At 68.2% G+C, this 115,343-nt stretch carries 70 protein-coding genes (2 of these 70 only partly in view); 42 read left to right on the top strand and 28 right to left on the bottom strand.

Translation table 11 applies throughout. The features are described from left to right. Together PI990_RS14575 and PI990_RS14580 are read left to right on the top strand one after the other, a co-directional pair. Positions 1-426, top strand: the 3' portion of a protein-coding gene (locus PI990_RS14575; protein WP_271661075.1) for a cytochrome-c peroxidase. The gene continues 615 nt to the left of window position 1, outside the view; 426 of the gene's 1,041 nt are visible here — the last part of the coding sequence; its start codon lies beyond the left edge, outside the window; the stop codon is at positions 424-426. 52 nt (positions 427-478) lie between these two features. Then, complete coding sequence (locus PI990_RS14580; RefSeq protein WP_271661076.1) at positions 479-1,231, top strand: AAA family ATPase; 753 nt, start codon at positions 479-481, stop codon at positions 1,229-1,231. Between the two features lie 37 nt (positions 1,232-1,268). Here PI990_RS14580 and PI990_RS14585 read toward each other — a convergent pair whose 3' ends face one another. Next, the gene (locus PI990_RS14585) at positions 1,269-2,048 is read right to left on the bottom strand and encodes an AraC family transcriptional regulator (protein WP_271661077.1); all 780 of its coding nucleotides are present in this window, start codon (positions 2,046-2,048) and stop codon (positions 1,269-1,271) included. 275 nt (positions 2,049-2,323) lie between these two features. Here PI990_RS14585 and PI990_RS14590 point away from each other — a divergent pair, with 275 nt between their 5' ends. The 8 genes from PI990_RS14590 to PI990_RS14625 all read left to right on the top strand — a co-directional run bounded on the left by PI990_RS14590 (position 2,324) and on the right by PI990_RS14625 (position 12,277). Then, a complete protein-coding gene (locus PI990_RS14590) occupies positions 2,324-3,952 on the top strand; it encodes an APC family permease (protein ID WP_271661078.1) in 1,629 nt (542 codons plus the stop codon). Between the two features lie 23 nt (positions 3,953-3,975). Next, a complete protein-coding gene (locus PI990_RS14595; protein ID WP_271661079.1) occupies positions 3,976-4,989 on the top strand; it encodes an Ldh family oxidoreductase in 1,014 nt (337 codons plus the stop codon). A 40-nt stretch (positions 4,990-5,029) separates the two neighbouring features. After that, positions 5,030-5,956, top strand: a complete 927-nt coding sequence (locus tag PI990_RS14600; protein ID WP_271661080.1) for a 4-hydroxyproline epimerase — start codon at positions 5,030-5,032, stop codon at positions 5,954-5,956. Positions 5,957-6,000: 44 nt separating this feature from the next. Beyond that, positions 6,001-6,948 (top strand): dihydrodipicolinate synthase family protein, encoded by a 948-nt coding sequence (locus PI990_RS14605; RefSeq protein WP_271661081.1) that lies wholly within the window; start codon positions 6,001-6,003, stop codon positions 6,946-6,948. Between the two features lie 56 nt (positions 6,949-7,004). Continuing rightward, the gene (locus PI990_RS14610) at positions 7,005-8,582 is read left to right on the top strand and encodes an aldehyde dehydrogenase (NADP(+)) (RefSeq protein ID WP_271661082.1); all 1,578 of its coding nucleotides are present in this window, start codon (positions 7,005-7,007) and stop codon (positions 8,580-8,582) included. Between the two features lie 4 nt (positions 8,583-8,586). Next, complete coding sequence (locus PI990_RS14615) at positions 8,587-9,849, top strand: NAD(P)/FAD-dependent oxidoreductase (RefSeq protein ID WP_271661083.1); 1,263 nt, start codon at positions 8,587-8,589, stop codon at positions 9,847-9,849. A gap of 69 nt (positions 9,850-9,918) precedes the next feature. Further along, positions 9,919-10,359: a hypothetical protein gene (locus PI990_RS14620; RefSeq protein ID WP_271661084.1), complete on the top strand. Its 441-nt coding sequence runs from the start codon at positions 9,919-9,921 to the stop codon at positions 10,357-10,359. Positions 10,360-10,597: 238 nt separating this feature from the next. Then, entirely contained in the window at positions 10,598-12,277 is a 1,680-nt protein-coding gene (locus PI990_RS14625) for a methyl-accepting chemotaxis protein (RefSeq protein WP_271661085.1), read from the top strand. 96 nt (positions 12,278-12,373) lie between these two features. Here PI990_RS14625 and PI990_RS14630 read toward each other — a convergent pair whose 3' ends face one another. From PI990_RS14630 to PI990_RS14640, 3 genes are all read right to left on the bottom strand, one after another. Continuing rightward, complete coding sequence (locus PI990_RS14630) at positions 12,374-13,174, bottom strand: hypothetical protein (protein WP_271661086.1); 801 nt, start codon at positions 13,172-13,174, stop codon at positions 12,374-12,376. 79 nt (positions 13,175-13,253) lie between these two features. Next, positions 13,254-13,568, bottom strand: coding sequence for a cyclic-phosphate processing receiver domain-containing protein (locus PI990_RS14635; protein ID WP_271661087.1), 315 nt, complete (start codon positions 13,566-13,568; stop codon positions 13,254-13,256). A 4-nt stretch (positions 13,569-13,572) separates the two neighbouring features. Next, positions 13,573-14,166: a hypothetical protein gene (locus tag PI990_RS14640; RefSeq protein WP_271661088.1), complete on the bottom strand. Its 594-nt coding sequence runs from the start codon at positions 14,164-14,166 to the stop codon at positions 13,573-13,575. Between the two features lie 175 nt (positions 14,167-14,341). On the opposite strand from PI990_RS14640, the gene PI990_RS14645 reads away from it, so the two are divergent. From PI990_RS14645 to PI990_RS14675, 7 genes are all read left to right on the top strand, one after another. Further along, the gene (locus PI990_RS14645) at positions 14,342-15,733 is read left to right on the top strand and encodes an aspartate aminotransferase family protein (protein ID WP_263403701.1); all 1,392 of its coding nucleotides are present in this window, start codon (positions 14,342-14,344) and stop codon (positions 15,731-15,733) included. A gap of 80 nt (positions 15,734-15,813) precedes the next feature. Beyond that, positions 15,814-15,936, top strand: a complete 123-nt coding sequence (locus PI990_RS14650; protein WP_271661089.1) for a hypothetical protein — start codon at positions 15,814-15,816, stop codon at positions 15,934-15,936. Continuing rightward, positions 15,937-16,647, top strand: a complete 711-nt coding sequence (locus PI990_RS14655; protein WP_271661090.1) for a thioesterase II family protein — start codon at positions 15,937-15,939, stop codon at positions 16,645-16,647. It begins immediately after the preceding gene. 185 nt (positions 16,648-16,832) lie between these two features. Beyond that, positions 16,833-29,276, top strand: a complete 12,444-nt coding sequence (locus tag PI990_RS14660) for a non-ribosomal peptide synthase/polyketide synthase (RefSeq protein ID WP_271661091.1) — start codon at positions 16,833-16,835, stop codon at positions 29,274-29,276. Between the two features lies 1 nt (position 29,277). Beyond that, entirely contained in the window at positions 29,278-40,362 is an 11,085-nt protein-coding gene (locus tag PI990_RS14665; RefSeq protein WP_271661092.1) for a non-ribosomal peptide synthetase, read from the top strand. Further along, positions 40,362-52,685 carry a non-ribosomal peptide synthase/polyketide synthase gene (locus tag PI990_RS14670; RefSeq protein WP_271661093.1) on the top strand — a complete coding sequence of 4,108 codons (12,324 nt, stop codon included), beginning with the start codon at positions 40,362-40,364 and terminating at the stop codon, positions 52,683-52,685. Before PI990_RS14665 ends, PI990_RS14670 begins: the two co-directional genes overlap by 1 nt. Positions 52,686-52,772: 87 nt before the next feature. Beyond that, positions 52,773-53,729, top strand: a complete 957-nt coding sequence (locus PI990_RS14675) for an alpha/beta hydrolase (protein ID WP_271661094.1) — start codon at positions 52,773-52,775, stop codon at positions 53,727-53,729. A 625-nt stretch (positions 53,730-54,354) separates the two neighbouring features. Here PI990_RS14675 and PI990_RS14680 read toward each other — a convergent pair. The 5 genes from PI990_RS14680 to pvdM form a co-directional block, all read right to left on the bottom strand. Continuing rightward, positions 54,355-56,760 carry a TonB-dependent siderophore receptor gene (locus PI990_RS14680; RefSeq protein ID WP_271661303.1) on the bottom strand — a complete coding sequence of 802 codons (2,406 nt, stop codon included), beginning with the start codon at positions 56,758-56,760 and terminating at the stop codon, positions 54,355-54,357. Between the two features lie 148 nt (positions 56,761-56,908). Then, positions 56,909-58,558 (bottom strand): cyclic peptide export ABC transporter, encoded by a 1,650-nt coding sequence (locus PI990_RS14685; RefSeq protein WP_271661095.1) that lies wholly within the window; start codon positions 58,556-58,558, stop codon positions 56,909-56,911. Positions 58,559-58,669: 111 nt separating this feature from the next. Beyond that, the gene (gene pvdO / locus PI990_RS14690; RefSeq protein WP_271661096.1) at positions 58,670-59,524 is read right to left on the bottom strand and encodes a dihydropyoverdine dehydrogenase; all 855 of its coding nucleotides are present in this window, start codon (positions 59,522-59,524) and stop codon (positions 58,670-58,672) included. Between the two features lie 26 nt (positions 59,525-59,550). Then, positions 59,551-60,840 (bottom strand): pyoverdine-tailoring periplasmic protein PvdN, encoded by a 1,290-nt coding sequence (gene pvdN, locus PI990_RS14695; protein WP_271661097.1) that lies wholly within the window; start codon positions 60,838-60,840, stop codon positions 59,551-59,553. Then, the gene (gene pvdM / locus PI990_RS14700; RefSeq protein ID WP_271661098.1) at positions 60,840-62,213 is read right to left on the bottom strand and encodes a pyoverdine-tailoring dipeptidase-like protein PvdM; all 1,374 of its coding nucleotides are present in this window, start codon (positions 62,211-62,213) and stop codon (positions 60,840-60,842) included. The genes pvdN and pvdM overlap by 1 nt, the downstream gene beginning before the upstream one ends. Positions 62,214-62,386: 173 nt before the next feature. Here pvdM and pvdP point away from each other — a divergent pair, with 173 nt between their 5' ends. After that, positions 62,387-64,018 (top strand): pyoverdine maturation tyrosinase PvdP, encoded by a 1,632-nt coding sequence (gene pvdP, locus PI990_RS14705; RefSeq protein WP_271661099.1) that lies wholly within the window; start codon positions 62,387-62,389, stop codon positions 64,016-64,018. A 133-nt stretch (positions 64,019-64,151) separates the two neighbouring features. On the opposite strand, the gene PI990_RS14710 is transcribed toward pvdP, so the two are convergent. From PI990_RS14710 to PI990_RS14725, 4 genes are all read right to left on the bottom strand, one after another. Then, complete coding sequence (locus PI990_RS14710; RefSeq protein ID WP_271661100.1) at positions 64,152-65,786, bottom strand: efflux transporter outer membrane subunit; 1,635 nt, start codon at positions 65,784-65,786, stop codon at positions 64,152-64,154. Beyond that, on the bottom strand, positions 65,783-67,759 hold the full coding sequence (locus PI990_RS14715) for a MacB family efflux pump subunit (protein WP_271661101.1): 1,977 nt from the start codon (positions 67,757-67,759) through the stop codon (positions 65,783-65,785). The genes PI990_RS14710 and PI990_RS14715 overlap by 4 nt, the downstream gene beginning before the upstream one ends. Next, positions 67,756-68,904 (bottom strand): efflux RND transporter periplasmic adaptor subunit, encoded by a 1,149-nt coding sequence (locus PI990_RS14720; protein ID WP_184489139.1) that lies wholly within the window; start codon positions 68,902-68,904, stop codon positions 67,756-67,758. Before PI990_RS14720 ends, PI990_RS14715 begins: the two co-directional genes overlap by 4 nt. A 130-nt stretch (positions 68,905-69,034) precedes the next feature. Continuing rightward, entirely contained in the window at positions 69,035-70,066 is a 1,032-nt protein-coding gene (locus PI990_RS14725; protein ID WP_271661102.1) for a FecR family protein, read from the bottom strand. 185 nt (positions 70,067-70,251) lie between these two features. On the opposite strand from PI990_RS14725, the gene PI990_RS14730 reads away from it, so the two are divergent. The 3 genes from PI990_RS14730 to pvdQ all read left to right on the top strand — a co-directional run bounded on the left by PI990_RS14730 (position 70,252) and on the right by pvdQ (position 74,524). Further along, on the top strand, positions 70,252-70,731 hold the full coding sequence (locus PI990_RS14730) for a sigma-70 family RNA polymerase sigma factor (protein ID WP_184489138.1): 480 nt from the start codon (positions 70,252-70,254) through the stop codon (positions 70,729-70,731). 134 nt (positions 70,732-70,865) lie between these two features. After that, a complete protein-coding gene (locus PI990_RS14735) occupies positions 70,866-72,200 on the top strand; it encodes a lysine N(6)-hydroxylase/L-ornithine N(5)-oxygenase family protein (RefSeq protein WP_271661103.1) in 1,335 nt (444 codons plus the stop codon). Between the two features lie 62 nt (positions 72,201-72,262). After that, entirely contained in the window at positions 72,263-74,524 is a 2,262-nt protein-coding gene (pvdQ, locus tag PI990_RS14740; protein ID WP_442969327.1) for a bifunctional acylase PvdQ, read from the top strand. Between the two features lie 415 nt (positions 74,525-74,939). Here the strand turns inward: pvdQ and PI990_RS14745 are convergent, their stop codons facing one another. Both PI990_RS14745 and PI990_RS14750 read right to left on the bottom strand, forming a co-directional pair. Next, entirely contained in the window at positions 74,940-75,416 is a 477-nt protein-coding gene (locus tag PI990_RS14745; RefSeq protein ID WP_021217341.1) for a MarR family winged helix-turn-helix transcriptional regulator, read from the bottom strand. A 176-nt stretch (positions 75,417-75,592) separates the two neighbouring features. Next, the gene (locus PI990_RS14750) at positions 75,593-76,936 is read right to left on the bottom strand and encodes a spinster family MFS transporter (protein WP_271661105.1); all 1,344 of its coding nucleotides are present in this window, start codon (positions 76,934-76,936) and stop codon (positions 75,593-75,595) included. Positions 76,937-77,260: 324 nt separating this feature from the next. On the opposite strand from PI990_RS14750, the gene PI990_RS14755 reads away from it, so the two are divergent. Further along, positions 77,261-78,244: an AraC family transcriptional regulator gene (locus PI990_RS14755; RefSeq protein WP_271661106.1), complete on the top strand. Its 984-nt coding sequence runs from the start codon at positions 77,261-77,263 to the stop codon at positions 78,242-78,244. Positions 78,245-78,500: 256 nt separating this feature from the next. Here the strand turns inward: PI990_RS14755 and PI990_RS14760 are convergent, their stop codons facing one another. The 8 genes from PI990_RS14760 to PI990_RS14795 form a co-directional block, all read right to left on the bottom strand. After that, on the bottom strand, positions 78,501-80,054 hold the full coding sequence (locus PI990_RS14760; RefSeq protein WP_271661107.1) for a methyl-accepting chemotaxis protein: 1,554 nt from the start codon (positions 80,052-80,054) through the stop codon (positions 78,501-78,503). 2 nt (positions 80,055-80,056) lie between these two features. Next, positions 80,057-80,821 carry a class II aldolase/adducin family protein gene (locus tag PI990_RS14765; protein WP_271661108.1) on the bottom strand — a complete coding sequence of 255 codons (765 nt, stop codon included), beginning with the start codon at positions 80,819-80,821 and terminating at the stop codon, positions 80,057-80,059. Positions 80,822-80,837: 16 nt separating this feature from the next. After that, a complete protein-coding gene (locus PI990_RS14770) occupies positions 80,838-81,824 on the bottom strand; it encodes a ketopantoate reductase family protein (protein WP_271661109.1) in 987 nt (328 codons plus the stop codon). Positions 81,825-81,872: 48 nt separating this feature from the next. Continuing rightward, complete coding sequence (locus PI990_RS14775; RefSeq protein ID WP_371876966.1) at positions 81,873-82,658, bottom strand: ABC transporter ATP-binding protein; 786 nt, start codon at positions 82,656-82,658, stop codon at positions 81,873-81,875. Positions 82,659-82,663: 5 nt separating this feature from the next. Then, positions 82,664-84,466 (bottom strand): branched-chain amino acid ABC transporter ATP-binding protein/permease, encoded by a 1,803-nt coding sequence (locus tag PI990_RS14780; protein WP_265168484.1) that lies wholly within the window; start codon positions 84,464-84,466, stop codon positions 82,664-82,666. Then, positions 84,463-85,500, bottom strand: a complete 1,038-nt coding sequence (locus PI990_RS14785; RefSeq protein WP_271661110.1) for a branched-chain amino acid ABC transporter permease — start codon at positions 85,498-85,500, stop codon at positions 84,463-84,465. The genes PI990_RS14780 and PI990_RS14785 overlap by 4 nt, the downstream gene beginning before the upstream one ends. A gap of 232 nt (positions 85,501-85,732) precedes the next feature. Next, a complete protein-coding gene (locus PI990_RS14790; protein ID WP_271661111.1) occupies positions 85,733-86,884 on the bottom strand; it encodes an ABC transporter substrate-binding protein in 1,152 nt (383 codons plus the stop codon). Positions 86,885-87,221: 337 nt separating this feature from the next. Then, positions 87,222-87,563, bottom strand: coding sequence for a hypothetical protein (locus PI990_RS14795; RefSeq protein WP_271661112.1), 342 nt, complete (start codon positions 87,561-87,563; stop codon positions 87,222-87,224). A 105-nt stretch (positions 87,564-87,668) separates the two neighbouring features. Here PI990_RS14795 and PI990_RS14800 point away from each other — a divergent pair, with 105 nt between their 5' ends. The 10 genes from PI990_RS14800 (at position 87,669) to PI990_RS14845 (ending at position 96,825) form a co-directional block, all read left to right on the top strand. Continuing rightward, on the top strand, positions 87,669-88,781 hold the full coding sequence (locus PI990_RS14800; RefSeq protein ID WP_271661113.1) for an amidase: 1,113 nt from the start codon (positions 87,669-87,671) through the stop codon (positions 88,779-88,781). A 25-nt stretch (positions 88,782-88,806) separates the two neighbouring features. Further along, positions 88,807-89,979, top strand: coding sequence for an acyl-CoA dehydrogenase family protein (locus tag PI990_RS14805; protein ID WP_271661114.1), 1,173 nt, complete (start codon positions 88,807-88,809; stop codon positions 89,977-89,979). A 27-nt stretch (positions 89,980-90,006) separates the two neighbouring features. Further along, a complete protein-coding gene (locus tag PI990_RS14810) occupies positions 90,007-90,369 on the top strand; it encodes a hypothetical protein (RefSeq protein WP_021217328.1) in 363 nt (120 codons plus the stop codon). A 5-nt stretch (positions 90,370-90,374) separates the two neighbouring features. After that, positions 90,375-90,893, top strand: coding sequence for a nuclear transport factor 2 family protein (locus PI990_RS14815; protein WP_271661115.1), 519 nt, complete (start codon positions 90,375-90,377; stop codon positions 90,891-90,893). A gap of 42 nt (positions 90,894-90,935) precedes the next feature. Then, positions 90,936-92,210, top strand: a complete 1,275-nt coding sequence (locus tag PI990_RS14820; protein ID WP_271661116.1) for an aromatic ring-hydroxylating oxygenase subunit alpha — start codon at positions 90,936-90,938, stop codon at positions 92,208-92,210. Between the two features lie 132 nt (positions 92,211-92,342). Next, positions 92,343-92,819: an aromatic-ring-hydroxylating dioxygenase subunit beta gene (locus PI990_RS14825; protein WP_111262709.1), complete on the top strand. Its 477-nt coding sequence runs from the start codon at positions 92,343-92,345 to the stop codon at positions 92,817-92,819. Between the two features lie 153 nt (positions 92,820-92,972). Then, positions 92,973-93,713 carry an SDR family NAD(P)-dependent oxidoreductase gene (locus PI990_RS14830; RefSeq protein ID WP_271661117.1) on the top strand — a complete coding sequence of 247 codons (741 nt, stop codon included), beginning with the start codon at positions 92,973-92,975 and terminating at the stop codon, positions 93,711-93,713. 77 nt (positions 93,714-93,790) lie between these two features. Further along, positions 93,791-94,747, top strand: coding sequence for a PDR/VanB family oxidoreductase (locus tag PI990_RS14835; protein ID WP_271661118.1), 957 nt, complete (start codon positions 93,791-93,793; stop codon positions 94,745-94,747). An 18-nt stretch (positions 94,748-94,765) separates the two neighbouring features. Beyond that, positions 94,766-95,266 (top strand): flavin reductase, encoded by a 501-nt coding sequence (locus PI990_RS14840; RefSeq protein ID WP_271661119.1) that lies wholly within the window; start codon positions 94,766-94,768, stop codon positions 95,264-95,266. Between the two features lie 281 nt (positions 95,267-95,547). Further along, positions 95,548-96,825, top strand: a complete 1,278-nt coding sequence (locus PI990_RS14845; protein WP_271661120.1) for an OprD family porin — start codon at positions 95,548-95,550, stop codon at positions 96,823-96,825. Positions 96,826-97,186: 361 nt separating this feature from the next. Here PI990_RS14845 and PI990_RS14850 read toward each other — a convergent pair whose 3' ends face one another. Continuing rightward, entirely contained in the window at positions 97,187-98,068 is an 882-nt protein-coding gene (locus tag PI990_RS14850; RefSeq protein ID WP_271661121.1) for a LysR family transcriptional regulator, read from the bottom strand. A gap of 124 nt (positions 98,069-98,192) precedes the next feature. Here PI990_RS14850 and PI990_RS14855 point away from each other — a divergent pair, with 124 nt between their 5' ends. The 6 genes from PI990_RS14855 to PI990_RS14880 all read left to right on the top strand — a co-directional run bounded on the left by PI990_RS14855 (position 98,193) and on the right by PI990_RS14880 (position 103,758). After that, the gene (locus PI990_RS14855; protein ID WP_271661122.1) at positions 98,193-99,314 is read left to right on the top strand and encodes a muconate cycloisomerase family protein; all 1,122 of its coding nucleotides are present in this window, start codon (positions 98,193-98,195) and stop codon (positions 99,312-99,314) included. 28 nt (positions 99,315-99,342) lie between these two features. Further along, positions 99,343-99,633: a muconolactone Delta-isomerase gene (gene catC / locus PI990_RS14860; protein ID WP_184489119.1), complete on the top strand. Its 291-nt coding sequence runs from the start codon at positions 99,343-99,345 to the stop codon at positions 99,631-99,633. 55 nt (positions 99,634-99,688) lie between these two features. Next, positions 99,689-100,618: a catechol 1,2-dioxygenase gene (gene catA / locus PI990_RS14865; protein ID WP_271661123.1), complete on the top strand. Its 930-nt coding sequence runs from the start codon at positions 99,689-99,691 to the stop codon at positions 100,616-100,618. 335 nt (positions 100,619-100,953) lie between these two features. Beyond that, positions 100,954-102,060 carry an NAD/NADP-dependent octopine/nopaline dehydrogenase family protein gene (locus PI990_RS14870; protein WP_271661124.1) on the top strand — a complete coding sequence of 369 codons (1,107 nt, stop codon included), beginning with the start codon at positions 100,954-100,956 and terminating at the stop codon, positions 102,058-102,060. Next, positions 102,060-103,049, top strand: a complete 990-nt coding sequence (locus tag PI990_RS14875) for a 3-hydroxybutyryl-CoA dehydrogenase (protein WP_442969328.1) — start codon at positions 102,060-102,062, stop codon at positions 103,047-103,049. Before PI990_RS14870 ends, PI990_RS14875 begins: the two co-directional genes overlap by 1 nt. Before the next feature lie 85 nt (positions 103,050-103,134). Beyond that, positions 103,135-103,758: an NIPSNAP family protein gene (locus tag PI990_RS14880; protein ID WP_021217314.1), complete on the top strand. Its 624-nt coding sequence runs from the start codon at positions 103,135-103,137 to the stop codon at positions 103,756-103,758. 460 nt (positions 103,759-104,218) lie between these two features. Here the strand turns inward: PI990_RS14880 and PI990_RS14885 are convergent, their stop codons facing one another. From PI990_RS14885 to PI990_RS14900, 4 genes are all read right to left on the bottom strand, one after another. Continuing rightward, on the bottom strand, positions 104,219-105,613 hold the full coding sequence (locus PI990_RS14885) for an efflux transporter outer membrane subunit (RefSeq protein WP_271661125.1): 1,395 nt from the start codon (positions 105,611-105,613) through the stop codon (positions 104,219-104,221). Next, complete coding sequence (locus PI990_RS14890) at positions 105,610-108,798, bottom strand: efflux RND transporter permease subunit (RefSeq protein WP_184489114.1); 3,189 nt, start codon at positions 108,796-108,798, stop codon at positions 105,610-105,612. Before PI990_RS14890 ends, PI990_RS14885 begins: the two co-directional genes overlap by 4 nt. Positions 108,799-108,809: 11 nt before the next feature. Next, positions 108,810-110,051 carry a multidrug efflux RND transporter periplasmic adaptor subunit MexE gene (mexE, locus tag PI990_RS14895; protein WP_271661126.1) on the bottom strand — a complete coding sequence of 414 codons (1,242 nt, stop codon included), beginning with the start codon at positions 110,049-110,051 and terminating at the stop codon, positions 108,810-108,812. Positions 110,052-110,572: 521 nt separating this feature from the next. Continuing rightward, positions 110,573-111,490: a LysR family transcriptional regulator gene (locus PI990_RS14900; RefSeq protein WP_031286975.1), complete on the bottom strand. Its 918-nt coding sequence runs from the start codon at positions 111,488-111,490 to the stop codon at positions 110,573-110,575. A gap of 166 nt (positions 111,491-111,656) precedes the next feature. Between PI990_RS14900 and PI990_RS14905 the strand changes: the two genes are divergently transcribed. The 4 genes from PI990_RS14905 to PI990_RS14920 form a co-directional block, all read left to right on the top strand. After that, a complete protein-coding gene (locus PI990_RS14905) occupies positions 111,657-112,676 on the top strand; it encodes a zinc-dependent alcohol dehydrogenase family protein (RefSeq protein ID WP_021217309.1) in 1,020 nt (339 codons plus the stop codon). Between the two features lie 266 nt (positions 112,677-112,942). Then, positions 112,943-113,869, top strand: a complete 927-nt coding sequence (locus PI990_RS14910; RefSeq protein ID WP_021217308.1) for an AraC family transcriptional regulator — start codon at positions 112,943-112,945, stop codon at positions 113,867-113,869. Positions 113,870-114,008: 139 nt separating this feature from the next. Then, a complete protein-coding gene (locus tag PI990_RS14915; RefSeq protein WP_043244769.1) occupies positions 114,009-114,467 on the top strand; it encodes a (2Fe-2S)-binding protein in 459 nt (152 codons plus the stop codon). A gap of 11 nt (positions 114,468-114,478) precedes the next feature. Next, positions 114,479-115,343: the 5' portion of a xanthine dehydrogenase family protein molybdopterin-binding subunit gene (locus PI990_RS14920; RefSeq protein ID WP_271661127.1), read on the top strand. Its footprint extends 1,373 nt past the window's final position; 865 of the gene's 2,238 nt are visible here — the first part of the coding sequence; the start codon lies at positions 114,479-114,481; its stop codon lies off the right edge, out of view.

A 115,343-nucleotide genomic window follows, 5' to 3' on the forward strand; every position in this document is an offset into this window, starting at 1 on the left:
GCCGCCCAGCAGAAGGAAGGCCTGGCGCTGTTCATCGACAGCGGCTGCAGCGCCTGCCACAACGGCGTCAACTTCGGCGGCCAGGCGTACTTCCCCTTCGGCCTGGTGCGCAAACCCACCGAAGACATCCTGCCCATCGGCGACAAGGGGCGCTTCGCAGTGACCAAGACCTCCAGCGACGCCTACGTATTCCGCGCCGCGCCCCTGCGCAACATCGCCCTCACCGCACCGTACTTCCACAGCGGCCAGGTCTGGGAGCTGAAGGAGGCGGTGGCGATCATGGGCAACAGCCAGCTGGGCCGCGAACTCAAGGACAAGGAAGTGGCCGCGATCACCGCCTTCCTCCACGGGCTATCGGGGCGTCAGCCGGATGTCAGCTACCCGATCCTGCCGGCCAGCACCGCGAGCACGCCACGGCCGGAGTGACGGCGGGCCCGGCGGGCTCTAGGATGGTCGCCCCGGAGCAAGGACCCCGCCGATGGACACGCGTTACCTGATCGAGATGCTGCTGAAGCGGGATAAGGTGGACTCCTTCTCCCGCTACCCCTACGTCCTGCCGGCGGTGCGCAGCCTGGAGCGCCTGGAGTTCCACCCCAAGGTGACTTTCCTGGTGGGCGAGAACGGCTCGGGCAAGTCCACCCTGATGGAAGCCCTGGCGGTGGCCCTGGGCTTCAACCCCGAAGGCGGCACCCGCAACTTCAACTTCGGCACCCGCGCCTTCCATTCCGAGCTGCACCGTGCGTTGCGCGTCAGCCGGGGCGTGCGCCGCGCGCGGGATGGCTTCTTCCTGCGGGCCGAGAGTTTCTTCAACCTGGCCACCGAGATCGAGCACCTGGACGCCGAGCCGGCTCCGGCGCCGCCGGTGATCGACGCCTACGGCGGCCGCTCGCTGCACGAGCAGTCCCATGGTGAATCCTTCCTCGCGCTGTTGATGAACCGCTTCGGCGGCAAGGGCCTGTACCTCCTCGACGAACCCGAGGCGGCGCTCTCGCCCCAGCGCCAACTGGCCATGCTGGCGCGCATCCACGATCTGGTGAAGGACGATTCGCAATTCGTCATCGCCACCCATTCGCCCATCCTCATGGCCTACCCGGACGCCTGGATCTACCAGTGCGGGCCGGAGGGCTTCACGCTCACCGCCTACGACGACACCGAGCACGTGCAGGTCAGCCGTGGCTTCCTCGCCAACCCGGCGCGCACCCTGCGCACCTTGCTGGGGGAGGAGGGCTGAGGCCCGCCGCCTTCGGTACAGTCAGCGGCGGGCGCTCTCAGGTGCCGCCGCCCATCGCCTGCCGATACTGCCGTGGCGTAAAGCCGGTGAGCTGCTTGAACTGGCGGCTGAAGGCGCTGTGGTCGGTGTAGCCGCATTGCAGGGCGACGTCGGTGATGGGCAGGTCGGTCTGCAGCAGGCGGTGGGCGTGCTCCAGGCGGGCCTTGCTGATCATCTGCCGGGGCGTGAGGTGGAACACGCGCTTGCAGTGGCGCTCCAGCTGGGCGACGGAGAGCCGGGCGATGCGGGTGAGGGTCTCCAGGGTGATGGGCTCGTGGAAGTGCGTGCGGATGTGCTCGTCCACGGCGGCCAGGCGTTCGTAGGCGGGGTGGCTGGCGCTGGCCGATTGCAGGTCCACCGAGATGCCCACCAGGCCGATCACCTGCCCGGCGCGGTCGTGCAGGGGGCGTTTGTGGGTCAGGCACCAGCCGGGTTCGCGGCTGCCGTACAGGTGCAGCTCCAGCTGGTCTTCCAGCACCTGGCCCTGTTCCAGCACGCGGCGGTCCTGCTCGGTGTAGCCGGGGCCGAGCTGGGCGGGGAAGACCTCCGCGCTGGTCTTGCCCAGTAGCGGTTGCAAGGCCTTCAGGCCGCAGCGCTGGACCAGGGTGCGGTTGGCCAGCAGATAACGCGCCTGGGTGTCCTTGATGAAGATCGCCGCATTGGGGATCGCATCCAGCATCGGCAGCAGCAGCCGCGCGCTGGCCAGCAGTGCGTCCATGCTCTCGGGGCGTTCCAGCCCCTCTTCGGCGAAGAGTCCTTCCAGCGGGTTCTGCGGCATCGTCCGGCCTCCCAGTGCACGCGAGACGGCAGGTTGCCGCAGGCGGCCAGGGCCTGTCGAGCCTTGCCCGGTCATTGCGCCAACTGTGCCGATTTCGTCATGGGAACCGAGGAAATGCATCAAGCCCGCAGGCGTCCGGGCGGGCCAACCTATGGCCGTTGCAGACCTCGGGGCGCCGTCGCACCGGTTCGTCTCCGTGCCTGATTCGTCGCCAGGCCCCGGCGCTGCACAGGGATCTCTCCAGCCCATCCAATAACGCACAAGAAGGCTACGCCATGTCTGGAAAGTTCAAGAAACAGCTGTCCCTGACGGACCTCACCTTCATCGGCCTTGGGGCCATCTTCGGCTCCGGCTGGCTGTTCGCCGCCAGCCACGTCTCCGCCATCGCCGGCCCGGCGGGGATCATCTCCTGGTTCATCGGCGGCTTCGCCGTGCTGCTGCTCGGCATCATCTACTGCGAACTGGGCGCGGCGCTGCCCCGTGCCGGTGGCGTGGTGCGCTACCCGGTGTTCTCCCACGGCCCGCTGCTGGGCTACCTGATGGGCTTCATCACCCTGATCGCCTTCTCCAGCCTGGTGGCTATCGAGGTGGTCGCTTCCCGCCAGTACGCGGCGGCCTGGTTTCCGGGGCTGACCGAGGCCGGTTCGAGCAACCCGACACTCAGCGGCTGGCTGGTGCAGTTCGGCCTGCTGTGCCTGTTCTTCTGGCTCAACTACCGCAGCGTCAAGACCTTCGCCCGGGCCAACAACCTGGTCAGCGTGTTCAAGTTCATCGTGCCGCTGCTGGTCATCGGCGTGCTCTTCGCCTTCTTCAATCCGGAGAACTTCCAGGCCCAGGGCTTCGCCCCCTTCGGCCTCTCGGGCATCGAGATGGCGGTCTCCGCCGGCGGCATCATCTTCGCTTACCTGGGGCTCACGCCGATCATCTCGGTGGCCAGCGAGGTGAAGAACCCGCAGCGCACCATCCCCATCGCGCTGATCCTCTCGGTGCTGCTCTCCACCGCCATCTACGTGCTGCTGCAACTGGCCTTCCTCGGCGCCGTGCCGACGGAAATGCTCGCCAACGGCTGGGCCGGCATCTCCAAGGAGTTCGCCCTGCCGTACCGGGACATCGCCCTGGTCCTCGGCATCGGCTGGCTGGCCTACCTGGTGGTGGCCGACGCAGTGGTCTCCCCCAGCGGCTGCGGCAACATCTACATGAATGCCACGCCCCGGGTCGTCTATGGCTGGGCAAAGACCGGCACCTTCTTCCGCCTCTTCACCCGCATCGATGAACAGTCCGGCATCCCGCGCCCGGCGCTGTGGCTGACCTTCGGCCTGTCGGTGTTCTGGACCCTGCCGTTCCCCTCCTGGGAGGCGCTGATCAATGTCGTCTCCGCGGCGCTGATCCTCAGCTACGCCGTGGCCCCGGTCACCGTCGCTGCGCTGCGGCGCAACGCCCCCGGCATGCCGCGGCCGTTCCGCGTCCGGGGCATGGCGGTGATGGGGCCGCTGTCCTTCGTCATCGCCGCGCTGATCGTCTACTGGTCGGGCTGGAACACCGTGTCCTGGCTGCTCAGCCTGCAGATCCTGATGTTCGTCATCTACCTGCTGTGCCGCCGCTTCGTGCCCACCGAGCACCTGAGCCTGGCCCAGCAGGTGCGCTCGTCCGCCTGGCTGATCGGCTTCTACGCCGTGACCCTGCTGCTCTCCTGGCTCGGCAGCTTCGGTGGCCTGGGCCTGCAGGCCCACCCCTTCGACACCCTCGCCGTGGCGGCCTGCGCCACCGCGATCTACTACTGGGGCGCGGCCACGGGCGTGCCGGCCGAGCTGATCATCCTCAGTGGCGAGGATGAAAGCGAGGAGGCCGCCGACACCGAGCAGGGCCTGCAACCGGCCGCGGCCCCCAGCCAGGCCCTGTCCTGATAGCCGCAAGAAGGAGTACGGATATGAGCGAGCTCATCAACCTCAGCCTCGAGCAGGTCCATGACCTGGCCCTGCGCACGCTGATCGGCAACGGCATGGGCGAGGATCACGCCCGGGCCATCGCCGACACCATCACCCAGGGGCAGCGCGACGAGTGCCACTCCCATGGCCTCTACCGCGTGCTGGTGTGCGTGCACTCGCTGCGCTCCGGCAAGGTCGACCCGAACGCCCGGCCGACCCTGAGCCGGCCGGCACCGGCCATCGTCAGCGTCGATGCCCACCGCGGCTACTCGCTGCTGGCCCTGCAGACCGGGCTGCCGCTGCTGGTGGAGCAGGCCCGCGAGCTGGGCGTCGCCGCCTTGGTGATCCGCAACTGTTTCCACTTCTCCGCGCTCTGGCCGGAGGTGGAAGCCATCGCCGCTGAAGGGCTGGTGGGCCTGGCCATGACCCCCAGCCACGCCTGGGTGGCGCCGGAGGGCGGCAGCCAGGGCGTGTTCGGCACCAACCCGCTGGCCTTCGCCTGGCCGCGCGCGGGGCGCGAACCCTTCGTCTTCGACTTCGCCACCAGCGCCATCGCCCGGGGCGACATCGAGCTGCACGCCCGCCAGGGCAAAGCCATTCCCCTGGGCTGGGGCCTGGATGCCGAAGGGCGGCCCAGCACCGACGCCCGCGCCGTGCTGGAAGGCGCCATGCAGACCTTCGGCGGGCACAAGGGCTCGGCCCTCGCCGCGATGATCGAGCTGATGGCCGGCGCGCTGATCGGCGACCTCACCAGCGCCGAATCGCTGGCCTTCGATGCCGGCGCCGGGGCCACGCCCTGCCATGGCGAACTGCTGCTGGCCTTCGACCCGGCGCGCTTCCTCGGCGGCGCCCTGGAGGAGGGGCAACGCCGCGCCGAGCAGTTGTTCGCCGCCATCACCGGGCAGGGCGCACGCCTGCCTTCGCAACGTCGCTTCGATGCCCGCCAGCGCAGCGCGCGTGACGGCGTCTGGGTGGCGAAAACCCTGCTGGATGATATCGAGCGGCTGGCGGCCTAGCGCCCCGGCCACCCACCTGTCTCCCTGAATGGAACCGCCCATGAAGCGCATACATGTGATCGACTCCCACACCGGCGGCGAACCCACGCGCCTGGTGATGGACGGCTTTCCCGAACCCGTCGGCCGCACCCTGGCCGAGCAGCGCGACAGCCTGCGCGAGCACCACGACCACTGGCGCCGCGCCTGCCTGCTGGAGCCGCGCGGCAACGATGTGTTGGTGGGGGCGCTGCACTGCCCGCCGCTGTCGCCCGGCGCCACCTGCGGGGTGATCTTCTTCAACAACGCCGGCTACCTCGGCATGTGCGGGCACGGCACCATCGGCCTGGTCGTCTCCCTGCACCACCAGGGGCTGATCGACCCGGGCGAGCACCGCATCGACACCCCGGTGGGCACCGTCAGCGCCACCCTCCACGAGGATGGCCGCGTGACCATCTGCAACGTGCCGTCCTACCGCTATCGCACCCAGGTGCCGGTGGAGGTGCCCGGCCACGGCACCTTCCTGGGCGATATCGCCTGGGGCGGCAACTGGTTCTTCCTCGTCGCCGAGCACGGCCAGCGCCTGCAGCTGGACAACGTCGAAGCCCTCACCGCCTTCACCTGGGCGATGCTCAGGGCCCTGGAGGCGCAAGGCATCCAGGGCGAAGGCGGCGCGCTGATCGACCATGTCGAGCTGTTCGCCGAGGACGAACACGGCGACAGCCGCAACTTCGTCATGTGCCCGGGCAAGGCCTACGACCGCTCCCCCTGTGGCACCGGCACCAGCGCCAAGCTGGCGTGCCTGGCGGCCGACGGCAAGCTGGCCCCGGGTGAGACCTGGGTCCAGGCCGGCATCACCGGCAGCCGCTTCGAGGGCCGCTACGAATGGGAGGGCGAGCGCATCCGCCCCTTCATCACCGGGCGCGCCCATATCACCGCCGACTGCGTCCTGCTCATCGACGAACAGGACCCCTTCGCGTGGGGCATCTGAACCCGCGCGCGCCTCTCCATTTCCCTGCACCAAGGAGCAGAACCATGAGTCACGACATCTTCACCGGTTGCATCCCCGCCCTGATGACACCCTGCACCGCCGCCCGCCAGCCGGACTTCGACGCCCTGGTCGCCAAGGGCCGTGAGCTGGTCGAGCTGGGCATGAGCGGGGTGGTGTACTGCGGCTCCATGGGTGACTGGCCGCTGCTCAGCGAGGCCCAGCGCCAGGAGGGCGTGGCGCGCCTGGTGCAGGCCGGCGTGCCCACGGTGGTCGGCACCGGCGCGGTCAACACCCGCGAGGCGGTCGCCCACGCCGCGCACGCCGCCAAGGTGGGCGCCCAGGGCCTGATGGTGATCCCGCGCCTGCTGTCCCGCGCCGCTTCGCCCGCCGCACAGAAGGCGCACTTCGCCGCCGTGCTCGGTGCCGCGCCGCAGTTGCCCTCGGTGATCTACAACAGCCCCTACTACAGCTTCTCCACCCGCGCTGAGCTGTTCTTCGAGCTGCGTAGCCAGTTCTCCAACCTGATCGGCTTCAAGGAGTTCGGTGGCGCCGAGGCCATGCGCTACGCCGCCGAACACATCACCTCCCGCGACGACGAGGTCATCCTCGTCGCCGGCGTCGACACCCAGGTGTTCCACGGCTACGTCCACTGCAATGCCGCCGGCACCATCACCGGCATTGGCAACGTGCTGCCCCGCGAAGTGCTGCAGCTGGTGGCCCTGAGCCGGCAAGCCGCTGCGGGCGACACCCGTGCGCGGCGCCTGGCCCTGGAGCTGAGCGAGGCACTGGACGTGCTCTCGTCCTTCGACGAGGGCTGCGACCTGGTGCTGTTCTACAAGTACCTGATGGTGCTCAACGGCGACCGCGAATACAGCCTGCACTTCAACGAGAGCGACGCCCTCAGCGACGCCCAGCGTCGCTACGCCGAGCAGCAGTACGCGCTGTTCCGCCAGTGGTATGCCAGCTGGTCGGTGGAACAAAACCTCGTCTGACCCAGGCGCCGCTGCGCAGCCCCTGCGTAGCGGCGCCCCGCACAACAGGAAGCACCATGACACTCACAGGCAACATGCTGATCGGCCGCCAGGCCGTGGCCGGTCGCGGCGCGGCCATCCGTGCCATCGACCCCGCCACCGGCGCCGTGCTGGAGCCCGCCTACCCGGGCGGCAGCCCGGCACAGGTGGAACAGGCCTGCGTATTGGCCCGGGAAGCCTTCACCGCCTACCGGGAAACCTCGCCAGCGGCACGCGCGGCGTTTCTCGACACCATCGCCGAGGAGATCGAAGCACTGGGGGATGCGCTGATCGAGCGCGCGGTGGCTGAAACGGGCCTGCCCCTGGCACGCATCCAGGGCGAGCGTGGCCGCACCTGCCAGCAGCTGCGCACCTTCGCCCGCACCCTGCGCGCCGGTGAATGGCTGGACGTGCGGATCGACAGCGCCCAGCCGCAACGCCAGCCCCTGCCATGCCCGGACCTGCGCCAGCGCCAGGTGGCCCTGGGGCCGGTGGCGGTGTTCGGCGCCAGCAACTTCCCCCTGGCCTTCTCCGTGGCCGGTGGTGATACCGCCTCGGCGCTGGCGGCCGGCTGCCCGGTGGTGGTCAAGGCCCACGGCGCCCACCCGGGCACCAGCGAGTGGGTGGGGCGGGCGGTGGCCCGCGCAGTGGAGCGCTGCGCGATGCCCGAGGGCGTGTTCTCGTTGCTGTACGGTGCCGGCCACGAGGTGGGCATCGCCCTGATCAGCGACCCGCGCATCAAGGCCGTCGGCTTCACCGGCTCGCGCAGCGGTGGCCTGGCCCTGTGCCAGGCGGCCCAGGCGCGGCCGGAGCCGATCCCGGTGTATGCGGAAATGAGCGCGATCAACCCGGTGTTCCTGTTCCCTGCTGCCCTGCACGCCCGGAGCGAGGCGTTGGCCGAAGGCTTCGTCGCCTCGCTGACCCAGGGCGCCGGGCAGTTCTGCACCAATCCGGGCCTGCTCATCGCCCAGCGGGGCGAGGCGCTGGATGCCTTTGTCGCCGCCGCCACCGGGCAACTGGAGAAGAGCCCGGCGCAGACCATGCTGACGCCGGGCATTTTCGATGCCTTCGCGTCCGGCGTCGGCGCCTTGGCCCGGCACACCAAGGTGCGCCAGGTGGCCAGCGGGCAGCCGGGTGATGGACCCAACCGCTGCCAGGCGCAGCTGTTCGTCACCGAGGCCGACGCCTTCCTCGCCGACCCGGCGCTGCAGGCGGAAATCTTCGGTGCCGCCGGGCTCATCGTGCAGTGCCGGGATGCGAGGCAAGTGCGGGCCATCGCCGAGCACCTCGAAGGCCAGCTCACCGCCACCCTGCACCTGGACGAAGCGGACCACTACGCCGCCCGGGCCCTGCTGCCGACCCTGGAGCTGAAGGCCGGCCGCGTGCTGGTCAACGGCTGGCCCACCGGCGTCGAGGTGGGCGATGCCATGGTTCACGGCGGCCCCTTCCCGGCCACCTCCGATGCTCGCAGCACCTCGGTGGGCACCGCGGCCATCCAGCGCTTCCTGCGGCCGGTCTGCTACCAGGGCTTCCCGGATGCGCTGCTGCCCACGGCGCTCCGGCAGGGCAACCCGCTGCAGCTGCGCCGCCTGCTCGATGGCCAGCGGGAGGCGTAGCGCCATGGGCAATCATCCCGCTTCGGACGCGATCGATATCGCGGTGGTCGGCGCCGGCATCATCGGCGTCGCCTGCGCCTTGCAACTGGCGCGGCAGGGCAAGCGCGTGCGGGTCCTGGATCCGCAGGAGCCGGGGCAGGGCGCCTCGTTCGGCAATGCCGGGCACCTGGCCACCGAGCAGGTCTTCCCCATCGCCGACCTGTCGATCCTCACGCGCCTGCCGGCCATGCTCATGGACCCGATGGGCCCGCTGCGCCTCGACTGGAAGTACCTGCCCCAGGCGCTGCCCTGGTTCCTGCGCCTGCTGCTCAACCTGCGCGCTGCGCCCTTCCAGCGCACCGTGGCCGGCCTGCGCGGGCTCAATGAGGCCAGCCTGGAGGCCTGGCAACGGCTGCTGGCCAGCATCCAGCGCCCCGACCTGCTCAAGGTGGACGGTTCGTTGCTGGTGTATGAGCGCGAGGAATCCCGCCGGGCGCTGCAGCAGGTGCAGGCGCGCATGGCCGGGCAGGGCGTGCCGCTGGAGTTCTGGGAGGGCGCCGCCGTGCACGCGGCGGCGCCCCAGTTGAGCGAGCGCATACACGGCGGGCTGTTCTTCCCTCGCACCGGGCACTTCATCGACCCGCATCGGGTGGTTCGTGAACTGGCGGCGGCCGCCGAAGGGCTGGGCGTGCGCTTCGTGCGCCAGCGGGTGCACGGTGGCCATCTTCTCGCGGATGGCGTGGCGCTGAGCACCGATGCAGGCAGTGTGCAGGCGCGCCAGGTGCTGGTGGCCTGTGGCGCCCACTCGGCCCCGCTGACCGCCAGCCTCACGGGCAAGCAGGTGCCCCTGGACACCGAGCGCGGTTATCACCTGATGCTGCCCCACGAGCACGGCCGGCTGCCCTTCGCCGTCACCTCGCTCGAGCGCCGCTTCATCATGACGCCCCTGGCCGACGGCCTGCGCCTGGCCGGCACCGTGGAGTTCGCCGGCCTGGTACGCCCCGCCAACATGGAGCGTGCCTGGCAGCTGCACCGCCTCAGCCAGGGGCTGTTCCGCGACGAGCTGGACACCGCAGGCGCCAGCCCCTGGATGGGCTTCCGTCCCTCGCTGCCGGACTCGTTGCCGATCATCGACCGGGTGGGCGAGGGTCGCGTCCTGCTCGCCTTCGGCCACCAGCACCTCGGGCTGACCCAGGCCGCCGTCACCGCCGAGTACATCGGCCAACTGGCCGAGGGGCAGGCCATGGCGGGGCTGGAGGCTTACCGGCTGGGGCGCTTCGCGAGCTAGTGCGCCCGGCTGCTGGCGCATGGGGCCTGGGGCCCCCAGAATGGCGGGCCTCTGCACAGGAGCTTCGCCATGGACGACCTTTTCCCTAATCCCTTCCTGCTGGCCGGTGGTGCCCTGAGCGCCATCGCCGCGCTGCTGCACATGGGCTGCATCCGCTACGGTGCGCCCTGGTATCGCTTCTTCGGGGCCGGTGAGCGCATGGCGCGCCTGGCCGAGGCCGGCAGCCCGGTGGCCACGCTGGTCACCCTGGCCATCGCCACGGTGCTGGGGCTCTGGGCGCTCTACGCGCTGCTGGCCGGGCTCGGCCTGCCACTTCCCCTGACACGGCCGGTGCTGTGCCTGGTCACCGCGGTGTACCTGCTGCGGGGGCTCGGCGGGCTGTTGCTGGTCAAGCGCGGGCTGGGCCGCAGCGCCGCCTTCTGGCTGTGGAGCTCGGCCATCTGCCTGACGCTGGGCGGGCTGCACCTGGTGGGGCTTTCGCAGGTGTGGAGCGCGATCCAGGGGACCTGACCCGCGAGCCCGCTGCCCGCCGGTGATTGCATCGTAGGGGCATGCCGGCCCCAGTTGCAGGACGGGTGTGAACGCGCCGTGCGCCTGTGCCTGCGCCTGTGCGCCCGATCACGGCCAGCCCTTGCGCCTGCTGCCTGCGCCTTCCCCTGGCGGCGATGAGGGGCTCGGCCCGGACTCCATCGTCCCGCATTCCCGCGTGCTAGAACGCCCCGTCGACACTCACAGAGGGAATGACGGGATGAATCGCTTATCCATCAGGCAAAAGATCCTCCTCCTGGCCCTGGTGCCGGTCCTGGCACTGGCCACGATCAGCGCCTGGCTGTTCGTATCCCAGGCCCGTGAGCTGCGCGACATGAGCCGCGACGATCTGCGCGAGTCGTTGCTGGCGGCCAAGCGCGAGCAATTGGCCAACTACATGGAGCTGGCCCTGAGCGCCGTGGCGCCATTGGCCAACGGCGGCTCGGCAGCGGGCCGCGAGCGCATCAAGGAGGCGCTGCGCAGCCTGCGCTTCGATGGAGGCAACGGCTACTTCTTCGCCTACGACAGCCAGGGCGTGCAGGTGATGAGCGCCGACAACCCCGCCCGTGAAGGCACGGGCTACTGGGACTCCACCAGCCCCGAAGGCCGTCATCTGGTGCGCGAATACGTCGAAGCCGGCGCCGCCGGTGGCGGCTACGTGGAATACGGCTGGGCACGGCCCGGCGAGGAAGAGCCCTCGCCGAAGCTCGCCTACGTGGTGCCGATGCCCGACAGCGACTGGGTCCTGGGCACCGGCTTCTACATCGACGACCTGGAAACGCAGCTCGCCGAGCTGGAGCGGGAGTTCGCCGGTGCCGTGCGCCTGAGCCTGATCCGCAGCGCCGCATGTGCCGCCATCCTGCTGGTGCTGATCGCCACCCTGGCGACCCTGCTGGCACGCAGCATCCATCGGCCCCTGGACCAGGCGGTGCGGACCATGGAAAACATCGCCCGGGGCGAAGGCGACCTGACCCGCCGCCTGGACCCTTCCACCGGCCACGAGCTCGGGACCCTGGCGCGAGCGTTCAACCACTTCGCCGAGCAGGTCGGCCAACTGGTGCGGCAGACGCGCTCGTCCGCCGCCACCCTGGGGGCCGCCAGCGAGGAGCTGGGGGCCTTCATGGAGCAGACCGGTCAGGGCATCGCCAGCCAGCACGTGGAGAGCGACCAGTTGGCCACCGCCATGGAACAGATGTCGGCGGCGGCCCTGCAGGTCGCCAGCAGTGCGGCCGGCGCGGCGCAGGCGGCCCAGGCAGCCGAGGACCAGGTACAGGGCGCGCAGGGCCTGGTGCGTAGCGCCGCCGAGGTGATCGACGGGCTGGAGGGACAGGTGGAAAGCGGGGTCGAGATCATCCGCCGGCTGGGCAGCGAATCCGAGGGTATCGGCAGCGTGCTGGATGTGATCCACGGCGTCGCCGAGCAGACCAACCTGCTGGCACTCAACGCCGCCATCGAAGCCGCGCGTGCCGGTGACCAGGGACGCGGCTTCGCGGTCGTCGCCGATGAGGTGCGCACGCTGGCGGGGCGTACCCAGAGCAGCACAGCGGAGATCCAGGAAATGATCGGTCGCCTGCAGGCCGGCGCCCGCGAGGCCATCGCTGTCATCGGCCAGATCCGTGGCGGTAGCGCCCGGGCCGTGGTGGAGGTGGGCCGGGTCGGCCAGGCCCTGGAGGCGGTCGTCGAGGCGACTACCACCATCAACGGCATGAACGCGCAGATCGCCGCTGCGGCGGAAGAGCAGACCCAGGTCTGCGAATCCATCAATGCCAACGTGCACCAGATCGCCGCCATCGCCGAACAGACCGCCGCCGGCTCGCGCACCGCCAGCGACATCACCCAGCGCCTGGGTGAGATGGCCGGTGGCTTGCAACAGCTCGTGGGGCGTTACCGAGCCGATTGAGGGGGAGGCGCGCGCGTTGCCGCCGCTATCGGCCGTGCATCCTTCGCGGCCTGGTGTTGGGGCTACCCGAGCGGGGCCGGCTATCGCGCTCCCTGCTCAGGCGTCCGCAAGCGAGACCAGCCGCTCGAGTTGGTCTTTCGCCGGCATGTAGGTGGACGAGAGCATCATCCGCTCCCAGCTGAGCATCTTCTCGGTCGCCTGGCGCTGGGCCATCGGCGAGATGTCGAAGGTCACCGAATAGCGCAGGTCGAACAGCAGCGACCAGAGTTCGGCGGGTGACTCGATGCCATCGATATGAGCGATCAGCTGCTTGTGGATCTTGCTGACCTGGGCCTTGATGTCGCTGCTCTTGTCGCCGACCGGCAGCAGTTCCCGGGCCTTGGCCCTGCACGCCTGCATGCGCTGGTGGTTGGTCGTTGAAGCCGGGTCGGTGTCGCTGTCCGTATGGCTTTCGCGTAGGTAGGTGGCGAAGAGATCGAGGTTCTTGCGCACGATCTCGATGGCCTTGTTGGTATCGGCCCGGCCCGCCACCAGGTTCACCGGCGCGCTGTTCAGGTACTTGGCGATATAGAGCATCACATCCTTGCTGTTCTTGGGGATGCGCTTGAGGCTCCGCGACTGCAAGGGCTCGATCAACACCTCGTAGAGCTTCTTGGCATCCGATCCGTACGCCTGGTTGATGGCACTGAAGACACGCTCGGCGTTCTTCCTGATCGACTGGCTCCAATGCACCATGTGGCGCCTGTCCTCGATGTCGCCCTGGCTCGAGCGCTGGTTGACCTTGATGCGCTTGGCGTTGGTGGTCCAATCCGGGCGGCCGGTCACCTTGACGTCTCCGGAGACGGGGTCGATATGGACTCTCAGCTTGCTCTTGGTTTTCTGCGGGCCTCTTGGCATGGGCGTTCCTCCCTGATGAATGCTGCAAGAGACTAGATCAGAAAGGCGCTTCTGCACCTGCCTTCAGTCCGACGTCGAGTCACCCGGCCCAGGGCTGGCGGTTGCGCCGGGCCAGGGCTTCGATGGCGCGGACCCCGGCCTGCATCTTCAGCACCGCCGAGGAGTTGGCCGAATGCACGGCGATGCGTGGCGGCACGAAGCCGTGCAGGGCCACGGCTTCCTCGATCCACAGGATCACGTCGTAGCCGGTGCCGCGTTCGTCGTCGCCCAGGTCGTGGTCCAGGCTCAGCTCGCTGACACTGCCCGTCTTCAATAGCTCGATCACCTCGTCCGGCCACCAGGTGCGGACCCAGCCGTCGGGGGTGGTGCGTTCGTCGTCCAGATAGACCTTCATCGCCTCAGGCTCCTGTTGCCCAGCTGTAGAGCAGCCAGGTGTCGCGGGTTTCGCAGAAATAGAGCTTCTCGTTCCAGCTGTCCTGCAAGGCCAGCGCCGGCGCGATCAACGGCTCGGGGAGGATAGGGGTGGCCAGCGGTTGCGGCTGGCCGTCGCGGAAGATGCCCCAGCGGTCACTGTGATAAGGGCGGCCGGTATCGGCATGCCGCGCCAGGATGGCGCTGCGGATGGTGTCTCCCAGGCTGGTGATCTCCAGGGTCGCCTTGTCGATATCGACGCGAGTGGGCTGGGCGTTGGCGAGCTCTGGGAGCAGCCAGCGCTCCATCAGGTCGCCGACATGCGCCGGAGTCGTCTCCTCCAGCGCCCATTCTTCCACCTGGTGCAGCTCGCGATTGAGCAGTGCGATCAGGGCCTGGGCGGGCGTTGCGGCCTGCGCCTTGCCGCAGTGATAGAGCCTGGCGTCACAGAGGCCTTCATCCCGGGTACGGAATTCCAGCACCTCCACAGGGGTGGCCAAGGCGTGCAGAAGGTGCTGGTGCATCAGGCCGGGCGCGGCCAGCAGTTCCTCCACCAGGGAGCGGTCCAGATTCGATTCCATTCAGCGTGCAGCCAGCCGGGAGTGTGCGGGGTTGCGAAGTTTATCTTGCGCTGCATCCCGCTTCACGCATTGCGTCTAAATCCCCACCGTCGCCCATCGTCTCCTCTGCACAAGGCCGAGAAGCGCCACAAGCGCACGGCCCGGAGCTTGATGCCACTTTATCGAGGGTCGAAGGATGCAAGCCGCTACCAGCCTGCCGCTGTCCGCCGCAGAAGAAGAGACGCTCTACCAGTTCGAGGAGACGCCGCTGCTGGCCCGCCAGAAGCAGCAGGAGTCCAATGCCCGCAGCTACCCCCGGCGCATCCCCCTGGCGCTCAAGCGTGCGCGCGGGCTCTATGTTGAGGACGTGGAAGGCCGCACCTTCATCGATTGCCTGGCCGGTGCCGGCACCCTGGCCCTGGGCCACAACCACCCGGTGGTGATCGATGCCATCCGCCAGGTGCTGGCCGACGAGCTGCCCCTGCACACCCTGGACCTCACCACCCCGGTGAAGGACCAGTTCGTCCAGGACCTCTTCGGCCTGCTGCCCGAGGGCCTGGCCCGCGAGGCGAAGATCCAGTTTTGCGGCCCCACCGGGACCGATGCCGTGGAAGCCGCGCTGAAGCTGGTGCGCACCGCCACCGGGCGCAGCACCATCCTCTCGTTCCAGGGCGGCTACCACGGCATGAGCCAGGGCGCCCTGGGGCTGATGGGCAACCTGGGGCCGAAGAAGGCCCTGGGCGCGGTGCTCGGCAACGGCGTGCAGTTCGCCCCCTATCCCTACGATTACCGCTGCCCCTTCGGCATCGGTGGTGAGGCCGGCGTGCGCGCCAACCTGCACTACCTGGAGAACCTGCTCAGTGACCCGGAGGCCGGCGTGCTGCTGCCCGCCGCCGTGATCGTCGAAGCGGTGCAGGGCGAGGGCGGCGTGGTGCCGGCGGACATCGAATGGCTGCGCGGCCTGCGTCGCATCACCGAAAAGGCCGGTGTGGCGCTGATCGTCGACGAGATCCAGAGTGGCTTCGGCCGCACCGGCAAGATGTTCGCCTTCGAGCATGCCGGCATCATCCCCGACGTGGTGGTGCTGTCCAAGGCCATCGGTGGCAGCCTGCCGCTGGCGGTGATGGTCTATCGCGAATGGCTCGACGTCTGGGGTCCGGGCGCCCACGCCGGCACCTTCCGGGGCAACCAGATGGCCATGGCTGCCGGCTCGGCGGTGTTGCGCTACCTCAAGGAGCACGACATCCCCGGTCACGCCGCCGCCATGGGCGAGCGCCTGGTCGGTCACCTGCGCGAGCTGCAGCGCGACTACCCGCAGCTGGGCGACATCCGTGGCCGCGGGCTGATGCTCGGCGTCGAGCTGGTGGACCCGTCCGGCCCGCGCGACGCCCTCGGCCACCCCCCGACCTTCAACGCCCTGGCCTCGCGCCTGCAGGCGCAGTGCCTGAAGCGAGGGCTGATCCTCGAACTGGGTGGTCGCCATGGCAGCGTGGTGCGCTTCCTGCCGCCGCTGATCATCACCGCCGAACAGGTGGACGAAGTCGCCCGCCGCTTCGGTCGGGCACTGGCGGCCGCGCTGCGGGATTGAGTCGCCCATCCCGCCGCTGAAGCGTCCGTCTTCCCCGAGGCGCCCCGTCATGGGCGCCTCATTCATTTCGAGCAGACCCCATGGCATTCGTATTCGATCGTGACGACCGGCTGTTCCGGGTGCGGCACCGCGCCGTCTGGCGCGCCCGCAAGGCGATTCCCGTCGGTTGGTACCTCGCCGGCAAGGGCCGCCTGGCGGGCTGAATGGCGCCTTCTTCGTTGCGGCTGATCTGCCTGCCGTTCTGTGGTGCCAGCGCACAGGTCTATCTGCGATGGCAGCGGCACCTGCCGGCCTGGCTGGAGCTTCACCCGCTGGAGTTGCCGGGTCGTGGCGAGCGTGCGGAAGAGCCCGCGCAGACCGATATCGTCGGGCTGGCGCGGCAACTGGCCCGTGAGCTGGAGCCGGCGTTGCGCCATGGGCGCTATGCGGTGTTCGGGCACGGGCTCGGGGCCTTGCTGGCTTGCGAGTTGCTGCATGTCCTGAGGGCGCGGGGGCTGCCGATGCCCCGCTGCCTGTTCGTCTCGGGAGCGGCTGCGCCCGCGCGTCGGGAGGAGTGCGGTGCCAGCCTGTTCCACCTGGGGCATGACCCGGCCCCTGTCACCGGCATCAGCGGGTCGATGGTGCTGCCTCTCCTGCGCGCCGATTACCTGCTTTGCGTCGGCCACCGGCCCAGGCCGCGCACGCCGCTGGATTGCCCGATCCATGTGCTCTCGGGGGTCGATGACCGGATCACCCGCGCCCAGCTCCGCGCCTGGGGCGATGAGACCTCCGCCACCCTCGAGCTGCGCCAGTTCGAGGGTGGCCACTTCTATTTCCACACCCTGGAAGCGGAGGTGCTGGGCTACCTGCGCAACGTCCTCGCCGCCAGGGTCGAGCGGCGGCGTTCAGGGGTCGGTCGCGCCCTGTCCTGGTAAGCCTCCCGCAGCGGGAGCGCACGAAGATGCCCCTGGGCGGCCAATTGCTTGATGCCTATGGAAATCCGCCCGTCCCGCGCCTTTGCCGGCGGGGCTGGCAGCGCTAATTTTCCGCGCCTTCCATCCGTTTTCCATGGACGACCGAGCCTTGAACGCTCGTTGCCCACGTGCACGGAAGAAGACCGATGAATGCAGAAGACTCCCTGAAACTCGCGCGCCGCTTTATCGAGCTGCCCCTGGAGAAACGCAGGATTTTCCTCGCCAGCCTGCGCCAGGAAGGCATCGATTTCTCGGTGTTCCCGATTCCGTCGGGGGTGGAGTCCGTTGAGCGCGACACGCTGTCCTATGCCCAGCAGCGCATGTGGTTCCTCTGGCACCTGGACCCGCAAAGCGGCGCCTACAACCTGCCGGCGGCCGTGCGCCTGACCGGGCCGCTGGACGAGGCCGCGCTGGAAGCGGCCTTCGCCAGCCTGGTGGCGCGCCACGAGACGCTGCGCACGGTCTTCCGGCCAACCGAGGATGACAGCCTGCGCCTGGTCGCCTTCGACGCTCCACTGGTCATCGAGCGTGACGATCTCAGTGCGCTGCCCAGCGCCGAGCGCGAGGTGGAGGTCGCCCGACAGGCGCAGGAGCAATCCCTGCAACCCTTCGATCTGGCCAATGGACCGCTGCTGCGGGTGCGCCTGCTGCGGCTGGCGGAGCGTGAGCACGTCCTGCTGCTGACCCTGCACCACATCGTCTCCGATGGCTGGTCGATGGGCGTGCTGATCGAGGAATTCTGCCGGCTCTACGATGCTCACGAGCAGGGGCGGGAGCCCGAGCTGGCGCCGCTGCCGGTGCAGTACCGCGACTATGCGCTGTGGCAACGGCAATGGCTGGAGGCGGGTGAGCAGGAGCGCCAGCTCGGCTACTGGCTCGCGCAGCTGGGCGATGAGCACCCGGTGATGGAGCTGCCCACCGACCATCCACGCCCGGCGCTGCCGAGCTACCAGGGGCTGCGCCATGAGCTGGCCCTGGAACCGGCGCTGTCGGAGCAGCTGCGCGAGCTGGCCAGGCAGCACGGGGTGACACTGTTCATGCTGCTGCTGGGCAGCTTCAACGTCCTCTTGCACCGTTACACCGGGCAGACCGACCTGCGCATCGGTGTGCCCATCGCCAACCGCAATCGCAGCGAGATCGAAGGGCTGATCGGCTTCTTCGTCAACACCCAGGTGCTGCGCACCTGTCTGGACGGCCGCACCTCCCTGGGGGATCTGCTGCGCGACATCAAGGAGACCGCTCTCGGCGCCCAGGCCCACCAGGACCTGCCTTTCGAGCGCCTGGTGGAGGCGCTGAAGCTGGAGCGCAGCCTCAGCTACAACCCGCTGTTCCAGGTCATGTACAACCACCAGCCCGAGGTGGCGGATGTCACCACCCTCAAGGTGGGGAGCGGACTGGAACTGGGCGTGATCGACTGGGAGAGCCGGACCACCCAGTTCGACCTGAGCCTGGACACCTTCGAGAAGGCGGGCCGCCTGCATGCCTCCTTCACCTACGCGAGCGACCTGTTCGACGCCTCCACCATCGAGCGCCTTGCGCAACATTGGGCCAACCTGCTGCACGGCATGGTGCGGAACCCGCAACAGCGCGTCGGCGAGCTGCCGTTGCTGGCCGAGCCCGAGTACCGCCAACTGGTGGTGGGCTGGGGGTGCCACGAGCAGGCCCAGCCCGTCACGCAATGCGTCCATGAGCTGTTCGAGGTGCAGGCCGCCCGTGACCCGGGGGCGCTGGCGCTGGTCTGCGAGGGCCAGCGGCTGACCTACGGCCAGCTGAACACCCGTGCCAACCGCCTGGCCCATGTGCTGGTGGAGCGGGGCGTAGGGCCCGAGGTGCTGGTCGGTGTCGCAGTGGACCGCAGCCTGGAGCTGGTGGTCGCGATTCTTGCCGTGCTCAAGGCCGGCGGCGGCTATGTACCGCTGGACCCGCAATACCCCCGCGAGCGCCTGGCCGCCATGATCGAGGACAGCGGCTGCCGGCTGCTGTTGACCCAGGCCGCACTGCTCGAGCGCCTGCCGATCCCCGATACGCTGCCGACCCTGTGCCTGGACCACCAAGACGCCGGGGCACAGGCCGCCGGCGACAACCTCCTGCCGCGTGCGAGCCTCGGCAACCTGGCCTACGTGATGTTCACCTCGGGCTCCACCGGCCGGCCCAAAGGCGTGGCCATCAGCCACGGCGCCCTGGCCGGGCACGCCCATGCGGCGGTGCACTACTACCGCCTGGAACGCGGCGACTGCGTGCTGCAGTTCGCCACCTTCAACTTCGACGCCTTCGCCGAGCAGCTGTACGGGCCGCTGATCCACGGTGCATCGGTGGTCATGCGTGGCACCGAGGTGTGGGACAGCGAGATGCTGTACCGGCAGATCCTCGAACAGCGCATCGCCGTCATGGACCTGACCACCGCCTACTGGAACATGATGGCCAAGGCGTTCGCCGCAGCCGGGCCGCGCGACTACGGCGTGCTGCGCCAGGTGCACAGCGGCGGCGAAGCCATGCCGCCGGAAGGGGTGCAGGCCTGGCGCCAGGCCGGGCTCGAACAGGTACGGCTGCTAAATACCTACGGGCCGACCGAGGCGACCGTCACCGCCACCACCTTCGACTGCAGCGACTATGTCGAAGGCCGCCAGGCGCTGCCGCGGGTCCTGCCGATCGGTCGCGCCTTGCCCGGGCGCAGCACCTACCTGCTGGATGGCAACGGCCAGCTGGTACCCGTGGGTGTGGTGGGCGAACTGATGATCGGGGGCGAGCTGCTTGCCCGGGGTTACTTCCAGCGCCCCGGCCTTACCGCCGAGCGCTTCATCCCCGACCCGTTCTCCACCACCGGTGGCCGTCTGTACCGCACCGGTGACCTGGCGCGCTTCAACGAGGCCGGCGTTATCGAGTACGTCGGCCGTGTCGACCATCAGGTGAAGATCCGTGGCTTCCGCATCGAGCTGGGCGAGATCGAGGCGCGCCTGCTGGAGCTGGACACCGTCGGCGATGCCACGGTGCAGGCGGTGCAGGGCGAATCGGCGCTGCAACTGGTGGCCTATGTCGTGGCGGTGGACAAGGCCCTGGCCCAGGCGCCTGGCGATGCCCAGCACGACGTGCGCGAGGGCATCCGCGAGCAGCTGCGCGGCAGCCTGCCGGACTACATGGTGCCGGCCCATATCCTGTTCCTCGATGCGCTGCCCCTGAGCCCCAACGGCAAGCTGGACCGCAAGGCCCTGCCGCTGCCGGATGCGAGCCAGCTGCAACAGGCCTACGTGGCACCGCGCAGCGAGCTGGAGCAGCGCATCGCCGGTCTCTGGCAAGACGTGCTCAAGCTGGAGCGGGTCGGCCTGACCGACAACTTCTTCGAGCTGGGCGGCGACTCGATCGTCTCCATCCAACTGGTCAACCGGGCCCGCCAGGCCGGTATCGCGTTCACCTCGCGCGATCTGTTCCAGCACCAGACTGTCCAGGCCCTGGCCGCCGTGGCCCGCCTCGGCGAGGCCGGGCAGGGCATCGACCAGGGGCCGGTCACCGGCGAGCTGCCCTTGCTGCCGATCCAGCGCGGGTTCTTCGACGAGGCCATCCCCGACCGGCACCACTGGAACCAGGCGCTGCTGCTGCGCCCGCTCGAGCCGCTGCAGGCCGCCGCGCTGGAGCAGGCGCTGCACGCCGTGGTCGTGCATCACGATGCGCTGCGCACGCGCTTCGAACAGCGTGGCGAGGCCTGGCGGGCGGAACTGGCCGGCCTTGCTGCCGGCCTGCCGACCCTGCTCTGGGTGCGTGACGACGTGGCGGATGACGACCTGCAAGCGCTGTGCACCGATGCACAGCGCAGCCTCGATCTGCGTGGCGGGCCGCTGCTCCGCGCGGTGTTGGTCACCCTGCAGGACGGCACCCAGCGCCTGTTGCTCGCCGTGCACCACCTGGTGGTCGACGGTGTGTCCTGGCGCATCCTGCTGGAAGACCTGCAGCGGGCCTACCAGCAAAGTGTCCAGGGCGAGCGACCGTCCCTGCCGGCCAAGACCAGCGCCTACAAGAGCTGGGCCGAGCAACTGCAGGGTTACGCCCAGAGCGAGACGGCCAGGCGCGAGCTGGGGTACTGGACCGCCCAGTTCGAGGGTGCGACCACCGAACTGCCGTGCCGCAACCCGGAAGGCGGCCTGCAAAGCCGCCACGCGCGGGTGGTGCGCAGCCGGCTGGACCGGGCGCGCACCCGGCAGCTGCTGCAGCAGGCCCCCGCGGCCTACCGCACCCAGGTCAACGACCTGCTGCTCACCGCCCTGGCCAGGGTCGTGGGCCAATGGGCGGGGCAGGAGCATGTCCTGATCCAGCTGGAAGGGCATGGCCGCGAAGACCTGTTCGACGGCATCGACCTCAGCCGCAGCGTCGGCTGGTTCACCAGCCTGTTCCCGGTACGCCTGAGCCCGGCTCCGGGCCTTGCGGACACCCTCAAGCGGGTCAAGGAGCAGCTGCGGGCCATCCCCAACAAGGGCATCGGCTTCGGCATCCTGCGTTACCTCGGGCAGGCGGCGGACCGCGAGGCGCTGGCACGGTTGCCGCAGCCGCGCATCACCTTCAACTACCTGGGGCAGTTCGACGGCAGCTTCGACAGCCGCGAGGGCGCGCTGCTGGTGCCCGCCGGCGAGCGTGCCGGGGCCGAACAGAGCGCGGATGCGCCCCTGGACAACTGGCTGGGCGTGGAAGGGCAGGTCTACGACGGCGAGCTCGAACTGCGCTGGACCTTCAGCCAGGACATGTTCGATGAAGTCGACATCCGCCAACTGGCGGACGGCTACGGCCTGGAGCTGCAAGTCCTGGTCGAGCACTGCTGCCAGGCAGACGCAGCGGGCCTCACGCCCTCGGATGTCCCCCTGGCCGGCCTGGACCAGGCCCAGCTGGACTCGCTCGGGCTGCCCGCCCAGGCGGTGGAAGACATCTACCCGCTGTCGCCCATGCAGCAGGGCCTGCTGTTCCACAGCCTCTACGAGCAGGGGGATGGCACCTACATCAACCAGTTGAGCGTGGACGTCGACGGGCTGGACCCGCAGCGCTTTCGCGACGCCTGGCAGGCGGCGGTGGACAGCCACGACATCCTGCGCACGGCCTTCCTCTGGCAGGGCGATCTGCCCCATCCGCTGCAGGTGCTCCACCGCCAGGTGAGCCTGCCCTTCGTGGAGCTGGACTGGCGTGGCCGTCGCGATATCGACGTGGCGCTGGCGCGTTTCCTCGAAGAGGATCGGGCACGTGGCTTCGACCTGGCGCAACCGGGCCTGCTGCGCCTGGCGCTGATCCGCACGAGCGACGAGCGCCACCATCTGGTGTTCACCAACCACCACATCCTGCTGGACGGCTGGAGCAGCTCGCAGCTACTCGGTGAGGTCCTGCAGCGCTACAGCGCAGAGGCGCCTGCGCCCGCCGTCGGCCGTTACCGTGACTACATCCGCTGGCTGCACCAGCAGGATGCGGTGCGTGACGAAGGCTTCTGGAAGCAGCAGGTCGCCGAGCTGCAGGAGCCCACCTTGCTCGCCCAGGCCAGTGTCCAGCCCCAGGACCTGCTGGAGGCGGGCAGCCACCGCCTGCTCGATGCCGCGATGGACCCGCAGCGCACCCAGCGCCTGAACGCGTTCGCCCGCCAGCAGAAGGTCACGGTCAACACCCTGGTGCAGGCCGCCTGGCTGTTGCTGCTGCAGCGTCACACCGGTGCCGAGGCGGTGGCCTTCGGTACCACGGTGGCCGGGCGCCCGGCCGAGGTGGCAGGCATCGAGCAGCAGGTCGGCCTGTTCATCAACACCCTGCCGGTGGTCGCCGGCTCCCGGCCGGACCAGCGCGTGGCCGACTGGCTGCAAGCGGTGCAGGAGAAGAACCTCGCGTTGCGGGAGTTCGAGCACACGCCGCTGGCCAGCATCCAGCGCTGGGCCGGGCAGGGCGGTGAGGCCCTGTTCGACAACATCCTGGTCTTCGAGAACTACCCGATCGCCGAAGCACTCCGCCGGGGCGGAGCGCTCGGGGTGCGTTTCGGCGCAGTCGGCAACTTCGACCAGACCCACTACCCCCTGAGCGTCGGCGTGACCCTGGGAGAAACCCTGGCCCTGCACTGCAGCTATGCGCCCGCCCGTTTCTCCGAGGCGGCCGTCGCCCGCGTTGCCGGGCAACTGCTGCACCTGCTGCAGGAATTCTGCGTATCGGCCGAGCGCCGGCTGGGCGAAATCGCCCTGGTCACCCCTGAGCAACGGGCGCGGCTGCAGGAACAGAACCTGCCGCGACCCTATGCGGTCGAGACGCCGGTGCACCGGCGTTTCGCCGAGCTCGCCGCAACGCAGGGGCAACGTACCGCGGTGATCTTCGCCGGCCAGCGCTTCAGCTACGCCGAGGTGGAGGGCCGCGCCAACCAACTGGCCCACGAGCTGGTGGCCCAGGGCATCGGGCCGGAAGTCCGGGTCGGCGTCGCGCTGCCCCGTGGTGATGGCCTGATCGTCGCCCTGCTGGCGGTGCTCAAGGCCGGGGGCGCCTACGTGCCGCTGGACAGCAGCTACCCGCGCGAGCGGCTGGCCTACCTGATGAAGGATTCCGGGCTCGCGTTGCTGCTGATCGACTCGCAGCTGCTGCCCGCGCTGCCCGTGGACGCCGACCTCAAGGTGCTGGAACTCGACGGCCTCGACCTCTCGCGGCATCCGCGCCAGGCCCCGGAGGTACAAGTCGACCCGCACCACCTGGCCTACGTGATCTACACCTCAGGCTCCACCGGCCAGCCCAAGGGCGTGTGCGTCGCCCATGGCCCGTTGAGCATGCACTGCCAGGCGATCGGCGAGCGTTACGAGATGAGCGCCGACGACTGCGAATTCCACTTCATGTCCTTCGCCTTCGACGGCGCGCACGAGCGCTGGCTCACCAGCCTGACCCACGGCGGCTCGCTGCTGATCCGCGATGACAGCCTCTGGACCCCGGAGCAGACCTACCGCGCGATGCAGGCCGAAGGCGTGACCGTGGCGGCGTTCCCGCCCGTGTACCTGCAGCAACTGGCCGAGCATGCCGAGCGCGAGGGCAACCCGCCCCGGGTGAGGATCTACTGCTTCGGCGGCGATGCGGTGCCCAATGCCAGCTTCGAGCGGGTGAAACGGGCGCTGGACCCCGACTTCATCATCAACGGCTATGGCCCGACCGAAACCGTGGTCACCCCGCTGATCTGGAAGGCCGGGCGGGACCAGCAATGCGGCGCGGCCTATGCCCCCATCGGCAGCCGCATCGGCGATCGCAGCACCTATGTGCTGGACGCCGACCTTAACCCCGTGCCCCAGGGCATGACCGGCGAGCTCTACCTCGGTGGCAGCGGCCTCGCGCGCGGCTACCTGAACCGCCCGGGCCTGACCGCCGAGCGCTTCGTCGCCGACCCCTTCGGCAGAGCGGGCGGCCTGCTCTACCGCACCGGCGACCGGGTGCGCCAGCGTGCCGATGGCACCTTCGACTACCTGGAACGCATCGACAACCAGGTGAAGATCCGCGGCTTCCGCATCGAGCTGGGCGAGATCGAGGCGAGCCTGCAGGCCCTGGAGGGCGTGCGCGAGGCGGTGGTGGTGGCCCAGGAAGGCGAGGCCGGAAGCGGCAAGCGCCTGGTGGGCTACGTCGTCGCCAGCGACGACGCGGCCGGCTTCATCGAGGGCCTGCGCGAGCAGCTCAAGGCCAGCCTGCCGGCGCACATGGTGCCGTCCCACCTGATGCGCCTGGAGCGTCTGCCGCTGACACCCAACGGCAAGCTTGACCGCAAGAACCTGCCGCGCCCGGACGTCAGCCAGCTGCAGCAGGCCTACGTGGCCCCGCAGAGCGAGCTGCAACGGCAGCTGGCACGGATCTGGGAAGAGGTGCTCAAGCTGGAGCAGGTCGGCCTGAACGACAACTTCTTCGAGCTCGGCGGTGACTCGATCATCTCCATCCAGGTGGTCAGCCGCGCGCGCCAGCTGGGCATCCGCCTCACCCCGAAAGACCTGTTCCAGCACCCGACCATCCAGGCGCTCGCCGGCGTGGCGCGCCAGGGCGAAGCGACCCTGGCCATCGACCAGGGGCCGGTGCGCGGCGAGTCGCCGCTGCTGCCGGTGCAGCGGATGTTCTTCGACAACGACATCCCCCAGCGCCATCACTGGAACCAGTCGGTGATGCTCAAGCCGACCCGCCCCCTGCAGCCGGAGGCGCTCGAGCAGGCCCTGCAACGCCTGGTGGAGCACCATGACGGGCTGCGCCTGTCCTTCAGCGAAACCGAGGCGGGCTGGACGGCCCGCTACCAGGAGCCACAGGCCCAGGGCGAAGCGCTGCTGCAACAGGCCCGGGTCGCCGACGCCCAGGCGCTGCATGAACTGGGCAACACCGTGCAGCGCAGCCTGAGCCTGCAACAGGGCCCCTTGCTGCGTGCACTCCTGGCCACCCTCGATGACGGCAGCCAGCGCCTGCTGCTGGTCATCCATCACCTGGTGGTGGACGGCGTGTCGTGGCGCATCCTGTTCGAAGACCTGCAGCTCGCCTATCGCCGCATCGAAGGTGGCCAGGCGGTCGCGCTGCCGGCCAAGACCAGCTCCACCAAGGACTGGGCCGAGCAGTTGCAGGCCCATGCCCGGAGCACCGCCATGCAGGCGGAACTGGGTTACTGGCAGGCGCAGCTGCAGGGCGCCTCCGTGTCCCTGCCGTGCGACCATCCGCAAGGGGGCCTGACCCACCGCAGCGCCGTGGCGGTCCGTCGCCGCCTGGATGCCGGGCTGACCCGCCGCCTGCTGCAGGAGGCCCCGGCGGCCTATCGCACCCAGGTCAACGACCTGCTGCTGACGGCGCTGGCCCGCACCATCGCCCGCTGGACCGGTGAAGCGAAGGTGCTGGTCCAGCTCGAAGGGCACGGACGTGAGGACCTGTTCGATGCCATCGACCTGACCCGTACCGTCGGTTGGTTCACCAGCGTGTTCCCGGCCCGGCTGAGCGCCGAGGGGAATCTCGGGGCCGCGCTCAAAGGCATCAAGGAACAGCTGCGGGCGATTCCCAACAAGGGCATCGGCTTCGGCGTGCTGGCCCACCTGGGAGAGCCCCAGGCTCGCGCCGCGCTGGGCCAGTTGCCCGTGCCGCGCCTGACCTTCAACTACCTGGGGCAGTTCGACGGCAGCTTCGATGAGGCCGATGCCGCCCTGTTCGCCCCGACCGCGGAGTCGGGGGGCGAGGAAGTCGACCTGGAGGGGCCGCTGGGCAACCAGCTGGCCCTGGACAGCCAGGTATTCGGCGGCGAGCTGGACCTCAGCTGGACCTTCAGCAGCGCGCTGTTCGAGGTCGCCACCATCGAGCGCCTGGCCGATGACTACCAGAACGAGCTGCGTGCGCTGATCGAGCATTGCTGCAGCGCCGCGAACCAGGGCGTGACCCCGTCCGACTTCCCCCTGGCCCGCCTGACCCAGGCCCAGCTCGATGCGCTGCCAGTGGCCGCTGCGGCCATCGACGACCTTTACCCGCTGTCACCGATGCAGCAGGGCATGCTGTTCCACTCGCTGTTCGAGCAGGCCCGCGGCAACTACGTCAACCAGACCCGCCTCGACATCGAGGGGCTGGAGCCCGCGCGCTTCCGCGCGGCCTGGCAGGCAGTGCTGGACCGTCACGACATCCTGCGCACCGGGTTCTTCTGGCAGGGTGATCTCGAACAGCCGGTGCAACTGGTCTACCGCCAGCTCGACATCCCCTTCAGCCTGCTGGACTGGCGTGACCAGGCCGGCATGGAGGCGGCGCTCGATGCGCTGGCCGAGGAAGAGCGCGCCCGGGGCTTCGAGCTGGAACAGGCGCCGCTGATGCGCCTGGTCCTGGTGCGCACCGGCGACGATCGCCACCACCTGATCTACACCAACCACCACATCCTCATGGACGGCTGGAGCAGCGCCCAGCTGTTCGCCGAGGTGCTGCAGCACTACGGCCAGGGCACGCTGCCTTCGGTCCCGGGCCGCTACGGCGACTACATCGCCTGGCTGCAGCGCCAGGACGCGGCCGCTGCAGAAGCCTTCTGGAGCCGCCAACTGAGCGTGCTGGACGAGCCCGTGCGCCTGGCATCGGTCTTCCCGAGGCCGGATTCCCGCGACGCGACAGCCGCCCATGGCTTGCATGGCATCCAGCTGGATGCCGGGCAGACCCGCCAGCTCGGCGCGTTTGCGCGGGCCGCCAAGGTCACCGTCAACACCCTGGTACAGGCCGCCTGGCTGCTGCTTCTGCAGCGCCATACCGGCAAGGCGGGCGTGGTCTTCGGCGCCACCGTCGCCGGCCGCCCGGCGGACCTGCCCGGCAGCGAGCAGCAGATCGGCCTGTTCATCAACACCCTGCCGGTGGTCGCCAGCCCGCGCGGCGAACAGCGGCTGGTCGACTGGCTGCAGGCGCTGCAGGCCCAGAACCTGGCGCTGCGCGAGTTCGAGCACACCCCGCTGTTCGATATCCAGCGCTGGGCCGGGCAGGGCGGCGAAGCCCTGTTCGACAACATCCTGGTGTTCGAGAACTACCCGATCGCCGAGGCCCTGGAGCAGAGCGCCGCCCATGGGGTGCGTTTCGGCGCCGTGGACAGCCAGGAGCAGACCAATTACCCGCTGACCCTGATGGTCAGCCTCGGCGAATGCCTCTCGGTGCAGTTCAGCTACCAGCGCGAAGCCTTCGCCCATGACGCCATCGAGCAACTGGGGCGCCACCTGGGCCGCCTGCTGCAGCAGATGCCCGACGCCGCCGAGCAGCCGTTGGGCGAGCTGAGGCTGCTGGATGCGGCCGAGCACGAGCGTGTGGTCAGCGCGTGGAACGCCACCGCCGCCGACTACCCGCAGGCGCCCTGCATGCACCAGCTGTTCGAGGCCCGGGCCCGCGCCACGCCTGACGCCATCGCCCTGCGCTTCGATGGGCAGGCACTGAGCTACGGCCAGCTCAACCGCCAGGCCAACCACCTCGCGCACCGGCTCATCGGGCTCGGCGTGGTGCCGGACCAGCTCGTCGGCATCGCCCTGGAGCGCGGCGTCGAGATGGTGGTCGGCCTGCTGGCCATCCTCAAGGCCGGCGGCGCCTACGTGCCGCTCGACCCGCAATATCCCCAGGACCGCCTCGCGCACATGGTGGAGGACAGCGGCCTGCAACTGCTGCTGACCCAGCCGGCCCTGGCCGGGCAGTTCGCCCTGCCGGCTGGCGTGCGCACGTTGCTGGTGGAGCCGGCGGCCAGCCTGGAGGAAAGCCCGGTCGACCCGCAGGTCGCGGTCGCTGGCGAGCACCTGTGCTACGCCATCTACACCTCCGGCTCCACCGGCAAGCCCAAGGGCGTGATGGTGCGCCACCAGGCCCTGGTCAACTTCGTCGCCAGCATGGTGCGGGAGCCCGGCATCGAGGCGGCCGATCGGGTGCTGTCGCTGACCACCTTCTCCTTCGACATCTTCGGGCTGGAGCTCTATGGCCCGCTGTTCCAGGGCGCCTGCGTGGTGCTGGCGGACCGGCACAGCGCCCATGACCCGGAGCGCCTGCTGCAGCTCATCGAGCAGCAGCGGGTCAGCGTCATCCAGGCCACGCCGTCCACCTGGCGCATGCTGCTGGACCACCCCCGCGCCGCGATCCTGGTCGGCCGCACCTTCCTCTGCGGAGGCGAGGCCCTGGCCGATGACCTGGCCCAGCGCATGCTGGCCCTGGGCGCTGCCGTGTGGAACCTCTATGGCCCCACCGAGACCACCATCTGGTCGGCGACCCACCGCTTGACCCCGGAGCAGCCGCAACCCTGGCTGGGGCGGCCGATCGCCAACACTTCGCTGTTCATTCTCGACGGTGATTTCGCGCCGAACCCGGCGGGGGTGATCGGCGAGTTGTACATCGGTGGCGATGGCCTGGCCCGTGGCTACCACGACCGCCCGGCGCTGACCGCCGAACGCTTCCTGCCGGACCCGTTCGGCAACGGCACCCGCCTGTACCGCACCGGGGACCTGGCCAGGCACCGGGCCGATGGCGTGATCGAGTACCTCGGCCGCGTCGACCACCAGGTGAAGATCCGTGGCTTCCGCATCGAGCTGGGCGAGATCGAGGCGCAACTGCTCGCCCATCCGCTGATCCGCGAGGCGGCGGTCGTCGCCCAGGAAGGCCCCCTGGGCAGCCAGCTGGTGGCCTACCTGGTGCCCCACGAGGCTCTGGAGGTGGCCGAGCTGCGCAACCAGCTCAAGGCGGCCCTGGCGTCGGCGCTGCCCGACTACATGATCCCCGCCCAGTGGCTGGTGCTCGAACGCTTCCCCCTCACGCCCAACGGCAAGCTCGACCGCAAGAGCCTGCCCAGGCCGGACGGCAACCAGCTGCTGCGTGCCTACGTGGCGCCCGAGGGCGAGCTGGAGCGGCGCGTGGCCGATATCTGGCGGGACGTGCTCAAGCTGGAGCGCGTCGGCCGCGACGACAACTTCTTCGAACTCGGTGGGCATTCACTGTTGGCGACCCAAGCGACCGCACGGCTCCAGATGGAGCAGGGGGCTGCCGTGCCCCTCGACCTGCTTTTCAGAACCTCATCCCTGTCCGACTACGCGCAGCAGCTGGCGGAACACCTGACGCCTCACTCCAGCGACGACCTGAATGAGATGCACGACTTTCTCGCTGACCTGGAGGCCCTCTGACATGACCCAACCCGACAACCTCTCCCTGGTGCAGCGTTTCATCCGCCTGCCGCTGGCACAGCGCCAGGCCTTCCTGGACAAGCTGCGCAGCAAGAACATGAGCTTCTCGGCGCTGCCGATACCGGTGACGCGCCACGAGTTCCCCTCGCTGGAGCTGTCCTACGCCCAGGAGCGCCAATGGTTCCTCTGGCGCCTGGACCCCGACAGCGCCGCCTACAACATGCCTACCGCCCTGAGGCTGCGGGGTGCCCTGGATGCCGAGGCGCTGCAACGCAGCGTCGACGGCCTGCTCGAACGCCACGAGGTCCTGCGCACGGTGTTCGTCGAGGACGGGCAGGGCCTGCGCCAGGTGGTGGTCGAGGCCGGCCGCCTGGCGATCGAGGTCCAGGCCCTCGAAGGCGCTGTCGACGAGGGGGCGATCAAGGCGTTCGTCGATGACGAAGTCGCCCGCCCGTTCGACCTGCAGCGGGGGCCGCTGGTGCGGCTGAAGCTGCTGAGGCTGGCCCAGGACGACCATGTGCTGGTCCTTACCCTGCACCACATCGTTTCCGACGGCGCCTCCTCGCAGGTGATGGTCGAGGACCTGATCGAGCTCTATCTCGCCCATGCCAGCGGTCGCGCGGCTGCGCTGGCGCCGCTGCCGATCCAGTACGCGGACTACGCGATCTGGCAGCGGAAGTGGATGGAAGCCGGCGAGCGTGAGCGCCAGCTGGCCTACTGGACCGAACGGCTGGGCGATGCCGGCAGCGTGCTGTCGCTGCCGGCCGACCGTGCCCGACCGCTGGTCCAGAGCCATCGCGGTGCGCGCCTGGACCTGCAGCTGGAGACCGCGCTGGCCTCGGCGTTGCGCGAGCTGGCCCAGCGCCAGGGGCTGACCCTGTTCATGGTGCTGCTGGCATCGTTCCAGGCCCTGCTGCACCGCTACAGCGGGCAAGCGGACATCCGCGTCGGCGTGCCGATCGCCAACCGCAACCGCGTGGAAACCGAGCGCCTGATCGGCTTCTTCGTCAATACCCAGGTGCTGGATGCGGATATCCGTGGCGACATGCCTTTCACCGATCTGCTGGCGCAGGTCAAACAGGCCGCCCTGGGTGCGCAGGCGCATCAGGACCTGCCGTTCGAGCAGGTGGTGCAGGCCCTGGCCCCCGAGCGTCAGCTCAGCCATGGCCCGCTGTTCCAGGTGATGTTCAACCACCAGACCAATGCGGCGGGCCAAGCCCTGCAACTGCCGGGGCTGCGGGTGGAGAGCCTGGACTGGAGCGCCCACACTGCCCAGTTCGACCTGACCCTGGACACCCTGGAAACAGCCGGCGAACTCACCGCCTCGCTGACCTACGCCACCGACCTGTTCGATGCAGACACTGTCTCGCGCCTGGCCGGCCATTGGCTCAACCTGCTGCGCGGCATCGTCGCCGACCCGCAGTGCCGTGTCGGCGAACTGCCGCTGCTCGATGCCGAGGAACGCCAGGCGAACCTGCAGCAGTGGAACCCGGCGGCCCGTGATTTCGACGTCACCCAGTGCGCCCACCAGCGCATCGCCGAGCAGGCACGCCTGCGCCCGGAGGCCATTGCCCTGCGCTTCGAGGCACAGACCCTGAGCTACGGTGAACTCGATGCCTGGGCCAACCGCCTGGCTCACCAACTGATCGAGCGCGGCGTGGGCCCGGATGTGCGGGTGGGCCTCGCTGTCGAACGCAGCCTGGAAATGGTGGTGGGCCTGTTGGCGATCCTCAAAGCCGGTGGCGCCTATGTGCCCCTGGACCCGAGCTACCCCGAGGACCGTCTGGCCTACATGATCGAGGACAGCGGCATCCGCTTGCTGCTGACCCAGCCCGAGCTATTGCAGCGCCTGCCGATACCGGCGGCGGTGGATGCATTGCTGCTGGAGGGCGCGACGGGCTACCCCGAGCACGAGCCGCAGGTGGCGATGTCGCCGGCCAACCTGGCCTACGTGATCTACACCTCCGGCTCCACCGGCAAGCCGAAAGGCACGCTGCTGCCCCACAGCAACATCATGCGGCTGTTCCAGGCCACCGAAGGCTGGTTTGACTTCGGCCCCCAGGACGTCTGGTCGCTGTTCCATTCCTATGCCTTCGATTTCTCGGTGTGGGAAATCTTCGGCGCGCTGCTCTACGGCGGCGAGCTGGTGATCGTGCCCCACGACGTGAGCCGTTCGCCGCAGGACTTCCATGCCCTGCTGGCGAGCACCGGCGTCACCGTGCTGAACCAGACGCCTTCAGCCTTCAAGCCGCTGATGCAGGTGGCGTGTGCCGATTCGCGCCCCTTGGCACTGCGCTATGTGGTGTTCGGTGGCGAGGCCCTGGACGTGCACAGCCTGCGCCCCTGGTTCGAACGTTTCGGCGACACCGCGCCGCAGCTGATCAACATGTACGGCATCACCGAGACCACGGTGCACGTCACCTACCGGCCGTTGTCCCTGGCGGACCTGGAACATGACGCCAGCAGCCCGATTGGTGAGCCGATTCCGGACCTGTCCTGGTACCTGCTCGACGGCGATCTCAACCCCGTGCCCCGTGGCTGCATCGGTGAGCTCTATGTAGGTCGCGCCGGCCTGGCGCGGGGCTACCTGAACCGTGGCGACCTGACCGCACAGCGTTTCATCCCCGACCCCTTCGGCGAGCCGGGTGCGCGCCTGTACCGCACCGGCGACCTGGCGCAGTACCGCAGCGACGGCGTCATCCAATACGTGGGACGGATCGATCATCAGGTGAAGATCCGTGGTTTCCGCATCGAGCTGGGCGAGATCGAGGCGCGCCTGGCCGCACTGGATGCCGTGCGCGAGGCCGTGGTGCTGGCCCATGAAGGGCCGACCGGCACCCAGCTGGTGGGCTACGTGTTGCCAACGGACCTCGTGGAGGATGCCGCAGCACTGCGTGACGCCCTGAAAGCCGAGCTGAAGGCCGAGTTGCCGGACTACATGGTGCCGACGCACCTGCTGTTCGTGGAGCACTGGCCGCTGACCGCCAACGGCAAGCTGGATCGCAAGGCGCTGCCGCAACCGGATGCGAGCCAGGCGCAGCAGCACTACGTGGCGCCGCAAAGCGAGCTGGAGCAGCGCCTGGCGGTGATCTGGCAGGACGTGCTGAAGCTGGAGCGGGTAGGGCTCAACGACAACTTCTTCGAGCTGGGCGGGCACTCGTTGCTGGCCACCCAGATGGTGTCGCGGATTCGCCAGGAGCTGGGGCTCGACCTGCAGCTTCGCCAGCTGTTCGAGAATGCCGACTTCAAGGCCTGCGTGAAGGTGCTGGAACAATCCGCAGGTGTGCAGACCCTGTCCATTCCACGGGTGGATCGCGGGCAGAGCCTGCCGCTGTCCTATGCCCAGCAGCGCCAGTGGTTCCTCTGGCAGATGGAACCGGGCAGCGCCGCCTACCACATTCCTGCAGCGCTGCGGATCGAGGGCGAGCTCGACATCGAGGCATTGCAACGGGCCTTCGCGGACCTGGTGCAGCGTCACGAAAGCCTGCGCACCACCTTCGTCCAGAGCGATGGGCAGGCCCGTCAACTGATCCACCCCGACCTGCCGTTGGTGCTGTCGCCCGAGGTGGAAGAGGGCGCAGACGAGGCGTACATCCGCGCCTTCGTGCAGAAGCAGGTCAGCGAACCCTTCGACCTCGAGAAGGGCCCGCTGCTGCGGGTCGGCCTGCTGCGCATCGCGCCGCAGGCGCATGTGATGGTGCTGACCCAGCACCACATCGTCTCCGATGGCTGGTCGATGCAGCTGCTGGTGCAGGAGCTGATGGAGGGCTATGGGGCCCATGGCCAGGGCCTGGCAGTGCGCCAGGACGCCTTGCCCATCCAGTACGCGGACTATGCCGCCTGGCAACGCCAGTGGATGGAGGCGGGTGAGCGCGAACGCCAGCTGGCCTACTGGACCGCCGCCCTGGGCGACGAGCACCCATTGCTGGAGCTGCCCACCGACCGCCCACGCCCGGCCCAGCAGAGTTTCGCCGGTGCCCGCCTGGCCATCGAGCTGCCGCCGGCATTGGCCGGGCAACTCGCCCAGCTGGCGCAGCGCGAGGGCGTGACCCTGTTCATGGTGCTGCTGGCCTCGTTCCAGGCGCTGTTGCATCGCTACAGCGGGCAGGCGGATATCCGCGTCGGCGTACCGATCGCCAACCGCAACCGCGTGGAGACCGAGCGCCTGATCGGCTTCTTCGTCAACACCCAGGTGCTCAGGGTCCAGGTCGATGGGCAGGTGCGCTTCGCCGATCTGCTCGGGCAGGCCCGGGATGCGGCGCTGGGCGCGGAAGCGCACCAGGACCTGCCCTTCGAACAACTGGTGGATGCCCTGCGTCCGGAGCGCAGCCTGAGCCACAGCCCACTGTTCCAGGTGCTCTACAACCACCAGAGCGCCGGTCGTGAGGCGCTGCCGTCCCTTCCCGGGTTGACGCTGAAAGCGCAGGACTGGGACAGCCACACCGCCCAGTTCGACCTGACCCTGGACACCCTGGAAGCAGCCGGCGAACTCACCGCCTCGTTGACCTACGCCACCGACCTGTTCGATGCAGACACTGTCTCGCGCCTGGCCGGCCATTGGCTCAACCTGCTGCGCGGCATCGTCGCCGACCCGCAGTGCCGTGTCGGCGAACTGCCCCTGCTCGATGCCGAGGAGCGCCAGGCGAACCTGCAGCAGTGGAACCCGGCGGCCCGTAATTTCGACGTCACCCAATGCGCCCACCAGCGCATCGCCGAGCAGGCGCGCCTGCGCCCGGAGGCCATTGCCCTGCGCTTCGAGGCGCAGACCCTGAGCTATGGCGAACTCGATACCTGGGCCAACCGCCTGGCTCACCAACTGATCGAGCGCGGCGTGGGCCCGGATGTGCGGGTGGGCCTCGCTGTCGAACGCAGCCTGGAAATGGTGGTGGGCCTGTTGGCGATCCTCAAAGCCGGTGGCGCCTATGTGCCCCTGGACCCGAGCTACCCCGAGGACCGCCTGGCCTACATGATCGAGGACAGCGGCATCCGCCTGCTGCTGACCCAGCCAGCCTTGCTGCAAAGCCTGCCGATCCCGGCGGCGGTGGATGCGCTGATGCTGGAGGGCGCAACGGGCTACCCCGAGCATGAGCCGCAGGTGGCGATGTCGCCGGCCAACCTGGCCTATGTGATCTACACCTCCGGCTCCACCGGCAAGCCCAAGGGCACGCTGCTGCCCCACAGCAACATCATGCGGCTGTTCCAGGCCACCGAAGGCTGGTTCGACTTCGGCGTACAGGACGTCTGGTCGCTGTTCCATTCCTATGCCTTCGATTTCTCGGTCTGGGAGATCTTTGGCGCGCTGCTCTACGGCGGCGAGCTGGTGATCGTGCCCCACGACGTGAGCCGTTCGCCGCAGGACTTCCACGCGCTGCTGGTGAGCACCGGTGTCACCGTGCTCAACCAGACGCCCTCGGCCTTCAAGCCGCTGATGCAGGTGGCGTGCGCCGATTCGCGCCCCTTGGCACTGCGCTATGTGGTGTTCGGTGGCGAGGCCCTGGACGTGCACAGCCTGCGCCCCTGGTTCGAACGTTTCGGCGATACCGCGCCGCAGCTGATCAACATGTACGGCATCACCGAGACCACGGTGCACGTCACCTACCGACCGCTGTCCCTGGCGGACCTGGAGCATGACGCCAGCAGCCCGATTGGTGAGCCGATCCCGGACCTGTCCTGGTACCTGCTCGATGGCGATCTCAACCCCGTGCCCCGTGGCTGCATCGGCGAGCTCTACGTAGGCCGTGCCGGCCTGGCGCGGGGCTACCTGAACCGGGGCGACCTGACCGCACAGCGTTTCATCCCCGACCCCTTCGGCGAGCCCGGTGCGCGCCTGTACCGCACCGGCGACCTGGCGCAGTACCGCAGCGATGGCGTCATCCAATACGTGGGACGGATCGATCATCAGGTGAAGATTCGTGGTTTCCGTATCGAACTGGGCGAGATCGAGGCGCGCCTGGCCGCACTGGATGCCGTGCGTGAGGCTGTGGTGTTGGCCTATGAAGGGCCGACCGGCACGCAGCTGGTGGGCTACGTGCTGCCAGCGAGTCCGCTGGAGGATGCCGGGGTATTGCGTGACGCCCTAAAAACCGAGCTGAAGGCCGAGTTGCCGGACTACATGGTGCCGACGCACCTGCTGTTCGTGGAGCACTGGCCGCTGACCGCCAACGGCAAGCTGGATCGCAAGGCGCTGCCGCAACCGGATGCGAGCCAGGTGCAGCAGCACTACGTGGCGCCGCAAAGCGAGCTGGAGCAGCGCCTGGCGGTGATTTGGCAGGACGTGCTGAAGCTGGAGCGGGTAGGGCTCAACGACAACTTCTTTGAACTGGGCGGCGACTCGATCATCTCCATCCAGGTGGTGAGCCGCGCCCGTCAGGACGGCATCCGCATCACGCCCAAGGACCTGTTCCAGCACCAGACCATCCAGGCACTGGCCGGCGTTGCGCAGGTGGGCGACGAAGCGTTCGTCGTGGACCAGGGGCCGGTCCTGGGCAGCACGCCCTTGCTGCCGATCCAGCAAGCCTTCTTCGCCGAGCCCATCCCCGAACGCCATCACTACAACCAGTCGGTGTTGCTGGCCCCGGCCAGCCCGTTGCAGCCCGGGGTGCTGGAGCAGGCCCTGCGCAGCCTGGTCAGGCATCACGATGCCCTGCGCCTGAGCTTCGTCGAGGGCGTGGAAGGCTGGGAAGCTACCCACCGTGACCTCGACCGCCAGGAGCAGGACTGGGCACACGCCAGCCTGCTCTGGGAGGCCCGTGTCGCGGATGCCGCCGCCCTGGACGCGCTGCTCGAGCGGGCCCAGCGCAGCCTGGACCTGCAGGACGGCCCGCTGCTGCGCGCGGTGCTGGCCACCCTGGCGGACGGCAGCCAACGCTTGCAGCTGGTGGTCCACCACCTGGCGATCGATGGCGTCTCCTGGCGCATCCTCTTCGACGACCTGCAGGCCGCCTACCGCCAAGTGCAGGGCGGCGAGCCGGTGCGGCTGCCGTCCAAGACCAGTTCGGTCAAGGCGTTCGCCGAGCAGATGCAGCGCCATGCCCGCAGCGAAACCCTGCAACGGCAGCTGGGGTTCTGGCAGGAGCACCTGCAGGACGCTTGTGCCGAACTGCCCTGCGAACACCCGGATGCACCCCGTGAGGCGCGCCTGGCGCACACCCTGTTCACCCAGCTGGGCCGGGAGGCGACCCGTCGCCTGTTGCAGGAGGCCCCCAAGGCCTACCGCACCCAGGTCAACGACCTGTTGCTCACCGCGCTGGCACGGGTGATCTGCCGCTGGACCGGGCAGCCGAACACCCTCATCCAGCTGGAGGGCCATGGTCGCGAGGAGCTGTTCCCCAACATCGACCTGACCCGCACCCTCGGCTGGTTCACCAGCCTGTTCCCGGTGAAGCTCACGCCGGCGGGCGCCCTGGCAGCGTCGATCAAGGCGATCAAGGAGCAGCTGCGGGCCGTTCCCGACAAGGGCACGGGCTTCGGTGTGCTGCGCTACCTGGGGGACGAGAGCGCCCGTGCCGCGCTGCGGGCGCTGCCCGAGCCGCGCCTGACCTTCAACTACCTCGGCCAGTTCGACGGCAGCTTCGACGACAGCCAGGCGGCACTGTTCCGCCCGGCCCGCGAGGGTTCCGGCGCCGACCACAGCCCGCTGGCGCCCCTGGGCAACTGGCTGAGCCTCAACGGCCAGGTGTACGACGGCGAGCTGAGCCTGGGCTGGACCTTCAGCCGCGAGCAGTTCGACGAGCAGACGATCCAGCGACTGGCCGATGACTATGCCGCCGAGCTGGAGCAGCTGATCGAACACTGCGCCCAGCCGATCAACCAGGGCGTGACGCCCTCGGACTTCCCCCTGGCCGGGCTTGGCCAGGGGCAGCTGGATGCGCTGCCGGTTTCCGCCCGCGAGGTCGACGACCTCTACCCGCTGACGCCGATGCAGCAGGGCATGCTGTTCCACAGCCTGTATGAGCCGGGCACCGGCCACTACATCAACCAGATGCGCCTGGACATGCAGGGGCTCGACCCCGAGCGTTTCCAGCGGGCCTGGCAGGAAGCCGTGGAGGCCCACGACATCCTGCGCAGCCGGTTCATCTGGGAGGGTGGCCTGGAGCGACCGCTGCAGGTCGTCCAGCGCCAGGTCGAGGTTCCCTTCGCACGGCACGACTGGCGTGGCCGCGATGACCTGGCCACCGCGCTCGATGCCCTGGCGACCGCCGAGCTGGAGCAGGGCTTCGACCTGGCCCGTGCGCCCTTGCTGCGCCTGGCCCTGGTGCAGGTCGGCGAAGGCGCCTGGCACCTGGTCTACACCCACCACCACATCCTCATGGATGGCTGGAGCAATTCGCAGCTGCTCGGCGAGGTGCTGCAGCGCTATGCGGGGCAGCAGGTGGTGCGCCAGGGTGGGCGCTACCGCGACTACATCGCCTGGCTGGCGGGGCGCGACCCCGTCGCCAGCGAAACCTTCTGGCGCGGCCAACTGGCGGCCCTGGACGCGCCGACCCGCCTGGCCGGGCCGGACCAGCCGCGCGCCTCCCGGGCCGACGAGCCCAGCCACGACAGCTTCCACCGCTCGCTTTCGCGGGAGGAATGCCAGCGCCTGGGCGAGTTCGCCCGGCAGCAGAAGGTCACGCTCAATACCCTGGTGCAGGCCGCCTGGCTTTTGCTGCTGCAACGCCACACGGGGCAGGACGGCGTGGCGTTCGGCGCCACGGTGGCCGGTCGCCCGGCCGAACTGCGGGGCATCCAGGAGCAGATCGGCCTGTTCATCAACACCTTGCCGGTGATCGCCAGCCCGCGCCCCGAGCAACCCCTCGTCGACCTGCTGCAGGTGTTGCAGGCGCAGAACCTGGCGCTGCGCGAGCACGAGCACACGCCGCTGTACGACATCCAGCGCTGGGCGGGGCAGGGCGGGGACAGCCTGTTCGACACCTTGCTGGTGTTCGAGAACTACCCGGTCTCCCAGGCGCTGCAGGACAGCGCACCGGACGGGCTCGGCTTCGGCGCCCTGGGCAACCGGGAACAAACTAATTTCCCGCTGACCCTGGCCGTTCATCTGAGTGACATCCTCAACCTGCACTTCACCTATGCCAACGCTTGCTACTCCCGCGAATCGATCCAGGGCCTCGGTGACCAGATGGTGCACCTGCTGATGCAGATGCCCGGTTCGAACGCCCAGCGTCGTCTCGGCGAGTTCGGCCTGCTGGACGCGCCGATGCACACCCGCGTGGTGGAGCAGTGGAACGCCACCGAGACCGCGCCGCGGGATGCGCGCCAGGTGCACCAGTGGGTGGCCTTCCAGGCACATCGCCAGCCCCAGGCCGTGGCCGTGCTGGCAGAGGGGCAGAGCCTCACCTACGGGCAGCTCAACGCCCAAGCCAACCGCCTGGCGCACCTGCTGATCGAACGCGGCGTGGGCCCCGATGTGCTGGTGGGGCTCGCCTTGCAGCGAGGGCCGCTGATGGTGGTCGGGCTGCTGGCGATCCTCAAGGCCGGTGGCGCCTATGTGCCGCTGGACCCGGCCTACCCGCAGGACCGCCTGGCCTACATGGTCGAGGACAGCGGCATCGCCCTGCTGCTCAGCGAGCGCGCCCTGGAGGCGCGGTTCGCCGACAGCGGCGTGAGCTGCCTGGCGCTGGATGGCCTGGACGAAGCGCTGGCCAGCCGCGACGAGCGCGACCCGGCGGTTTCGCCGGACGGGCAGAACCTGGCCTATGTGATCTACACCTCCGGTTCCACCGGGCGCCCCAAGGGCGTCGGCATCCGCCACAGCGCGCTGAGCAACCACATGGCGTGGATGCAGGACCGCTTGGCGCTGCAGGCCGAGGACCGCGTGCTGCAGAAGACCGCGATCAGCTTCGACGCCTCGGTCTGGGAATTCTGGCTGCCGTTGATGAGCGGTGCGCAGCTGGTCCTGGCGAGCCCGTACCTGAACCTCGACCTGACCCGTCTCTGGGCCGAGGTGGCGCGCTGGCGGATCAGCGTCCTGCAGCTCGCCCCCTCGCTGCTGCAGGCCCTGCTGCCCCTGGCCCGGCGCGAGCAGCTGGTCACCCTGCGCCTGTTGCTCTGCGGCGGCGAGGCCCTGGGCCAGCACCTGGCGGACCAGGCGATGGCACTGTTCGACGGTGAGCTGCACAACCTCTACGGGCCGACGGAAGCCACCATCGACAGCACCAGCCACCTCGTGGCAGCCGCCGAGGGTGACGAGCGCCGCACGGTCGCCATCGGCCGCCCGCTGGGCAACGTGCGCACCTATGTTCTCGACTGCGCGCTGCAGCCCTGTGCCATTGGCGCCGTGGGCGAGCTGTACATCGCCGGCGATTCGCTGGCCCGTGGTTATCACCAGCGACCGGCGCTGACCGCCGAGCGCTTCATACCCGACCCCTTCGCCCGCAGCGGTCGCGAGGGCGGGCGGCTGTACCGCACCGGGGACCTGGTGCGCTACGCCGCGGATGGCGTCATCGAATACATCGGGCGCATCGACCACCAGGTCAAGGTCCGTGGCCTGCGCATCGAACTCGGCGAGATCGAGGCCCGCCTGCGGGCCCAGCCGGAGGTGCGTGAAGCCGTGGTCCTGGCCCCGGATGGCCAGGCCCTGGTGGCCTATGTGGTCGCCGAGGAAGGTGCGCTGGAGCCGGCCGAAGCGGTGCTCGGCGAACGCCTGAAGGCGCGCCTGGCCGATCACCTGCCGGACTTCATGGTGCCCGGCCAGGTGGTGTTCCTGGACCGCCTGCCGCTGACCACCAACGGCAAGCTGGATCGCAAGGCACTGCCGGCGCCGGATGCCCGCCCGCTGCAGGTGGCCTACGTGGCACCCGGCAGCGAGCTGGAGCTGAAGGTCGCCGCCATCTGGCAGGACGTGCTGAAGCTCGATCAGGTCGGGCTCGGCGACGATTTCTTCGAACGGGGTGGGCACTCGTTGCTGGCGGTGAACGTGGTGTCGCGCCTGCAACTGGAGCTGGGCATGAGCCTCACCCCGCAATTGATATTCCAGCACCCGGTACTTGGGGACTTCGTCGCCCAGCTGCAACAGACCGGGGCGCCAACGAGTACGTCGACATTGAGCAGGCTCGAGGCCCTGCTCGATGAAATGGAGGAGGTTTGATGGACAACACGGTTGCTTTACGCATCGCCAGGCGCTTCATCACGTTGCCACTGGAGAAGCGCAGGCAGTACCTGCAGAAGATGCGTGAAGAAAACGTGTCGCCGGCGAACCTGCCGATCCCGCCGGTGAGCGATGCGTTCGACAGCCTGCCGCTGTCCTTCGCCCAGGAGCGCCAATGGTTCCTCTGGCAGCTCGACCCGGACAGCGCCGCCTACCACATGCCCACCGCCCTGCGCCTGCATGGCGCGCTGGATGTGGCGGCGCTGGAACGCAGCTTCAACGCCCTGGTCGCGCGGCACGACAGCCTGCGCACCACCTTCGTCCAGGACGGTGAGGCGACCTTCCAGCGGGTCGGCTCGCCGGCACCGCTGACGCTGGTGGCCGAGCCCCTGGCGCAGGTGCCGGATGCCCAGCAGCTGCGCCAACTGATCGAGGAGCAGACCGAGCAGCTCTTCGACCTGCAGAACGGGCCGCTGCTGCGCGTCCGCCTGTTGCGCCTGGCCGATGACGATCACCTGCTGATCGTGGTGCTGCACCACATCGTCTCCGATGGCTGGTCGATGCAGGTCATGGTGGAGGAGCTGGTCACCTTCTATGCCGGCTTCAGCCGTGGCCAGGCGCCCGAGTTGCCGCCGCTGCCGATCCAGTACGTCGACTACGCCATCTGGCAGCGGCACTGGATGGAGGCGGGCGAGCGCGAGCGGCAGCTGGAGTACTGGACGGGCCTGCTCGGCGGCCGGCAGCCGGTGCTGGAACTGCCCACCGACTTCCCGCGCCCGGCGGTGATGAGCTACCGCGGCGCGCGCCTGGAGGTCGCGCTGGACGACGGCCTGTCATCCGGGTTGAAGCAGATGGCCCAGCGTGAGGGCGTCAGCCTGTTCATGCTGCTCCTTGCGTCCTTCCAGGCCCTGCTGCACCGCTACAGCGGGCAGGACGACATCCGCGTCGGCGTGCCCACCGCGAACCGCAACCGGGTGGAGACCGAGCGCCTGATCGGCTTCTTCGTCAACACCCAGGTCCTGCGCAGCGAGGTCGACGGCCAGGCGCCGTTCCGCGCGCTGCTGCAGGACGTCAAGCAGGCGGCGCTGGGGGCCCAGGCCCACCAGGACCTGCCGTTCGAGCAATTGGTGGAGGCGCTGCAACCGGAGCGCAACCTCAGCCATACGCCGCTGTTCCAGGTGCTGTTCAACCACCAGACGGAGGGCCCTGCACGCGGGGCGCCGGTGGCTGGGCTGCGGGTCGAGGGGCTGCAGGGCGAGACCCGCACGGCGTCGTTCGACCTGACCCTGGAGACGCTCGAGCATCCCGACGGCATCAGCGCCTCCATGACCTACGCTACCGATCTGTTCTGCGCCGCCACGGTGGAGCGCATGGCCGGCCATTGGCTGAACCTGCTGCGCGGCATCCTGGCCAGGCCGGAGCAGGCCGTCGGCGAGCTGCCGCTGCTGGATGCGAGCCAGCAGCAGGCGATGCTGGTGGAGCTGAACGACACGGCGGTCGCGCTGCCGGAGGCGCGTTTCGTCCATGAGCTGTTCCAGGCCCAGGTGACGCGTGATCCCGACGCCATCGCCCTGGTGATCGGCGGAGAACGACTGGGCTACGCCGATCTCAACCTCCGCGCCAATCGCCTGGCCGGCCGGCTGGTCGAGCTGGGCGTGGGGCCGGACGTGCTGGTGGGGCTCTCGGTGGAGCGCAGCGTGGACATGCTGGTGGGGCTGCTCGCCATCCTCAAGGCCGGCGGCGCCTACCTGCCGCTGGACCCGGCGTTCCCCGAGGATCGCCTGGCCTACATGATCGAGGACAGCGGCATCGAGCTGCTGCTGACCCAGCGCGCGCTGGCCGAGCGCCTGCCGGTACCGACGACGGTGCGGGCACTGCTGCTGGACGAACTGGGCGACTCGCTGGATGCCTTCCCCGACGCGGACCTGCCCACCCGGATCGAAGCGGAAAACCTCGCCTACACCCTCTACACATCGGGCTCCACCGGGCGCCCCAAGGGCGTGATGGTGCGCCATGGCGCGCTGACCAACTTCGTCGCCAGCATGGCCCGTGTTCCGGGCGTCGTGGCCGGGGACCGGGTGCTGTCGCTGACCACCTTCTCCTTCGACATCTTCGGCCTGGAAATCTACGTGCCCCTGATGGTCGGCGCGCGCATCGTGCTGAGTGGACCCGAGGTCGCCCAGGACCCCTACGCGGTACTGGACCTGGTGGAACGCGAGCAGGTGAACGTGCTACAGGCGACGCCTTCGTCCTGGCGCATGCTGCTGGACAACGAGCGGGCAGAGGTCCTGCGTGGCTGCACCTTCCTCTGTGGCGGCGAGGCGCTGCCGCGAGAGCTGGCGGCCCGCATGCTGGCCCTGGGCGGCGAGGTGTGGAACCTCTACGGGCCGACCGAGACCACCATCTGGTCGGCCATCCACGGTCTTGGCCAGGAGGCCCCCGAGCCCTGGCTGGGACGCCCCATCGACAACACCGCGCTCTATGTGGTCGGCGCCGACCTGTCCCCCGTGCCCCATGGCGTGGCCGGTGAACTGCTGATCGCCGGCGACGGCCTCGCGCGCGGTTACTTCCAGCGCCCGGGGCTGACCGCCGAACGCTTCATTCCCAATCCCTTCAAGGCTGGGGAGCGCCTGTACCGTACCGGCGACCTGGCCCGTATCCGTGCCGACGGCATCATCGAGTACCTGGGCCGCATCGACCACCAGGTGAAGATCCGTGGCTTCCGCATCGAACTGGGCGAGATCGAGGCGCGCCTGCAGGAGCAGGACGAGGTGCGCGAGGTCGCCGTGGTGGCGCAGGACGCCCCGGGCGGGCAGGTGCTGGTGGCCTATGTCGTGCCCCGCGACATGCCGGCTGCCGAAGATGCCGACGCCCAGGCCCGGCTGCGTGACGGCCTCAACGACCGCCTGCGCCTGAAGCTGCCGGACTACATGGTGCCCGCGTACACGGTGCTGCTGGAGCGCTTCCCCCTCACGCCCAACGGCAAGCTGGACCGCAAGCAACTGCCCAGGCCCGATGCGCGGCAATGGCAGAAGGCCTATGTGGCGCCGCGCACCGAACTGGAGCGGACCATCGCCGAGGTCTGGGCGCAGGTGCTTCGCGTCGACCGGGTCGGCGTGCACGACAGCTTCTTCGAACTGGGCGGGCATTCGCTGCTCGCCACCCAGGTCATGGCGCGCCTGCGCCAGGCCCTGCAGGCCCAGGTACCGCTGCGCCTGCTCTTCGCCCATCCCGAGCTCGATGCCCTGGCGCGTGCCCTGGAAGCGGACATGCAGCCGGTCGAGCAACCGATCCCCCGGGTTTCCCGGGAGCAGCCGCTGGAACTCTCCCATGCCCAGCAACGGCAATGGATTCTCTGGCAGTTGGAGCCCACCAGCAGCGCCTATCACATCCCGGCGGCCCTGCGCCTTCGCGGCGCCCTGGACCTGCCCGCGCTGGAGCGCAGCTTCGCCGCCCTGGTCGCGCGCCATGAAAGCCTGCGCACCACGTTCGTGCTGGACGGCGAGCGGCCCCTGCAGGTGATCCACCCGGCGGCACCGGTGGTGATCGAGGTCGAGGCGCTGGCCGCCGACGCGAGCGACGAGGCGATACGGGCGGCGGTGGAGACCGAGACCCGGCGCCTGTTCGATCTGCAGGCCGGCCCGTTGCTGAGGGTGAAGCTGTTGCGGCTGGCCGAGGACGACCATGTCCTGGTACTCACCCAGCACCACATCGTTTCCGATGCCTGGTCGATGCGCGTGATGATCGACGAGACGCTGAAACTCTATGTCGGCCACAGCCAGGGCCAGCCCGTAGCGCTGCCGGAGCTGCCGATCCAGTACGCCGACTACGGCCACTGGCAGCGGCGCTGGCTGGAGGAGGGCGAACAGGCCCGCCAGCTGGCCTACTGGAGCGCGCAACTGGGAGGCGAGCAGCCCGTCCTGGAGCTGCCGACGGACCGGCCGCGCCCGGCACAACAGAGCTATCGCGGCGCGCGCATCGCCATCGCCCTGGAGCCGAGCCTGGCGGTTGCCCTCAAGCAACTGGCGCAGCGCGAGAACTGCAGCCTGTTCATGGTGCTGCTGGCCTCCTTCCAGGTGCTGCTGCACCGCTTCAGCGGGCAGGGCGATATCCGTGTCGGCGTGCCGATCGCCAACCGCAACCGCCTGGAGACCGAAGGCCTGATCGGTTTCTTCGTCAATACCCAGGTGCTCAAGGCCCAGGTCGACGGCCACGCGCCCTTCGCGACGCTGCTGCGCCAGGTGCGCCACACCGCCCAGCAGGCCCAGGCGCACCAGGACCTGCCCTTCGAACAATTGGTGGAGGCGCTGCAACCGGCGCGCAACCTGAGCCACAGCCCGCTGTTCCAGGTGATGTTCAACCACGGCGGCGAGGTGCAGCGCGAGGTCACGTCCCTGGCCGGCCTGGCGCTGGAAGAGCTCAGCTGGGATGCCGGCACCGCGCAGTTCGACCTGACGCTGGACACCTTCGAGTACGAGGCGGGCCTTTCCGCCGCGCTGTCCTACGCGACCGACCTGTTTGACCGCGCCACCGTGGAGCGCATGGGGCAGCACTGGCTGAACCTGCTGCGCGGCATCGTCGCCAGCCCCAGCCAGGCCGTCGGCGAGCTGCCGCTGCTGGACGCCGGGCAGCGTCATCACATGCTCTACGAGTGGAACCGCACCGGCGCCCACTACCCGAACCACCAGCCGGTCCATCACCTGATCGAGGCGCAGGCGGCGGCGAAGCCCGCGGCCTGTGCGCTGGTCTTCGCCGGCCAGGCCCTCAGCTACGGCGAGCTCAACGCGCGGGCCAACCGCTGGGCGCACCGCCTGATCGAACAGGGCGTGACCGCCGACTCCCTGGTGGGGATCTCGGTGCACCGCAGCCTGGACATGGTCGTGGGCCTGCTGGCCATCCTCAAGGCTGGCGGCGCCTATGTGCCGCTGGACCCGGAATACCCTCGCGAACGCCTGGCCTACATGATCGAGGACAGCGGCATCGAGCTGCTGCTGACCCAGGCCGGGCTGCAGGATCAGCTGCCGATACCCGGTGGCGTGAAGACCTTGCTGCTGGACGATGGCGAGGCGCGGTTGCAGGGCTACCCGGCCGGCAACCTCGAGGTGCCGCTCGCCGCCTCGAACCTGGCCTATGTGATCTACACCTCCGGCTCCACGGGCAAGCCCAAGGGCGCGGGCAACAGCCATGGCGCGCTGACCAACCGCCTGTGCTGGATGCAGGACGCCTACGGGCTCGGCGAAGGTGACAGCGTGCTGCAGAAGACGCCGTTCAGCTTCGACGTTTCGGTCTGGGAGTTCTTCTGGCCGCTGATGTACGGCGTGCGCCTGGTGGTCGCCGAGCCGGGTGCCCACCGCGACCCCGCGCAGCTGATCCGGCTGATCGAGGACGAGGCCATCACCACCCTGCATTTCGTGCCCTCGATGCTGCAGGCCTTCCTGCTGGACGAGAACGCGGGGCGCTGCCGCAGCCTGACCCGCATCGTCTGCAGCGGCGAAGCCCTGCCGGTGGATGCCCAGCAGCAGGTGTTCGCCCGGTTGCCCGGCGCCGCCCTGTACAACCTGTATGGCCCGACGGAAGCGGCCATCGACGTGACGCACTGGACCTGCCGCGACGAAGGGCGCGAGGCGGTGCCGATCGGCGAGCCCATCGCCAACCTGATGACCTACATCCTCGACCCCGAGCTGAACCCGGTGCCGGTCGGCGTCAGCGGCGAGCTCTACCTCAGTGGCCAGGGCCTTGCCCGTGGCTACCATCGCCGCCCCGCGCTGACCGCGGAGCGCTTCGTGGCCAGCCCCTTCGTGGAGGGCGAACGGCTGTACCGCACCGGTGACCTGGCCCGTTACCGCGCCGATGGCGTCATCGACTACCTGGGTCGTATCGACCACCAGGTGAAGATCCGTGGCCTGCGTATCGAGCTGGGCGAGATCGAAGCGCGCCTGCTGGACCATGACGGCGTGCGCGAGGCCGTGGTCGTCGCCCTGGACGGGCGCAGCGGCAAGTACCTCAGCGCCTACCTGGTCCTGCAGGGAGAAACGCCGGACTGGCCGCTCCTGCGTGAGCAACTGGTCGCGCACCTCCAGCGCACCCTGCCCGAGCACATGGTGCCGCCGCACATCACCGCGCTGGAGCGCATGCCGCTGAGCCCCAACGGCAAGCTGGATCGCAAGGCGCTGCCGGTTCCGAGCCTGGACGAGGCGCAGAGCGCCTATGTGGCACCCGGCAGCGAGGTCGAGCGGACCCTGGCGGAAATCTGGCAGGCGGTGCTCGGCGTGCCCGAGGTGGGCATCACCGACAACTTCTTCGCCCTGGGTGGCGATTCGATCAACTCGATCCAGGTGGTCAGCCGCGCCCGCCAGCGGAGCATCGTCCTGGCGCCTCGCGACCTGTTCCTGCACCAGACCATCCAGGCCCTGGCCCAGGTCGCCCAGCAGGGCGACGCGAACCTGGCGGACCAGGGGCCGGTCACCGGAGAGAGCCTGCTGCTGCCCATGCAGCAGGGCTTCCTCGCCAGCGAAATCGCCCAGCCGCAGCACTGGAACCAGTCGATCCTGCTGACGCCGCGCGAGCCGCTCGACGTCGCGCGGCTAGGTGCGGCCCTCGAAGCGGTCGTCGCCCATCACGATGCATTGCGCCTGCGCTTCCACAAGACCGCCAGCGGCAGCTGGAAGGCCCGCCACGCGGTCGTGGCTGCGCAACCGCTCGAGGTCTGGCAAGGCACCGCTCGCGATGCCGATGAGCTCGTCGCCCTGGCCAACCGTGCGCAACGCAGCCTGGACCTGCAACAGGGGCCGTTGCTGCGTTGCAGCCTGATCGACATGGCCGATGGCAGCTCGCGCCTGCACCTGGCCATCCACCACCTGGTGGTGGATGGCGTGTCCTGGCGCATCCTCCTGGAAGACCTGCAGAGCGCCTACGAGCAGCTGTCGCGCGACGAGGCTGTGAAGCTGCCGGCCAAGTCGACGGCATTCAGGACCTGGGCCGAGCGCCTGCACGACCATGCGGGAAGCGATGCGCTGGAGCGGGAGCTGGCCTACTGGACCAGCCGCCTCGACCAGCCCCTGCCGGAGTTGCCCAGGGCGAACCCCGAAGGCAGCCAGGCCTCCGCGCATGGGCATTCGGTGAGCCTGTCGCTGAGCGTCGAGCAGACCCAGCGCCTGCTCAAGCAGGCCCCGTCGGCCTATCGCACCCAGGTCAATGACCTGCTGCTCAGCGCGCTGGCCACGGCCGTCTGCCAATGGACCGGCCAGCCGGCCTGCCTGGTGGAGCTGGAAGGCCACGGCCGCGAGGAGATCTTCGACGGCATCGACCTGAGCCGCACCGTCGGCTGGTTCACCAGCCTGTACCCGGTGCTGCTGACCCCTTCGGAGAACCCGGGGGAATCGATCAAGCGCATCAAGGAGCAGCTGCGGGCCGTGCCGGACAAGGGCCTCGGCTATGGCGTGCTGCGCCACCTGGGCGCGCCGGATATCCAGCAGCGCCTGGCCGGGCTGCCCCAGGCCCGTATCACCTTCAACTACCTGGGCCAGTTCGACCAGAGTTTCGACGAGCAGGCGCTGTTCGTGCCGGGCGAGGAGGGCAGCGGTGACGGCCACGGCGACGATGTGCCCCTGGGCAACTGGCTGACCATCAACGGCAAGGTCTTCGATGGCCGCTTGAGCCTGGACTGGACCTTCAGCCGCGAGGTGTTCGACATCGCCGTGATGGAGCGCCTGGCGGGCGCCTATGGCGCTGCGCTGGAGCGGCTGATCGACCATTGCTGCGACGAGGGCATCCAGGGCCTGACGCCGTCCGACTTCCCGCTCGCCGGCCTGAACCAGAAGCAGCTGGATGCGCTGCCGGTAGCGGTGCCGCAGATCCAGGATGTGTACCCGCTGTCGCCGATGCAGGAAGGCATGCTGTTCCACAGCCTGGCCGACGACGCCACCGGGCTGTACGTCAACCAGATCAGCCTGCCCGTCGAGGGCCTCGACGCCGAGCGCTTCGCCTGGGCCTGGGAGCAGGTGATCGCCCGCGAGGATATCCTGCGGACCAGCTTCCACTGGCAGAGCGGCTCGAGCGAGCCGGTGCAGATCGTCCACCGCCATGTGGCGCTGGACCTGCGGCAGGAAGACTGGCGGCAGCGCGAGCAGGGCGAAGAGGCCCTCGCCGAGCGCGCGGAGGCCGACTACCGGGAAGGCTTCGACCTGGCGCAGGCACCCTTGCAGCGCGTGTTGCTGCTGCGCCTGGACGAGCAGCGCCACCAGCTGATCTGGACCTGCCACCACATCCTCATGGACGGCTGGAGCAGTTCGCGGCTGTTCGGCGAGGTCATGCAGTTCTATGCCAAGGGCCAGGTCGCGAGCCGCAACGGGCCATACCGGGACTTCATCGCCTGGCTGAAGCGGCAGGATGGGAACAGCCTGGAGTCGTTCTGGCGGGCACGCCTGGGCGAGCTGGAGCAGGCCACCTTCCTCGGCCAGTCGGTCTTCCCCCGGCATGTGCAGGACCTGCCCGGCCACGACGCCCTGTACACCCGCTGGGACGAGGTGCAGACCCGCCGCCTGCAGCAGGCCTGCCGCGACCTGCACATCACCCCCAACACCCTGATCCAGGGCGCCTGGCTGCTGCTGTTGCAACGCTTCACCGGCCAATCCACCGTGGTGTTCGGCGCCACCGTGGCGGGGCGCCCGGCCAGCCTGGCCAACGCCGACAGCATCCTGGGCCTGTTCATCAACACCCTGCCGGTGATCCAGACCCTGCGGGCGGAGCAGCCCCTGGTGCAATGGCTGCAGCAGCTCCAGGCGTACAACCTGGAGATCCGCGAGCACGCCCACGCCCCCCTGGCGGATATCCAGCGCTGGTCCGGGATGGGCGGCCAGGGGCTGTTCGACAGCATCCTGGTGTTCGAGAACTACCCGATCGACGAACGCCTGGGCGAGGAGAACGACACCGGCCTGAGCTTCGGTGCGTCCCGCAACCACGATGTGACCAACTTCCCCATGGACCTGGCGGTGCACCTGGGGGACCGGCTGTCCATCGAGTACCTGTTCCTGCGCAATGCGTTCAGCGTCGAGGCGGTGGAGCGTATCCGCGTCACCATGGAGCACATGCTGGAAGTGCTGATCGCCTCGCCGGACGTGGCCCTGGGCAACCTCGCGCTGCTGCCGCCCGTGCAGCAGCAGGCCTTCGCCCAGTGGAGCGCGGCGCCCGTGGCCGATGAACAGCCGACGGCACTGCTGCCCGAGCTGATCGCCCGCCACGCCGCCGAGCGCCCGGACGCCGTGGCGCTGGTCTGCGGTGAGCGGCAACTGTCCTATGGCGAGCTGGCGAACCTTTCGGACCGGTTGGCCCACCGCCTGCTGGCGCTTGGCGCAGGCCCGGAGAACGTGGTCGGCGTGGCCCTGGAGCGCTCGGTGGAGACGGTCGTGGCCTTCCTGGCGGTGATGAAGAGCGGGGCGGCCTATGTCCCCCTCGACATCGACTACCCGGCGGAACGGCTGGCCTTCATGATCCAAGACTCCGCCATGGCGCTGCTGGTGAGCCACAGCGACGTGCAGGAGCGGTTGCCCCGGGTGGATGGCCCGCAGGTGTTGCTGCTGGATGGCTTCGACGAATGGGCCGGCAGCACCGAGCCGCTGCACAGCGGCCTGCTGGCGCAGAACCTGGCCTACCTGATCTACACCTCCGGCTCCACCGGGCGGCCCAAGGGCGTCGCGGTGACCCATGGCCCGCTGAGCATGCATTGCCAGGCGATCGCCAGGCTGTACGAGATGGAGGCCGCGACCCGCGAGCTGCACTTCATGTCGTTCGCCTTCGACGGGGCCCATGAGCGCTGGCTGAGCACCTTGTTCAGCGGTGGCACCCTGGTCATCCGCGACGGTGCACTGTGGACGCCCGAACAGACCTTCGAGGCCCTGCACCGGCACGCCATCAGCATCGCCTGCTTCCCGCCGGCCTACCTCAAGCAGCTGGCCGAATACGCGGAGCAGAGCGGGCTGACCCCGCCACCGGTGCGCGTGTACTGCTTCGGCGGCGACGCGGTGCCGGACCAGACCTTCGAGCAGGTGAAGGCCGCCCTGCGTCCCCGTTACTTCACCAACGGCTACGGGCCGACCGAGACCGTGGTCACCCCGATGCTGTGGAAGGTGCCGGCCAGCACCCGCTGCGAAGCCGCCTATGCGCCCATCGGGCGCGCGGTGGGGCAGCGCACGCTCTATGTGCTGGACGAGAACCTCAACCCGTTGCCACCGGGAATCGCCGGCGAGCTCTACATCGGTGGCGAAGGCGTCGCCCGTGGCTATCACCGTCGTGCCGGGCTCAGCGCCGAGCGCTTCGTGCCCGATCCTTTCGGCAAGCCGGGTGATCGCATGTACCGCAGTGGCGACCTGGTGCGCCGCCGCGCCGATGGCGTGCTCGACTACGTCGGCCGCATCGATCACCAGATCAAGGTACGGGGCTTCCGTATCGAGCTCGGTGAGATCGAGGCCTGCCTGCGCCAGTCGGGCGATGTCGGCGACGCCCTCGTGGTCGCCCGTGACAGCGCTTCGGGCAAGCAACTGATCGGCTACGTGGTGACGCCGGGCGGCGAGCCCATCGGCGACCGCCTGAAAGCCGAGCTGCGGGCCAGCCTGCCGGACTACATGGTGCCGGCGCAGATCATCTGCCTGCCGCGCCTGCCGGTGACGCCCAACGGCAAGCTCGATCGCCAGGCGCTGCCGGAGCCCGAGTTCAAGGGCACCCAGTACGTGGCCGGGCGGACCCGCGACGAGCAGTTGATGGCGCAGGTCTGGGCCGAGGTGCTGCAGGTGGAGCAGGTGGGCATCACCGACAACTTCTTCGAGCTGGGGGGCGACTCCATCCTCAGCCTGCAGGTGGTGTCGAGGGTGCGTAACCACCCGGAGCTGAACATGGAGCTGAAGCTGCGGGACCTGATGCGCCACCAGACCATCGAGGCGATCTTCGGGCAGCGACCGGTTGCGGATCAGCCCCAGGCGGACACCACCCAGGTGGCTGCCGAAGGCCAGTTCAACCTGATTCCGATCCAGCAGTGGCTGTTCGACGAGCGCATGGAAGAGCCTCACCACTTCAACCAGGCGTTGATGTTGCGCGCACGCCAGGCATTGAACCTGGCGGCCCTGGAGCTGGCGCTGCGCAGCATCGTCCAGCAGCACGACGCCCTGCGCTTGCGCTTCACCGAGGTTGGCGGGCGCAACCTGCAGCACTACCAGCCGTTGGCGGAGATGCAGGCGCTCTGGGCGTCGGAGCCCTTGCTCTGGCAACGGGAGGTCGTGGACGAGGCGGAGCTGGAACTGTTCGCCGAGGAGGTCCAGCGCAGCCTGGACCTGCACGACGGCCCGGTCTGGCGCACCGCCCATGTGGCCATGGCCAACGGCGAGACCCGGGTGCTGATGGTGATCCATCACCTGGTCATCGACACCGTCTCCTGGCGGGTGCTGCTGCAGGACCTGCAGATGGCCTACGAGGCCTACGACAGGGGCGAGGCGCCAAGCTTCCCGTTCCGCACCAGCAGCTACCGTGCCTGGGCGGAAGGCCTGGGCGCCTATGCCGAGAGCTTCCCGGCCGAGGAGCGGGACTACTGGCTCGCGCAGGCGCGCCAGCCGGGCAGCGAGCTGCCTTGCGACAACCCGCGGGGCAAGAACCAGGTGCGGCACCAGGCGGTGGCCCACCTGACCCTGTCCGAGGTGCACACCCAGCAGCTGCTCAAGCAGGTGCCGGCGGTCTATCGGACGCAGATCAACGACGTGCTGCTGGCGGCCCTGGGCCGCGTGCTGTGCCGTTGGAGCGGGCAAGCCTCGGCGCTGATCCAGCTGGAAGGGCACGGGCGTGAGGACCTGGTGGCCGACATCGACCTGAGCCGCACCGTCGGCTGGTTCACCAGCATGTTCCCGGTGCGCCTCACCCCGGGGCTGGACGACGACATTGGCGCTTCGGTCAGGGCCGTGCAACGCCAGTTGGCGGCGGTGCCGAACAAGGGGCTCGGCTATGGCGTCCTGCGCCACCTGAGTGGCCCGGAGGTCGCCGCGCAGTTGAGCGCCGCCCCCCAGGCGCGGGTCACCTTCAACTACCTGGGGCAGTTCGACCAGAGCTTCGACGACAAGGCCATGCTGGTGCCGGCGGCCGAGAGCTATGGCAGCTGCTACAGCCCCATGGCCGCACTGGGCAACTGGCTGGAAATCGTCGGGCAGGTGTACGACGGGCAGCTGGCCTTGCGCTGTGTCTTCAGCAATCGCCGCTACCGCGTCGAGACCGTCGAGCAACTGATGCAGGCCTACCAGGCCGAACTGGAGGCGCTGATCGAGCACTGCGTCGCGCAGGCGGCCTAAGTATTCGTTGCGGTCCTTCGTACTGCTGGGGGGCGCCACCTGCGTGGCCCCTCCGTTGGATGTACCCCTTGATCAAGGAACCATGCGATGCCATTGCATCCAGAGCTGAACGCCTTCCTCGACCTGGCGGAAGAAAGCCAGGCCAGTGGCCCCGGGCCTTTCCATGTGTCGTCCCCGCAACAGGCCAGGGAGGCCTTCGAACGCACCACCTTGCAGTTGCGCTGGGCCGCGCCGCAGGGCGTGCGTTCGACGGATTTCGAGTTCCACAGCCGGGATGGCGCCTCGCTGCCCCTGCGCCTGTACCGGCCGTCCACTGCCAGCGGAACGCTGCCCGTCCTGGTGTATTTCCACGGCGGCGGCTACGTGGTCGGCAGCCTCGACTCCCATGACGGCGTGTGCCGCGAGTTCTGCGAGCGGACGCCGTGCGCGGTGCTTTCGGTCGGCTATCGCGTGGCGCCCGAGCACAGGTTCCCGACCCCGCTGAACGACGGTGCCGATGCGCTGGCCTGGCTGGCCGCCCATGCCGGGGAGCAATCCCTGGATCTCACCCGCGTGGTCTTCGGCGGCGACAGCGTCGGCGCCACCCTGGCCACGGTGTTGGCCCTGGAGGCGGCGCGCTCGGCGGAGGCGGTCATCAGGCCCTGCCTGCAGCTCCTGTGCTACCCGGTTACCGATGCCTCGGCCAGCAGCTCGTCGATGCAGCTGTTCGGTGAGGGCTACCTGCTGGAAAGCGAAACCCTGGAGTGGTTCTACCGGCATTACGCGCGGGAGGCGGCCGACCGGCTCGATTGGCGCTTCTCGCCGTTGCTGGCGACCGACCATGCCGGCGTGGCGCCGGCGGTGATCGCCCTGGCGGGGTTCGACCCGCTGCTGGACGAGGGGCGGGCTTATGCGCGGCGCCTGCAGGAGCAGGGGGTTGCGGTACAGGTGCTGGAGTTCGAGGGGCTGATCCACGACTTCCTGCGCCTGCGCAGCGTGGTGCCGGATATCGACGACGTCTACGCGCAGCTGGTGTCCGCCTTGCGCCAGGCGCTGGCGCGTTGAGCCGGCGATAGCCCCCGGCTCTGTCGGCGTTAGCTGTTGTGGCTTTAATGCAAGCGCTCAAACATGGCTATTTCCGGGCACCCAAGGGTTCGTGCCACCTCCACCGCATGGGTTTCGCTCCGCTCTACCCATCCTACGAAAGTCCGTGCGCACCACGTGGTAATGCTCTGGGCGAAGAAAGTTGGAGCAGCCGCCAACGCCCCTCCAGGAGGCCGAACGCAGTCGTTGCGCCGGGGGACGAGCGGCATGGATGCCGCGAGAGGCGCGCCAGGCCATGGATGGCCCATCGCGCCGGCCCCCAGAGCAACGATGGAGTGAGGGAACCCGACGCAGTCGGGCCGGATGATGGGGCAAGTTTTTTGGTTCCTTTTCAACGATTGGAAAAGGGACTCGCCCGGGTGGGCGAAACCAGAAACATCACCAGGGCTCGGCAATCAGCTGGACTCAAATCCTCTAGCAACACTTAACGCAGACAGAGCCATAGCACCTGGCGGCCCAGGCCGCGCAAGGCCCGGTTTTTTCATGGGCGGAGGAGGGGATGTCCGTCCCCGAATGCTGGCCTCGACCCTGCACGGCAGCCATAAAAAAACCGGGCCTAAGCCCGGTTTCTTCATGCCGCTGGCGTTCACCAGTCGTAGGACACCTCGACCGAAGCGACACGCTCCTGGCCGTAGTAGCAGCCGAACGAGTAGTTGCAGTCCGACACGTATTCGCGGTCGAAGAGGTTCTGCACGTTCAGGCTGGCCTGGAGGCCTCGCATATCGCTGGAGAGCTTGCCCAGGTCATAGCTGAGGGTGGTGTCGTAGACGACATAGGACGGGGTGTGAAAACTGTTGGCGGCGTCGCCCGGCTTGCGGCCGGTGTAGCGCGCGCCCACGCCCCAGGTGAGGCCGGCGAGGGGCGCCTGGACGAAGTGGTAGTCGACCCAGGCGGTCGCGGACACGGGGGCCTGCGCCTCGCTGCGGTTGTCTTCGTTGCCGTAGGTTTCCTTGGTGTAGAAGGAGTCGATGTAGGTCGCGGCCGCGAGCACGTCGATGTTCTCGATGCTGGACTTGACCTCCAGCTCGATGCCTCGGGAGCGCACTTCACCCTGTTGCGACTGGTACTGGGGGTATTCGACGTCCCCGGTCAGCACGTTCTTCTGCTCGATCTGGAAAACCGCGGCGGTGATCAGGGTCTTCTCATAGGGCTGGTACTTCACGCCCACTTCGTACTGTTCGCCTTCGGTCGGCTCGAATGCCTTGCCACCGCGCTCGGGGGCGGCGGTGCCGACGGTCGGCAGGAAGGACTCGGAGTAGCTGACGTAGGGCGCCAGGCCGAAGTCGGTGACGTAGGTCAGGCCCACGCGACCGGTGAACTTGTGGTCACGCTGTTCGGTGATGGTGTCGGCCAGCAGGTCCTTGTTCTCCACCTCGGCCCAGTCCTTGCGGCCGCCGATGGTCAGGATCCAGCTGTCGAGCTTGATCTGGTCCTGGGCGTAGAGGCCGATCTGGCGGATGGTGTTGTCCCACTTGGTGTCCAGCACGGGCGTCAGGCTGCTGGTGTCGTAGTTGTTCTTGCCGTACAGGTCCACCGGCAGCACGTTGTAGGCGTTGTAGCCGTCGTACTTGCGGTTGAAGTGGCGGTAGTCGATCCCCGCCAGGGTGGTGTGCTCCAGGGCGCCGGTGTTGAACTTGAACTCCAGGTTGTTATCCAGCGTGTAGGCGGTGTTGTGCTGTTGCCAGTCCAGCTTCACGCGGTTGGCGCGGGTGTAGTCGGTGTCGCCGTTGGTGTCGGTCGCGAAGCTGCGCAGGTAGAAGCCCTTGTAGCGGTCGCGCACGTCGATGTAACGGGCGGTGGAGCGGAATTTCAGGTCATCGGTGAGGCTCTGGGTGAAGTCGTAGCCCAGGATGTACTGGTCGCGCTTGTAGTCGTTGTACTTGGAGTCGCCGGCGAAGAAGTCGCGGTCGATCTTCTGCCCGTTGGGGCCACGGACCAGGCTGCCGACCATCGGCAGGGCCTGGTAGTCGAACAGGCCGTCGTCACGCTGGATCTGCGCCAGCAGGGTCAGGGAGGTGTCTTCCGACGGGGCCCAGGTCAGGCTGGGAGCGAGCAGCAGCCGTTCGTTGTTGGTGTGCGCGACCTGCTCGTTGCCTTTCTTGGCCAGGCCGACCAGGCGATAGGAGAACTGCTTCTCCTCGTCGATGGGGCCGCTGGTGTCGAAGGCACCGTTCACCCGGTGGTAGCTGCCCAGGCCGAACTTCACCTGGCTGCGCTGCTCGGTGGTCGGGCGCTTGGACACCATGTTCACCACGCCGCCGGGCTGGTTCTGCCCGTAGAGGACCGAGGACGGCCCCTTGAGCACTTCGACGCGTTCCAGGGTGTAGGGGTCGATCTGCGGTGCACCGCCCAGGCTGCCCGCGTAGGGCAGGTAGGCGCCGTCCAGGTACAGCGGGGTCGGGGCGAAGCCGCGGCTGGTGATCTCGTCGGCGATGGCGTTGCGATCGGTGAAACCGTTGACGCCGAGGCCGGGCGTGTAGCGCAGGGCCTGGGTCAGGTTGCGGGCGCCCTGGGTTTCGATCTGGTCGGCGGTGACGACGTTGATGGCCTGGGGGATCTCCAGGATCGGGGTGTCGGTCTTGGTGCCGGTGGCGCTGCGGGTGGCCACGTAGCCGTCGACGGGGCCATAGGCCGATTCGGTCGACTGGCCGGAGATGTTGATGGTGCTCAGCTCGAGGGAGTCGGAGGCGGAGCGCTTCTGCAGGATGGCGGTGTTGTTCTGCAGGCTGAAGGACAGGTTGGTGCCCGCCAGCATCCGCGCCAGGGCCTTGTCGGTGGAGAACCGGCCGACGACCGCCTGGCTGCGCAGGCCCTGGACGTCATCGGCGCTGTACAGCACCTGGAGGTCGGCCTGCTTGCCCAGGGTCAGCAGCGCGCTGGCCAGTGACTGGGCGGGAATGTTGAATTCGATCTCCTGGGCTTGTACCTGGGCGGCAACCGCCATGGAGAAGGCGAAGCCTAGCGCGGTGGCGTTGAAACCCGGCTGAAGCATACGGCGCATGAGCAATGCCTTGGTGAGGTTCGTAAGTCCCGGTAGCGCTGGCATGGTGGTCCTCTTGGTCGTCGAAGTGGTGGCGTTGTTTTTGATTTTTGATAAGACGGATGGCACTGAAAAAACCGGAAATAAGAATCGTGATCAATCACGCTGTCTGCAATTCGCTCACCACTTTCCCCGCTTCCATGCGCACCAGCTGGTCGGCGATGTCGAAATAGCGGTCGTCGTGGGAGATCACGATGATGGTCTTGCCCAGGCGTTTGAGGTCCGGCAGCAGCTCGGTGTAGAAGATGCGGCGGAAGGTGGGGTCCTGGTCGGCGGCCCATTCGTCGAACACCAGCACGGGCCGCTCTTCCAGCCAGGCGTTGACCAGCGCCAGGCGCTTGCGTTGCCCGGTGGACAGGTCGGTGGTGGTGAAGGAGCCGTCCCGGACGCTCACCTTGTGGGCGATCTCCAGGCGTTCCAGGTAGGTGTTGGCGTCTTCGGGCAGGTGCTGGTCGCCCTGGACGACATCGTCGAACAGGTAGTAGTCGGCGAAAATGGTGGTGAACAGCTGGCGGTAGTCATCCCGCGTGCGCGCGTTCACCGCCTGGTCGTTCAGGCGTATCTCGCCATGTTGCGGGGCATAGAGGCCCAGCAGCAGCTTGATCAGGGTGGTCTTGCCGCAGCCGTTCTCGCCGACGATGAAGACGATGTCGCCCTGGTCGATCTTCAGGTTCACCGGGCCGAGGCGGAACGGGGCGCTGCCCTCGACGGCGGGGAAGGCGTAGGACACATCGCGCAGTTCGAGGCTGCTGATGGACTTGTCCGGGCTGCCCTGGGCGTTGAGGAGCAGGTGGGGCTCGGGTGAGGAGAACTGCTCCGACAGCTCGGCGATGCGGCTGAACGCGATCTGTGCCTGGCCGATGATCGGCAGCGTGCCGATCAGGTGTTCCAGCGGCCCCTTCATGTACAGCAGCACCAGGACGAAGCCGCTCATGACCGTCTTGTCGGCGCTCGGCCACATCGACTGCATGGCCAGGGCCAGGCCGATGACCACGAAGAACAGCATCGAGCCGAAGGACTTGGCGATCACGAAGGTGTTGATGGAGCGGATCTGCGTGTTGCAGATGTTCTGGGCCGTCTGTTCGATCCCTGACACGTACATGCGGTTGCGGCGTGGGCGGTGGATCCTCAGTTCCTTGGCGCCCTCGGCGATGGCGCTGTAGTTCTTCTGCAGGTCGTCTTCCCAGTCGCGGGCCTGCATGAAGCCTCTGATCCCCCGCCCTTGGGCGAAGTACTGCACGGTGATGCCGATGACGATGGCCAGCACCAGTATCAGGAACATCGGCCAGGACAGCATGGCCAGGTAGCCCATGCACCCCAGGGTGACGGTGAGTGCGATGGCCAGCGGCGAGAAGGCGAAGGCGAAGTCGCTGATGGTGTCGACGTCATGGGTCAGCACGGGGATCAGGCGATGGGTGCGGAAGCGCTCGATCTGCTCGATCGGCGCCGAGAGCACCTTCTCGCCCAGTTCCTTGCGCAGCTTGGCGATGATGTGCTGCCCGACGTAGTTGGTGCCGATGTCCGAATAGATGGCGCTGCCCAGTGCCAGCAGGCACAGCCCCGCGAAGGCGGCCACGACGCCGCCGCTCAGGCTGGTTTCGGAATGCAGGGCGCCGTTGATGGTCGCCAGCAGCACCGTGACGCTGAGGCCGCCCACCATGCCCAGCACGATGGAGCTGATGACGATCAGTCGGAAAGGTTTGAGCAGCGTGAACAACTCTTTGATCACTCCGCGCGCGGGCCTGTTCATGGGGGGTACCTGCTTGAAGAGTTGGCGGGTGGCCGCTGCCACCCGCTGGGGCGCAACCCGTGGCTGCGCACCTCTTGAACGTCTGGTGACGGGGCAAATTTAGCGGGGGGGCTAAAGCTCCCTGGCGACCCGGAAGCCGATCCAGTCGCCGCGCTCGGTGGTGACCAGTGCATTGCGGTTGCCGGAGCGGGAGAAGATCGGCGCCTCGCCCCAGTCGTTACCGCGGATCTGCACGACCTCGCACGTCTCCTCCATCCACGGGCTGCCATCGGTGGGGGCGCCGACGTAGCTGTCGTGCAGGCAGTCCGCCACCCATTCGTAGACGTTGCCGTGCATGTCGTAGACGCCGAAGGCGTTGGCCGGGAAGGTGCCCGCCGGGGAGGTGAAGTTGTAGCCGTCGGCGGCGCCGTAGGTGTTGGCGTGCTGGGCGATGCTGTACTCCTTGCCTTCGTCGAAGGGGAAGGGGAACGGGCCTTCGCTGCCGGCGCGGGCGGCGTACTCGCGTTCGGATTCGCTGAGCATGCGGTAGTGCTTGCCGGTCTTCTTCGACAGCCAGGCGACATAGGCCTTCACCTCGTCGTAGCTGATGCACACGGCGGGCTGCTCGGGGCCTTGCGGGTAGCTGGGCTTGCCGTTGCTGCACAGGCGGCCGGGGCGGTCGTCGCCGTCGGGGAGGGTGACCTTGGCCTCGCGCTGCCAGGCCTGCAGCTCCTTGGCCAGCACCTGGAACTTGCTGATGGCGAAGGGCTTGGCGAAGGTCACGGTGTGCAGCGGGCCTTCGTCGGGTTGGCGGCCGACTTCGTCGTCGGGGGTGCCCATGGTGAAGCTGCCGGCGGGCAGCACGACCATCTCGGGGCAGTCCTTGCAGTCCTTGAACAGGCTGCCGGGCTTGTTCGCCTCGGCGGCGAAGGCCGGGGCGGCGGCGAACAGGGTGGCCACCAGGGCCAGGGGCTTGAGTGCATGCATGGCGGTTCTCTCGAATGGCGAAAGGGTCAGGCGAGCTGCGGGGCGAGGATGTCCATCACCCGGTCGATCTCGGCTTCGTCGTTGAGCAGGCCGGGGGCCAGGCGCACCACCGGGCCGACGTCGCGGTCCACGGCGTCGCTGATCACCTTGTGCTGCAGCAGGTAGCGGGCCACAGCGTCGCAGTCGCGGCCTTCGACGCGGAAGAAGGTGAAACCCGAGGACAGCGCGGGGCTGCGCGGCGTGACCAGCTGCACCTTGGCGTGCTCGGCGAGGCGGTCCTTGAGGTAGCTGTTGAGCTGGTGGATGCGTGCCTGGACATCGGCCTTGCCCAGCTCCAGGTGCAGCTCGAAGGCCTTGCCCACCGCCAGGCGATGGTCGAAGGCGTGGTAGCCGCCGGGGGTCATCAGGGTGCCGAAGGTCTCGCCCAGGGTGAAGGTGGGCACGCTGGGCACCAGGTAGGGCTGCGGTTTTTCCTCGCGGGCGATGATGACGCCGGTGCCGCGCGGGCCGAACAGCCACTTGTGGGTGCCGGCGATGAAGTAGTCGCAGTTGAAGTCGGCGAAGTTCAGGTCCTCGACGCCGAAGCCGTGGACGCCGTCCACCACGTAGAGGATGCGGTCGGCCTCATCGCGGCCCTGGTTGGCTTCCCTCACCAGCTGGCCGACCTCGCGTGCCGGCAGCTTCACGCCGCTGCCGGATTGCACCCAGGTCATGCCCAGCACGCGGGTTTCCGGGCGGATGGCCTGGCGGATGTTGCCGAGCATCTCGTCCACCGAGGCGCTGTGCGGCGCCTTGAACAGCGGCACGCTGCGCACCCGGGTGCCCATCATCTGCTCGCGGTACTCCAGGCGGGTCATGGTGGAGTAATGCTCGTGGGCGCTGACCAGGATCTCCTTGCCCGGTGCCACCTGCAGACCGCCGTAGATCATCGACAGGCCGTCGGTGGTGCTGCCGGTGAGGGCGACCTGGTTCGGTTGCACGCCGAAATAGCGGCCGGCCCAGGCGCGCACCTCGTTCTCGTAGCCCCAGAGTTCCTCGCGCTCCCAGTCCAGCACTTCGCCGGGGTTCTGGTCGAGGCGGGCGCGGAAGTGGGCGATGGCTTCGCGCACCACGCGGGGGTGGGAGGCGAGGAGGAAGCTGCAGAAGTGCAGGTAGGCCGGGTCCAGGTCGAACTGCTGGCGCAGCGCCTGCCACTTGTCCTTGGCAGGGCTGGCTGGCGGCGTGGCGGCCTGGGCGTGGCCGGCGAGGGTGGAACCCAGGGGCAGGGCGGCAGCGAGTAGGCCGGCCTGCTTGAGGAAGGTACGGCGATCGCTCATCAGCCACGCTCCGCTTGTGGTTGCTCGGCGCTGGCAGCGGCCGGCTTGGCGCGGCGCTGCACCTCTTCCCAGACGCGAAGGAAGTTGCCGCCCCAGAGCTTGGCGATATCGGCGTCGGAGTAGCCGCGCTGGATCAGTTCGGCGGTGAGGTTGCGCGACTCGCCGACGTTCATCCAGCCGTCGACGCCGCCACCGTCGTTGAAGTCGGAAGCGATGCCGACATGGTCGATGCCGACCTTGCGCACGGTGTAGTCGATGGCGTCCACCAGCTCCTTGACGCTGGCACGGGGCTCCTCTTCGAGGATGGCGTAGAGCGAGCTGGCGTATTCGCCGAAGCGCTGCTCTGGCCAGATGGAGATGATCGCGTCACCCGGCATCAGGGCGTTGGCCAGGCCGTCCAGCGGCTGCAGGTCGAAGCGCGCGCGCAGGGCGTTGAGCTTGTCCAGGGTCGGTTTGCTGAGGGGCTTGAGGTAGGCGGGGAAGCCCACCACCTGGATCACGCCGCCGCTGCCCTTGATGGTTTGCAGCTCGCGGTCGCTGAGGTTGCGCGGGATGTCCACCAGCGCGCGCGGCGCCGAGTGGGAGGCAACCATGGGGGCGCGGCTGAGGCGCGCGACGTCTTCCAGGGCCAGGGTGGACATCTGCGACACGTCGATGATCACGCCCAGGTCATTGAGGCGCGCCACCGCCTGCTCGCCCAGGGGCGAGAGGCCGCCGAGGGCATCGACGCTGTCGTTGAAGAAGGGCAACGGGCGCGAGGAGTCGGCCCAGGCGTTGTTGCCCACGTAGCTGAAGCCGAACATGCGCATGCCACGCGCGGCCCAGGTGTCCAGGGCGCTCAGGTTATCGCCCAGGGGGTAGGCGTTGAGCATGCTGATGAAGATGGCGAACTTGCCTTCGCCGTGCAGGCGGCGGAAGTCGGCCGGGGTGTAGGCGATGCCGACCTGGTTGGGGAAGTCGCGCACCATGCCGCTGATGATCTTGTAGCGCAGCTCCTGCTGGTGGCGCGCCTCGTCGACGAAGGCGGCGGTGGGGCGATGGGGCGCGTTGGGGCCGTTCCAGATCTCCGGCCAGCCGAAGATGGTCAGCGCCGCGCCGGAGAGGCGCCCGCGCCCGGCCTTGACCAGGTCAAACTGGCCTTCGCCGTCCTTGTCGACCTCGTTGCCTCCGGTGCCGAAGTCCGGCGGCACGGTGATGTGGCTGTCGAAGGAAAGAATGCGGTCCTGCAGCTCCTCGGCGTGCTTCATCACCTCGCGCGGGTAGCCTTCGGCGGGCCGTGGGAAGAGGACGTACCAGGCCGCAGCAGCGACGAGGGCGAGGAGAAGCGCCAGGGCGACGAGGTAGGGGGCCTTGCTGGAGCGGGTCGTGTTCATTGCCATCCCGTTGATTGCCAGGGTCGATGCGGTTCCGGCGCCCGCCGCTGCGGGGTTCGCCTGTCACGGAGGAACGAGGGTGGCGGCGGGAAATTTAGCGCTGCGGGGGCAGTAAATTTGTATCAGGGCCTCTCGTTCTAGCTGGAGTGGCTGACACGGATACGGATGTGACGATGAGGTTTTCCAGGCGTGGGTTCATGGCGGGGCTGGCGGTGGTCGGGGCGGCAGTGCCTGCGGTGTGGTACGCACGCCAGCCGGTGGACCACGACGACACGCTGGAGAAGGACCAGGTGGAGACCCCTGGCGAGGCCAGTGTCGAGGCCGCCGCAGGCGAGGGCGTGAGCCTCACCGGCAAGCTGCGCGGTATCTGGGACCTGCGCTTCAGCGGCATGGACATCGGCCTGGACGACCTGCCCGTGCAGGGCGTGCAGATGCTCCTCGATATCGGCCCCACCGGGCGCTCCCTGCGCGGCTTCATCGACCTGGGCGAACGCCTGCGTGGCAGCCAAGAGCCCCGTTACCGGGTGCTGGGCGAGCTGGTGGCGGCGGATGCCGGGAAGCTGCGCTGGCGCCTGGTGCCGGTGGGCGAGTCGGCCCCCAGCCATGAACTGGAGGCGATCCTCGACGAGGTCTGGAGCAGTTGGGGCGATGCCGGGGCGGGGACGCTGACCGGGCGCATCCGCCGTATCGACCGGCCACTGGACATGCCCGAGCCGGACAGCCAGTTCGTCGCCACCAAGCGTGCCTTCCCCGAGGCGCACCAGGTCACCCCGCTGGCACCGGCGCTGATGCGCTGGCTGGTGTCCGCCGAGCACCGGCTGTTCCACCAGCTCTGGCACGCCACGCGGGACAAGTGGCACCGCTTCGACGACGCCCGCCGCGATGCCCTGCGCGGCGCCGGCTGGCAGCCCGGCCCGCGTGACGCCGAACGCGGCGCACGGGGGCGGCGCAAGCACCTCAACGGCTCGGGCGAGGACTTCTTCTTCATGCACCGGCACATGCTCGGCCAGGCCCGTGCCCTGCAGCCCGACTTGCCCAACTGGACGCGCCTGCCGCTGCCCTCGCCCTATGTCGAGCACGATCGCCTGGGGTTCATCCGCTACCAGGAGAACCACGACGGCAACTCGGTACCGCCGGCCTGGCTGGCGGCCGATGACGAGGAGCTGAGCGAGTGGCTGCGCGGCGTCAAGGCGGCCGAGACCTTCTTCAGCAACTTCCAGGTCTGGGAATCCCAGTACCAGGACCCGGACTACCTGAGCCGGCTGACCCTGGCGGAGTTCGGCTCCGAGGTGGAGCTGAACATCCACGACTGGCTGCACATGCGCTGGGCCACGGTCACCCGCGACCCATCCAACGGCATGCCGGTGGTGGGCGACCGCGACCAGGCGGACTACGCCGCGCGCTGGTTCCGCGCCGAGAACGACTATCTGGGCGACCCCTTTTCCTCCCATGTGAACCCGGTGTTCTGGCGCTTCCATGGCTGGATCGACGACCGCATCGAGGACTGGTACCGCGCCCATGAGCGCGCCCACCCGGGCGAGGTGCAGCGCCGCGATATCAACGGCGTCTCCTGGTTCGCGCCGGGGCGCTGGGTGGAGGTGCCCGACCCCTGGCTCGGGCCGAGCACCCATGGCTGCGGTGGCATCACCGACGCCGGCGGCGGCATGGGCGAGATGGAGATCGAAGCCATGAAGCTGGCCTTGCGCATCGCTTTCAGTGATGAGGGCGATATCAGCGACCTGCTGCGCCGCACCCCGCGCCGGCCCTGGTATGCGCGCAACCTGAAGTTGCCGGGCAAGGCCTGATCCGGCCTTGGCCCGCGTGGCGGGCATCGCGAATGAATTCGCTCCCACGGGCGATGCTGCGCACTGCTGGGCGAATGAATTCGCCCCTACACAAGCGTGCCGGGATCGGCCTGTGCGCGTGCCTGAATGCCGATCACGAATGAATTCGTTCCCACAGGCAGGGCGTACCCCGGAGCGTAGGGTGGAGGTCGCTTTTTACCTCCACCAGGCGGGGCATCAGGTCGATACCGATGGCGGGTGAGGCGGGATGTAGGTCGGGTGAAACCCGGCGCGTGGTGCATTGCCAATCGCGAATGAATTCGCTCCCACGGGCGATGCTGCGCCTGGTGCGAATCGGGTAGCCCGGGGTGCGTTCGGCCAGCTGATTAGCGTCCGGTGTCCAGCCGCCACCCAGGGCCTTGTAGAGGCCGACGGCGGCTTGCAGGCGGGCGAGGCGCAGTTGCACGGCTTCGTCTTCGGCCTGGTAGAGGCTGCGCTGGGTTTCCAGCACGGTGAGCAGGGTTTCGGCGCCGGCGCGGTAGCGGTTTTCCGCGAGGTCGAAGGCACGTTGCGCCTGGGCCAGCTCCTCGGCTTGCCATTGGCGTTGGCGGTCGAGGCCGTCGATGGCCAGCAGGGCGCGCTCCACATCGCCGAAGGCGGCGACGATGGCGGCACGGTAGTTGGCCAGCAACTCTTCCTCGCGGGCCTGGCGCTGCTGGTGGCTGGCGTCGAGGCGGCCGGCATTGAAGATCGGCGCGGCGAGGCCGGCGGCGACGCCGAAGTAGGGGTTGCGCAGCACGTCGGAGAACTGCTCGGAACCCGTGCCGAGGTTGGCGCTGAGGGTCAGGCTCGGCAGCATCGCGGCGCGGGCGACGCGCACGTCGGCATCGGCGGCGGCCAGGCGGGCTTCGGCGGCGGCGATGTCGGGGCGGCGCCCGAGCAGTTCGCTGGGCAGGCCGGCGCCGGTGCCGGGCCATTGCAGGGCGTCCAGCTTCTCGCCCTTCAGGCTGAGGGTTTGTACCGGTTGGCCGAGCAGGGCGGCGAGGGCGACGCGGGCCTCCCCGGCCTGCTGGTGCAGGCGCTCCAGGGCGCGTTCACGGCCGGCCACCAGGCTGCGCTGCTGGGCGAGTTCCAACTGCGTGGCGGCGCCGGCGCCCTGGCGCGCGTCCACCAGTTGCAGCACCTGGCGGGCATTGTCGAGGTTGCTTTTGGCGATGCGCCGTTGCTCGTCCAGGGCCAGCACCTGCAGGTAGCTGCTGGCGACGCCGGCGAGCAGGGTCAGCTCCAGGGTCGCCTGGTCGAAGCGGGCCGCATCCAGGCCGTGCACGGCACTGTTGCGGGCGGCGCGCTTGCCGCCCCAGAAGTCCAGCTCGTAGCTGGCGCTGAGGCCGGTGGCGTAGGTGTCGAAGCGGGGTTGGTCGGAGGAGGCGTCCAGGGCGCTGAAGCCCTTGTCGCCCAGCAATTGCTGGTAGCTGCCGCTGAGTTCGGCCTTCACCTCGGGCAGCAACGGGGCGCCGGCGATGATCGCAGCCGTGCTGGCCTGGCGCACCCGCGCGCGGCCGGCGGCCAGGTCGAAGCTGCCCTGGCGGGCCTGGTCGATCAGCGCGGCGAGTTCCGGACTGCCGAAGGCGCGCCACCAGTCGGCGGCGAACTGCGCCTGGCGGTTGTCGGCGCTGGCCTGCCAATGGGCGGGCGGCGCGATGCCGGTGGTGGGTGTCTTGTCCGTGCCGGCGCAGGCGCCGAGGGCGAGACACAGGGGCAGCAGGGTGCGGGGCGTGAATACGGTCATGGGCTGCTCAGTGCGGTTACCGGGTCGAGCCGTGCCGCCTTGCGCGCTGGCATGAAGCCAAAGGCGACGCCGGTGGCCAGGGCGCAACCGAAGGCGCCGAGCATGGCCGTGAGGGAGAAGGCGATGGCGACGTCCGCCAGCAGCAGCGCGCCGCCCACCAGCAGGGCGATGGCGATGCCGGCGATGCCGCCGGTGACCGAGAGCAGCGTGGCCTCGGTGAGGAACTGGCGGAGGATGTCGCGCTGGCGGGCGCCGGTGGCCATGCGGATGCCGATTTCACGGGTCCGCTCGCGCACGGTCATGAGCATGATGTTCATCACGCCGATACCGCCCACCAGCAGGGAGATGGCGGCGATGGCACCGAGCATCAGCGAGAGGCTGTTGCGGGTGCTGGCCTCGGCCTGGATCAGCGCGGCGTTGTTGGTCACCTCGAAGTCGCGCACGCCACGGTGCAGGCGCAGCAGCAGGCGGTCGATGGCGGCTTCGGCCTGTTGCACGCGGCTGGCGTCGGCGGCGGCGACCACGACGAAGTCCGGGTCCGGCTTGCCGAACAGGCGGATGCTGGCGGTGGAGTAGGGCACGACGATCTGGGTGTCGGCGTCTTCGTCGCCGGAACTGGCGCCCTTGGCCACCAGGGTGCCGATCACCTGGAAGGGCACGTTCTCGATGAGGATGTGCTGGCCGATGGGGTCGCGCCCGGCGAACAGCTTGTCGCGCACCTTCTGGCCGATCACCGCTACGGTGGCGGCGCTGTCTTCGTCGGCCTGGTCGAAGAAGGCGCCTTCGGCGACGGGCCAGTTGAGGATGCTGGGGAAGTCGATGCCGTTGCCCCGGGTGTAGGCCTGGAAATCGAGGTTGCCGTGGCGTACCAGGGTGTCGCCGCCGGTGACCGGCATGATCCGCTGCACCTGGGGCAGGCCGGACAGCGCGGCGATGTCGGCGAGGGTGACCACGCCCTCGGGCACGCGCGGGTTCGGCGAGAAGCCGGAGAGGTAGATGATGTTGGAGCCGAAGGCGCCCATCTGCGCCATCACCTGGCGCTTGCTGCCTTCGCCGATGGCCAGCATGACCACCACCGAGGCGACGCCGATGACGATGCCGAGCAGGGTCAGGGCGGTGCGGAAGCGGTTCACCCACATCACCCGCCAGGCGGCGCGCAGGGCTTCCAGCAGTTCGCCGCGCCAGGCGCCGGCGGGCAGTTCGCGGCGTTCTTCCAGGCGCTCGCGCAGGCGGCTGGCGGGCAGTGCGCCGGCGTTGCCGCTGGGCAGCTGGCCGTTGGCGCTGTCACTGAGGATGTGGCCGTCGCGCACTTCGATGATGCGTTGGGCGCGGGCGGCCACTTCGCGGTCGTGGGTGATGAGGATCACCGCGTGGCCTTGGGCGGAAAGCTCGTCGAGCAGCTTCATCACCTCGATGCCGCTCCGGCTGTCGAGGGCACCGGTGGGTTCGTCGGCGAGGATCACGTGGCCGCCGTTCATCAGCGCGCGGGCGATGGAGACGCGTTGCTGCTGGCCGCCGGACAGCTGGTGCGGGCGGTTGCCGGCGCGGCTTTCCAGGCCCAGGCGCTGCAGCAGCTCGGCAGCCCGGGCGGCGCGCTCGGGGCCGGGGGTGCCGGCGTAGATGGCCGGCATCTCGACGTTTTCACGGGCCGAGGCGGAGGGAATCAGGTGGTAGCCCTGGAACACGAAGCCGAAGGCCTCGCGGCGCAGCCAGGCCAGTTCGTCGACATCCAGCGCGGCGACGTCGCGGCCGGCGAAGCGGTAGCTGCCGGAGCTGGGGCGGTCGAGGCAGCCGAGGATGTTCATCAGTGTGGATTTGCCGGAGCCCGAGGCGCCGACGATGGCGACGAATTCGCCGGCATCGATGCGCAGGGAGATGCCGCGTAGCACTTCGACTTCCGGGGTGCCGTTGCCGCCGTAGCGCTTGCGGACGTCGACCAGTTCCAGCAGGGCGGGTTCGTGCAGGGCCTTCATGGGGCGGGTTCGCCGATCAGCAGGCGCTCGCCCTCGGCCAGGCCGGACAGCACCTGGACCTGCATGCGGTCGCGCACGCCGGTTTGTACCGGGCGCTCCTCGAGGGCGCCACGGGCACCGACCACCAGCACCATGTCGCCGCCGGCGTCGCCGTCGCGCAGGGCGGCGATGGGCACGGCGAGGGTGTTTTCGGCACGCTGGGAAACGAAATGGACCTGGGCGGTCATCTCGGTCATCAGGGCGTTGTCCTGGTTGTCCACGTCCAGCAGCACGGTGTAGAGCACCACGCGACCGCCGCTGCCGGTGGGGCTGCCGCCGCCCTGGCTGAGCTGGTCGAGGGGGCGCGGCGGCAAGGGCAGCACCTGGCGCACGCGGGCTTCCCAGCGACGGCCTTCGCCGCTGAGGGTGGTGAACCAGGCGGGCATGCCGGGGCGCACGCGGCCGATATCGGCTTCGGAAACCTGGGCCCAGACCGTCATCGGCGAGAGCTTGGCGATGCGCAGGATCAGCGGCGTCTGCTGCTGGGCGTTGAGGGTCTGGCCGACGCGGGCGTCGACGGCGACCACGGTGCCGGAGATAGGGGCGTAGATGCGCGTGTAGCCGAGCTCGGCCTCGTCGCTGCGCAGTGTGGCCTGGGCCTGGCGGATCTGCGCCTGGATCATGGCGATGCGCGCCTGGGTGGAGCGCTGCTGGGCGTGGGCCACCTGCAGGTCTTCGTCACGGGTGGCGCCGCTGGCGGCGAGCTTCTGCTGGCGGGCGTACTGCTGCCGGGCCAGTTCGTGCTGGGCCCGTTGTTCTTCCAGCTGGGCCTTGAGGGTGTCGATGGAGGAGCGCCCGGCGTCGACCCGTGCCTGTTGGGTGGAGGGGTCGATCTCCACCAACAGCTGGCCTTCCTCGACCGTGTCGCCGGCTTCCACGTGGAGCTTCTGGATCTGCCCGGACGCCTGGGCGCCGACGTCGACGTAGCGCCGGGGCTGCAGGGTGCCGAGGGCGCTGACGCTGCTTTCGATGCTGGTGACCGCCACGCGCACAGTGTCGCCTTCGTGGATGCCGTCCGGCAGGGCCTTCCAGGCGGCCAGGGCGATGAGGGGGACGAGCAGCAGCGGGGCGAGGATCAGGCGGCGTGAAAGTCGTGGGGCGCTCATGGAGATGTCCGGCTCTGGGTGGGGCCCTGGCCGGCGCGGTGCGGCAGCCGAAGGGGCGCTGCCAGTTGAACGAGCTAAGGGCGGGGAAATTTACCGGGCGGTGCGTCCTTGGCGGCCCGGACGCCCGGAATCAGAGACGCATCTTGCGGTTGCTGATCAGCGTGCTGCCGTCGGCCTGCTGGGCGAGGCTGATGGGCAGGACGCGGGGCAGCGCGGTGACCAGGCTGCGGATGTCGCGGGTGCTGTAGATGCCGCCGATGCGCTGGTCGGCGCTGGCCTGGTCGCCCAGTACCAGCGGCGCGTCGAGGTAGCGGTTGATCAGCGGCACCGCCTCGGCGAGGGTCAGGTCGTCGAGGATCAGCTTGCCGTCGCGCCAGGCCAGGGCCTGCTGGGTGTCCACGGCGCCGACCCGGGGCTTCATGTCGCCGGCCTTGAAGCTGGCCTGCATGCCAGGGGTCAGGTTGCTGTCGTTGCCGCGTTGCTCGCTGCGCACCTTGACCGAGCCTTCGGTGACGGTGACGACGATGTTGTCCTGGTACTTCCACACGTTGAAGCGGGTGCCGGTCACGGTGATCGAGCCTTCGCCGGCATGCACCACGAAGGGGTGGGCACTGTCGTGGCTGACGTGGAAGTAGGCTTCGCCGCTGTCCAGGCTGACCCGGCGGCGGTCGATGAAGTTGGCGTAGCTCAGGCGCGTGGCCAGGTTCAGCTCCACGTCGCTGCCGTCGGGCAGGGTGACGCGGCGGATGCTGCCTTCGGCCTCGTAGCGCTGGTAGCTGTCGGGCACCCAGCCGGCCAGCCAGCCGCCGTAACCGGCCAGGGGCGCGGCGATCAGCGCCAGGGCCAGGGCGCGTGCATGGCGGCGGATGAAGCCGCGTGGGCGCTGGCGTACCGGCAGCTGGGCGAGGGTCGGCGGTGGCGGCGGGAGCTGACGGGGAATGTGCAGGCGGGGCGAGGGCTGGGTCGGCGGCAGGTGCTCGCTCAGGTCCCAGATCTCCAGCATCTCGGCGTATTCGAGGGCATGGCTCGGGTCGGCTTCGATCCAGGCCTTGAACTGGGCGCGCTCCTCGTCCGTGCAATCCTCCGCGTGCAGGCGCATGCACCAGTGTGCGGCGACCTCGACCAGCGGGTCGCTTTGGGTTTGCGAGGAGGCGTTGTTCATCAGGATTACCGGTTATGCCTGAATTCGAGTTCTGTATTCACACGGTGGAGCGGCACGCTGAAATATGAATCTTGATGAGAATTATTATAAATTTAATAATTTCAGACTGCCAGCATCACCCAAAGGGTGTGTCTTGATCCAGCTCAAGTGTATGCGCCGCATTCGTTAGGCGCCGGGGAAGCGACTTGGAAATCTACTATCGGGAGCTGTTGCGTTTTCTCAGCGCGAAGCTGGGTGATCGGCAGGCAGCTGCGGATGTGGCACATGACGCGTATTTGCGGGTGATGGAACGCGCGAGTCAAGAGCGGATCGATTCGCCCCGCGCGTTTCTCTACCGAACGGCGCTGAATCTGGTGATCGACGAACACCGCCGCAACGCCATTCGCCGCAACGAGCCGCTGGACGTGCTGGACGAGGAGGAGCGCTACCACGCCCCATCGCCGCACCGTTCTCTGGCTCAAAGCCAGCGCCTGGGCATGTTGCAGCGCGCCCTCGACGAGTTGCCGGCGCCGTGCCGCGACGCCTTTCTGCTGCGCAAGCTGGAGGGGCTCTCCCATGACGAGATCGCCGAGCGCCTGGGGATTTCCCAGCCCCTGGTGGAGAAGCACATCGTCAACGCCATGAAACACTGCCGCCTGCGCATGCGTGAGTGGGACGCGGCCTGATCGACCGGTGAGTGCAACGCCCGGCGGCTAAATTTCATTTCCTTGTCCTCGTTCCTAGTCAACAGGCGGCCAGTGGGGCCGTCAGCGAACGGCAACCGTCGCCCGGACGGGCGCACCTCCAGAGGACACTGGACATGACTCAGCCCCTGAACACCGCTATCCACGACCTGATCGGCATTGGTTTCGGCCCCTCCAACCTGGCCCTGGCCATCGCCTTGCAGGAGCGTGCCCGCAAGCAGGGGGCGCTGGATGCCCTGTTCCTCGACAAGCAGGCCGACTACCGCTGGCACGGCAACACCCTGGTGACCCAGAGCGAGCTGCAGATCTCCTTCCTCAAGGACCTGGTGTCCCTGCGCAACCCCACCAGCCCCTATTCCTTCGTCAACTACCTGCACCAGCACGGCCGCCTGGTGGACTTCATCAATCTCGGCACCTTCTACCCCTGCCGCATGGAGTTCAACGACTACCTGCGCTGGGTGGCCGGGCAGTTCATCGAGCAGAGCCGCTATGGCGAAGAGGTGCTGGCCATCGAGCCGGTGCTGGAAGGCCAGCGCGTCGAGGCGCTGCGGGTGATCTCCCGCGATGCCGGTGGCGAGACCCATGTCCGCGCCACGCGCTCGGTGGTGGTCAGCGCCGGTGGCACCGCGCGGATTCCCCAGGCCTTCCGCCACCTCAAGGACGACGCCCGGGTGTTCCACCACTCCCAGTACCTGGAGCGCATCGCCATGCAGCCCTGCGTCGGCGGCAAGCCGATGCGCATCGCCATCATCGGCGGCGGGCAGAGCGCGGCGGAGGCCTTCATCGACCTCAACGACAGCTACCCGTCGGTGCAGGTGGACATGGTGCTGCGCGGCTCGGCGCTGAAGCCGGCGGACGACAGCCCCTTCGTCAACGAGGTGTTCTCCCCCGAGTTCACCGACCTGATCTTCAACCAGGCCGGCGCCGAGCGTGAGCGCTTCATCCGCGAGTACCACAACACCAACTACTCGGTGGTGGACATCGACCTGATCGAGCGCATCTACGGCATCTTCTACCGCCAGAAGGTCTCCGGCATCCAGCGCCACGCCTTCCGCATCCTCAGCACCGTGGAGCGCGCCACCGCCGGCGCCGATGGCATCGAACTGGTGCTGCGCAACAACGCCAGCGGCGAGCAGAGCGTGCAGCGCTACGACGCCGTGGTGCTCGCCACCGGCTACGAGCGCCAGGTGCACCGCCACCTGCTGGAGCCTCTGGCCCAGTGGATGGGCGACTTCGAGGTGGGCCGCGACTACCGCGTTCGCACCGACGAGCGCTGCCAGGCGGCCGTCTACATGCAGGGCTTCTGCCAGGCCAGCCACGGCCTCAGCGACACACTGCTGTCGGTGCTGCCGATCCGCGCCGACGAGATCGCCGCCTCGCTCTACGACCACCTCCAGCCCGGCTCCTGTGCCGAGCGCGGTGTCGTCCAGGCGCTGGCCGCCGCCAGCTGATCCGTTTGATCCGCGCCGGCACCCGCCGGCGCGGTTTCCCCCATCCCTTGCGAGAACCCCCGATGCCCATGCGTAGCCTTGTTGCCGGTGTCGCAGCGCTGTTGCTGTGCCCGGCTTTTGCCGTTCTGGCCGCCGATACGGCCGCCAAGCCGCGAGAAACGCTTATCCGCTGGACCGCCCATGGCGTCCCGCACATCCAGGCGGCGGACGAACGCGGCCTTGGCTACGGCATCGGCTACGCCTATGCCCGCGACAACGCCTGCCTGCTGGCCGAGGAGATCGTCACCGCCCGTGGCGAGCGCTCCCGCTGGTTCGGCGCGGAGGGCCAGTCTTCCGCCCACCTCGACAACCTGCCGTCCGACTTCTTCTTCACCTGGCTCAACCAGCCGGCGTCGATTGCCGCCTTCCGCAAGGCGCAGATCCGCGAGGTCGCCCAACTGCTGGACGGCTACGCCGCCGGCTTCAACCACTACCTGAAGGAAGCCGATGCGCGCACCACCCATTGCCTGGGCGAGGGCTGGCTGCGCCCCATCGACGCCGACGACCTGGTGCGCCTGACCCGTCGCCTGCTGGTGGAAGGCGGTGCCGGCCAGTTCGCCGAAGCGCTGATCGGTGCCGCGCCGCCCGGCGCCCAGCAGGCGCAGCTGGATTCCGGCTACACCGCGGCGCGCACCGAGGGCTTCCGCCTGGAGCGCGGCAGCAACGCCGTGGCCGTGGGCAGCAAGCGCAGCGCCGATGGGCGCGGCATGCTCCTGGCCAACCCGCACTTCCCCTGGAGCGGCGCACTGCGCTTCTGGCAGCTGCACCTGACCATCCCCGGCAAGCTCGACGTGATGGGCGCCGCGCTGCCCGGCCTGCCGGTGGTCAACATCGGCTTCGGCCAGCAGCTGGCCTGGACCCACACCGTCGACACCTCCGCGCACTTCACCCTCTACCGCCTGGAGCTCGACCCCAAGGACCCGACCCGCTATCGCGTCGACGGCCGTACCGAGAAGCTGAAGAAGACCCGCCTGCAGGTGCAGGTACGTGACGCCGCCGGCAAGCTCTCGGTGCGCAGCCACGACCTCTACGAGTCGCGCTTCGGCCCGCTGCTCAACTGGCCGGGCATGCTGGAGTGGTCGGCCGGCGAGGCCTGGGCGCTGAAGGACGCCAACCTCGGCAACACCCGCGTGCTGCAGCAGTGGTACGCGATCAACCAGGCCCGCGACGTCGATGCCCTGCGTGCCGCCGTGACGAAGATCCAGGGTATTCCCTGGGTCAACACCCTGGCCGCCGACGCCAGCGGCAAGGCCCTGTACATGAACCAGTCCGTGGTGCCGCACCTGCTGCCCAAGCAGCTGGCGGAATGCGTGATCCCGCAACTGGCCGCCGAAGGCCTGCCGGCCCTGCAGGGCACTACCAGCGCCTGCGAATGGACCCGCGACGCCAGCGCCGCCCAACCGGGCATCACCCCGGCGGCCCAGCTGCCGGTGCTACAGCGCGACGACTTCGTGCAGAACTCCAACGACAGCGCCTGGCTGAGCAACCCGGACAGCCCGCTGGCCGGCTATTCGCCCCTGGTCAGCCGCGAAGGGCGTGAGCTGTCGCCGCGCGCGCGCTTCGCCCTGGGCCGCCTGCAGGGCGACGCGACGCTGAGCGCCGAGTTCCTCAAGGCGATGGTCACCGACAACGAAGTGGCGCTGGCCACCGACCTGCTGCCCGGTCTGCTGGAGCTGTGCCAGGCCGAGGCGGGCAACGCCGCCCTGGCCGCGCCCTGCAAGGCGCTGGCGGCCTGGGATGGCAAGGCCAACCTCGACAGCGGCATCGGCTTCCTGCACTTCCAGCACTTCATGAAGGGCTTCGCCGAGATCGAGGACGGCTGGCGCGAGCCCTTCGACCCGCAACGCCCAACCGTGACCCCGCGTGGGCTGAACCCGGCGGCCAAGGACAAGGTGATCCAGGCGCTGGTTGCCGCCGGTGAGGAAGTGGCCAAGGCCGGTGTGCCCGAACAGGCCCGCTGGGGCGACATCCAGCGCTCGGGTGCCATCGGCATCCCCGGCGGCGACGGCCACTTCGGCGTCTACAACGCCATGCAGAGCGAACTGCAGGGCGACCATCTGGAAGTGGTCAGCGGCACCAGCTACCTGCAGCTGGTCACCTTCGACGGCCAGGGGCCCCAGGCCCGTGGGCTGCTGGCCTTCTCCCAGTCCAGCGAAGCCGGCTCGCCGCACCACAGCGACCAGACCGAGCTCTTCGCCCGCCAGCAATGGCAGAAGCTGCCCTTCACCAACGCCGAGATCGACGCCGACCCGGCGCTGGAGCGCAAGGTGCTGAAGGTGAAGTGAGCGGATTCCACGGTTCCGTAGCCCGGACCTCAGTCCGGGGTCGCCGGCGGCGGGGCGTTGCTTGGCAAATGAATGGACTGTGTCTGCTCTAGCTGTTGTGGATTGAAAGCAAAGAGCTGTGCTTTCAGGGTCTCGCTGGGCACCTGGTACATCCACAGCATGGGTTTCGCTTCGCTCTACGCCATCCTACGAAGCGCTCGGTGCTCCGCCGTAGGCTGTGCTGCGCTCAGTGCGACCCATTGAGCGAAGAGCGTGAGGCCGTCACCACCGGCGCCTTTGAGTGTGCGCAGCAAGGTTGGCAACGGATCGCTGATTGGAAAGGCGCCCGGATGAAAGGCCGACGTGCCTGGGATGGGGTTCTCAGGGTGATCGCCTGCGCTCGATCACGACCCGGAGCGGGAAGGGTGCGCGCCCCTCAATCCTCCGGCAGGTTGTTGAAGATCTTCTCCAGCGTGCCGTTGAGCTTGGTGATCTGCGCTTCGCTGAGGTCCTTGAAGCTGTTGGTGAAGATGTGCGCGGTGGTGACCTGGATCTGTTCGGCGGTGCGGCGGCCGGCTTCGGTGATGGAGACCTGGGTGACGCGGCCGTCGTTGCTGCAGGGGTTGGTGTCCACCAGGCCGTCGGCCTTCATGCGGTAGACGATCTTGGTGACGGTGGAGAGCTTGGCGATGGCGTGTTCGGAGATTTCCGAGATGCTCGACTCGCCGTTCTCCTTGAGGATGAACAGGATGCGCCAGCGCGGGATGTCCATGTCGATCTTCTTCAGCGCTTTCTCCATGGCCATGGAGTAGCGGCCGTGCACCCGTGCCAGCCAGTAGAAGGGAAAGTCTTCCTTCCTGAAGTTGTCGCTGGCGGGGTTGTAGCGGCTTTGGCGTTTTTTCGGGGTGGTCATGGGTAACTGCGTGCTGTTGCAAAGATGTGGGGGTGATTTATAGGGGGTTGGGCGCAGGCTGTCGACTGGCTGTCGTCATTGCCTTGATGCAAGTCAGCTTCGGCAGGGCGCGGGATGCGGGCGCGCAACGCCTGGCGGCGTCGGCGCGCCCGTTGGTGCAGGGAGGCGGTGGGGGTTCAGCTGAGGTTTTCACGCTCCAGGCTGCGGCGGAAGTGGCCGCAGCCCTTGATCAGCAGGACCATGGTGAGCAGCACCGCGCCGGCGTTGAGCAGGGAGACCGAGTGGCCCACCAGCGCGGGCGACTGGAACAGGCGATCGGTGAGCAGCGCCACCAGGGTGGTGCCCAGGCCCAGGCCGATGAGGTTGGAGATGAGCAGGAACAGCGCCGAGACCTGGGCGCGCATCTGGTTGGGCGGGAGGATCTGCATGGCCGCGGTGGAGGCGGGCATGGGGAAGGAGGCGTAGAACATCGCCGGCACCAGCAGAGCCAGGGACAGCCACAGCTCGCCCACCTGGGTGAACAGCACCGCCGGCACGGCCATGCCGATGGCGCCGATCACCCCGGCGCGCATCGGTGCGTCGCTGTAGCCGCGCTTGGCCAGCCAGTCGATCAGCCAGCCGCCGCAGAGCACGCCGCTGGTGTTGGCCAGCAGCACGATCAGGCCGAGGATGTAGCCGGCCTCGCTGGGCGCCAGGCCGAAGGTGCGCATGTAGAAGGCCGGGGTCCAGCTGAGCATGCAGAACAGCGTCATGGCATAGAAGGAGAAGCCCAGGTAGTGGCAGGTGAAGGTCTGCCGGTGGCGGCCGAGGAAGGCGAAGGCCTGGCCCAGGCTGGGCTTGTGCACCTGGCCGTTGGCGTCCAGCTTCAGGCCCTTGCGCGCCGGGTCGCGCACGGTGGCGGCGATCAGCAGGGCCACCAGCAGCCCCGGCAGGCCGACCAGGAAGAAAGTCACCTGCCAGGGCCGCATGCTGCCCAGCAGGGGCAGGGTCACGCTGTCGAGGTTCTTCAGCAGGTCGATCACGTAGCCGCCGATGAGGAAGGCCACGCCACCGCCGATGAAGGAGCCGATGGAGTAGATGGCCACGGCGCGGCCGAGCTTCTCGCGGGGGAACATGTCGCTGAGCATCGAGTAGGTGGCCGGTGACAGCGCGGCCTCACCGATGCCGACGCCGATGCGGGCGAGGAACATCTGGGTGAAGTTCTTGCTCAGCCCGCACACGGCGGTGGCCAGGCTCCAGAAGGCGACGCCGATGGCGATGATCTTTGGCCGCGAGAAGCGGTCGGCGAGCAGCGCGATGGGCATGCCCATGAAGGCGTAGAACAGCGAGAAGGCTAGCCCGTGCAGCAGGCTGAACTGGGTATCGGAGAGCTGCAGGTCCTGTTTGATCGGCTCGATCATCAGCGCGAGGATCTGCCGGTCAACGAAGGAGAAGATGTAGGCCACCATGCAGATGGCGACCACGTACCACTCGTAGGCGTAGCGTTTGCGGGTGAGGTCGGTGGGTGTCTGGCTGGTCATTCGGTTCGGCCCCTCGAGGCGGTGGTGATGAGGTCTGCGGCAGCGTGGGAGGGAGCGGGGTAGTTCGGTGACGGCTGCGTTACCGATGTGCCTCGCCCTGGTGCGCCCTTTGTTGTTTTCATGCATCGCCAACTGGCAGAACCCGCTGTCGGCGAGCCCCGCCCTGTCTTTTTATGCCCTTGGCCCCCGGGGCTCTATGCGCCAGGCGCAGCCGCTGTTCCGGCTGCGCAGATTTGCTTTGCGTGGCGTGGAAATTGCTTTCCTTTTCCACTAATTCTGCGGTGCATGCAGTGGGCGTGCCGCACTGATCACGGGGCCGCCACCATGCTCGACGATGCATCCCTCCTGCAGCGCCATTGCCTGCTGAACCCCGCCGCCGGTATCGGCGAGATCCGCGACAAGGTCAGCCACTACCTGTGGCCGCACCGGATGAACCTGCCCCGTGCGGATGCCCTGCATTCGGCGCTCTATGGCGTGTTCTTCGGCAGCTCGGCGCTGTTCGACCTGCACTACGGCGCGGAGGTGGAGATCGATGCCGGCGATATCGCCAGCTACTACCTGATCCGCATCACCCTGCAGGGCACCGGAACCGTGACCCTGGGCGCGCAAAGCGCGGCCATGCGCCGGGGCAGCCTGACCATTTCCTCGCCCTCCGAGCGCAGCCTGATCCGCATCGGCAAGGAGTGCCGCAACCTGATCCTGCGGGTGGAACGCGACGCCCTGGAGCGCCAGTTGCAGCGCCTGCTGGAGCGGCCGCTGAAGCAGCCGCTGCTGTTCGACATCCAGGTGGCGGCGGGGCACCCGGGGATGGCGGCGGTGCGCGAGACGCTGGAGTACATCTGCCGCCTGCACCAGGGGCCGATGGTCGAGGACCTGGCGCCGACCCTGGGCAGCGGGCTGTCGGACTACCTGCTTTCGGTGCTGCTCACCCAGTTGCCGCACAACTACTCCGAAGCGCTGCGCGAGGATCGCCGCCAGCCCATGCCCTTCCATGTGCGCAAGGCCCGCGACTACATCGAAAGCCACCTCGACGAGCCCATCGCCCTGGCCACCCTGGCCGAGCTTTCCGGGGTGTCCATCCGCACCTTGCAGAACGGCTTCGCCCACTTCCTCAAGCAGACCCCCACCGACTACATGCGCAGCCGCCGCCTGGCGCTGGTGCATGAGGCGCTGCAGCAGGCGCGAGCCCAGGACAGCGTCACCGACATCCTCCTGCGCCATGGCGTCAGCAGCTTCGGCCACTTCGCCACCCACTACCGTCGCCAGTACGGTTGCCTGCCGTCGGAGACCCTGCGCGGCGGCCGTTGAGCGGCGCAGCACACCCTGCATCCATGCCTTCCCCGTTCGAACCCTGCCGGTAGCCCGGGCTTCAGCCCGGGAACGCCTTCGTGCCAACTCCCGGGCTACGGTGCAAGAGCTGGCCTCGTGCCGTAGGGTGTGCCGTGCGCACCGCCGCTCGGTGCTTCCGGTGAGGCACAGGTGCGCGCAGCACACCCTACGGGCGAAACGCCGGATGGCTGCATGGCTTTCGCTCCCTTGAGAGGGCAGAAGCAACACGCACGACTCAGCCCTCGAGAAAACGCTGCGCCAGGTCCAGCTGCGAATTGGCCAGCTGGTGCAGCTCCTGGCCGATCTGGCTGTTGCGCTGGGCCTGGCCGGCGCTGCATTCGGCCAACCCGGCGATTTGCGCGATCTGCCGGTTCACTTCCTCGGCCACCAGCCCCTGCTGTTCGATGGCCGAGGCCATCTGCAGGCTCATGCCGCTGATCTGCCCGACCGCGCCGCAGATGCGTTGCAGGGCCTGGCGCACCTGCTCGACGTCCTGCCCCGATTGCTGCACCGCCAGCTCGCCCCGGCGGGCGGCGGCCAGGGCCTCGGCGCTGCCGTCGCGCAGGCGCTGGATGGATTGCTGGATCTGCCCGGTGGAGTCCCGGGTGCGTGAGGCGAGGGTGCGTACTTCGTCGGCGACCACGGCGAAGCCGCGCCCGGATTCACCCGCCCGCGCCGCTTCGATGGCGGCGTTGAGGGCCAGCAGGTTGGTCTGCTCGGCGATGCTCTGGATCACCGTGGCGATGCCGCTGATGGACTCGATGGATTCCGCCAGGCGGCCCACCGCCGCATCGATACCGGCCACGGTGTCGCGCATGCCGTGCATGGACCCCTGGCTCTGCTCAGCCAGACGCTCGCCGTCGCGGGCCAGCTGGTCGACTTCCTGGGTGGCCTCGGCCGCTTCCTGCAGGTTGCGCGAGAGTTCCTGGATGGTGGCGCTCATCTGGTGGATGGCCGCCGCCGATTGCTCGGCTTCCTGCAGCTGGCGTTCGAGCTGCTCGGCGCCGCTGGCCACCAGTTGCGCCGACTCCTCGCTGCGGCTGCGGAGGATCTCGCCGTTGATGCTGATCCGCGCCATCACCGTGCGCATGCGCAGCTTCTGGCTGTTCAGCGCCATCTCGAACAGGCCGCTGGCGCCACTGTTGCCGTAGATCGGCGCCAGCAGCGCATCGCTGTAGACCTGGGCATGGCCGCCCAGGGCACGGTGCAGCTCGCGGCGCCGGCCCGCCCATTGCTGCAGGCCGGCACCGAGCAGCAGGGCGAGCAGCACCAGGCCGAGCAGCGGGGCGACCAGGCCACCCAGGGTGGCGCCGACCAGGGTGGCACCGAGCAGGCCGAGAAGGCCCTGCTCGGTCAGGGCCCGGCCCAGGCGCTGCGGCAGGCTCCTGGGGCCGCGGCCCTGGCGCAGGCGGCCGTAGAGGCGGGCGGCGCGACGGCTCTGGGCGGCGTCGATGGGGTGGTAGACGGTGCCCAGGGCCACCAGCTTGCCGGCGTCGAACAACGGCACCACGTAGAGGTGGCTCCAGAAGCTGCCGCCGTCCTTGCTGCGCCCCATCAACGGGCCGCTCCAGGGGGTGCCGGCATGGAGCGTCTGCCACATGCGGGCGATGACCTGGGCGGGCATCTGCGCATGGTTGATCAGCTCGAAGCTCTGGTTCAGCAGCTCTTCGCGCGGGTAACCGCAGAGCGCCAGGTAGGCGTCGTTGCAGGCCAGCAGGCGGCCTTGCGGGTCGAGGCGCGAAATGGGCGGCTCGACGAAGGCGGGCAGGCTGGCGATCGAGGTGCCCATGCTTACCAGCCCGCGCCGCGTTCGGCCTGCATCTTGCGCACCATGGCGTCGAAGAACTTCACCGCGAAGCCGCTCTCGCGGATCAGCATGGCGGTGAGGTCGGCGCACTTCTGGCTGACGGCTTCCGGCAGCGGGTTGTCCTCGCCGCCGAGGGCGCCGGCCGCGCACTGGATCTCCGCCGCGCGCTGCACCGTCCAGAGCAGGAAGAAGGCCTTGGCGATGCTGCTTTCACCCACTGCGATGCCGTGGTTGCGCAGCACCAGGATGTGCTTGTCGCTGAGGCTGTCGATCATCCGCACCTTCTCGTCATCGAACAGGGTGATGCCCTCGAAGGTGTGGTAGCCGATGCGCCCGTACAACTGGGCGCCGTAGAAGTCGTGGTGGCCGAAGCCGGCCTTCTTCTGCACCACGGCGGAGATGGGCGTGGTGTGGGTGTGGATCAGGCAATGGATGTCGTCGCGGGCGCCGTGCACCGCGCTGTGCAGGGCGAAGCCGGCGGGGTTGGCGTCGTAGGGCGAGTCCTCCAGCTTGTGGCCGTTCAGGTCGACCTTGAGCAGGTTGGCCGGGGTCACTTCGCGGTAGTTGAGGCCGAAGGGGTTGACCAGGTAGTGGTGCGCGGGTCCCGGCAGGCGTGCGGAGATGTGGTTGAAGATGGTTTCGGTCCAGCCGAAGAAATCCACCAGATGGTAGCAGTGGGCGAGCTGCACGCGCAGGGCCCATTCCTCGTCGCTGCAGTGCTGGGGCTGGGTGATGGCGATGGCATTCATGGGAGGCTCCTGAGAATCAATGGCTGGCCTGGGCGCCGCGAAAGCGCGCCAGGGCGATGAGGTGGCGGGTGATGGGCATGGGCAGGTCGAGCAGCTCGGCCAGTTCCAGCACGGCGTCGCCGATGGCGGCCAGCTCCAGGGGCTGGCCCTTGTCGTGGTCCTGCAGCATCGAGGTGCGCACGGCGCCCATGCCGGCGCCGAGTTCGAGGAAGGTCTGCGGGTCGATGTCCACCCGCGCGCCATGGCCGGCTGCCACCAGCAGCGCCTCGTGCAGGGTGGCGCGGGCCAGCTCGCGCAGGCCGGGCTGGCCGTAGAGCTGTTCCAGGGTGGCGCCGCTGACCACCGACAGGGGGTTGGAGGTGAGGTTGGCGATGACCTTGGTCCACAGCGGGTCGCGGATGCGTTCGCTGGCGCGGGCCTCGATGCCGGCGTCGGCGATCACCGTGCGCAGGCGTTCCAGGCGCGGGGTCAGGCTGTTGTCCGGCTCGCCGACGATCATCAGGTGCGGGTTGCTCGACTCGGCCACCCCCGGCGCCGGGCATTGCGCGGTGATGAACACCACGCAGCCGATCACCCGGGCCAGGTCGAGGGCGCTGCTGAGCGCGCCGTCCGGGTCCACCGCCTCCACGCGGCGCCCGGCGAAGCGTCCCGGCAGGCCGTGGAAGTACCACCAGGGCACGCCGTTGACCACCGGCACCACCATCGTCTCGTCGCCCAGCAGGGGCTGGATCTGCGGCAGCAGCGCGGCCAGGGCCGGGGCCTTGGTGCAGAGGAACACCAGGTCCTGCTGCCCCAGTTCGGCGGCGTCGTCGCTGGCCTCGACCCGCACCTGGTGCAAGCCGTCGAGGTCGTGCAGGCGGATGCCATCGCGGCGGATGGCTGCCAGGGTCCTGCCCCGGGCCAGCACCTTGACCACCTGGTCGCTGGCGGCGAAACGGGCGGCCAGGGTGCAGCCGATGGCGCCGGCACCGGCGATGCAGATACGCAGGGGAGGTTGCTTCATGGTTCGCTCCATCGAGTGGCCCGCCCGGGATCGCCGGGCGGGCTCGGGTCAACCGGCAAGCATGTCCTGATGCTTGCTGGCGAGGCCCAGGTAGGCCTCGATCACGCGGGGGTCGTCGGCCAGCTGGGCGGCGGGGCCCTGCATGGCGATCTGCCCGGTTTCCAGCACGTAGGCATAGTCGGCCACGCGCAAGGCTGCGCGGGCGTTCTGCTCCACCAGGAGGATGGACACCCCCTGCTGGCGCAGCGCGGTGATGATGCGGAAGATCTCGCGGGTGATCAGCGGCGCGAGGCCCAGGCTGGGTTCGTCGAGCATCAGCAGCTTGGGCTTGGCCATCAGCGCGCGGCCCACGGCGAGCATCTGCCGCTCGCCGCCGGAGAGGGTGGCGGCCAGCTGGTCGCGGCGCTCCCACAGCCGTGGGAACAGCTCATAGACCTCGGCCAGGGTGGCAGCGTGGCTGCGGTCGCCCCGGCGGTGACGCTGGAAGGCGCCGAGCAGGAGGTTGTCGGCCACGCTCATGCTGGTGAACAGCTCGCGCTTCTCAGGCACCAGGCCGAGGCCGCGGGAGACCAGCACTTCCACCTCCGGCACCGCTTCCAGGCTGCCGTCGAACTCGACCCGGCCACGGGAGCCGAGCACGCCCATGATGGCCGAGAGCAGGGTGGTCTTGCCGGCGCCGTTGGGGCCGATGACGGTGACGATCTGTCCCTGGCCGACCCGCAGGCTGGCGTTGGACAGGGCTTCCACCTTGCCGTAGGCGACGCACAGGTCGCTGACCTCCAGCACGGCGTCGGCCACCTGGTTCTCCATGGGCTTGAGGGGTTCGATCTGCATGTTCATCACTCTGCGCCTCCGAGATAGGCTTCCAGCACGGCTGGGTTCTTCTGCACCTCTTCCGGCAGGCCCTGGGCGATGCGCTGGCCGAATTCCATCACCACCACGCGGTCCACCAGGCCCATGACGAAGTCCATGTCGTGCTCCACCAGGAGAATGGCCATGCCTTCGCTGCGCAGGCGGCTGAGGAGCAGGCCGAGGGCCTCCTTCTCCTTGTGGCGCAGGCCGGCGGCGGGCTCGTCGAGCAGCAGCAGGCAAGGGTCGGCGCACAGCGCGCGGGCGATCTCGAGGATGCGCTGCTGGCCGAGGGCGAGGCTGCCGGCCTCTTCATGCAGGTAGTCGCCGAGGCCGACGCGCTCCAGCTGTCGGCGCGCTTCGGCGAGCAGGTCGGCCTCCTCGGCGCGATCCAGGCGCAGGGCCGAGGCCAGCACGCCCTTGCCGCCGCGCAGGTGCGCGCCGATGGCGACGTTCTCCAGCACGCTCATGCCCGGCAGCAGTTTCACGTGCTGGAAGGTGCGGCTCATGCCCATGCCGGCCACGCGGCGCGAAGCCAGGCCGTTGATGCGCTTGCCCATGAACAGCACGTCGCCGCTGCTGGGGGTGTCGACGCCGGAGAGCTGGTTGAACAGGGTGCTCTTGCCGGCGCCGTTGGGGCCGATCAGGGCAAGGATTTCCCCGGCGCGGACGTCCAGGCTCATGTCGTTGTTGGCCACCAGGCCGCCGAAGCGCCGGGTGACATGGCGCGCTTCGAGGATCACCTCGCCGTGGGCCGGGCGTTCCCGCTGCGGCAGCTCGCGGGCCGGGGCCTCGGCCGCCGGCAGGCGGTGGCGGGTGCGCAGGCGGGCTGGCACCAGGCGCACCAGCAGCGGCCACAGGCCACCCGGCGCGCGCTGCATCAGCAGCACGATGAGCAGGCCGAAGACGATGGTCTCGTAGTTGCCGGTGCTGCCCAGCAGGTGCGGCAGCAGGTCCTGCAGCCACTGCTTGAGCAGGGTGAGGATGCCGCTGCCGAGCAGGGCGCCCCAGACGCTGCCGACGCCGCCGATCAGCGCCATGAACAGGTAGTCGATGCCCATGTTGAGGCCGAAGGGCGTCGGGTTGACGAAGCGCTGGGTGTGCGCATAGAGCCAGCCGGACACCGCCGCGAACACCGCCGAGATGAGGAAGATCACCAGCTTGGAGCGGAAGGTGTCGACGCCCATGGACTCGGCCATCAGCTGGCCGCCCTTGAGTGCGCGGATGGCGCGGCCCTCGCGGGAGTCCAGCAGGTTCTGGGTGATCAGCATGGCCAGCAGGAGCACCACCCAGATCAGGTAGAAGACCTTCTCGCCCTTGTCGAGCAGCACGCCGAACAGCGAGATCGACGGCAACCCGCTGACGCCGGTGTGGCCGCCCAGGGATTCCACCGTGCCGAACAGGTAGTACAGCGACAGGCCCCAGGCAATGGTGCCCAGGGGCAGGTAGTGGCCCGAGAGCTTGAGCGTCAGCGCGCCCAGCAGCAGCGCCACCAGGGCGGTGATGGCCACGCCCACCAGCAACGTCAGCCAGGGCGATGCGCTGGCCCAGGCGAGCCAGGCCGGCAACTGCTCGGCGGTGGTCAGGTAGGCGGTGGTGTAGGCGCCGAGGCCGACGAAGGCCGCCTGGCCGAAGCTGGTCATGCCACCGACGCCGGTGAGCAGGACCAGGCCCAGCACCACCAGGGTGTAGAGGCCGATGTAGTTGAGCAGGGTGACGTAGAAGGGCGGCAGCACCAGCGGTGCGACACCGAGCACGGCGACCAGGAGCAGGATCAGGTGGCGCGGTTTCATTCTTCTTCCTCCACGTGACGGCTGGTGAACGAGCGCCAGAGCAGGAAGGGGATGATCAGGGTGAACACGATGATCTCTTTGTAGGTGCTGGCCCAGAACATCGAGAAGGCTTCGATCAACCCCACCGAGAACGCGCCGAGGGCGGCCACCGGGTAGCTCGCCAGGCCGCCGATGATGGCGCCGACGAAGCCCTTGAGGCTGATGATGAAGCCGGAGTCGAAGTAGAGCGTGGTGATGGGCGCGATGAGGATGCCCGACAGTGCGCCGATGAAGGTGGCCAGGAGGAAGGTGGCCTTGCCCGCCAGGGTCGGCGAGATGCCCATCAGCCGCGCGCCCATGCGGTTCACCGCCGTGGCGCGCAGGGCCTTGCCGTAGAGGCTGCGTTCGAAGAACAGGAACAGGCCGATGATCAGGCCCAGGGACACGGCTATCACCCACAGCGTCTGGCTGTTGAAGGTCACCGGGCCCAGTTCCAGGCCGGCTTCGGAGAAGGGCTCGGTACGCGCGCCCTCCGGGCCGAACAGCAGCAGGGCGATGCCGACCATGGCCACGTGCACGGCGATGGAGACGATCAGCAGCACCAGGGAGCTGGCCGAGGCGATGGGCTGGAACACCAGGCGGTAGATCTGCGGGCCCAGGGGCACCACCAGGGCCAGGGTCAGCAGCGCCTGCACCGCCATGGGCAGCTCGGCCAGCGGCAGCAGGCGGATGGCCGCGACCATGGCCAGGGCGTAGGCCAGCTTGGCGAGGATGCGCTTGGGAAAGCGGAAGGCGTGGCTGGAGCGCGCGGCGTCGTACAGGTCCAGCGCGCAATCGACCAGGGTCAGGCCCAGCAGCAGCCAGACCAATGCGGTGGGATGGCCGGCCTGCAGGGTGGCCATGGTCAGCGCGCCATAGGTGACGAACTCGCCCTGGGGGATCAGCAGGATGCGCGTGACGGTGAAGACCAGCAGGATCGACAGGGCCAGCAGCGCGTAGATCGCGCCGTTGGTGATGCCGTCCTGGCCGAGCAGCATGGCTATCTGGAAATTCATGGTGGGAACTCTTTATCGCAATGGAAGAGGCTGTGGCTTCGGAGCCCAGTGCGGCCTCGCCTGGTGGACATGAAGAGCGATGTCCACCCTACGGGGTGTGTCCGCGAGGGTTTCGCTCGTTGGCAGACGTAGGGTGGATGACGCTTGTTTCATCCACCTTTCGGCGTTGAGCCGGGCTCCGCCTGGTGGACAGAAAAGCGCTGTCCACCCTACGGGGAACCCGTGCCTGCGATCAGTTGCCGCGCAGCAGCGTCCAGTTGCCGTTCTTCACCTGGATCAGCTCGCGGCCGCGTTCGTCGAAGCCGCTGTGGTCCTCGGGGGTCATGTTGTAGACGCCCTGGGTGGCAGCCAGCTCGTGGCTCTGCTCCAGCGCGTCACGCAGCGCTGCGCGGAACTCCGGCGTACCCGGTGCAGCCTTGGCGGCGGCGGTGGGGATGGCCTGCTGCAGCAGCAGGCCGGCGTCGAAGGTGTTGGCGCCGAAGGTGGCCGGCTTGCTGCCGTTGAGCTTCTCGTAGGCGGCGATGTAGTCGGCGGCGACCTGCTTCGAGGGGTGGCTGTCCGGCACTTCGTCCAGCACCAGCATCAGGCTGGCGGCGAGGATGGTGCCCTCGACCTTCTTGCCGCCGAGCTTGAGGAAGTCGGGCAGGGCGGCGCCGTGGGTCTGGTACATCTGCCCGCGGTAGCCCTGGTCGAACAGGGTGGTCTGCGGCATCACCGCGGAGCTGCCGGGCGCGGCGACCAGGACCGCGTCGGGGCGCGCGGAGAGCACCTTGAGGCTCTGCCCGGTGACCGAGGTGTCCTGGCGCTGGAAGCGTTCGTTGGCGACCACCTTGATGCCGTGCTCGGCGGCCATCGCGCCCATCACCTTGGACCAGTTCTCGCCATAGGGGTCGGCGGTGCCGATGAAGCCCAGGGTCTTCACGCCCTTGGCGACCATGTTGTCCACCAGGGCCTTGGCGATCAGGTCGTCGTTCTGGGTGGTCTTGAACACCCATTTCTTCTGCTCGTTCATCGGCAGCACCACGGCGGCGGTGCCCACCGGGGCCAGCAGCGGCACGCCGGCCTCGGCGGCGAACTGGATCACGCCCATGGCGTTGGGCGAGCCGCTCGGGCCGATGATGGCGTCGACGTTTTCCTCGCTGATCAGCTTCTTCAGCGCCTTGACCGTGGCGGTCGGGTCGCTGCCGTCATCCAGGGCGATGTATTTCACCTGCTGGTCGCCCGCCTGGGTCGGCAGCAGCGGCACGCTGTTCTTCTGCGGCAGGCCCACCAGGGCGATGGGGCCGGTGGAGGAGGTGATGACGCCGACTTTGACTTCGGCCTGCGCAAGGGCGGCGCAGGCGGCGCTCAGGAGCAACGTGGACACAGCTTTCTTGAAGAGCATGACTTTCTCCGAAGAGTTGCAAGGCGATACGGGGCGGTTGTCCGACGGGTGCCGCGTGGCGAGCCCGTGGTCCTTCTTGTTGTGATGCCCGTGCGCTGCACGCTGCCGAGGGCAGGGCGGCGCCGTCGAGCCCATGGAGGGCCGAGTGGCGTGTACGGCGATAGCAGGTTGCATGCCAGGAAAAATCGTTACCCCGTTGCGGCGCCGTCGGACAGGGGGCGTTTCGGCACGTCGTCTGCGGGGGCTGGGCGAGGGGATGGCGCCGGGGTTCCCGTGGCCACTCGCGCACCGCTGCCGATGCGCGCCGATCCCGCAGGCGACAAGGCATTGATCTGGATCAATACGGCTTCTGGAAAGTCGATTTCCTGACCAAAAAATCTCGATTTTTCAGGCTAAAAACACCTGTTTTTTTGTGGCATTTTTGGCCTGTTTTCAGGGGCTGAAAATTCTTTTTCCAAGGGGTTTGTGCAGGGTCTTTAGGCAGGGCGCGGGAACACTTTATTGAATGATTGTGTTTCTCATTAAATACATAAATCATTGAAAATAAATAATAAAAATAAGATTCATAGGTGAAATATCCATTTTCATGCCTGTTACCGAAATGCACGGAAAGGGTGCGAACCAGAGAGAAATGCACCGAATCTACACACGGATTTATTTGCCAAAATTCAATTGACATTTCACGTAAATATTCCGATTTTAGATTTAAGCGTTCACCTGCTCAGGCAGGCAGAAGGCTTCCCTGAAAGCGCACAGCGCGAACAACTCGAATACAGGTGAAGGCATGGCGACAGTCGTCGAGAAACTGCAGCTTGGAGGGTCTGGCAGGACCGTGATGGTGAAGGACACCATCGATATCGCCGGCTACCCGACCCGCGCTTCCAGCCGTGCGCTGGAAGAGGCGCCCGACGCCAGCCACCATGCCGATGTGGTCCAGGCGCTGCTCGATGGCGGCTGCTGTATCACCGGCAAGACCAGCCTCCATGAGCTGGCCTTCGGCACCACCGGCATCAATGCCTGGACCGGCACGCCGGACAACCCGCTTTACCCCGGGCGCATCCCCGGCGGTTCCTCCAGCGGCTCCGCCACGGCAGTGGCCGGTGGGCTCTGCGACTTCTCCCTGGGCACCGACACCGGCGGCTCGGTGCGCATCCCCGCCGCCTGCTGCGGCGTGTTCGGCCTCAAGCCCACGTTCGGCCGCGTGAGCCGCCACGGGGTGATGCCGGCGCAGTCGTCGCTGGATTGCGTGGGCCCCTTCGCCCGTGACATGGACATGCTGATCGAGGCCATGGGCCTGATCGCCCCCGACTTCGGCTCGCTGCCCTCTATAGAGGGCGTGCGCATCGGCGTGGTGCCGGTGCAGGCGCTGGACGAAGTGCAGTTCGCCGTCGATGCGGCCCTGGCCGCTGCGGATTTCCCCCTGCAGACGCTGCCCTTGCCGGGCATGCGCGCCGCCTATGACGCCGGCCTCACGGTGATCAACCGCGAGACCTGGAACGCCTGCCAGCACCTGCTGGCCAGCGGCAAGGTCGGCGCCGATATCGCCGGCCGCCTGGAAGCCGCCGGCACCACCACCGACGAGGCGCTGGCCGCCGCCGAAGCCTGCCGCGCAGCCTTCACCGCCGAGGTGGATGCGGCGCTCGCGCAGTGCCCGATCCTCGCCATGCCGACCATGCCCGACTACCCGCTGCTGGCGGTGGACGCTGCCGACACCCGCGCGGTGATTGGCATGACCGCCTTCGTGCGCCCCTTCAACCTCACCGGCCACCCTGCGCTGAGCATCCCCCTGGTGGGCGCCTCGCAACTGCCGGTGGGCCTGCAACTGATCGCCGCCAAGGGCGCGGACGAGCTGCTTTGCGCAGTCGCCCGCGAGCTGGTGCGGCGCCTGGAGCCTTAACCCCATGCCAACCCTGGAGCACACCATGTCTTCGCTAAGCGAGCTGGACTACCAGCGCCCCGTGTCGATCACCGCGAGCGAGGCCTTCCAGGCGCTGCTCGGCGAGATCCGCGAGCGCGCCCGGAGCGAGGAATTCGACCGGCAGAAATACATCTCCCAGGACATCATCGAGCGCTTCAAGGCGCTGGGGGTGTACCGCGCCCTGGTGCCCAGGCGCTTCGGTGGCGATGAGCGTTCGCCGATGGAGTTCTGCCAGATGATCGAGGACATCTCCATCGCCGACGGCTCCGCCGGCTGGGTGGCGAGCTTCGGCATGAACCCGGTGTACCTGGCCTCGCTGCCCCTGGCGACCCTGGAACAGGTCTATGCCGACGGCCCGGACGTGGTCTTCGCCGGCGGCATCTTCCCGCCGCAACCGGCCACCTTCGTCGAGGGCGGGCTGGAAGTGAACGGCCGCTGGAAGTTCTCCAGCGGCTGCATGGGCGCCTCGCTGATCGGTGTCGGCATCGCCCCGAAGAACGGCGAGATGCTCGGCCTGCCGCGCCTGGCGGTGATGCCGCGGGACAAGGTGAAGATCGAGGAAACCTGGGACGTGGTGGGCCTGATCGGCACCGGCAGCCACGACGTGGTGATCGACGGCGTGGTGGTGCCCGAGGACTGGACCTTCGTCCGTGGCGGCCCGGCCAACCTCGATGAGCCGATGTTCCGCTACCCGTCGCTGTCCTTCGCCACCCAGGTGCTGTCCGTGGTCGGCCTGGGCGTCGCCCGCGCCGCGCTGGACTACCTCGCCGGCATGGCCAGCGGCCGCTTCTCGGTGACCGGTGCGCCGGCGCTCTCCGACCGCCCGCTGGCGCAGATGCAGGTGGCCAAGGCCGAAGCCGAGCTGCGTGCCGCCCGCGCCTGGTTCTACGAGGCGATGGAAAGCGCCTGGGCCAGCATCCTCGCCGGCGACGCGGTGTCGGTGGAGCAGACCAACCTGCTGCGCCTGTCCTCGACCCACGCGACCCGTGTTTCCGCCGACGTGGCGCGCAGCGCGCAGATGCTTTCCGGCATGAGCGGCGTGTACCGCGAGAACCCGCTGTCGCGCTTCGTCAACGACACCCTGGTGATCACCCAGCACGCCTTCATGGGTGACATGACCTACCAGAACGCCGGCGCGATCTTCTTCGGCAACAAGCCGCTGCCCGGCTACCTGTGAATTCCAACTGACTGATCGGTGATTGTGATGAGCGAGAAAAAAGCCCTGCGCGTGTTGTTCTGCATGGGAATCAACCAGAACTTCTTTGACGCCCCGCGCGAAGAGCAACTGGAAGTCTGGGCCGCGTTCAGCGCCATGTGGAACGGCATCCACGACCTGCCCGGCGTGACCGTGTTCGGCAACATGGACGACGACCAGAGCATGGTCGGCCCGTCCACCGGCTACCCCTGGACCACCTACCTGCTGGCCGACGTGCCGGACATCGAAACGGTGCACGCCGCCTGCAACCTGTTCCGCACCACCGCCGTGGGCACCGGCCCCTACAAGCTGTGGCGCTACTGCAAGGTCGAGGCCCGCACCGGCCGCGAACTGATCATCCAGCGCGCGTGACCGCCATGTCGACCGAAGCGCTCGAGGCGCGCCTGCACCGGCTGGAAAGCGAGAACGCCATACGCGCCTGCATGAACCGCTACATGGTGCTGTGCGACGCGCTGGACGCCCGCACCCCGCTCGACGAGCTGGCCGGGCTGTTCACCCACGATGCGCTGTGGGAAGGCAAGGGCGCCAAGTACGCCAAGAGCTTCGGCGGCTACCGCGGGCGCGAGGCCATCGCCGCCATGTTCGCCACCTACATGGTGGAGCCGGCGCACTTCGCCCTGAACGTGCATTTCCTCTGCTCGGAACTGATCCGCGTGGAGGGCGGCGTAGCGATCGGCAGCTGGGTGATGTTGCAGACCTCCACTTTCGCCAGCGGCGCCTCGCACCTCAACGCGGCGCGTCTGACGGTGGAGTTCCGCGAGGAGGAGGGCGCCTGGCGCATGGCGCACTTCCAGACCGAAAACCTGTTCAGCCGCCCGGTGGATACCTGGAACAGCGCCGCGCACCTGCCGGTGCCGGGCAAGACCAGTGAATAAGAATTTCTGCATGTCGGCACGCGATGCCGACGAGGAGTGATCGTGACCAACCTGATCGAAACCGTGAACCTGGCCGCCACCCCGGCCGACCTGGTGCAGCACGACCGCGTGCACACCTCGCTCTACACCGACGGGCGCATCTTCGACGAGGAGCTGGAGAAGGTGTTCTACAGCACCTGGATCTGGGTCGCCCACGCCAGCGAGATCCCCGACAGCGGCAGCTACAAGAGCACCTACATCGGCAAGCAGCCGGTGATCGTGGTGCGTGACCGCAAGAAGGACGTGCACGTGCTGCTCAACCGCTGCCGCCACCGTGGCGCCACCGTCTGCGAGCACAAGAAGGGCAAGGCCAACAGCTTCGTCTGCCCCTACCACGGCTGGAGCTACGGCCTGGACGGCAGCCTGCGCGGCGTGCCGCACCCGGAAAGCTACGCCGACTGCCTGGACAAGGGCGAACTGCCCCTGGTTAGCCTGCGCGTCGAGCAGTACAACGGCATGATCTTCGCCACCTTCAAGGACGACATCGAGCCGCTGGTGGACTTCCTTGGCCCGGCGAAGAAGTGGATCGACCTGTTCATGAAACAGGGCGCCGGCTACGGCGTGAAGGTCTCCGGCGAGCACCGCTTCCGCTTCCCCGGCAACTGGAAGATCCAGCTGGAGAACACCACCGACGCCTACCACTTCCCGCTGGTGCACAAGTCGTTCCTGTCCTCGGTGGACGAACAGACCCTGGAGCTCTTCGACTTCGTGAAGGGCCCGGGCTATGTCGAGGACCTGGGCAACGGCCACAGCGTGATGGTGATGATCCCGGACCTGATCGACCTCGAAGCCGACCTCGACAAACCCATCCCCGAGCGCTTCGAGGCCCTGGCCGATGAGCTGCGCGGCGAAGGCATCGACGAGCAGCAGGTGCGCCGCATCGTCCGCGCCGTCGGCGGTTCCGGCTTCAACCTCAACCTGTTCCCCAACGTCGCCTGCTCCATGGCCTTCTTCCGCGTGCTGCAGCCGATCTCGGTGAACGAGACCGAGATCCACCACGCGGTGATCACCATGGACGGCGGCCCGGCCGTGGCCAACCGCTACCGCCTGCGCCTGCACGAGCACTTCCAGGGCCCGATGGGCTTCGGCACCCCGGACGATTCCGAGGCCTGGGAGCGCGTGCAGAAGGGTGCCCAGGCCGGCACCGACCTGTGGATCATGCTCAACCGCGGCCTGCCGGGCGAGAAGCCCAGCGAGGACGGGCGGGTCAGCGACGTGAGTGCCGAAACCGGCATGCGCGCGGCCTACCAGCAGTGGAAAAAGATGATGTCGGCCTAGGGCGGATCGATATCCAACCCGGATGGCATATGCCGGTAGGAGCGAGCTCTGCTCGCGAACATAGGTGCCACAGAAGCTTCGCGAGCAGAGCTCGCTCCTGCGCTGCTCGACGCACTACTTGAGAGACCGATCATGAACCTTGAATTGCTCAACCACGTCAGCGCCTTCATCTGGCAGGAAGCGGACATGCTCGACCACGGCGAGTTCGACGCCTGGCTGGACCTCTGGGCCGACAAGGGGACCTACATCATCCCCATCGACCCCAACGAGACCGACTTCGAGAACACCCTCAACTACGCCTACGACGACCATCACATGCGCAAGCTGCGCGTGCAGCGCCTGATCGGTGGCGAATCCATCTCCACCAGCCCGCGCGCCCGCACCGTGCGTGCCCTGTCGCGCTTCCGCGTGCTGGGTGAGGAGGGTGGCGTGGTCACCGTGCGCTGTGCGCAGAACCTGCGGGAATTCCGCAAGGACGTGCTCAAGCACTACACCGCCGACATCACCTTCGAGCTCCAGCGCGAAGGCGAGGGCTTCCGCATCCAGCGCAAGCTGATCCAGCTCATCAACTCCACCGATACTCTCGCCGGTATCGGCTATATCCTGTGAGGGTCTGCCCATGAGCTGCTACGCGTCGGCGATACGGCGTCATCAAGGGCTTCGGGATGCTCATCTACAGCCCGTAGACTCCGCTCCCTCAGCCCTCTCTTCCTTGTCTCGCTCTAGCTCGCGAGCTCATGAACAGACCCTGGGGAGCCGGCAATGAGCCAGATCGCACTCGTCACCGGCGCCGCCCAGGGCCTGGGTTTCGCCATCGCCGGCCGGCTGTTCGCCGCCGGCCATTCGGTGGTGATCACCGACCTGTCGCTGGAGCGCGCCCGGGCCGCCGCCGACCGTCTCGACCCCGGCGGTGAGCGCAGCCTGGCGCTGCAGCTGGATGTGGCCAGCAAGGCCGATTTCGAGGCGGCGCTGGCGGCGACCCTGGAGCGCTTCGGTGCGCTGCATGCGGTGGTCAACAACGCCGCCATGACCCTGACGACGCCGGTGATGCAGATCAGCCCCGAGGAATTCGACCGGGTGCTGAGCCTCAACACCCGCAGCGTGTTCGTCGGCTGCCAGGTGTTCGGCGCGCACATGGCGGCGGCCGGCTACGGGCGCATCGTCAACCTGGCGTCCCTGGCCGGGCAGAACGGCGGCACCGCCACCGGCGCGCATTACGCCGCCTCAAAGGGCGCCATCGTGACCCTGACCAAGGTCTTCGCCAAGGAGCTGGCGGCCAGCGGCGTCACCGTCAACGCCATCGCCCCGGGGCCCATCGAATCCCCGGCGGTGCGCGCGGCGATCCCGCCGGAGCGCATGGACGGGCTGCTGGCCAATATCCCGGTCAGGCGCCTGGGTGATGCGGATTTCCTCGGCGACCTGGTCGTGCAGCTGACGCGGCCGGAAGCCTACTTCACCACCGGCGCCACCTGGGATGTGAACGGCGGCCTGTACATGCGCTGAGGCGCAACCGAACGACGATGCGACGGCCGCCGAACGGCCGCCTTCTTTCCATGACGTGCAATGCGGGTGAACCCGAGATGACAGAACAACTCCTCAAGGTCGTGGTGCACAAGCGCCAGTTGCAGGGCGACGGCGTCGTCGTCCTCGACCTGCTGCCGGTCGGCGGCGCGACGCTTCCCGCCTTCGAAGCCGGGGCCCACGTGGACATCCACGTCGCCCCCGGCCTGGTGCGCCAGTACTCGCTGTGCAGTGATCCGGCCGACTCCAGCCTCTACCGCCTCGGCGTGCTCAAGGACCCGGCCTCGCGCGGGGGCTCCCTGGGCGTGCATGACAGCCTGCTGGAAGGCACCGAGGTAGAGATCAGCACCCCGCGCAACCTGTTCCCGCTGGCCACCGATGCGCGCCGTTCGATCCTCATCGGCGGCGGCATCGGCATCACCCCGATGATCGCCATGGCCCATGCGCTGCAGGCTGCCGGCAGCGAGTTCGAGCTGCACTACTGTGGCCGTTCGCGCAGCCGCACCGCCTTCCTCGACGAGCTGGCCGCCGCCCCCTTCGCCGGGCGCGTCAGCACCCATTTCGACGATGAGCCGGCGCAGAAGCTCGACCTGCCCCGCGTGCTGGGCACGCCCCAGGCCGACGTGCACGTCTACGTATGCGGCCCGGCCGGGTTCATGGACTGGGTGATCGGTGCGGCGCGCGAGGCGGGCTACGCCGAGGCCAACATCCACCGCGAGTACTTCCAGGTCGAGGTCGACGCCAGCGGCGATGCCTTCGAAGTGGTGGCCGCGCGCAGCGGCAAGACGGTGCAGGTGGCCGAGGGGCAGAGCATCCTCGAAGCCCTGGCGACCGTCGGCATCAAGGTGGAGATCTCCTGTGAGCAGGGCGTCTGCGGCACCTGCCTGTGCGATGTGCTGGAGGGCGAGCCGGATCACCGCGACGTCTACCTGACCGACGAGGAGAAGGCCGCCAACGACCAGATCCTGGTCTGCTGCTCGCGCGCCAGGACCCCGAAGCTGGTCCTGGACATCTGAACACCGGAGGGTAGAACCATGGTCGACACCACAGGATTTCGTAATGCGATGGCGCTGCTGGGCGGCGCCGTCTCGGTCATCACCACCAATGGCACCGCCGGGCGCTTCGGCTTCACCGCCTCGGCGGTGTGCAGCGTCACCGACCAGCCGCCCACGCTGCTGGTGTGCATGAACCGCTCCTCGTATTCCAACGTGCATTTCAAGAGCAACGGCGTGCTCGGCGTGAACGTGCTGACCGCCGAGCTGAAGGACATCTCGGCGGTGTTCGCCAACCGCGAGCTTGACTCCGACCAACGCTTCGCCGCCGCCAGCTGGAGCACCCTGGAGAGCGGCGCCCCGTTGCTGGACGGCGCGCTGGTGAGCTTCGACTGCCGCATCGCCCAGGCCCATGAAGTGGGCTCGCACACCATCTTCTACTGCGAGGTGCTGGGCATCCGCCACGGCGACAACCGGGAGGGGCTGGTGTACTTCGACCGCGCCTACCACCGCCTCGGCGACGCTTCCAAGGCGGCCTGCTGACACGGGCCGGAGACCGGGGGCGAGCAACTTCCCGGTGTTGAAAGTTTCGGTACTCGTTACCGGAAACTTTGCGAGTCATTCCCGCGCAAAGTCTGCTGTATGAAACACATAACAATAAAGGAGGGTGCCCGTTACTTCTGTTCGGGTAACAGGGTCTGTTTCGCCTTTTTGCAGTAAGTGGTCATAAAAACAACACTGCGGATTAACTGCCTGCGTTTGCTGATTTGCCAATTAATCTGCTCCCACTCTAGTGCCTTGCACATGTATTAAAGGAACATCCCATGTTTCAGAAAAGCTGGCTGGCCCGCGGCGTTGCTGCCGCGAGCCTGATGGGTGCGCTCGCGCCTATTACCGCCCAGGCGGACTTTCTCGATGATCGGCAAGTGAGCCTCGGCTTGCGCAACTTCTATATCGACCGTGATTACAAGCAGAGCGATGCACCGAAGTCGCGTATCGGCAGTTGGACCCAGGGTTTCGACTTCCGCGCCATCTCCGGTTATACCGAGGGCCCGATCCAGTTCGGCCTCGATCTGTCCGCGCAATATGCCTATCGCCTGGATGGCGGTGGTGGCCGTGGCCCGGACAGCATCATTCCCTACGACGACAGCAAGGGCGAGCAGGTGCGTGACTACGGTCGCGCCGCGCTGACCGCCAAGGTCAGGTATTCCAGGACCGAGCTGAAGATCGGCGAGCACCGGCCGATGCTGCCGGTGGCCTTCATGGACGACTCGCGGCAACTGGTCACCACCTACCACGGCTTCCTGGTCGAATCCCGCGAGATCGACAAGCTCACCCTCACCGGCGGGCGCTTCACCGAGATCAGCAGCCGCGAATCCTCCGACCGGGAGAAGATGTACCTGTTCAACGGCCCGGACATCAAACGCCGCAGCGACGGCCTCAACTTCGGCGGCGCCACCTACGCCTTCAGCCCCTCGCTCTCGGCCACCTACTTCTACGGCCAGCTGGAGGACATCTACGAGCAGCACTACGGCGGCCTGACCCATAACGCCGACCTGGGCGACGGCTTCGGCCTGAAGACCGACCTGCGCTACTTCGACAACAAGGAAGACGGCAAGGCGCTCTACGGCGAGATCGACAACCGCTCCTACGGCGCCATGACCACCCTGCGCAAGGGCGCCCACGCCATCGGCGTCGGCTACCAGCGCATGCTCGGCGACAGCACCTTCCCCACGCTCAACGGCTACGCCCCGCAGCCGTACCTGGTGAACTGGTCCACCGTCGCCTTCGTCAAGCCCAACGAGAGTTCCTGGCAGCTGCGCTACGACCTGGACTTCGCCGGCTACGGCGTGCCCGGCCTCAAGCTGATGACCCGCTACATGCGCGGCACCGGCATCGACCGGGGCAACAACGCGCTGGACGAGAACGTCGAGAGCGAACGCAACATCTTCCTCAGCTACGTGGTGCAGAGCGGCCCGCTCAAGGGCGTCGGCTTCGAGTGGCGCAACATCGACGTCAAGACCCGCTACGGCAACGGCGCGGCCTCGGGGGCGGACTACAAGGAGAACCGCCTGATCACCACCTACACCTTCAAGTTCTGAGGAACAGGGGCATGAAGGGCCGGCCCGGCGTCGTCGACTTCGCGTCCTGCGGGATGCGGGAGAGCGTGCCCGGGCCGGATCAAATCTGTAGGGGCGAATTCATTCGCCAAGGGCTGCGCAGCGGCCCCGACACAGCATGGGTTTCGCTCCGCGCTACCCATCCTACGAACGGCCCATCCTATGTGCTGCGGGCGGCCCCGACAGGCACGGATTGCGAGCCCGCATGAGGGCGCTTCGCGAGCAGGGCTCGCTCCTACGTGCGGTGCGAGCGATGAGCCCGCGTCCTGTACCAATCCCTTTGTTTTCACCTCGGCCCGGCCACTCCTTTGCGGGCCTTTTTTATTGCGATGCGCCTGCGTGTTCAGGCCTCCTGCGCCACCAGCTCCTCGATCAGCGCCAGGCAGTCCGCCAAGGCCGGGGAGGTGTCGCCCACGCGGCGGCTGATGATGATCGGCGAGGTGGCGTTGCCTTCCAGCAGGCGGGTGTAGCCGATGTCGTCGCGGTGCTGCAGCTGCACCGAGGCGGGCACCAGGGTGATGCCGATGCCGGCGGCGACCAGGCCGATGGCAGTCTGCAGTTCGTTGGTCCACTGCACGACACGGATCTGCAAGCCGTGGGTGGCGAACAGCGCGAGCACATGGTCGGCGTAGCTCGGCCGTGGGTTGCCCGGGTAGAGCACGAAGGGCTCGCGGGCCAGGGCTTCCAGGCTCGCCGGGGCGGCCAGCAGCGGGTGGCCGGCGGGGAGGGCGGCGACCAGCGGGTCCAGGGTCAGCACCTCTTGGTGGATGGCCGGGTCCTCGATATGGATGCGGCCGAAACCGATGTCGATGCGCCCGGCCTTGAGCGCCTCCACCTGCTGCAGGGTGGTCATCTCGTTGAGGCCCAGCTCCAGCTCGGCGTCGCTGCGCAGGCGGCGGATCAGCTCCGGCAGCACGCCGTAGAGGGTCGAGGGGGCGAAGCCGATGCCCAGCCAGGTCTTCTCGCCCTGGCCGATGCGCCGGGTGTTGTCGCAGACCTTGGCCAACTGCTCCAGCAGGGCGCTGGAGTGCTCATGGAAGAAGCGCCCGGCCTCGGTCAGGCGCAGGGGCCGGCCACGCTCCAGCAGGGTGACGCCGAGCTCTTCCTCGAGCTGCTGGATCTGCCGGCTCAAGGGCGGCTGGGCGATGTGCAGGCGCTCGGCGGCACGGGTGAAGTTGAGGGTTTCGGCGAGTGCCTGGAAGTAGCGCAGATGGCGAAGCTCCATGGGGTCTCCGAGGTGCTGGTTCTATACCTGGCGAGTATGGTGCCAGACAAACTCAATATTGGAACCGGTTCAATCGTGGATTTAGGCTCCGGTTCATTGAAAACAGAACCTGATGGGTATTGAAATGATTTCTACCGCGATCGAGTCCCTCGAAGCGATCATCGTCGACCTGCCGACCATCCGCCCGCACAAGCTGGCGATGCACACCATGCAGAACCAGACCCTGGTGATCCTGCGCATCCGCTGCGCCGACGGCATCGAGGGGATAGGCGAAGCCACCACCATCGGCGGCCTGGCCTATGGCTACGAAAGCCCCGAGAGCATCAAGACCAACCTCGACCGCTACTTCGCGCCGCTGCTGGTCGGCCAGGACGCCAGCAACGTCAATGCCGCGATGCAGCGCATCGACCGCACCATCACCGGCAACACCTTCGCCCGCTCGGCGGTGGAAACCGCGCTGCTGGACGCCCAGGGCAAGCGCCTGGGCCTGCCGGTGAGCGAGCTGCTCGGTGGCCGTGTGCGCGACAGCCTGGAAGTGGCCTGGACCCTGGCCAGCGGCGATACCGCCCGCGATATCGCCGAGGGTGAGCACATGCTGGAGGTGCGCCGCCATCGCATCTTCAAGCTGAAGATCGGCGCCAACGAAGTGAGCCAGGACCTGCGCCACGTCATCGCCATCAAGAAGGCCCTGGGCGATCGCGCCAGCGTGCGCGTCGACGTCAACCAGTACTGGGATGAAGCCGTGGCCCTGCGTGCCTGCCAGGTATTGGGCGACAACGGCATCGACCTGATCGAGCAGCCCATCTCGCGCAACAACCGCGCCGGCCAGGCGCGCCTCGCCCTGCGCAGCCCGGCGCCGATCATGGCGGACGAGTCCATCGAATGCGTCGAGGACGCCTTCAACCTCGCCCGCGAAGGCGCCGCCCCGGTGTTCGCCCTGAAGATCGCCAAGAACGGTGGCCCGCGCGCCGTACTGCGCACCGCCGCCATCGCCGAGGCGGCCGGTATCGGCCTCTACGGCGGCACCATGCTCGAAGGCAGCGTCGGCACCCTGGCCTCGGCCCACGCCTTCATCACCCTGGCCGAACTGGCCTGGGACACCGAACTGTTCGGCCCGCTGCTGCTGACCGAAGAGATCGTCACCGAGCCGCCGCGCTACCAGGACTTCCAGCTGCACGTACCGCGCCTGCCCGGCCTCGGCCTGACCCTCGACGAGGAGCGCCTGGCGCGCTTCCGCCGTACCTGAACCCTCGCCTGAAGAAGGAGATGCTTCCATGCTGTTCCACGTGAAGATGACCGTGAAGCTGCCGCTCGACATGGACCCGGCCAAGGCCGCCAAGCTCAAGGCCGACGAGAAGGAACTGGCCCAGCGCCTGCAGCGCGAGGGCAAGTGGCGCCACCTGTGGCGCATCGCCGGCCACTACGCCAACTACAGCGTGTTCGACCTGGCCAGCGTCGAGGAGCTGCACGACACGCTGATGCAGCTGCCGCTGTTCCCGTACATGGAGATCGAGGTCGACGGGCTCTGCCGCCACCCTTCGTCAATCCACCAGGACGATCGCTGATCGCCGCACCGTCCCAGCTAAGCCCGGCCAATAACTACAAGATGAGGTTCCAACCATGACTGTCAAACTCTCCCAGACCGATAGCGTCCAGCAGTTCTTCAAGGAAGCCAGCGGCTTCACCAACGACCAGGGCAGCCCGCGCATGAAGGCGCTGGTGAACCGCATCCTCCTCGACACCGTGAAGATCATCGAGGACCTGGACGTGACCACCGAGGAATTCTGGAAGGCGGTGGATTACCTCAACCGCCTGGGCAGCCGCCAGGAGGCCGGCCTGCTGGTCGCCGGCCTGGGTGTCGAGCACTACCTCGACCTGCTGCTGGATGCCCAGGACGAAGCTGCCGGCTTCAGCGGCGGCACCCCGCGCACCATCGAGGGCCCGCTCTACGTGGCCGGCGCGCCGCTGTCCGAGGGCGAGGCACGCATGGACGACGGCACCGACCCGGGCACCGTGATGTTCCTCCAGGGCCAGGTGCTGGACACCGACGGCAAGCCCCTGGCCGGCGCGACCGTCGACGTCTGGCACGCCAACACCAACGGCACCTATTCCTACTTCGACAGCACCCAGTCCGAGTTCAACCTGCGCCGGCGCATCATCACCGACAGCGAAGGCCGCTACCGCGCCCGCAGCATCGTGCCCTCCGGCTACGGCTGCCCGCCGGACGGCCCCACCCAGGAGCTGCTCAACAGCCTGGGCCGCCACGGCAACCGCCCGGCGCACATCCACTTCTTCATCTCCGCCCCCGGCCATCGCCACCTGACCACCCAGATCAACCTCTCGGGCGACCAGTACCTGTGGGACGACTTCGCCTACGCCACCCGTGAAGGCCTGGTGGCCGAGGTGCGCTTCATCGAGGACGCCGCTGCCGCCGACGCCCGGGGCATCGAAGGCCGCTTCGCCGAGATCGACTTCGACTTCCAGCTGCAAGCCGCCGCCAAGCCCAAGGAAGAAGAGCGCCGCGATCGCGTCCGCGCCCTGGAAGCCTGAGGCCCGTAGTCCCGGCGGGGAATCACCCGATTTTCCCCGCTGTTTTCAACCACGCCGGTGGTCATGCCGGCGTGGTTTTTTTGTGCCGGGGAGGAGCCGAATCGTAGGGTGGATGACGCTCTTCTCATCCACCAGCGGAGCATGGCTCGGCTTCGATGTCGGGTTGGACATGCGGGCCGCTGCGCGGCCCTTGGGCGAATGAATTCGCCCCTACGGGATCGATTGCCTAACCGGCACCAATCCCTTGCACATTCCGAATCCTCGTTGCGCATTCCGCGCAGCCGGGTGCGGGTCGGGCCCCTAGGATCGAGGCTCTTGAACGAGGAACTTGGCCCATGAATATCAGCGTTATCGGCGGTGGACACGGTTGCTACGCGGCAGCCATCGAGCTGGCGGAGAAGGGGCACCGCGTGTGCCTGTGGCGCCGTGACGGCGCGGCGCTCAAGGAGCTGGCGGCCATCGGCAGCCTGACCGTCAAGGACTATCGCGGCACCCGCCAGGTGGCCGTGGGCGGCGAGGGCGCCAGCCTCAGCCTGAGCGACGACCTGGCCGAAGCCGTGGCGTTCGCCGAGCTGCTGGTGGTGCCGCTGCCGTCCACCACCCATGAGAGCCTGGCGCGGGAAATGGCGCCGCTGCTGCGCGACGGCCAGGTGCTGTTCCTGCCGCCGGGCACCTTCGGCAGCTACCTGTTCGCCAAGGCCATGCACGAGGCCGGCAACGACGCCGAGGTGGCCTTCGCCGAGACCGGCACCTTGCCCTATCTGGCCCGCAAGCACGGCGCGGCCAATGTGGTGATCAGCGGCTACGCCACGCGCCTGCCCACCGGCGTGTTCCCCAGCCGCCTGGCCGAGCCGGCCTTCGCCCTGCTGCGCCAGGCCTACCCGAGTGTCGAACCCATCGAAGACGGCCTCAGCGGCGCGCTGATGAACGCCGGGCCGATCATCCACCCGCCGCTGATCATGATGAACGCCGGCCCCCTGGAGCACTTCGAGACCTGGGACATCCACAACGAAGGCACCCAGCCGGCTATCCGCCGCGTCACCACCGCGCTGGACGCCGAGCGCATGGCCCTGCGCGAGGCGCTGGGCTACCCGGGGCCGCATTTCCCCCTGGCCGACCACTACAACACCACCGAGGGCGATGAGTGGATGTACGGCCGCGGTGCCCACGGCAAGCTCACCGACAGCGGCGACTGGCGCGAGGACATCGACCTGCAGCGCCACCGCTACATGCTCGAGGACACCCGCCTGGGGCTGTCCTTCCTGGTTTCGGTAGGGCGCTGGGCCAGCGTGCCCATGCCCGTCGCCCAGGGCCTGCTGAGCATCGCCTCGGCGGTGGCCGGCTTCGATCTCTATGCCGAGGGCCGCACCCTGGAGCGCCTCGGCCTGGCCGGGTTGAGCCGCGCCGAGATGGTCGAGCTGCTGCGCGAGGGCATCCACTGATGGCCGCGCGCATCGCCGTGGTCGGCGCCGGGCGCATGGGCGAAGGCATCGCCCTGGCCTTCATGCACGCCGGGCTGCCGGTGACCCTCATCGACATCAAGGCCCGCGATGCCGAGCAGCAGCGGGGGTATTTCGACAAGGTGCGCGCCAGTCTCGCCGGCGAGCTGCAGACCCTGGTACGCCTCGGCGTGCTCGAACCCGGGCAGGCGGACGAGGCGCTGGGCCGGGTGCGCCTGTGCGACCGCGAGCAGGCGCTGGCCGACCTGGCCTGCGCCGAGCTGGTGTTCGAGGCGGTGCCCGAGGTGCTGGAGGTGAAGCGCGAGTGCTTCGCCTGGCTGAGCCTGCATTGCAGCGGCGACTGCATCATCGCCTCGACCACCTCCACCTTCCTGGTCACCGAGCTGGCCGGGCTGGTCAGCCACCCCGGACGCTTCGTCAACGCCCACTGGCTCAACCCGGCCTACCTGATCCCGCTGGTGGAGGTGAGCCGCAGCGAAACCACCCGCGGCGAGGTGGTCGAGCGCCTGCTGGCGCTGCTGCGCCAGGTGGGCAAGGTGCCGGTGCTCTGCGCCCCGGCGGCGGGCTACATCGTGCCGCGCATCCAGGCCCTGGCGATGAACGAGGCCGCGCGCATGGTGGAGGAGGGCGTGGCCAGCGCCGAGGACATCGACACGGCGATCCGCGTCGGCTTCGGCCTGCGCTTCTCGGTGCTGGGCCTGCTGGAGTTCATCGACTGGGGCGGCGGCGACATCCTCTATTACGCCTCGCGCTACCTGGCCGGGGCCATCGACCCGCGTTTCGCCTCGCCCCAGGTGATCACCGACAACATGCACGAGGGCCGCAACGGTTTGCGTGAGGGGCAAGGCTTCTATGACTACGCGGGCGTGGACGTGGAGGCCTACAAGCTGCGCCGCCTCGGCGAATTCACCCGCAAGCTCGACCTGATGGGGCTCGCCCCGCGTTTCAACGGGGCCTTGAGGCAGGCGTGAACGCGCCCCTCGCGGCCCCGGTTGCAGGGTGGCAGGCACAGTGCCCGCCGCCGTATCTAGATGAACCACGGACCACGAGGTAACGATGCGCCTGTTCGAACTGATCACCTTCACCCTGCGCGTGCGCACCACGGCCGATGCCCTGGCGCGCCTGGAAGAAACCCTGGCCAGCAGCGGCCCCGGCTGCACCCTTATGGGTTGCTGGGCCTCGGAGATCGGCCCGTTGAACCAGGTCATCGTGCTGCGCGGCTTCACCGACGAGCAGGCCCGCCAGGCCGAACGCGAGCGCTACCTGCTGGCGCGGGACGCCTTCGGCATCGAATGCTTCATGACCGACATGAAGGTGGAGAACTACACGCTGTTCCCCTTCCTCGAACCCCTGGCTCCGGGCGCCCATGGACCTTTCTACGAGCTGCGGGTGTACGACCTGATCCCCTCCGGCCTGGCGCCGACCCTGGAAGGCTGGAAGAAGGCCGTCGGTCCGCGCACCGGCGAGGGCTATTCCCAGGTCTACGCGGCCTTCTACGCCACCGACGGCCGCACCCCGCGCTACCTGCACATCTGGCCCTACGCGAGCCTGGAGCAGCGCCTCGACGTGCGCACCCGCGCGGTGGCCGATGGCGTGTGGCCGCCGGAAAACTCCGGCCCGCAGCTGCGCGACATGCACTCCACCGCGTGCCTGCCGGCGCGTTTCTCGCCGTTGCGGTGAGGGGGTGGCGGTGCTGCGCACCGCTGGGCGAATGAATTCGCCCCTACCGGGTGGGCTGTGGTGTGGGGTGATGCATCGCCTGGTGGATGAAAAGAGCGTCATCCACCCTACACAGCGGTCAGTTCCGTAGAGCGAAACCCGCGAGGCCCTTGCACGGTATATGTCGGGTTGCACCCGACCTACAGCGGCACGGTGCGTAGGTTGGCGGCGAGCGCAGCGAGGCCCAACACGGCGATGCATGGCCTCGCTGCGGACACTCCCTGTGGGAGCGGCTTCAGCCGCGAAAGGCCTGCCGCCGGTACTGGGCTGCGAATGGGCGGATGTTCCATCGCGAATGAATTCGCTCCCACGATGGGGCAGCGCGCCGGCTGGCTTTCTTCAGGCAAAAAAAGCCCCGCGACAGGGGCACCGTCGCGGGGCGAGAGGTCGGCCGGGGGGCGGCCGAGCCAGGAGGAGAGGTTCAGGCCTGGGGCTGCCAGCCGCCGCCGAGGGCCTTGTAGATGGCGACGATGCCGCTGTAGAGCTCCACTTCGGCCTGGGCCTGGGCGTCTTCGGCGGCCAGGCGTTCGCGTTCGGCGTCCAGCAGCACGAGGAAGTCCACGGTGCCTTCGCGGTAGCGCACGGCGGCCTGCTGGGCGGCGGCGCGGGTGGCCTCCGACTGGCGGACCAGGGAGATCAGCCGTTGCTGGCGCTTGGCGTAGTCGCTGAAGGCGTTCTCGGATTCTTCCAGGGCCAGCAGCACCTGCTGCTCGTAGCCGGCCAGGGCGCCGTCGGCATCGGCTTCGGCGCCGCGCAGGCGGGCCCGCACGCTGCCGAGGTCGAAGGCGGCCCAACTGATGGTCGGTGCCACGCCCCAGGCGCGAGCAGCGGAGGAGCCGATCTGCGAGCCACGTCCGGCGGTGAAGCCGAGGAAGCCGGAGAGGCTGACGCGGGGGAACAGGTCGGCCGTGGCCACGCCGACATTGGCGGTGGCGGCGGCCAGCTGGCGTTCGGCGGCGGCGACGTCGGGGCGGCGGCGCAGCAGCTCGGCGGGGTCGCCGATGGGCAGTTCCTTGGCGATCACCGGCAGCGGCTTGGCCGAAAGATCGACGCTCAGCTGTTCCGGGCGCTGGCCGAGCAGGGTGGCGATGCGGTTGCGCGAACGCACTTCGAGGGCCTGCAGTTGCGGCAGGGTGGCTTCGGTGGCGGCCAGGCGGCCGTCGGCGCGCAGCACGTCCAGTTCATTGCCGACGCCGGCGTCACGCAGTTGCTCGGTGAGGCCACGGGATTCCTGCTGGTTCTTCAGGTTTTCGCGGGCGATGCGTTCACGCAGCTGGGCGCCACGCAGGTTGCCGTAGGCGTCCACCAGCTCGGCGATGAGGCTGACCTGCAGCTGTTGCAGCTCGGCCTGGGCGACGCCGATCTCGGCGTCGCTGGCTTCGATCTGGCGCTGGATGCGGCCGAACAGGTCCAGCTCCCAGGCCATGTCCAGGCCCAGGTCGTAGCGCTCGGCGTTGACGCGCTGTTCGGTCTGGCCGGGCTGCTGGCCCTTGCCGACTTCGGCACTGGCGCGGCTGGTGATGGTCGGCAGCTGGTCGTTGCCGACGTCGTCACGGATGGCACGGGCGGCGCGCAGGCGGGCGAAGGCCACGCGCAGCTCGCGGTTCTGTTCGAGGGACTGCTGCACCAGCTGGTTCAGGGTCGGGTCGTCGAACTGTTGCCACCAGAGGGTTTCGAAGCGGGCGCGGTCGTAGTGGCCGGCGTCCGCGGCAGCGAGCCGCGCGGGCTCGCTGTCGGGGGCCTTGTAGTCCGGGCCCACGGCGCAGGCGCTCAAGGCGAGGGCCAGCAGGGCAGGGGCGAAAGCCTTGTTGATCATGCGTGCAGTTCCTTGAGTTTCTGGGCCTTGGCTGCCTTGCGGGCTTCGCCTTTCTCGACGAAGCCGCGGATCAGCACATAGAACACCGGGGTCAGCAGCAGGCCGAAGAAGGTCACGCCGATCATCCCGCTGAACACCGCTACACCCATGGCGTGGCGCATTTCGGCGCCGGCGCCGGAGGAGAGCACCAGGGGTACCACGCCCATGATGAAGGCGATGGAGGTCATCAGGATCGGGCGCAGACGCAGGCGGCAGGCTTCCAGTACCGCGGCCAGGCGGTCGAGGCCTTCTTCCTGTTTCTCCTTGGCGAATTCGACGATGAGGATGGCGTTCTTGCACGCCAGGCCCACCAGGACGATCAAGCCGATCTGGGTGAAGATGTTGTTGTCGCTACCGGCGAGCATCACCCCGACGATGGCCGAGAACAGCACGGTCGGCACGATCAGGATCACCGCCAGCGGCAGGCTCCAGCTTTCGTACTGGGCGGCCAGCACCAGGAAGGCCAGCAGCACGCAGAGCGGGAAGATGAAGATCGCGGTGTTGCCGGCGAGGATCTGCTGGTAGGTCAGGTCCGTCCATTCGTAGGTCATGCCGTTGGGCAGTTCTTCCTTGAGCAGCTTGGCGATCGCTTCCTCGGCCTGGCCGGAGCTGTAGCCCGGAGCGGCGGCGCCGTTGATCTCGGCGGTGATGAAGCCGTTGTAGTGCATCACGCGGTCGGGGCCGGAGGCGTTGTCGACCTTGACGAAGGTGGACAGCGGGATCATCTCGCCACGGTTGTTGCGCACCTTCAGCTGGCCGATCTGCTCGGGTTCGAGGCGGAACGGCTGGTCGGCCTGGACGTTGACCTGGTAGGTACGGCCGAAGCGGTTGAAGTCGTTCGCATACAGCGAGCCGAGGTAGACCTGCATGGTGTCGAAGATGTCGCTGATGGCGACGCCGTGGGTCTTGGCCTTTTCGCGGTCGATGTTGGCATCCACCTGCGGGACGTTGACCTGGTAGCTGGTGAACACCGACATGGGGTTCAGCTCGGGGAGCTGGCGCGCCTTGTTGATGATGTTCTGGGTCTGCTTGTACAGCTCCTCGTAGCCCAGGTTGCCGCGATCCTCCACCTGCAGGCGGAAGCCGCCGATGGTGCCGAGGCCTTGTACGGGCGGCGGCGGGAAGATGGCGATGTAGGCGTCCTGGATACCGGCGAACTCCTTGTTCAGCTCGGCGGCGATGGCACCGGCGGACATGGACGGGTCCTTGCGCTCATCGAAGGGCTTGAGCGGGGTGAACACGATGCCGCTGTTGGGGCTGTTGGTGAAGCCGTTGATGGACAGACCGGGGAAGGCCACGGTGTTTTCCACGCCCGGGTGCTTGGCGGCGATCTCGGACATGCGCTTGATCACCGCTTCGGTGCGATCCAGGGTCGCGGCATCGGGCAGTTGGGCGAAGGCCACCAGGTACTGCTTGTCCTGTTGCGGCACGAAGCCGGCCGGGGTGCTGGAGAAGCCCAGGTAGCCGAGCACCAGGATGCCGCCGTAGACCAGCAGGGCCACCGAGCTGCCACGCAGCACGCGGCGCACGGTGCCGACGTAGCCGTTGCCGGCACGCTCGAAGACGCGGTTGAACGGGCCGAACAGCCAGCCACCGAAGAGTTTGTCGAGGATGCGCGAGAAGCGGTCCTTGGGCGCGTGGTGGTCCTTCAGCAGCACGGCGGCCAACGCCGGGGACAGGGTCAGCGAGTTGAAGGCCGAGATCACGGTGGAGATGGCGATGGTCAGCGCGAACTGCTGGTAGAACTGCCCGGTGAGGCCGGAGATGAAGGCGGTGGGCACGAACACGGCGCACAGCACGAGAGCGGTGGCGACGATGGGGCCGGTCACTTCCTTCATGGCCTGGCGGGTGGCGTCCACCGGTGATTTGCCGAGGCCGATGTTCCGCTCGACGTTCTCCACCACCACGATGGCGTCGTCCACCACGATGCCGATGGCCAGCACCAGGCCGAACAGCGACAGGGCGTTGAGGGAGAAGCCGAACAGGTGCATGACCGCGAAGGTGCCGATCAGCGAGACCGGTACGGCCACCAGCGGGATGATCGAGGCGCGCCAGGTCTGCAGGAACAGGATCACCACCAGGACCACGAGCACGATGGCTTCGAGCAGGGTGTGGACCACCGCTTCGATGGAGCCGCGCACGAAAATGGTCGGGTCATAGACGATTTCGTAGTCCATGCCCTGGGGGAAGCTCTTCTTCAGTTCGGCCATGCGGCCCCGCACGGAGTCGGAGATCTCGATGGCGTTGGAGCCGGGGCGCTGGAACACCGGGATGGCCACGGCCGGCTGGTTGTTCAGCAGCGAGCGCAGGGCGTACTGGCTGGAGCCCAGTTCGATGCGCGCCACGTCACGCAGGCGGGTGATCTCGCCGTCGTCGCCGGCACGGATGATGATGTTCTCGAACTCTTCCTCGGTGACCAGGCGGCCCTGGGTGTTGATCGAGAGCTGGAAGCTGTTGCCCGCATCGGACGGCGGCGCACCCAGGGCACCGGCCGCCACCTGGCGGTTCTGCTCGCGGATGGCGTTGACCACGTCGGTGGCGGTGAGGTTGCGCGAGGCCACCTTGTTCGGGTCCAGCCAGACGCGCAGGGAGTAGTTGCCCATGCCGAACAGCTGCACGTCGCCCACACCGTCCAGGCGCGCCAGCTCGTCTTTCACGTTGAGCGCGGCGTAGTTGGACAGGTAGAGCATGTCGTAGCGGTTATCCGGCGAGGTCAGGTGCACCACCATGGTCAGGTCCGGGGAGGCCTTGTCCACGGTCACGCCGAGCCGCTGCACTTCGGTGGGCAGGGTGGGCATGGTCCGGGTGACGCGGTTCTGCACCTGCACCTGGGCGTTGTCCAGGTCGGTACCCAGGGCGAAGGTGATGGTCAGGGTCAGCTTGCCGTCGTTGGTGGACTGGGACGACATGTAGAGCATGCCTTCCACACCGACGATGGCCTGCTCCAGGGGCGAGGCTACGGTCTCACCGATCACCTTGGGGTTGGCGCCGGGGAAGTTGGCGCGCACGACCACGGTGGGCGGGACCACTTCGGGGTATTCGCTGATGGGCAGCTGGAACAGCGAGATGGCGCCGCCGATCAGGATCAGCAGCGACAGCACGGCGGCGAAGATCGGCCGCAGGATGAAGAACTGGGAAAAATTCATGTCGTACTACCTCAACCGCGCGGAGCGACGGCAGGTTTGGCGTTCTGTTCGGCGACACGCGGTGCGTCACGGCCTTCCACGCTTTGGCGCAGGCGGGCCAGCTCGGCGAGGGTGTTCTCGTCGGCCATGGGCACGGACTGCGGGTCGACGGTGGCGCCGGGCATGGTGTGCTGCAGGCCGTTGACCACGATCTTCTCGCCCTTGGCCAGGCCGGTGCGGATGATGCGCAGGCCCTGGACCTTCGGGCCGAGCTCGATGGAGCGGTAGGCCACGGTGTTGTTCTCGCCCAGGACCAGGACGAACTTCTTGCCCAGGTCGGTGCCGATGGCATCGTCCTTGATCAGCGCGGCGGGGTAGGTGTCGCTGCCGACCAGCTTGATGCGGGCATACAGGCCGGGGGTGAAGCGGCCGTCCTTGTTGTCGAACACGGCGCGGCCACGGATGGTGCCGGTGCGCGGGTTGACCTGGTTGTCGAGGAAGTCCAGCTGGCCCAGGTGCGGGTTGCCGGTCTCGCTGGTCAGGCCCAGGTACACGGGGCTGGCGCCACGGGCGTCACCGCCGGCCTTGCGGGCCAGTTCGACGTATTTAAGGAAGACGCGCTCATCGGCATCGAAGTAGGCGTAGACCTTGTCGGTGGAGACCACGGAGGTCAGCAGCGACTGGCCGGCGTTGACCAGGTTGCCTTCGGTGATTTCGGCACGGCTGACGCGGCCATCGATGGGCGAGGTGACGCGGGTGAAGCTGAGGTTGAGCTTGGCGTTGTCCAGCTCGGCCTGGGTGGCGGCGACAGCGGCCTGGGCTTCCAGGGCGGCGCTGCTGCGGGCATCGGCCAGCTCGGCGGAGATGGCGTTGCTCTGGCGCAGACGATCACCGCGACGGGCCTCGTTGAGGGCGCGGGTCTGGCTGGCACGGGCCTGTTGCAGCTGGGCTTCGAGGCGTTTCACTTCGGCCTGGAAGGGGCGCGGGTCGATCTGGAACAGCAGGTCGCCTTTCTTGATCAGGCTGCCTTCGCGGAAGGACACGTGATCGATGTAGCCGGAGACGCGCGGACGGATCTCGACGGATTCCGGCGCTTCGAGGCGGCCGGTGAATTCGTCCCATTCGTTGATCGGCTGTTGCAGCACCTCGGCCACGCTGACCTTGGCGGCAGCGGGTGCAAGCGTGGCTTCCGGGGCCTTACCGCACGCCACCAGCACCAACAGGGATGCGAGGGTGAGGCCGGTACGCCAGGTGGATTGAGTGGACTGTTCCATGTGTAGCTCCGCCATTTGGATTTGTAGATGGGGCGGAGTCTGCTGGCTGGCTCGTTCGCGGACGAATCGAACGCCACGAAGATAAATATCACCGTCAGTGATAAATCACTTTTTTCCATTGATAGTAGGTGGCTTGCCCTGCGAAACAGCCCTGGAATGGGGCTTTCGGCGGTTCGCTGCATGGTTTCAGGGCATTCACGGGATTGCTTGCAACGGCAGATCGGGGCGGTTCTATCGATAGAAGCGAATGGCTGTTGCTTTTCATCGATTCGGGCCGGCGCGTACCCGTAGGAGCGAATTCATTCGCGAAGCGTTTCGCGGTTGAAACCGGTCCCATCAGTGTCATGGCGGGCTCCGCTGGTGGATGAAAAAAGCGTCATCCACCCTACGCAGTGGTCGCGTACGTGCGGCGGGGCTGTAGGGGCGACTTCAGTCGCCAAGCGGTGCGCGGCATCGCCGTAGGGCGGGTGAAACCCGCGGTGGGAGTGGCTGGGGGCGTCGGGTTTCACCCGGCCTACACGCTATTCGAGGCTATCCGGGTCGCCGCAGTACATCTGGATGCGCGAGCGCAGCCAGCGTTCTGCCGGGTCGTTGTCCTGGGCGCCGCGCCAGGCCATGGACAGCTCGAAGGAGCGGCCGCCGTAGGGCGGGTCTTCCGCGCGCAGGCCACCGGCGGCGGTGAGGGCGGCGGCGGTGTAGTCGGGCACCACGGCGACGATGTCGGTGCCGGCGAGCAGCGCGCCGAGGCCGTTGAACTGGGGCACGGCCAGCACCACGCGGCGCTTGCGGCCGAGTTTCTCCAGCTCCTCGTCAACGAAGCCGGAGAGGTCGCCCGCGTAGGACACCAGGGCGTGGGGGCGTTCGCAGTAATCCTCCAGGCTCAGCGCGCCGGGTATCGCATCGGCGCGCAGCAGCTTGGACTTGGAGCGGCGGATGGTCTTGCGCTTGGCGTTGGCCGGCAGCTCGTCGGTGTAGCTGACGCCCACGGAGATTTCCCCGGACGCCAGCAGGTTGGGCATCAGCAGGTAGTTGGTACGGCGCACCACCAGCACCACGCCGGGTGCCTCGGCGCGCAGGCGGCGGAGCAGGGCGGGCAGCAGGCCGAACTCGACGTCATCGGACAGGCCGATGCGGAATACCGCGTTGCTGGTGGCCGGGTCGAAGTCGGCGGCACGGCTCACGGCGGTGGAGATGGAGTCCAGCGCCGGGGAGAGCAGGGCGAAGATTTCCACCGCCCGCGCCGAAGGCTCCATGCTGCGGCCGGTGCGCACGAACAGCGGGTCGTCGAAAAGGGTACGCAGCCGCGCCAGGGCGGCACTGATGGCGGGCTGGCCGAGGAAGAGCTTCTCCGCCGCCCGTGTCACGCTGCGCTCATGCATGAGCGTCTCGAACACGATCAGTAGATTGAGGTCAACTCTACGTAGGTCGTTCCTGTTCATGCAGGGCTACTTCCGAAATAAGTGTGTGAAAAATGAGGCTCTGCAGCGCGGTCGTCAAGGCTCACATCATCCGTGTTTATGACAACTATTGATGCGCGCGGGTGGTTTTAGGGATAAAGCCCGGATAGAGTCCATGGCCATGACAGAGTCACAGGCGAGGTGTGTGATGTCCCGCATGATCCGTTTTCATCAATTCGGCGAGGCCGATGTGCTCAAGCTGGAAGAGCTGCCCACCCCGAAACCGGGGTTTGGCGAAGTTCTGGTGCGCACCCAGGCGCTGGGCGTCAGTTGGAAAGACGTGCTCTGGCGGCAGAATCTGGCTTCCGAACAGGCCCGTCTGCCTGCCGGGCTCGGCTTCGAGCTGGCCGGCGTGGTAGAGGCTGTTGGCGAAGGTGTCGATGACCTGCAGCCCGGCATGGCCGTGGCCAGCTTCCCGTCCGCCACCCCGAATACCTATCCGGCCTGGGGCGACATCGTATTGATGCCGCGCCGTGCCCTGACCCGCTATCCCGAGGTGCTGACCCCGGTCGAAGCCGCCGTTCACTACACGCCGCTGCTGCTGGGTTACTTCGCCCTGGTGGAACTGGCCAAGGTCAAGCCCGGCCAGCATGTGCTGATCACCGAGGCCGGCCATTGCCTGGCCCCGCAGTCGGTGCAGCTGGCCAAGGCGCTGGGCGCGATCGTCATCGCCTCCACCAGCTACCCGGAGAGCCGCCCGTTCCTTAAGGAGCTGGGCGCCGACAAGGTCATCGTCACCGAGGAGCAGGACCTGGTCCTGGAAGTCGAGCGCTTCACCGCCGGCAAGGGCGTGGAGGTGGTGCTGGACCAATGCGCCGGCCCCCAGATGAAGCTGCTGGGCGATGTCGCGTCCCCGCGCGGCAAGCTGATCCTCTATGGCATCAACGGTGGCAACGATGCAGCCTTCCCGGCCTGCGCTGCCTTCAAGAAGCACCTGCAGTTCTTCCGCCATTGCGTGATGGATTTCACCGGTGACCCGGAAACCGGCCTGGAGCGTGATGACGCTGCCGTGCAGCGAGCCCTCGCGCATATCAACCAGATGACCGGCGACCGCTTGCTCAAGCCGGTCATCGACCGGGTCTTCGAGTTCGCCGACTTCGTCGAAGCGAGCCGCTACATGGAAACCTGCCCGGCCGGTGGCCGCGTGGTGATCCACGTCGCCGACTGACCCGCCGTTGCAATGGGCTTCACCGAATCCGGCGCCATGTGCGCCGGTTTTCGTTTTCGCCGGCTGGGTGCCGATCGTCGCAACGGCGTTCATCGATGCACGGAGTCGGCCAGGCTCGAAGGGGCGCCAGTGTGTGATCACGGGTCGCCGCTTCGGTAGCAGGATTCTGCAGGATTCTTGCCTGATCCTGCCTAAGTGGTTTCCCGCCCAAGACGCGCCCCGCGCGCGCAAGTAGAGTTGTCGCCTGATCCGGAGGGGCTGAAACCATGACCACACCCGCAACCCTCGAAGAACAGGGGCGCAGCGCACCCCTGGGGCCGCAAGCCAGGCTCGCGCGCCTGATTGAACGATTCGCCCGGGAGGAGGGCGTCAATCACACGCCTATCCCTCGCCTGTCACTGTTCCGCGCCACCGCTGCCACCGAGCCCATCCACTGCCTCTACGAGCCCGCCCTGGGGATCGTCGTGCAGGGCTGCAAGCAGGCGATGCTCAATGACGAGACCTATATCTACGGCCAGTCCCAGTACCTGATCGTGTCCCTCGACCTGCCGGTGATCGGTCAGGTGCTGGACGCCACCCCCGAAGTGCCCTTCCTCAGCATGCGCCTGGACCTGGACCCGGCGCGCATCAGCGAGCTGTTGCTGGAAATGGACAGGCCGCCGGCGGTGACCAGCTCCGCGCGCGGCATCTCGGTGTGCAGCCTGGACGAGCCCCTGCAGGACGCGGTGATCCGCCTGGTGAGCCTGCTCGATACCCCCGACGACATCGCCGTGCTGGCGCCGCTGGTGGAGCGGGAGATCCTCTATCGCCTGCTGCTGGGCGAGCGCAGCGCGCAGCTGCGCCAGATCGCCTGCGTCGGCAGCCACACCCAGCGCATCGCCAAGGCCGTGAGCTGGCTGAAGAACAACTACCACCGGCCGCTGCAGATCGGCTCCCTGGCCGGCGAGGTGAACATGAGCACCTCGGCGCTGCACCACCACTTCAAGTCGGTCACCGCCATGAGCCCGCTGCAGTTCCAGAAGCAGCTGCGCCTGCAGGAGGCGCGCCGGCTGATGCTCGCCGAGGCGCTGGACGCCGCCACCGCCGGCAGCCGTGTGGGCTACGAGAGCCCCTCGCAATTCAGCCGCGAATACAGCCGTCTGTTCGGCGAGCCGCCGCAGCGCGACATCGCGCGCCTGCGCCAGAGCGCCTGATACCGCTCCGCTGGTCGTCCCGCCGCCGTAACGGCGCTGGGACAGCCAGGGAGCTTCTACCCTGAAACAACCGTGCCCTGAACCGGCCCTCCCGTGGCCGGTGAACCATGAATCCATACCCGTAGAGGTGGAGAAGCCGATGATCACCCTGAACCTGAATGGCCAAGACAAGGAACTCGATATCGCCCCCGATATGCCGTTGCTCTGGGCATTGCGCGACGTCGCCGAGATGACCGGCACCAAGTACGGCTGCGGCATGGCCCTGTGCGGGGCCTGCACCGTGCACGTGGACGGGCAGCCGACGCGGGCCTGCATCACCCCGGTGTCGATGCTGGTGGGCAAGAAGATCACCACCATCGAGGCGGTGGGCGATGACGCCGTGGGCAAGGTGGTGCAGGAGGCCTGGCGCAAGCTCGACGTGGTCCAGTGCGGCTACTGCCAGTCGGGGCAGATCATGGCGGCCACCGCGCTGCTGGCGGGCAACCGCAAGCCCAGCGACGCCGATATCGATGCGGCCATGAGCGGCAATATCTGCCGCTGCGCCACCTACGTGCGCATCCGCGCGGCCATCCACGAAGCAGCCGGCCAACTGGCCTGAGGAGCACCGACATGGGCAAGATCGAAACCCAGGCTGCGCCGGGCAACGGCATCCTCAACATCAGCCGCCGCACCTTCCTCCAGGGCAGCGGCGGGCTGGCCCTGGGCGTGCTCTTCGCGCCGCTGCTGGACGCCGCCGAGATGTTCGCCGCCGACGCGCGCTTCGAACCCAACGCCTTCGTGCGCATCGCCCGCGACGGCACCGTGACCGTGGTCGCCAAGCACGTGGAAATGGGCCAGGGCGCTTACACCGGCCTCGCCACCCTGGTGGCCGAGGAGTTGGACGCCGACTGGAACCGCGTGGTGGTCGAGGGCGCGCCGGCCAACGCCGCCGTGTACAACAACCTGGCCTTCGGCACCCTGCAGGGCACCGGTGGCAGCAGTGCCATGGCCAACTCCTTCGAGCAGATGCGCAAGGCCGGGGCCAGCGCCCGGGCCATGCTGGTGGCCGCCGCCGCGAAGCAATGGAAGGTGCCGGCCGAGGCCATCACCGTCAGTGAGGGCGTGGTGGCCCATGCCGCCTCCGGCAACAAGGCGGGCTTCGGCGACCTGGCCGAGGCGGCCGCGCAGGAGTCGGTGCCCACCGAGGTGAAGCTCAAGCAGCCGAAGGACTTCAAGCTCATCGGCCAGCTGACCGCCAAGCGCAAGGACAGCCACGACAAGACCAACGGCACCGCCGTATTCACCCAGGACTTCAAGCTGCCGGACATGCTGGTGGCCGTGGTCGCCTACCCGCCGCGCTTCGGTGGCGTGCCCGGGAAGGTGGACGCGAGCAAGGCCAAGGCCATCGCCAACGTGGTGGCCGTGGTCGAATTCCGTGACCTGCCCCATGGCCGCGCCGGGGTCGCCGTGCTGGCGAAGAACACCTGGGCCGCGC

This window comes from Pseudomonas sp. TUM22785 (genome assembly GCF_028198105.1).
Classification (GTDB): Bacteria; Pseudomonadota; Gammaproteobacteria; order Pseudomonadales; family Pseudomonadaceae; genus Metapseudomonas; species Metapseudomonas solani.

Bases quoted from the DNA above. Each gene is read 5' to 3' on its own strand.
- PI990_RS14915 (WP_043244769.1), top strand. From the start codon at position 114,009: ATGATCACCCTGAACCTGAATGGCCAAGACAAGGAACTCGATATCGCC.
- pvdP (WP_271661099.1), top strand. From the start codon at position 62,387: ATGAGGTTTTCCAGGCGTGGGTTCATGGCGGGGCTGGCGGTGGTCGGG.
- PI990_RS14890 (WP_184489114.1), bottom strand. From the start codon at position 108,798: ATGAATTTTTCCCAGTTCTTCATCCTGCGGCCGATCTTCGCCGCCGTG.
- PI990_RS14855 (WP_271661122.1), top strand. From the start codon at position 98,193: ATGATTTCTACCGCGATCGAGTCCCTCGAAGCGATCATCGTCGACCTG.
- PI990_RS14765 (WP_271661108.1), bottom strand. From the start codon at position 80,821: ATGAATGCCATCGCCATCACCCAGCCCCAGCACTGCAGCGACGAGGAA.
- PI990_RS14875 (WP_442969328.1), top strand. From the start codon at position 102,060: ATGGCCGCGCGCATCGCCGTGGTCGGCGCCGGGCGCATGGGCGAAGGC.
- PI990_RS14815 (WP_271661115.1), top strand. From the start codon at position 90,375: ATGTCGACCGAAGCGCTCGAGGCGCGCCTGCACCGGCTGGAAAGCGAG.
- PI990_RS14810 (WP_021217328.1), top strand. From the start codon at position 90,007: ATGAGCGAGAAAAAAGCCCTGCGCGTGTTGTTCTGCATGGGAATCAAC.
- PI990_RS14685 (WP_271661095.1), bottom strand. From the start codon at position 58,558: ATGAACAGGCCCGCGCGCGGAGTGATCAAAGAGTTGTTCACGCTGCTC.
- PI990_RS14750 (WP_271661105.1), bottom strand. From the start codon at position 76,936: ATGACCAGCCAGACACCCACCGACCTCACCCGCAAACGCTACGCCTAC.
- PI990_RS14675 (WP_271661094.1), top strand. From the start codon at position 52,773: ATGCCATTGCATCCAGAGCTGAACGCCTTCCTCGACCTGGCGGAAGAA.
- PI990_RS14835 (WP_271661118.1), top strand. From the start codon at position 93,791: ATGACAGAACAACTCCTCAAGGTCGTGGTGCACAAGCGCCAGTTGCAG.
- PI990_RS14850 (WP_271661121.1), bottom strand. From the start codon at position 98,068: ATGGAGCTTCGCCATCTGCGCTACTTCCAGGCACTCGCCGAAACCCTC.
- PI990_RS14785 (WP_271661110.1), bottom strand. From the start codon at position 85,500: ATGAATTTCCAGATAGCCATGCTGCTCGGCCAGGACGGCATCACCAAC.
- PI990_RS14795 (WP_271661112.1), bottom strand. From the start codon at position 87,563: ATGTCAATTGAATTTTGGCAAATAAATCCGTGTGTAGATTCGGTGCAT.
- PI990_RS14630 (WP_271661086.1), bottom strand. From the start codon at position 13,174: ATGCCAAGAGGCCCGCAGAAAACCAAGAGCAAGCTGAGAGTCCATATC.
- PI990_RS14770 (WP_271661109.1), bottom strand. From the start codon at position 81,824: ATGAAGCAACCTCCCCTGCGTATCTGCATCGCCGGTGCCGGCGCCATC.
- PI990_RS14805 (WP_271661114.1), top strand. From the start codon at position 88,807: ATGTCTTCGCTAAGCGAGCTGGACTACCAGCGCCCCGTGTCGATCACC.
- catC (WP_184489119.1), top strand. From the start codon at position 99,343: ATGCTGTTCCACGTGAAGATGACCGTGAAGCTGCCGCTCGACATGGAC.
- PI990_RS14780 (WP_265168484.1), bottom strand. From the start codon at position 84,466: ATGAAACCGCGCCACCTGATCCTGCTCCTGGTCGCCGTGCTCGGTGTC.
- PI990_RS14595 (WP_271661079.1), top strand. From the start codon at position 3,976: ATGAGCGAGCTCATCAACCTCAGCCTCGAGCAGGTCCATGACCTGGCC.
- PI990_RS14735 (WP_271661103.1), top strand. From the start codon at position 70,866: ATGACTCAGCCCCTGAACACCGCTATCCACGACCTGATCGGCATTGGT.
- pvdN (WP_271661097.1), bottom strand. From the start codon at position 60,840: ATGAGCGATCGCCGTACCTTCCTCAAGCAGGCCGGCCTACTCGCTGCC.
- catA (WP_271661123.1), top strand. From the start codon at position 99,689: ATGACTGTCAAACTCTCCCAGACCGATAGCGTCCAGCAGTTCTTCAAG.
- pvdQ (WP_442969327.1), top strand. From the start codon at position 72,263: ATGCCCATGCGTAGCCTTGTTGCCGGTGTCGCAGCGCTGTTGCTGTGC.
- PI990_RS14910 (WP_021217308.1), top strand. From the start codon at position 112,943: ATGACCACACCCGCAACCCTCGAAGAACAGGGGCGCAGCGCACCCCTG.
- PI990_RS14715 (WP_271661101.1), bottom strand. From the start codon at position 67,759: ATGAAGGCCCTGCACGAACCCGCCCTGCTGGAACTGGTCGACGTCCGC.
- PI990_RS14620 (WP_271661084.1), top strand. From the start codon at position 9,919: ATGGACGACCTTTTCCCTAATCCCTTCCTGCTGGCCGGTGGTGCCCTG.
- PI990_RS14655 (WP_271661090.1), top strand. From the start codon at position 15,937: ATGGCGCCTTCTTCGTTGCGGCTGATCTGCCTGCCGTTCTGTGGTGCC.
- PI990_RS14650 (WP_271661089.1), top strand. From the start codon at position 15,814: ATGGCATTCGTATTCGATCGTGACGACCGGCTGTTCCGGGTGCGGCAC.
- PI990_RS14745 (WP_021217341.1), bottom strand. From the start codon at position 75,416: ATGACCACCCCGAAAAAACGCCAAAGCCGCTACAACCCCGCCAGCGAC.
- PI990_RS14845 (WP_271661120.1), top strand. From the start codon at position 95,548: ATGTTTCAGAAAAGCTGGCTGGCCCGCGGCGTTGCTGCCGCGAGCCTG.
- PI990_RS14720 (WP_184489139.1), bottom strand. From the start codon at position 68,904: ATGAGCGCCCCACGACTTTCACGCCGCCTGATCCTCGCCCCGCTGCTG.
- PI990_RS14590 (WP_271661078.1), top strand. From the start codon at position 2,324: ATGTCTGGAAAGTTCAAGAAACAGCTGTCCCTGACGGACCTCACCTTC.
- PI990_RS14775 (WP_371876966.1), bottom strand. From the start codon at position 82,658: ATGCAGATCGAACCCCTCAAGCCCATGGAGAACCAGGTGGCCGACGCC.
- PI990_RS14790 (WP_271661111.1), bottom strand. From the start codon at position 86,884: ATGCTCTTCAAGAAAGCTGTGTCCACGTTGCTCCTGAGCGCCGCCTGC.
- PI990_RS14605 (WP_271661081.1), top strand. From the start codon at position 6,001: ATGAGTCACGACATCTTCACCGGTTGCATCCCCGCCCTGATGACACCC.
- PI990_RS14905 (WP_021217309.1), top strand. From the start codon at position 111,657: ATGTCCCGCATGATCCGTTTTCATCAATTCGGCGAGGCCGATGTGCTC.
- pvdO (WP_271661096.1), bottom strand. From the start codon at position 59,524: ATGCATGCACTCAAGCCCCTGGCCCTGGTGGCCACCCTGTTCGCCGCC.
- PI990_RS14615 (WP_271661083.1), top strand. From the start codon at position 8,587: ATGGGCAATCATCCCGCTTCGGACGCGATCGATATCGCGGTGGTCGGC.
- PI990_RS14725 (WP_271661102.1), bottom strand. From the start codon at position 70,066: ATGAACAACGCCTCCTCGCAAACCCAAAGCGACCCGCTGGTCGAGGTC.
- PI990_RS14885 (WP_271661125.1), bottom strand. From the start codon at position 105,613: ATGATCAACAAGGCTTTCGCCCCTGCCCTGCTGGCCCTCGCCTTGAGC.
- PI990_RS14870 (WP_271661124.1), top strand. From the start codon at position 100,954: ATGAATATCAGCGTTATCGGCGGTGGACACGGTTGCTACGCGGCAGCC.
- PI990_RS14830 (WP_271661117.1), top strand. From the start codon at position 92,973: ATGAGCCAGATCGCACTCGTCACCGGCGCCGCCCAGGGCCTGGGTTTC.
- PI990_RS14800 (WP_271661113.1), top strand. From the start codon at position 87,669: ATGGCGACAGTCGTCGAGAAACTGCAGCTTGGAGGGTCTGGCAGGACC.
- PI990_RS14585 (WP_271661077.1), bottom strand. From the start codon at position 2,048: ATGCCGCAGAACCCGCTGGAAGGACTCTTCGCCGAAGAGGGGCTGGAA.
- PI990_RS14760 (WP_271661107.1), bottom strand. From the start codon at position 80,054: ATGGGCACCTCGATCGCCAGCCTGCCCGCCTTCGTCGAGCCGCCCATT.
- PI990_RS14600 (WP_271661080.1), top strand. From the start codon at position 5,030: ATGAAGCGCATACATGTGATCGACTCCCACACCGGCGGCGAACCCACG.
- PI990_RS14665 (WP_271661092.1), top strand. From the start codon at position 29,278: ATGACCCAACCCGACAACCTCTCCCTGGTGCAGCGTTTCATCCGCCTG.
- PI990_RS14840 (WP_271661119.1), top strand. From the start codon at position 94,766: ATGGTCGACACCACAGGATTTCGTAATGCGATGGCGCTGCTGGGCGGC.
- PI990_RS14660 (WP_271661091.1), top strand. From the start codon at position 16,833: ATGAATGCAGAAGACTCCCTGAAACTCGCGCGCCGCTTTATCGAGCTG.
- PI990_RS14635 (WP_271661087.1), bottom strand. From the start codon at position 13,568: ATGAAGGTCTATCTGGACGACGAACGCACCACCCCCGACGGCTGGGTC.
- pvdM (WP_271661098.1), bottom strand. From the start codon at position 62,213: ATGAACACGACCCGCTCCAGCAAGGCCCCCTACCTCGTCGCCCTGGCG.
- PI990_RS14825 (WP_111262709.1), top strand. From the start codon at position 92,343: ATGAACCTTGAATTGCTCAACCACGTCAGCGCCTTCATCTGGCAGGAA.
- PI990_RS14880 (WP_021217314.1), top strand. From the start codon at position 103,135: ATGCGCCTGTTCGAACTGATCACCTTCACCCTGCGCGTGCGCACCACG.
- PI990_RS14625 (WP_271661085.1), top strand. From the start codon at position 10,598: ATGAATCGCTTATCCATCAGGCAAAAGATCCTCCTCCTGGCCCTGGTG.
- PI990_RS14670 (WP_271661093.1), top strand. From the start codon at position 40,362: ATGGACAACACGGTTGCTTTACGCATCGCCAGGCGCTTCATCACGTTG.
- PI990_RS14640 (WP_271661088.1), bottom strand. From the start codon at position 14,166: ATGGAATCGAATCTGGACCGCTCCCTGGTGGAGGAACTGCTGGCCGCG.
- PI990_RS14755 (WP_271661106.1), top strand. From the start codon at position 77,261: ATGCTCGACGATGCATCCCTCCTGCAGCGCCATTGCCTGCTGAACCCC.
- mexE (WP_271661126.1), bottom strand. From the start codon at position 110,051: ATGGAACAGTCCACTCAATCCACCTGGCGTACCGGCCTCACCCTCGCA.
- PI990_RS14680 (WP_271661303.1), bottom strand. From the start codon at position 56,760: ATGCTTCAGCCGGGTTTCAACGCCACCGCGCTAGGCTTCGCCTTCTCC.
- PI990_RS14710 (WP_271661100.1), bottom strand. From the start codon at position 65,786: ATGACCGTATTCACGCCCCGCACCCTGCTGCCCCTGTGTCTCGCCCTC.
- PI990_RS14580 (WP_271661076.1), top strand. From the start codon at position 479: ATGGACACGCGTTACCTGATCGAGATGCTGCTGAAGCGGGATAAGGTG.
- PI990_RS14645 (WP_263403701.1), top strand. From the start codon at position 14,342: ATGCAAGCCGCTACCAGCCTGCCGCTGTCCGCCGCAGAAGAAGAGACG.
- PI990_RS14610 (WP_271661082.1), top strand. From the start codon at position 7,005: ATGACACTCACAGGCAACATGCTGATCGGCCGCCAGGCCGTGGCCGGT.
- PI990_RS14900 (WP_031286975.1), bottom strand. From the start codon at position 111,490: ATGAACAGGAACGACCTACGTAGAGTTGACCTCAATCTACTGATCGTG.